This is a genomic window from Panacagrimonas sp., assembly GCF_965216805.1.
Lineage (GTDB): Bacteria > Pseudomonadota > Gammaproteobacteria > Nevskiales > Nevskiaceae > Panacagrimonas.
Map to the genome: position 1 here is coordinate 2551205 of NZ_CBDCGN010000002.1, position 114010 is coordinate 2665214.

Genomic DNA, 114010 nt, shown 5'->3' on the forward strand with positions numbered 1-114010 from the left:
GCCCCACAACCCGTCCAAGGCCCCGGGATGAACACCGCCACCTCCACCGCCGATCTGCATCGCCGCATCGAAACCGTGTGGCGGATGGAATCGGCGCGCATCGTCGCGGTGCTGTCGCGCATGCTGCGCGACGTCGGACAGGCCGAGGAGATTGCCCAGGACGCGCTAGTCGCCGCCCTCGAGCAATGGCCGGCCGACGGCGTTCCGGACAACCCGGGAGCATGGCTCATGACCACCGCCAAGCATCGCGCCGTGGATCTGTTGCGGCGACTGGCCCTGCACCACCGCAAGTCGCCCGCGCTGACCTTCGAAATAGAAACCCAGCTCGCCGACGCCCAGGCCGAGATCGACGCCGGCCTGGACGACCCTATCGGCGACGACCTGCTGCGCCTGATGTTCACCGCCTGTCATCCGGTGCTGTCCACCGAAGCGCGGCTGGCGCTGACCCTGCGCCTGCTCGGCGGCCTGAGCACCGAGGAAATCGCCCGCGCGTTCCTGGCCGCCGAATCCACCATCGCACAGCGCATCGTGCGCGCCAAGCGCACGCTGGCCGAAGCGCGGGTGCCGTTCGAATTGCCCGATGCCACCGAGCGCAAGGCGCGCCTGGGTTCGGTGCTCGATGTCCTCTACCTGATTTTCAATGAAGGCTACGCCGCCACCGCGGGCGACGACTGGCTGCGTCCCGCGCTGTGCGAAGAGGCCCTGCGCCTGGGCCGCACCCTCGCCGAACTGGCGCCTGGCGAATCCGAAGTCCATGGCCTGGTCGCGCTGATGGAACTGCAGGCCTCGCGCAACCGCGCCCGGGTGGACGCCCAGGGCGAGCCGATCCTGCTGCTGGAGCAGAACCGCGCGCGCTGGGATCGGCTGCTGATCCAGCGCGGCCTGAACGCGCTGGAACGCGCCGAAAAGCTGGGTGGCGCGCTGGGGCCTTACGCCCTGCAAGCGGCCATAGCCGCCTGTCACGCCCGCGCCCGGACCGCAGAGGAAACACCCTGGAAACGCATCACCGCGCTGTACGACGCGCTGGCACAGGTGTCGCCCTCGCCGGTGGTGGAACTCAACGCCGCGGTGGCGGTGGGCATGGCCTTTGGCCCGCAGGCAGGCCTGGAGCTGGTGGATGCATTGATGGACGACCCGCGCCTGCGCAGTTATCACTTGTTGCCCAGCGTGCGCGGCGACCTGCTGTTCAAGCTCGGACGCCTGGGCGAGGCGCGCACCGAATTCCTACGTGCGGCGGAACTGACGCAGAACCGACGCGAGCAGGCACTGCTGCATGCCCGTGCCGGCGCCTGTGAAAGCGCTGCCGATGCGTCGTCGCCATGACCATGACCTGGCAGGTCATCGCGCAAGCGCGGCGCTGGCCTTAACCTTCAATCCTTGCTCTCACCGGAGTCCCCGACATGGCCCATATGCTGCTGATACTGGAAGAAAGCCAGATGCGGAGCAGTCGTCCCGCCGGCCTCGCCCAGGAACGCTACGAACAGATGATGGCCTACGGCGACAGCCTCAAGGCCCGTGGCGTCTACGTGGCCAGCGATTCGCTCGGCAGCGACAGTCTTGGCGTGCGCATCAGCTCACGCGAAGGTCGGCGCAGCGTGGTCGACGGCCCGTTTGCCGAGGCGCGCGAAATCGTCGGCGGCTATTTCCTGCTGAATTGCGCCACCCGCGAAGAAGCCATTGCACTCGCCCACGAATGCCCGGCCTGCAACTGGGCGACGGTGGAAGTGCGCAACGTCAGTCCCTGCTACATGGATGCCGCCGCGGATGACGCGGCTCTGGGCGATGCTGCCACGACGGATGCGCCGGCAGACGTGGCGCGGGCAAACGCGGCCTGAAGGCACAGCACAAGCGTCGCGGTCACTGCCCCGTGGGCCGGATACGGGTGTCGGTCGCTAGAATGACCGGATGGCGCTGAGTCGATACCGCTACTGCACCGATCACCCAAGGCTGCTCGATACCCTCGCATCGCGCGATTTCCTGATCATCCAGGACATCGACGGCGTGTGCATGGGCCTGGTGCGCGATCCGCTGACGCGCCGCCTGCCGGCCCGCTATGTCCAGGCGGCACGCCGGCTGGCGGACCGTTACTACGTGCTCACCAACGGTGAACACGTCGGTCGCCGCGGGCTCAATCTCATCGTTGAAACGGCGATGGGACACGGCGATCCGGACCGCGCCACAGACTCCTACCTGCCCGGCCTGGCCGCCGGTGGCGTGCAACTGCAGAACTGCCATGGCGAGGTGTCGCACCCCGGCGTCAGTGCGGCTGAACTCGACTTTCTGCGTGCAGTGCCGGACAAAGCCGCCGCATTTCTGCATGACGTTCTGGCGGCCGCCCCGTTCCTGTTGTCCGCCAGTGAGATCGCCGCCCTGAGTGCGACGATGGTGCTCGACAACCTGGCGTCGCCCAGCCTCAATCTCAATCCCTTCCACGCACGCTATGGCGACCAGCCGGCGCCGTACCGGCATCTTCAGGCGCAATGCGCGCAGTTCATGCTCACCCTGCAACAGCAGGCCGAGGCGGCGGGACTGGGCGATTCCTTCTTCGTGCATTACGCGCCCAACCTGGGGCGCGACGATAGCGATGACGAGCGCATCAAGCTGGGTGCGGGGCGTGATGCCGGCACCACCGACTTCCAGTTCATGCTCAAGGGCGCGATCAAGGAAACCGGCGTGCTGGTGCTGCTCAATCACCATTACTTCCGCCGTACGGGACGCTGGCCGTTGGGCGAGGAATTCAATGCGCGAGCGGCACCGCGCGACGCCGCCGCGCTGCTGCACCTGGCACGTGAACACTTCGATCCGAAGTACATGCCCTGCCTGGTCGGGGTTGGCGACACCGTGACTTCGATTGCGCACGCGCATGCCGATGGCACGACCGAGATGCTGCGCGGGGGCAGCGACCGCGGCTTTCTGAGCCTGGTTCAGGAACTCGGCAGGGCCTTCGATACCGACAACGCCGTGCTCTATGTCGACAGCAGCCGCGGCGAAGTGCGGCGCCCCGGCCTGGACGCCGCCCACCTGCAGCGTTGTGCCGCGGACCCCGCCCTTGCGCCCTGGCCGGGACTGCAGCACATCAGCGATCCGCTGGACCCGCTGAGCCTGAACTTCGTGTTTCCCGGCGGCCACGAACAGTACGTGGATTTCTTCTGCACGCTGGCACAACGGGCCGCTCCGACCTCGCCCCGACCTCGTAGTAGCGCCGTAGCCCGAGCAAAACCCGGGTTCGGCACCTGATCAAAGCGCCCCGGCCCCGGGTTGCACCCGAGCTACTCGCTGGAGATCGGCGTTCGCCGGCATGACGTTTCCGAATCTGGGAATCGCATTGCTGGGGCGATCACCTAGCAATCTCCCCACGGCGGAATCCCGGTTGGTACGTGCGAACATCGGCTGCGGTCATTTGCGCGCAGAAGGCCGCCCGCCATGACGGGTGCCAGCGCGCCGAACATCAAACTGTGCTGGAGGAACCATGACACAGAACACTGCGCAGCCCGAAGAATTCGAGCTGGTGATCGTCGGCGCAGGATTTGCCGGCCTGCAAATGTTGCATCGCGCACGCAAGCAAGGCCTGAAGGTGCGCCTGTTCGAAGCCGGCAGCGGTGTCGGCGGCACCTGGTACTGGAACCGCTATCCGGGAGCACGGGTGGACCTGGAGAGCCTGGAATATTCCTACTCGTTCTCCGAAGAACTGCAGCAGGAGTGGGAATGGACCGAGCGCTACGCCGCCCAGCCCGAGCTGCAGCGCTATGCCGATCACGTCACCGATCGTTTCGACCTGCGTCGCGACATCCGCTTCGACAGCCGCGTGCTCGAAGCGGTGTTCGACGAACACACGCATCGCTGGACGCTGCGCACCAGTGCCGGCGAACAGGTGCGCGCGCAGTTCTGCGTGATGGCCACCGGCCTGCTGTCGGCGCCCAACAAGCCGAAGATCGACGGCATCGATTCCTTCCGCGGCCCGCAACTGATGACGTCGATGTGGCCCAAGCAGGACATCGACCTGAGCGGCAAGCGGGTCGGCATCATCGGCACCGGTTCGTCCGGCATCCAGTGCATCCCCGAACTGGCGAAGCGGGCGGCGCACCTGACCGTGTTCCAGCGCACGCCGGCTTTCTGCATCCCCGCGCGCAACGGTCCGCTGGACCCCGAATACCAGCGCGCCATCAAGGCCCGTTATCCCGAGGTCCGGGAGCAGGAGATGCAGACGTTCGCAGGGTTCGTGTCGCTGGCGTTCCTGGACGCGCCGCCGTCCACCCAATCGGCGCTGGAGGTACACGAGGCCGAGCGCCTGGCCGAGTACGAGAAGCGCTGGGCCGCGGGCGGCCTGTGTTTCTACACCGCCTATCCCGATCTGCTGATGGACGCGCGCGCCAACGAGAGCCTGGCCGAGTTCGTGCGCAACAAGATTCGCCAGCGGGTCAAGAACCCCGAGGTCGCCGAGAAACTGGTGCCCAAGAGCTATCCCATCCTCACCAAGCGCCTGTGCGCGGACACCCAGTACTACGAGACCTATGATCGCGACAACGTGACCCTGGTGGATGTCAGCGAATCACCGATCGAGCGGATCACCCCCGCGGGCGTGCAGGCGAACGGTCAGGTCCATCCGCTGGACGTGCTGGTGTTCGCCACCGGCTTCGACGCCATGTCGGGCGCGCTGGATCGCATCGACATCCGCGGCCGCGGCGGCAAGACGCTCAAGGCGCACTGGAAGGATGGCCTCAGCACTTTCCTGGGCATGATGAGCAGCGGCTTTCCCAACATGATCTACATGAACGGGCCGGGCAGCCCCAGCGCCTTCTTCAATCCCATCCTGCTCGGCGAATACCAGGCCGACTGGATCATCCGCTGCATCGAGACCCTGCGGACTCGCGGTCAGGACTGCCTGGACGCCACCACTGAGGCCGAAGCCGCATGGGTGGCACACAGCGATGAAGTGGCCGCGTACACGCTGTTCGCCAAGGGCCACAACTGGTACATGGGCGACAACATTCCCGGCAAGCCGCGGCGCATGCTGGTGTACCTGGGCGGCTACGCCAGCTATCGCGAGTGGTGCGAGACGGCGCTTGCCAATGGTCTGCAGCAGTTCGAGGTCAGCGCGGCGAGCGACACCGCGGTGGCCACAACCTAGATCGCTTCGCGAAACCAGCGGCGGACCGCACGGCGGGTTGAACTACGCCGCCTGACGCGCCGCCGGTTCCGGTGCGCTCGCCGCCGCGGGCCAGCCGATGCAGGAGTCGTGCGCGCGAAAGTTGCGCAGCCACCAGGCCCAGTCTTCCGGCACCAGCGAGAACGGGTCCTCGTGTGCCAGTTCGCGCGCGGCCCACACCGGCCAGTGCGGGTTGGCCAGCGCCGGCCGTCCCAGCATCACCAGATCGATCAAGCCTTCGCGGATGACCTTGTCGGCCACCGCCGGCAGACCCAGGTTCCAGCTCGTCGCCACCGGAATGCCCACCTCGCGTTTCAGGCGGGTGGCGCGCTCGACCATGAAGGCAAGGTCGCCGAAAGGCACCGGGTTCATCTCGTCGGTGTTGAAGCCGATGCTCAGATCCGCCAGGTCCAGGCCGTGTTCTTTCATCATTGTCACGGCGGCGATGGACTCGTCGAACTGCACGCCCTGGGGGTGCAGGTCGTCCGAGCCCAGGCGCATGGTCAGCGGCAGGCGCTCGGGCCAGACCTTGCGCACGGCGTCGAGCGTTTCCAGGTGAAAGCGCACCCGGTTCTGCAGGCTGCCGCCGTACTGATCGTTGCGCTGATTGGCCAGCGGTGAAAAGAAACTGGACCCCAGATAGCCGTGCGCGAAGTGCAGTTCCAGCCACTCGAAACCGGCCTCGAGCGCACGCCGCGCGGCGTCGGCAAAGGCGCCCTGGAGGGTCTTGATCTCGTCGATGCTCAGCGGATGCACCGGATAGGTGCGATGCCCGCCATAGGGGATCGCCGAAGGTCCTACCACCGGCCAGCCCTCGGGGTGATCCGGTGGCAACTGCGCGCCGCCTTGCCAGGGCTTGAGCTCGCTGCCCTTGCGCCCGGTGTGGCCGAGCTGGATCGCGGGCACCGCGCCCAGGTCCTTGATCAGTGTGGTGACGCGGCGCAAGCCCTCGATTTGCGCATCGTCGTAGATGCCGCCGCAGCCCACGCTGGTGCGGCCGTCGCGGGTGATCGCTAGCTGTTCGGGAAAGATCAGCCCGAAGCCGCCGGCCGCGCGCGAACCCAGCAGCATGATGTGGTAGTCGTTCATCAGGCCGTCGACCGACCGGTACATGGTCATCGGCGACATCGCGATGCGGTTGCGCAAGGTCACGCCCTTGAGCGTGTAGGGACTGAACAGCTCCGGCATGAGATCGGCTCCATGGAACAAGGTGCGCTGCAATTCGCAGCAACCGCCGTGCCGACGGCATGATTTCCGGCACGGGATCGGGTCTGGCCTCACAATTCGCGCCCCTTGCCGATCTGGCCTGGGGCCATCAAGGACATGCCGTGTCGACCCGACCCTTCACCGATCTTGCGCTGAATCCCGCGCTGCTGCAGGCCCTGGCCTGGCTGAACTACACGCAGATGACGCCGATCCAGGCCTTGAGCCTGCCGCCGATGCTCGAGGGCCGCGACGTCATCGGCCATGCGCGCACCGGCAGCGGCAAGACCGCCGCCTATGGCTTGGCCCTGCTGTCGCGGCTGGACCCCGCGCTGCCCCGGACCCAGGCACTGGTGCTGTGCCCCACGCGCGAGTTGGCCGACCAGATCTCCAAGGAGATCCGTCGCCTCGCGCGCGGGCTGCCCAACATCAAGCTCACCGTGCTCAGCGGCGGCATCGCCCTGCGCCCGCAGCTCGCCTCGCTGGAGCACGACCCGCACATCGTGGTCGGCATGGCCGGTCGCATCCAGGAGCACCTGGAGCAAGGCACGCTCAAGCTGCAGGACTTGAAGGTGCTGGTGCTCGACGAGGCCGATCGCATGCTCGATGGCGACTTCGAAGCCGCCAGCCGCGCCATCGTCGAACAAGCCCCCGCCAGCCGCCAGACCCTGTTCTTCTCGGCAACGTTTCCGGATGCGGTGCGTGTGCTGAGCCGCCGTCTGCAGAAGGACCCGGTGGAAGCCAGCACCGACACCGCGGCGGTGTCACCCGAAGTGCAGCAGACCTTCTACGAGATCGATCCGCTCAAGCGCCTCGACGCGCTGGCCCACCTGCTCAGCTCGCATCGCCCGGAGTCGGCGCTGGTGTTCTGCCACACCCGCAAGGATGCGCAGGAGGTGGAAGCCGATCTGGCCCGGCGCGGCTTTGCGGTGCTGGCGCTGCACGGCGACATCGAACAGCGCGAACGCGACGAAGTGCTGGTGCGCTTCGCCAACGGCAGCTATCGCGTGCTGGTGGCCACCGACGTCGCCGCCCGCGGGCTCGACATCAAGAACCTTGCGGCGGTGATCAGCTACGAACTGCCGCTGGACCCCGATCTGCACGTCCATCGCGTGGGCCGCACCGGCCGCGCCGGACAAAGCGGCATCGCCCTGCATCTGTTCAGCGCGCGCGAGCACAGCCGCGTGGCCGCCATCGAAGCCCGTCTGGGTATCGAGATCGCCGCGCAGAAACTGCCGCTATCGTCACGCACCCAGGACCGGCCGGTCGCGGCGACCGTGGTGACCCTGTGCATCGACGGCGGCCGCAGCGACAAGCTGCGCCCCGGCGATCTGCTCGGCGCGCTCACCGGCGACGCCGGCATCGCCAAGGACGCGGTGGGAAAGATCAATACCTTCGACACGCGCACCTACGTGGCCATCGACAAGTCCGTCGCCGCGCTGGCACTGAAGCGCCTGCGCGAAGGCAAGATCAAGGGCCGCAACTTTCGCGTGCGACCAATCGACTGAGTGCCCGGCGACTCGTGCCGGCCAACCCCAGCTCAAATGTCATTAACCACGTAGAACCGGCGCGCAGTCTTTCCTACGGAACGTAGCTGGCGAGGCTCGCCGCCGGCTCCGGCACGCCGAAAGCCCAGGCCATTGGCGTGCTGAGCACATCGATGCGCTGAATCGGCGCGTCAGCGGGCACGTTGACCACGTAGGTTTTGAAGCTGTCACCGTCGTTGGGATTGCCTGAGTCCGGATTGAAGTCGCCGCGGGTGGGATGGGCGCCGCCCGGATAGTCGAAATTGCGGAAGGCGCCCTGCAGCAACACGTGCCGCACGGTGCCATTGGTGTAGCGCACCCGCAGGGTGTAATCGCAGCCGGAATTGGAACAGAACCAGCGCCCCTCGCCGGACCCGTTGTAGGGGGATCGGTAATGCCGGATCAGGCTTCGCTGCGCGGGGTCTTGCGGGTCGATGGTTCGCAGCAGGTTGCCGGTGAACGCGAGCGGCGGATAGATCTGGGTGGCGCCCGCAGTACCCGGCCGGCTGATGGTCAGCGCGATGGCGTAGACCGGCACGTCGCGCGTGATCGGCAGACCGCCGTTGAATCCATATTGGGCATTGTTGGTGGTGGTGGGCGTCACGTTCACCCAGCGACGGTCGACCCCGTCCCAGCGCTTGTAGCCGCCCGGGAAACCCGCATCCCTGACCACATACCCGCCGTCGTACTCGTGCTCGCCGTCCTCATTGATGGTGGTCAGGCCCTCGAAGTGGCGCTGCATCACCGCCGTGCTGTAGTCGGAGAACGTCGCGAAGCGATAGCCATCGGCCTGATCGCCCGATCCGCTCTGCATGGGGTCCTGCTTCACGCAGCGATTCTGCGCATCGATGGCGCGCGGATTGCCGGCGTACTCGTCGCTCTGACAACCCGGAAATTCCCGCGCAGTAACCGGGATGAACGGCGCCAGGAACTCGCGCCGCGTCGCGTCATAACCCCAGGCGGAGCCATCCAGACTTCCCCACTCGTAGGGGTACTCGCCGTCGTCGAACGCCTCACCCACATGCGGCAGGCCCATGGCGTGCCCCTGCTCGTGGATGAAGATGCCGCGATAGGCGTCGTCACCGGTGCCGAAATCACCGCCCAGCGATCCCAGACCGCCCGCCGGGCTTCGGTACTGCCCCGCCGGGTTCTGCGCGATCAGCGGCGCGTAATACTGGTAGGCCTGCGCTGAGTCGCCGTTGGCTTTCATCATCTCGCCCAACAGGCTGAGCACCGAGCCAAGCTGCGCAAAGCCCTGCGCGGCGGGCGCATCGGTGCTGGTGACGACCGCGGCCGGCGCCGTGCCGCTGGGCCGTATCACCAGCGCCGGCCAGCTCACGCGCTGCGCAGGGTGGGTGTCCACCATCAGGGCCGCGACCGGCCATTTCTCGAACATCTCGTTGACGGTGGCAGCATCCGGCTTGGCGGTCTGTGCGAACGGTCGATCCCCGTCATCCGCGCCGAACAGGTAGAACGGCAGCACGCGCACGGTGACCGGCATGTCTGCGCTCACCGCCACACTGCGAAAGGCGCTCGGCGCGTAGTTGCGCGCCGCAACTCGTAATTGCAGACCAGGCTGCAGCCACGCGCCCGGCAGCATCGCGCTGTAACGATTAGCGGCATAAGCAGGGCCGCCGGCCTCGGTGGGCGGCAGGAAATTCGGCGCATCGAGTGCCAGCTCACCGAGCTTGCTGCCAGCCAGCCAGCCCTCGATCACCGGCTCAAGGACATCCGCCTGCGCAATGCCGGCCATCACCAGCGTCCGCCGCCGGCCGACGAAGCGCAGCGCCTCGTTGACAGGCTCGCCGTCGATGTTGGTCATCGACCAGGACTTTCCGCTCTCGGGCAGCACATGCGTTTGCGCCAACTCCAGCACGCTCAAGCTCAGCGGCGTCAGTACCGTAGCGACCGGCGTCGCACTGACAGAATTCGAAGCCTCGCCGGTGCCCGCTGCGTTCACCGCACGCACGACGAAGGTATAGGTCGAGCCATTGACCAGGCCGGTCATCGTGGCCGCGGTCGCGGTGACGCCGGTGCGCACCGGTGTGGTCGACGGTGCCGCCGGAGGCAGGCCCTGGTAGATGGAATAGCTGGTCGCGCCCGAGACCGCGGTCCAGCTCAGTTGCACCTGCATGTCCCCAGCCGTCGCCGTCAACGAGGTGGGCGCTGCCGGCAGCGAGGCTCCGGTGCCCTCGGGCGCGCCCGGAGAATCACCCCCGCCCCCACCGCCTCCGCAAGCCGAAATAACTGCGCAGCAGATAGCCAGCCAGGCGGTATGGATGATGGATTTCACGAGTGCTCCCGAGCGCAAGGTCATGCGGATGCCGCACTTGAAACCAACTCGGGGATCGAGGACGGGCTACGCCCGGCAAGCGGTCGCCATGGGCGAGCGAGCGGAGCCAATGGAAGTAACGGCGGTAATTGCTACCGCCGGTTCGGGCAGTCCCGCATCCGAGCCGCGCCGGAGGTGCATTCACCCAGAACATTCGCTGGGCTGGGAAACGACCTGCCCATTGCGGACTGATCTCCCCAGGCCGACGGCAAGTAACCTTCTGCAGATTCTCGCCTGATGCCGGTGGTGAATGCTGAACCGCGCGCCAACGAACCCTCATCGGTTCGGCGCTGAGCTGCCCAAAGCGAACTGTACGGCTTACAAGCCAGCGACCCGGTTTCCGTCGTCCGCAACTTGGCCCTTGCCAACGAGAATGTCGGTAGTTTCGTCGCGAGTCCTGATGAAGGTCGGCTTGATCAACCAAACCAGCAAGGGCAGTACGACGAGCGAAAGCACCATGTTGATGAGCATGATGACCACGAGCAGCAGGCCCATGTCGGCCATGAACTTCAGTTCCGACAGAAAATACCAGGGGGCAATACCGACGAGCATGATCGATGCCGTGAACATGATCGCCTTGCCCGTCGTCGTCAGAGCCGCTTCGATGGTCGCCTCCCAGACACCGGAATGGCGATGGAACTCCTCTCGTATTCGGGATAGCAGGTAGATGCCATAGTCGATGCCAATGCCGATCCCCATCACGGCGACGATCGTGACGTTGATGTCCAAACCGATGCCCATCGTCTTCATGACGGCCAGCTGCAAGAAGTTCGACAGGTTCACAGGGATCAGGAGCAGGACCGCGGCCGCAAACGACCGATAGGCGATCGCAGCAATCACGGCAATTCCGAGATTCACCAGCCCGAATACCAGCCAGTGGTATCGATGAACGACGTTGTTCATCGCCTGTTGTAGCGCGATGAGACCCGATGCCATGCGGATACGGAATCCCGGATGATCCACACCCACTTGATCGACGGCTTTACGGGCGCTCGCCAAGGCATGATCGACCGTTTCCTGTTTGTTGTCGGCGTACCAGAGCGAGACGGTGGAGTTTTGCGCGACGAAGTTCACGACATGGCTGAAATTCATCGGGCTGCTGCCGAACATCACCGCCATCCCGGTCGTGTACGCCGCTCTCTTGTTGAGGTCGAGCGGAAGCCACTGGGGATTGCCTCCTGCCCAAAGTCGATTCGCCTCGGACATGAACCGCCCCGGTTTTCCCGGAGGCTCGTTGTTGTGAGTCACGCCGCGAGGGCGAGACTCGGGATTTGTGAATAGTAGGCAGCTTCTGCTTCGGCGGGTGGGATGTTGCCAAGCGGTTCCATCAGTCGGCGATTGTTGTACCAGTCCACCCACTGCAGCGTGGCCCACTCGACGTCTTCGCGGCGTTGCCAGGAAGGCCGCCGGTGAATCACCTCGGCCTTGTACAAGCCGTTGATGGTCTCGGCCAGCGCGTTGTCGTAGGAATCGCCCACACTGCCCACGGAAGGTTCGAGACCCGCGTCGGCAAGACGCTCGGTGTAGCGGATCGACACGTACTGGACACCTCTGTCGCTGTGATGCACCAGCCGATCCGGGCCGACCGGTTTGCGCTCATGCAGCGCCTGCTCCAGCGCGTCGAGCACCAGGTCGGTCCGCGCCGAGGACGAAGCCCGCCAGCCGACGATGCGCCGGGCGAAGACGTCGATGACGAAGGCGACGTAGACGAAGCCCTGCCAGGTCGACACGTAGGTGAAGTCCGAGACCCACAGCTTGTTCGGCCGATCCGCCTTGAAGTGACGACGGACATGATCCAGCGGGCAAGGTGCGTTGGCATCACTCACCGTCGTGCGCACCGACTTGCCGCGGATGACGCCACGCAAGCCCAGGCGCTTCATCAGGCGCGCCACCGTGCAGCGGGCCAGATCAAAGCCTTCGCGCCGCAGTTGCCGCCACACCTTGCGCACGCCGTAGACCTGGAAGTTTTCGTTCCAGACCCGTTCGATCTCCGGCACCAGCGCTCGATCTCGCTGGTCCCTCGTAGAACGGCGCTGTGGGTCTGCCTCGCGAGCCGCGTGGGCGTAGTACGTCGACGGGGCAATCGGCAGCACCTTGCAGATCGGCTCGACCCCGTGGACCGAGCGATGCTCGTCGATGAACGCCTTCATCGTTTGAACGGGCGGTCGAGCTCCGCCTGCGCAAAATACGCTGACGCCTTGCGCAGGATTTCGTTGGCTTGGCGCAGCTCGCGATTCTCGCGCTCCAGCGCCTTGATGCGCTCGCCCTCGGCCGTGGTCAGGCCGGGCCGCACGCCGGCGTCACGCTCGCCCTGGCGCACCCAGCGCCGCAGCGTCTCGGCCGTACAACCAATCTTGGCGGCAATCGATTCGATCGCCGCCCACTGCGAGGTGTGCTGCGCCGCGTGCTCCGCCACCATCCGGACCGCGCGCTCCTGCACTTCCGGGGAATACTTCGATGCTCTGGTCATGGCTCCATTCTCTCAAGTGAGGGAGCCTCCGAGATTCCCGGGGCGGTTCAGACATGTAGTCGGAGTAGGACAAAGTCGCGCGTGGTGGAAGAACAGGATCGGATTCCATCAATGCCTGGAGCTGCAGGCGAACGGCGTACGCCTCAGGTGACCAGGCAGTTCGGTTGCTATTGTCATCAGGGTTCTTCGACTCGATCACGAGTTCCAGTGTGTTCATTCCCGGGAAGAGCGAATTGATTGCTCGGACGGCGCGATTGAAATCCGAGTCATACCAGAGCAGGTTGGAGCCCTCGGTGGGGTTGCCTATCTTGATATGGAAGGTCTCGTAAGCGGCCCACGCGCCGACGACGGTGATCGTCAAGGCGGTCCACTTGGCGGATCGGCCGAAGGTCAGCCGTGCAACCTTCCTGAGAAGACGTTTCTGGAGCAGATGAATCCCGGACTCCCTGCTTTCCCCGCCCGAAATGCGCTCAAAGTTCTTCGGCACCGGCAGAACCGACAGCAGCAGTGCCGCAAGGAATACGCCTGTCGGGATGATCCAGAGCGCCCACGCTCCGCAGAACAGCGCGTGATTATGAAGGGTCACGATCGGGGTAATGGCAATGAACACGATGCCGAACACGTCGGTCAGGATGCCGAGTACGGACGGCGCCAGCATGACGCTCAACGTGGCCTCGGACGCTCTTCGCCGGTCTCCGACGTGAACCAGGATCTCGTAGTAGCGTTCGGTATACTGGATGCAATGCGAAAACGTGCGGGCCACCAGTAGGAGCGGCACGATGGTCAGCAGGGGCTCGATCGGACGCTGTAACCAGCCGATGAAGCCGACTCCCCATATGGCGGCAACAATGGCGCAGACGAGCGGCATCACCACACCCGCCACGTTACGCATGTAGAGGATCAACAGAGCCGTCAGCAGGCAGAACGTGATACCGAAGATCGCGTAGGTCTGCTTCTGAAGGTGATAAACCCAACCGATCAGCGTGGGTTGGCCGGCAACGAAGATTTCGTGCGCAACGTCGGACTCTTTCCTGACAAGGTCTCGGATGACATCGAACTGGACGCCAAAGTCGACGTGGTTGTGGAACGAGGCCTGAATCAGCGTCGCGGTCTCATCCCGCGACACGAAAAAAATACGGGCATTTGGCGAGCGCTCGACTCGATCCCGGAATTCCTTGATCTCTGCCTGGGTCACGGGCACCCGATCAACCATCAAGGGAAGCACGTCCATCCCGCGTGGCGTGGCCTCGACGTACCGGAGCTTCTCGGTCGAGATCGACAGCAGCTGGTCGTGATCAAGTCCCGGCGTGAGATCCACGGCACGCGTCAGCGTCCACACCTTCTGCAGTGTTTCCGGGTTGTAGATCGTGCCGTGCCTGCGCTTGATGACGATGTAGACCGTCAGCGGATTCCCGAAATTGGGATGGTCGTAGTAGACCTGCACGAATGGGTCGTCCTTGGGAAGCAGATCCTTGAAGACCGTTCGAATCTCGGCGCGGGGTATGCCGGCCAGAAAAATCACCGAGATCAGAAGAAACAGTACGGCGACCAATGCGCGGTGGCTCATCACCCATCTGGCGATGTGGTCGCGCAGCGGCTGCGGGCTCACCAACGCTCACCCGTGCCCGCTAGGGGCGGGCCCAGTAGATGAGCCGAGGTCTCAGAGGAGTCATCGCGCCGTGTCATTGGATTCTTGCGGTTCTCACGACGAACGTGGCGCACCAGCCACCCTGAACTGTACGACCCGTTACCGGGCGCGACTACCTCTATTGAGGGGAGCCATGGATCGAAGGAGATCCTCCGACTGGGCCGGGGATTACCTTCCGCCCTGTCGGGCTGAAGAAAAAATCCCGACTGTCCTCTGGCACGTCGGCGACATCAACCGATATCGACCATACGAAGCTCACCGCAATGGGTCACTGATGAGCCGGGATTTATTTAACGCGAGCTTGCGCCAGCCAAAGCCTCTGACTGCACGCCGCGACCACCCCTACTCCCGATGATGCACCTTGCCCATGCCGTACACCGGCGTGGGAATGCCTTCCAGGCGCGCCTTGAGCTGCAGGGCCAGGAACTGCGAGTAGTGCCGCGACTGGTGCAGGTTGCCGCCGTGAAACCACAGGTTGGGCTGGGCGGTGGGCTTCCACAGGTTGCGCAGTTCGCCTTCCCACGGCCCAGGGTCCTTGGTGGTGCCGGAACCCAGGCCCCAGCATTTGCCGACCTTGCGGGCGACTTTCTTCGAGATCAGCTTGGCCGCCCAGTTGCTCATGGAGCCAAAGCCGGTGGCGTAGACGATGAGGTCGGCAGGCAGTTCGCTGCCGTCGCTCAGCACCACGCCGTCGGGCTCGATTTGCTCAATGGTGACGCCGCTGCGCAGCTTGACGCTGCCGTTGGCGATCAGTTCGGAAGCGCCGACGTCGATGTAGTAGCCGGAGCCGCGCCGCAGGTATTTCATGAACAGGCCGGTGTCGTCTTCGCCGAAGTCCAGCATGAAGCCGGCCTGTTGCAGGCGCGCGTAGAAGTCGGCGTCGCGTTCCTTCATCGCCTGGTAGACCGGCACCTGGAATGGGCCGAGCAGACGGTAGGGAATGGAGGCGAAAATCAGGTCGGCCTTGTCGGTGGTGATGCCGTTGGCGAGCGCGGCCTCCGAATACAGCGCGCCCAGCCCCAGCTCCAGCAAGGAGTCGGAGCGCGCGATCATGGTCGAAGAACGCTGGATCATGGTGACGTCGGCGCCGTGCTCCCATAGGTCGGCACAGATGTCATGCGCCGAGTTGTTGGAGCCCAGCACGACGCAGCGCTTGCCGGCCCAGCCTTCGCCACCGGGATGCACGCTGGAATGGTGCTGGGTGCCGGCAAAGGTGTCGGCGCCGGGAATTTCCGGCACGCTGGGAAAACCCGACACGCCGGTGGCCAGGATCAACTGGGTGGGCCGCAGCACCTGCTTCTTGCGGCCGCGCTTGACCGTGACTTCCCAGGTCTGGGTGTCCTCGTCAAAGCGCGCGCGCTGGCATTGCGTGGAGGTCCAGTAATTGAGCTCCATGACCTTGACGTAGGACTCCAGCCAGTCGCCCATCTTGTCCTTGGGCGTGAACACCGGCCAGTGATCCGGAAACGGCAGGTACGGCATGTGGTCGTACCACACCGGGTCGTGCAGGCACAGCGACTTGTAGCGCTTGCGCCAGGAATCGCCGGCGCGGGCGTTCTTCTCGATCACCAGGGTCGGAACGCCCAGGCGCTTGAGCCGCGCCGCCAGGCCGATGCCGCCCTGCCCGCCGCCGATGATCAGCGCATAGGGCTGACGGGTGATGCCGAGTTCGGCCTCCTCGGCCTGACGCTGGTCCAGCCAGGTCTTGCGGCCTTTCTGCACGCCGTGTTCGGCACCGGGTTCGCGCCGATCGCCGACACGCTCCTCGAAGCCGACCAGTTCCTTCATCGTGGTGAGCAGGGTCCAGCAGCGCTCGCCCTTGAGACGGATGTGGCCGTGGCCGCGCGCCACGCCGGTGTCGAAGTCGATCCAGGCCTCGGTGACGCCGTCCGCGCTGCTGGCCTCGCCGACCACGCGCCAGTCGCGGGGTTGGACGTCGGCCAGGCGCGTATCGAGCATCGCCTTGATCGCCTTGCGGCCCTCCAGCGTCTTGATGTTCCAGGTGAAGGCGACCAGGTCACGCCAGCAGGCGTCGTCCTCGAACAGGCGCGCGGCGGCGGCGCTGTCGCCGGCTTCGAGCGCGGCCGAGAATTCGGTCAGCCACTGCGTGATCTGCTGGGTGGCGGTGTTGACGGGAGCGGAAGCGTCGGCGGGCATCTGGGTTCTCCTGTTTCGAAACCGCAAGGATCAGACGCGGATCACGCGGACACTCAGGAACAGCACAAGGTCCGATCCGCGTCCATCTGCGCAATTCGCGTCGAGGTGGTGTTGCTCAGCCGGGTCTGGCCGGATACCAGCGCTCGGGCTCGGGAAACACGAAACCTTCGGGAAAGTCGAAGATCTCCACCGTGGTGCCGATCAGGTCTTCGGTGCTGAAGTAGGCGTAGCGCACGCCCTTCCAGGTACCGGACTGGATCATCTTGCGACCGGCAGCGGCAAACTTCTCGAACTGCGCGTCGTAGCTCAGGCCGTTGCAGCTCTGGCCGACGTGATGCACGCCCTCACCATGGCTTTCGATGAAATCCGTGTAGATGTTGGGGCCGTCCAGCGGCTGGATGACCTCCCACATCATGGTGCCGGAGGTGGCCAGCGCCAGGCGCATCGAATAGCGCGCCGGCTCGCCCATGTAGGTCTGATCCCGCACGGTCTCGGGGCTGAAGGTGTACACACGCCAGGGCCCGATGCCCATCCTGACGAAGCCTTCAAGCGTGCGTTCAAGCTCCTGCGTGACCACGCAGACCTGGATGGTGTCACCGAGAAAACTGTTGGACAGGCTGGCCTCGCCCGTTACCGTGACCGATGCGCTCATGGGGGTCGCTCCTCCAGTCGTTGCGCCCCTGTACCCGGGGTCTGCCTGGAAGGCTAACAGCCGGGGGCCGGACCCGACATCGCGGGACAGCCCTCAGTGCCGATCGGATCAGAAGCGGCGCCCGAGCGAGAAGCCTATCCCGGAGACCTTGTCCGATACGGTTATCTCACCGCCGCCGAATTCAGCCGGGATGGAATTCTCGCCGCGCACCGAGCGCTTGGGCGTGTCGAACGCGAAGGCCGAGACTTCCCACTTGTCGTCGATCTGATACGTGGCGCCCACCGAATAATTGGTGCTGGTGGTGAGGCAGCCCAGCACCGCGAACAGCGTCTCGGAGCGCTGCACGATGACGGTGTTGTAGGTGTAACCCGCACGCAGCGTCAGCTTGGGCGTCGCCTGCCAGCCGACACCGATCTTGTAGACGTTGGCATCGTCCAGGCCGAAGCCGGGACCGTTATCGGAGCCCAGCAGGTTGCCTTCCGCGAGCTTTTCGATCTTGTTACTGAACGCCGGCTCCTTGCTGTACGCCTGGTGCTGAAATTCCAAGGCCAGGGTCCAATTCCTGATCGGCGTCAGCGTCACCCCGCCGCCGTAGATCGCTGGCAGTTCCAGCCGCCCGCCCTCGGCGACCAGACCGCGGTAATCCTCGTGCTTTTCGGTCCAGCTCTTGCTGCGATAGGCCACGCCCGCGGCCAGCCAGGGGGTGAGCTGACCGTGCCAGCCCAGCGAGAATCCCACCGAGAACGCGCCGTCCTTGCCCTGGTTGGTCACCTTGCCGGGCGCGCTGGACACGGCCGGATCATCCAGGAACTGCAGGCCCTTGAGCTCCAGCACCTGGTAGCCCACGTTGAGACTCGCGCCCACCGTGTGCTGCTTGTTGAGCTGGTAGGCCAGCGCCGTGACCACACTGGACGATGCCAGCCCCAGGCTCACCCGCGAGGAACCGCCAAAGCGCTCGTAGGGACTGCCGTCATAGTCCGGACCCAGACCGGCGCTGAGCACGGTGACGCCGAAGCCCAGACGGTCGCTCAGCCGTCGGGAATATCCGCCCTGCGGGATGGCGTAATACGTTCTGCCGTCAGAGGCGAAGCTTTCGTCGGGACCGGCGGCGTTGCCGTCGTAGGTCGCCACGGCTTCGGCAGCGAACAGGTCGACGCCCACATCGAACCGATGGCCGAGCGCGAGCGCGTGGGCCGGATTGGCGCCGAGCGCCGTGGTTTCCTCGGCAAAGCTATAACCCACGCCGCCCATGCCCATGGACTTGATGCCGTTGCCATGTTCGAACACGCCCACCGTGGCCTGCGCTGCAAAAGGGCTGCAGAACGCAATCAATGCCGCGCACGACGCCAGCCGATCAGGTTTCATCGGAAATATCTTGTTGAGTGGAGTCTCAATAGTGTGCAGTCGTGAGCCCACTCTGTCAGCCGGGGGGTTTGTCCTAATGGAAACTGCCCAGGGGGGCTGCCCGGGCAGATGCACAAAGCATGGCAAGCCTCAGATGCCGTCAAAAACGGCAAAGTCTTGCAGTCCCAGGCGCCGCGTCTGCAAGCGGTTGACCGGCGCGTCCGGGTCCGCGTATCCGATCGCCATGCCGCAGAACAGCATCCATTCCTCCGGCGGCTTCAGAAATTTTGCGACGGTCTGCGGATAGACCGACCAGCATTCCTGCGCGCAGGAATCGATGCCGCGCTCCTGCAGCAGCAGCATCAGCGTTTGCAGATACATGCCCAGGTCCGACCATTGCGGGCGACCCATGCGCCGGTCCACGTAGCAGAACAGGGCGGCGGGCGCGCCGAAGAACTCGAAGTTTCGCGCGAACTGGCGCAGACGGCCGGCCTTGTCCTCGCGCGGGGTGCCCAACAGGGCATACATCTCCTCGCCCACCACGTAGCGCTCGGTCCGGTACGGCTCCCACAGGTTGGGCGGATAGATTTCGTAGTCGGTGGGCTCGCTGGTGGGGCCAGTGGTCAGGCGCTGACGCATGAGCTGCTTGAACTCCGCCAGGGGCTCACCGCCGAGTACATACAGACGCCAGGGCTGCAGGTTGCCGCCGGAAGCCGAGCGGGCGGCGAGCTGCAGCGCCTCGCGCAGCACCGCGCCATCCACCGGGCGATCCAGAAAGGCGCGAATGCTCTTGCGGCTGCGTACGGCTTGGCTGACGTTCAATCGGTGCTCCGATGGCTGAGGGATGGGGGCGGGCGACAAAAGAAACCTGAAACTTTCACGCAAAGACGCCAAGTCGAAGACACAAGCACGCAAAGAAAACCAAAATGCTTTTTTCCTCTGCGTGCTTTGCTTCATCTTTACCTTTGCGCCTTTGCGTGAAAGTTTGTGGCTTTCCCAGTGAGGGCGAAACATTGCAGCGAGTCGGGGGCTGAACTGTAACGCGGACCCTGCCCTCGCCAAGGCAGTAAAATCGTCGACCGCCTTTCGCGGCGCGCGGCCTGCGCGCCCTTCGCCCGACCCTACGATGCCTGATTCTCCGGTTACACCGCCCGCCGCACCGCGACCCCTACAGACCGTTCCGGAATCGGCGCTGGCACTGCAGGCGGTGACCTTGGCGCAGGCCAGCAACGCGCCGGTGCTGGCGGTGGCCGGCAACGAGCAGCAGGCCTACCGGCTGGAAGGGGCGCTGCGTTTCTTTGCTTCGGATCTGTTGCCGGTGCTGCACCTGCCGGACACCGAGACGTTGGCCTACGACCCGTTCTCGCCGCACCAGGAGCTGCTGTCTGATCGCATGGCCGCGCTCAACGCGCTGCCCGGCCTGCGTCGCGGCATCGTGCTGGTCACCGCCGACGCGCTGATCCAGCGTCTGCCGCCGCGCAGCTTTCTGGATGCACGCTCGCTGCTGTTGCAGACCGGCCAGAGCCTGGACGTCATCAGTTTTCGCGAACGCCTGGTCGCCGCCGGCTACGCCGCGGTCGGCGAGGTGCAGACCCAAGGTGAGTTTGCGGTGCGCGGCTCCATCGTCGACCTGTTTCCGATGGGATCGGACACCGCCTACCGCGTCGATCTGTTCGACGACGAAATTGAAACCATCCGCAGCTTCGACCCCGAGACGCAACGTTCGGTGGACAAAGTCGAGACCGTGCGCCTGCTGCCGGCGCGCGAGTTCCCCACCGACAAATCAGGCATCGACACCTTCCGCCGTCGCTACCGCGAGTATTTTCCGGGCGACCCCGCGCGCTCGCGCATCTATGCGGAGGTCAGCCGCGGCTTTCCGCCCGGCGGCATCGAAGCCTGGCTGCCACTGTTCTTCAATGACACCGCGCAACTGATCGACTATCTGCCCGCCGGCATGCGGGTGTTGGCACTGGCCGACCTGCAGGCGGCGCTGGCCACCGACTGGGCGCAGATCCAGGACCGTTACGAGCGTCTGTGCGGCGACATCGAACGGCCGTTGATGAAACCGGTCGACCTGTTCTGCGAGCCGGCGCAGGCATTGCAGTCGCTGGAGGCCTTCGCGCGCGCGCAGGCCGGCGGAGCCGGCGGCATCCTGACCGCCTCGGGTGATGGCGTTTACGCCCTGCCCGGCGGCGCCGAGGCGGTGCGCCAGCACTTGGCCGCCAGCACCCGCCGCGTGCTGTTCGTCGCCGAATCCCCGGGGCGTCGCGAGGCCCTGCTGGACTGGCTCAAACCGCTGGGTGTGCTGCCGCGCGTGCACGAGCGCTGGTTCGACTTCATCGCGGGCCGCACAGCGGCAGCGGGGCACAGCCAGACCGTCGGCGGCGCGGCCCGCGGCGACGACTCCCGCACCCGCCGCTCCGCGGACACCGTGTCGTCGTCGCACAAGAACAAGTTCGGCATCACCCTGGGACCGCTGCAGGAAGGTCTGGTGCTGGAGTCGCTGAACGTCTCGGTGATCGCCGAGCCGCAGGTGTTCGGCAGCCGCGCGCCGGCCGAATCACGCAAGCGCAGCAACAAGATTCGCGATCCCGAAACCATCCTGCGCGATCTCTCCGCGTTGGCGATCGGCTCGCCGGTGGTCCACGTACAACATGGCGTGGGCCGTTATCGCGGCCTCACGCGCCTGGACGCCGGCGGCGTCGAGGCCGAATACCTGGTGCTGGAATACGCACCGCGCAGCGGCAGCACACAGCCCGACAAGCTCTACGTGCCGGTAGGCTCACTGCAGCTGATTCACCGCTACACCGGCGCCGAGGAGGCCACCGCACCGCTGCACAGCCTGGGCACCGAACGCTGGGCCAAGGTGCAGGCCAAGGCCCGCGAAAAAGCCCAGGACGTGGCCGCCGAGCTGCTGCAGATCCAGGCGCGTCGCGCGGCCAAGCCGGGCATGAAGCTGGCACTGGACGACAGCGACTACAAACTGTTCTGCGAAGGCTTTCCGTTTACCACCACGACCGATCAGCAGAAGGCCATCGACGCCGTGCTGGCCGATCTGATGGCGCAGAAGACCATGGACCGAGTGGTGTGCGGCGATGTCGGTTTCGGCAAGACCGAGGTGGCGCTGCGCGCGTGCTTTGCGGTGGCGCGCGCCGGTCGCCAGGTGTGCCTGCTGGCGCCCACCACCCTGCTCGCGCAGCAGCACGAGAAGAATTTTCGCGACCGCTTCGCCGACTGGCCGATCCGCGTCGCTGCCCTGTCGCGCCTGCGCACCTCCAAGGAGCAGACAGAGATTCTCAAGCAAGTGGCTGCTGGCAGCGTCGACATCGTCATCGGTACCCATCGCTTGCTGCAGCCGGACGTGAAGTTCAAGGAGCTTGGCCTGGTGGTGGTGGACGAGGAACATCGGTTCGGCGTGCGCCACAAGGAGCGGCTGAAGAACCTGCGCGCCGAGGTCGATCTGCTCACGCTCACCGCCACACCGATTCCGCGCACGCTCAACATGAGCCTGTCCGGCCTGCGCAATCTGTCCATCATCGCCACGCCGCCGGCTTCGCGAATCGCCATCAAGACCTTTGTGGTCGAATGGGACCGCAATCTGGTGATCGAAGCCTGCCAGCGCGAGTTGCGCCGCGGTGGGCAGGTGTACTTCCTGCACAACGAAGTCTCGGACATGGAGAAGTTCAGCCGCGACGTGCAGGAGATGATTCCCGAGGGCCGCGTGCGCTTTGCTCACGGCCAGATGCGCGAGCGTGAGCTGGAACAGGTGATGCTGGACTTCTATCACCAGCGCTTCGACATCCTGGTATGCAGCACCATCATCGAATCGGGCATCGACGTGCCCACTGCCAACACCATCCTGATCGACCGCGCCGACAAGCTCGGTCTGGCGCAGCTGCACCAGCTGCGCGGCCGCGTGGGGCGTTCGCACCACCGCGCCTATGCCTACCTGTTCGTGCCGTCCAAGCGCGCCCTCAGCGGCGACGCGGAGAAGCGCCTGGAGGCCATCGAAACCCTCGGCGATCTCGGCTCGGGCTTTGCGCTGGCCACCCACGACCTGGAGATTCGCGGTGCCGGCGAGCTGCTGGGCGAAGACCAGAGCGGCCAGATCGAGGAAGTGGGTTTCACCATGTACGCCGAGCTGCTGGCGCGTGCAGTGAAAGCGATCCAGCGCGGCAAGCTGGACGACACCCCGTTCGGCCTTGCCGCATGCGAGGTGGACCTGGGTGCCTCTGCCCTCATTCCGGACACCTACGTGCCCGACGTGCACATGCGCCTGGTGCTGTACAAGCGCGCCTCGGAGGCGCACACGCAGGAGGCGCTGGACGAACTGAAGGTCGAGATGATCGATCGCTTCGGTCTGCTACCGCCGCAGGCCGAGCGCCTGATCCAGGCCGCGCAGGTGCGCATTGCCGGCGAGGCGCTGGGCCTGTCCAAGGTGCGCGCCGGCGCCAAGAGCGCGGTGCTGGAATTCGGCCCCGAACCGCGCATCGAAACGCCCAAGCTCATTCGCTTGATGCAGGCGCAGCCGCGCGTATACAAGCTCGAAGGCGCCAAGCGTCTGCACATCAACGCGCCGCTGGACCCGCCGGAGACCCGCGCCGAGCTGCTTCTGAGGCTGCTCGATACACTGCTGCCCAAGGCTGCCCCGACCTGACAACCATGCTGGAACCGACACCTGACGATGAATCTCGCACGCGGCATGGCTGTTCCCTCATCCACCGTATTTGGCTTACCGTGGAACGTCGCTGGCAGTCCACGGAGCGGGACTGAGTCGATGTCAGTCACACTTGAGTCAAATACCTCCGCAATCGGCTCCCCCTCTCCCACGGCGCGGGCGAGGGCGTGTCGGCATCTCGCTCGGCGAGATTCGCGATTACGTTCATGAGCCCGATGCCCCGAACCGTGGTCCGACGCCGCCTTGCAACGCGCCTGCTGCTGCTCCTGACCTGTCTGCTGCCGCTGCCGGCGCTGGCCGACACCTGGCGCGTCGATCTGTTGGTGTTCCGCTACCTGCGCCCGGTCGACGAGCAAGGTCTGACGCCCGCACCGCCCAATCTGCGCAACGCCATCGAACTGGACGACACCGCCGCACTCAGCCGTGCCGGCATCACCCTGTTGCCGGAATCCGAGTTCGCGCTGGCCGATCACTGGACGCAGTTGCGGCGCAGCGCACAGTTCCGCCCCCTGATCCGACTGGCGTGGACGCAGAACGATCCGCCCTCTGCCAACGGCCCGCGCCTGCGCCTCAAGGGCGGCGAAGAACTGGTGGTCGCCGACGAGTCCGGCATGGGCGCGCGTCAGTTCAACGAGATCGACGGCAGCGTGGCCCTGCACCTGGGCCGCTTTCTGCACCTGGACACCGACATGGTCTACACCGCGCCCGGCGCCGACGCCACGTCCTGGACGCTCTCCGAGAGCCGGCGCATGCGCAGCGAGGAACTGCATCATCTGGACAGCCCGCGCCTGGCTGCCATCGTGCGGGTGGTGCGCTGGGGGAGTTCGCCGTGAGACCTGCGGCCTGAGCCGATGCGCACGACTCCGCCCATTCGCGTGCGCAACCTGGTCGCCGCGTTCGGCGACAACGTAGTGCTGCGCGACGTCAGCCTGGACGTGGCCGCCGGCGAGATCCTGGTAATCATGGGCGGCTCGGGCTCGGGTAAGAGCACCCTGCTGCGCCACATGCTGGGCCTGCTCAAGCCCGTCTCCGGCGACATGGAGTTGCTGGGCATCGATACCGCCAGCGCCACCGACAAGCAGTGGATGGCGTTGCGCCGCCGGATGGGCGTGGCGTTTCAGAGCGGCGCGCTGTTCTCGTCCATGAACGTGGGCGACAACATCCGTCTGCCGCTGCGCGAACGCACCGGCCTGGATCCGGAAACCATCGACATCATGATGCGGATCAAGCTGGACGTGGTGAACCTGCCGGGTTGCGAAGACCTGATGCCGGCCGAACTGTCCGGCGGCATGATCAAGCGCGCCGCACTGGCACGCGCGCTGATCATGGACCCGGAGCTGCTGTTCCTAGACGAACCCAGCGCCGGTCTGGACCCGGTGATCGCGGCCTCGCTGGACGAGCTGCTGCTGCAACTGCGCGATGCCACCGGCATGAGCGTGGTGGTGATCACCCACGAACTGGAAAGCGCGTTCAAGATCGCCGACCGCATCTGCGTGCTCGACCGCGGCGAGGTGATCGCCCTGGGCACGGTCGACGAGGTGCGCAACTCCGACTCCGAGCGCGTGCAGGCTCTGCTGACGCGCAAGGTGGAATCGCCCAAGTTCGAGCCGCAGGCCTATCTGCAGCAGTTGATCGGCGCAAGCTCGGCGCGGCGGGTGAACTGAGAATCCCGACGATCAGCGCATTCATTGACCTTCGATCTCACGCATCACGTCCCGCATCTGCCGACCGGTCGGCGTACTGACGTTATCGCCGGTACGGGACGCGCCCAAGCCCTGCATGTTGGAAAAGAACTTGGCGATTGAAACCTGCTCAAGCACCTTGGCATAAGTGTTCGCTGGCGGCGGCAGCTTGGCGGCGAAGTTGGCGACCGCGCCGAACAGCGCATCGAAGGCCTGTGCGGCCTTGTCCTGGTTGTGTTCGGGCTTTTTGACCCAGGTGTTGAGCACGCCCAGCGCATCCGATAGCTGGCACAGTGCCTGCAGATCGGTAGCCGCGCCTGCCGCTGTTGACACCGACGCATGCACTTTCTCGATTGCACTGGCGGCCGTCTGCAGCTTGCTCTTGACGTCGGTTGCGACCTTCACGAACGAGGCAACCTGGCTGGCGTTTTCAGTGATGGTCTTGGCGCGTTCGAGCAGCGCGGCAGCGTCCTTGACGTTGGCCGTGCAAAAGCCGAGCTTTGACTTCAGCGCAAAGTACGCCTCGTCAAGGATGTTCGTGTGTGGCATTGGGGGGTCTCCGGCAAGGCGAGTAGCAGGGTGGTTGGACGGCTAAGCGATGCGATCAATGATCGGGGCCGCCCACGCTCCGCACATCCCCAGAACATGGGATCGGCTCGGCAGGACCGTGCGTCCGGTCACACCTGGCGCTTGCTACCATCGCCACGCAACCCTGTTCCGTCCGGCCGGTTTCCAATCCGGCGCACTCCTTCCCGCGGCATGTCCGAATTCCTCAAACGCTGGCGCAGCGGTCGTAGACGGCACTCGTTCGAGGCGCTGATCGAGCCGCATATCGAGCACCTGTACCGGGTGGCGTACCGGCTGACCCGCAACGAATCCGGCGCCGAGGATCTGGTGCAGGACGTGCTGATCAAGCTGTTCCGCATCCAGGGTCAGGTCGCCAGCCTGCAGCAGCCGCGCCCGTGGATCGCCCGGGTGCTCTACCGCGAGTACGTCGACCGCTGGAGACGCGAGCGTCACGCCCCGGTGAACTTGTCGGAAGTCGAAACTGCCGACGGGGCCGGCACCCTCGCCGACAACGAACCCGACCCGCAGGCCAACCCGGAGCAGGCCGCCATCGAACAGCAGCTCGGCGAGCAGCTGACCGCGGCGCTCGAACGTTTGAGCGACGACCATCGCACCGTGCTGCTGTTCCACGACGTCGAGGGTTACACCATGGACGAGCTGTGCACGGTGCTGTCGCTGCCTCTGGGAACCGTCAAGTCGCGTATACACCGGGCACGCGCACGGCTGCGAGAGACGCTGCGCGATATGGATGAAACCTTTTCCGTGACCGGTACGTGGTACAGCGCAAGATGAAGGACATGGATTGCCGCGCGTTTTCGAACCAGTTGGACGAGTCGCTGGACGGCACGCTGACGGCTGAACGCCAGCGTGCCATGGACGCGCACGAACGCACCTGCGAGGCCTGCAGCAGCGCTGCGCACATGGCGCGGCGGGTAATGGCCGGCCTGCGCGCCCTGCCCGCGCCGCCGTCTGCACGTGCCGGTTTTGCCGCCCGTGCACTGCGTCATGCGCGGCGGGCCTCCCCCGAATGTCCAACCGATCGGTCGGCCTGGCGCGATGGCGCGTTCGCGCTCAGCGGCGCCGCGGCCGCCGGCCTGGGCATGGCGGTGGTGTTGTGGAACCAGACCGGTGATTCCACCGAAGCCACCACCGTCGAACTGCCGGTGCTCGAAACCGTCACCCTGACCGAGGGCGAGGTCGAATCGCTACGCATGCGCATCGACGCACCGCGGCATTTCGATGGCGTGCGTTTCAGCGTGGAACTGCCCGAACAGGTGTGGCTGGCGGAGCAGCCTGGTATTCGCGCCATGACCTGGGAAGGCGAACTGCTGGCCGGCGAAAATCTGCTGGAGCTGCCGCTGATGGCCCTGGCCGGCGCCAACGGCACCGTCACCGCGCGAGTCACCTGGGGCGATCAGGAGCGGCGCCTGCAGGCGCAGATCGTCAGCGTGGCACCGGTGCTGGAGCTTGACCCTGCTGCGGGCGGCAGTGGTCGGGGCACCTGACGTGCGCAGAAGGACCAAGTCTTCGCGCCGGTGGATTGCAGTCTGCTTCTGTCTGGCCTGGCTGTGGCCGCAATCCACTTCTGCTGCGCCGGTGTCGCTGGAGCTGCCGATGCAGGCGATCAGCCGCAACGACACCCCCAGCGTGCCGGTGGTGCCATCCGATGGCGATGAGGTCTCCGCCGAAGATCGGCTGTCGTTCGAGTCGCGTCGTCGCAAGAGCGGGCCGGAATTTCCCGGACCGGCCGGGCCGCCGATGGCCTCCGCGCGCGAAAGCGGCCTGGTCGAGCGGACGCTGATGGATGCCGCCAACGTCATCAATTCGGTCGGCGCAACCGAGCTGCCCTTGCTGGCGCCGGCGCGATGAAAACAGCATCGCCGGCACCGTTTGCCACCCACCTGCTGCTGGCAGCGACGCTGAGCGGTGCGCTGGCGAGTCTGCCGGCCTGGTCCAGCGAGGCACAGCAGTTGGACCTGACCATGGAAGTCATCGGCAAGGACGAGCGTCTGGACGAGCGCGTGGTCAATCGCATCGCCATTCCCGGCGTGCGCTCCGGCCCGGTCAGCGGCGACCGCGCCGAGGCGGCGGCGCAGGCCCGCCAGCAACGCCAGGACGCTTGGCAGCAGCGCCGCGAGGCCGCCCGCCAGCGCGCCGACTCCGCGCGCGAGCGATTCCAGGAACGTCGCGAGGAACGTCGCCAGGAACTTCGAGACTCCCGGCAGTGATGCCCGGCTCGGTACTGCTCGGCGCATGAGGTCGGGGCCGTGGCAGCGAGCGTCGATCGCGCGACGATACCGTCTGACACTTGAGGCGGACATCGGGTGGCGGCGTCTGGCCCGGACGCTGCTGATCGCGATCGCGCTGATATCACCGGCTCATGGTCAGGAGCCGGACCCCTTCGATGTCGGCATCGAACACACGCGCGCCGGCCGTTTCGACCTGGCGTTGCAGCGCTTCGAGCAGGCGCGGGCCCAGGGTGACGACAGCCCGCGGCTGCATTTCAATCTGGGTGTGGTGCATTACCGGCTCGGTCACCATGATCGCGCGCGGCGGGCGTTTACCGCGGCGTCCCAAGACCCCGAACTGGCCGACCTGGCGCACTACAATCTTGGGCTGGTGGAGCTGGCGGCCGGGCACGAGACCGCCGCGCGTGGCTGGTTCCGGCTGACCGTGGAGCGCGCCGCCGACCCGGGCCTGCGCGAGTTGGCGCGCAGCGCGCTGGGCCAGCCGTCGGCGAACCAGGCCAGTGCCGTGCAAACAGGCCTCCAGGTCCTGCGAGGTCACGACAGCAACGTGATCCTGCCGGTTGGCGCGATCGCCGATGCCGCCACCTCCACCCAGGATCATTACTGGGATCTTCGTGCGGGCGCGGCCGGCTCGCTGGCAGGCTGGGTCGACGGCCTGGGCTATCACCTCAACGGCCTGCTGATGGCTTACGACGAGTTCGACGATGCCGATCTGGGCGCCACCGAAGCCGGCCTGGACTGGCGCGGACCGTTCACCATGGAGTTCAACGTCGGCGCACTGACGGTCGGCGATCGCGGCTACCAACGCAGCATGGAACTGCGCGCCCTGGCGCCGCTGATCGAAGGCGAGTCCGGAACCTTGCAGGCCGAGGCCAACGCCACGCGGCTGGACGCTCTCAACGACAACGCCGAGCCGGTCGAAGGCTGGCAGTACGGCCTGGGTCTGGGCTACCAGCACCGCTTCGAGTCGGTCTATCTGCAGGCCAGCTATCGCCATCTGGAGAACCGGCGGCGCTCCAGCGCCCTGTCGCCACCGCAGGACCTGGTGCAACTGCGTGCGCTGGCGCGCTGGGGACGCTGGTCGGCACGGGTATGGACGCGCTACCTGCACAGTCGTTACGAGGCGGATCGGCGCGACCGTGCGTTCGATGTCGGCACCACACTGGGCTGGGCGCCCTGGGCCTGCTGCGAGGCCCTGCTGGAATTCACCCGTCAGGAGAACGACTCCACCGAGTCGGCCTTCTCCTATGTCAGCGAGCGGTTCGGTCTTGGACTGCGCCTGCAATTCTGACTTTGCGTCGAGCTCCGACCTGCGCTGCTCGGGTGCAACACACAGCGGGTTTCGCGCGTCCGGCACCCGCACCTTTGCATGGCCGGGATGCGCCCCGGTTTCGATCGGCGGGGGCGACCGGTCTGCATCAGAAACATGATCGACTGATCAACTCGCGCGCGTGATCGGAGGCGAACCGGATCGAGTCATCGCGGGAACCAAACGCCGCGAAGTTGCGTGAAGAACCCTGAGGAGTTCGCTGGTGGCATCGGCGAAAAGCTCGTACCCATTAACGACCGAAAAGGATCATCACCATCATGCTTCGCAAACTCGCCATCGCTACGCTGCTCTGCACCGCCATGGGCACCGCCAACGCCGCGCCCGCCGGTACCGGCATCGGCCGCATTCCGGTTCTGGGCCCGCTGGTCCAGGGCCTGTTGCCCGGCGGCACCGCCTACATTCCCATCGTCGGCATTCCGATTCCGCTGCTGTCGACCGAGCCATTGCTGGGTCTGATCAATCCGCTGCTCAACGGTCTGCGCGGACCCTTGCTGACCTTTGGCGGCCCGGTGATCGACAACCTCCTGACCCCGCTGGTGGTGCTGGCCAATCCGGGACTGAGGACCAACCCGCGGCTTGCGGTGGCGGCGGCCAGCGCGCGGAGCCAGCCAGGAACCACGCTGCCCGGGTTGCTGCCTGCGACACGCTAGCCTTACGCCGCGCTCGCGGGAGCACCGATCTCCCGCGAGCGCGACACGATTTCCCGATCGCCGCCGGTGGCTCCCCTTCTCCGTAGCAGCCGGCGGCACTTTTTGGGCTCGCCCCCTATTCCCTGAAGCCGGAGTTTTCAAGGCGCCCGTGGCAGAGACCGGGTTGGCGACCACTTTGGAAAAACGACCGCGAGACGCCGACGAGCCGCCGGTCGGCTGGGTCGCGACGCCCCGCCACCAGCACCCACGACTGGCGACGAGCCTGCGGCTAAGATGCCGCGTCTCTGGAGTCCAGTCCCCATGTCCGTCTCGCGTCTGACCTGCTGCCTGATCCTGTTGTCGGTGCCCGCGATCGGCTGGGCGGAAACTATTTCCAACGCGGGCAAGGGCTATTCGTTCACCGTCCCGGCCAACTGGCGGATGGCGCATCCGGACTTCACCCTGACCGGCCCCACCGGCGCCTCCCTGACCGAATCCAGCCTGCATCCGGCCGGCACCCGCAGCCTTGAACACATCAGCAAGACCGCGGGCATGATCGCGTGCATCGGCGCCGACTATCAGGACACCCTGGAACGCTTCGAACTGGGTGGCGAAAATTGGAAGGGCCTGGTCTCGGTATTCAAGGAACCCATGCGCGGCAACCGCCACCCGCGTCACGTGCTGCAACTGGTGGCGCAGCATGGCGAGAATTTCCGCCTGTTCTACCTCGCGGTTCCCAGCCAGGAGTGGCTGGGCGACCGCAATGCGGCCAGAGCACTGCTGGCGGCGCTGCGTTTCGATTAGCCTGCGTTTCTCACAGGTCGCCGGAGAATCCCTCGCCATTGCCAGTCCGCACAAAGTTCTTCGACTTCGGTACCGAAACGGACTGTCGAGAGATCCTCCGGCCATCGCTCGATCCCCCTTCGAGAAATTCAGGCTAGCGCCGGGGCGACGACAGCCCGCTACACTTCCGGCCCTCGCCTTCTTCAACCGGAACATCTCGGGCCGCACCGCGTTCGCCGCGGCGCCCGACCAGGACATCGACCGCGCATGAGTGCCCAGATCATTGACGGCAAGGCCGTCGCCGCGCGTCTGCAACGCGAGCTTGGGCTGGCGGTCAAGACGCGCCTTGAAGCGGGTTTACGCGCTCCGGCGCTGGCCACCGTGCTGGTCGGCCAGGACCCGGCCTCGGAAATCTACGTGCGCAACAAGCGCCGCACCTGCGCGGCACTGGGTATCCGCTCGGTGCCGGTGGAGCTGGCAGCCGACGTCGATCTGCCCGCCCTGCTCGCCGCCGTCGATGCGCTTAACGACGACGATGGCATCGACGGCATCCTGGTGCAGCTACCCCTGCCCAAGGGTATCGACGCGACGCCGGTGATCGAACGCATCCGTCCCGACAAGGATGTCGACGGCTTTCACCCCTACAACCTCGGACGCCTGGCGCAACGCCAGCCGGTGCTGCGGCCCTGCACGCCGTTCGGCGTGATCGAGCTGCTCGGCAGCACCGGCGTGGATCTGCATGGCCTGCGTGCCACGGTGGTCGGCGCCAGCAACATCGTCGGTCGGCCGATGGCACTCGAACTGCTGCTGGCGGGATGCACCACCACGGTTTGTCATCGCTTCACCCGCGCGCTGGACGAGGAAGTGGCGCGCGCCGATGTCGTGATCGCCGCCGTGGGGAAACCGCAGATGGTGCGGGGAGACTGGATAAAGCCCGGTGCGATCGTCATCGACGTCGGCATCAACCGCCTGCCCGACGGCACGCTGTGTGGCGACGTGGAGTTCGCTGCGGCCGCCGAACGCGCGGCCTGGATCACACCGGTACCCGGTGGTGTCGGCCCAATGACGGTGACCATGCTGATGGCCAATACGATCAGCGCAGCGCAGATGCGCGAAGCGTCGCTGCGTGCGATCTGAGAAATATTTTTCGGACGCGGGTGAACGCGGATCAGGCAACACCTAGTCGCGTAGCCCGGGTGAAACCGGGGGATTGTCTCCGCGAGAAGCAGAAGCCCCGGGTTGCACCCGGGCTACGACGCTTTTTGATCCGCGTTCATCCGCGCGATCCGCGTCAGAAGTCATGCTCGCGGGCTACCCCATCAACCGCTGGATACCTGCTGCGTAGTCCCCCTGCAACACGCCGCGCTCGCACACGATGGCGTCGATCAGCCCGGCTGGGGTGACGTCGAACACCGGGTTCCAGGTCTGCATGCCGGGCGGCGCAATGACCTTGCCCTGCACTTCGGTCAGTTCGCGTGCGCTACGTTCCTCGATGGGAATGGCCTGCCCGTCCGCGCACCCCGGATCGAAGGTGCCGCTAGGCGCCACCACCATGAACCGGGCACCGTGATGACGCGCGGCGATGGCCAACGCATAGGTACCGATCTTGTTGGCGGTGTCGCCATTGGCGGCGATGCGGTCCGCACCCACGATCACCCAGTCGATCTTGCGACTGCGCATCAGGTGGGCGGCGGCACCGTCGGCAATGAGCTTGGTGGGGATACCGTCGCGCAGCAGCTCCCAGGCGGTCAGGCGCGCGCCCTGCAGCCACGGTCGGGTTTCGGTGTTGTAGACCTGCGCCAGCTTGTGCTGCTGCCACGCGCTGCGGATCACGCCCAGCGCGGTGCCGTGCCCGCCGGTGGCCAACGCACCGGTATTGCAATGGGTGAGCACCTGCGAGCCCGGCTCGATCAGCGCTGCGCCGAGTTCGCCCATGCGCAGGTTCTGCGCCAGGTCCTCGTGGTGTATGCGCTGTGCTTCCTGCAGCAGCGCGGCAGCGTCGGTGGTGCCCAGGCCGCGCATCCGCTGCAGCGCCCAGCGCAGGTTGACCGCTGTGGGGCGGGATTGCGCAAGCACCCGCTCGGCGTCGTCGTAATCACGCTGCGCGGCCGCATCGAGCGCCAGGCCGTAGGCGGCCGCAATCCCGATCGCCGGTGCACCGCGCACCGCCATGCCATGGATGGCCGCGGCGACGTCGGCGGCGCTGTGGCACGCCACCCAGACCTCGCGCAACGGCAGTTCGCGCTGATCCAGCAGGCGCAGCACACCGGCGTCCCAGACGATGGGCTGGATGCCTTGATTCTGAACGAGGAGGCTCATGCGGGAGTCACTGGGGCTTGCCGGTAGAATGACAAGGATTCTACCGACCGCGCACGAACATCCCGTGGCTGATCCAACGACGACACAAACCATCGACCTGCTGGTGATTCCCGCCGCGATCGTGCCGGCGGAGCCAGCCGGCGTGGTGCTGCAGGACCATGCGCTGGCGGTGGACGCCGGTCGTATCGTCGCGGTCCTGCCGGTCGCCGAGGCGCGGCTGCACTATGCGCCGCGCGAGACCCGCGAACTGCCGCAGCACGCGTTGATGCCCGGCCTGGTCAACGCGCATACCCATCTGGCGATGACGCTGCTGCGCGGCCTGGCCGACGATCTGCCACTGATGGACTGGTTGCAGAACCACGTGTGGCCGGCGGAAGGCCAGCACGTGTCGCGCGCGTTCTGCGTGGACGGTGTGCGCCTGGCGACGGTCGAGTCCATCCGCGGCGGCGTCACCTGCGCCAACGATATGTATTTCTTTGCCGACGCCACCGCCGAGGTCTGCGGCGCCGCCGGGCTGCGCGCCGCGGTGAACCTGATCGTCATCGATTTTCCCACCGCCTGGGCGGCCGGACCGGACGAGTACTTTGCCAAGGGCATCGCGGTGCACGATTCGGTGCGCGGCAACCCGCTGCTGCGCACGATGTTCGCCCCGCACGCACCCTACACCGTCAGCGACGGCCCCTTGCGAAGAGTGCGCGCCTACGCCGACGAACTGGGCATCGGCATCCACATGCACGTGCACGAAACCGCGTTCGAAGTGGCCGAAGCGGTCAAGCAGAGCGGTCAGCGGCCCTGGCAGCGGCTCAAGGAGCTCGGTCTGCTGGGGCCGGATTTCGTCGCCGTGCACATGACCCAGCTCAGCGATGAGGAAATCACGGAGGCAGCCACCTACGGCGTGCATGTCGCCCACTGTCCGGAATCCAACCTCAAGCTGGCCAGCGGCTTCTGCCCGGTGGCGAAGCTGCTGGACGCGGGCGTCAACGTCGCGCTGGGCACCGACGGTGCGGCCTCCAACAACGACCTCGACCTGTTCGGCGAAATGCGCACCGCCGCGCTGCTGGCCAAGGGCGTGTCCGGCAGCGCGCAGGCCTTTCCGGCCGCCCAAGCCCTGCATGCCGCCACGCTTGGCGGCGCGCGTGCGCTGGGCTGGGACGCCGAGATCGGCTCGCTGGTGGCGGGCAAGTCCGCTGACTTCATCGCGGTACAGATGAACGCCGCGCATCTGACGCCCTGTTATAACTTGGTGTCCCATCTGGTCTATGCCGTCGGGCGCGGCGACGTCAGCGATGTCTGGGTCGCCGGCCGCGCACTGATGCGCGAGCGGCGTCTGCTGACCCTGGACGAAACCGAGGTGCTGGCCAAGGCCGTCGAATGGCGCCAACGCATCCGCAACTGAACAGTCGCGACTCATGACCAACGTCGACACTTCCGAGATCGCCCATTTCGATCGCCTGGCTTCCACCTGGTGGGACCCCAAGGGCGAGATGGGGCCGCTGCACGCGCTCAATCCCCCAAGGGTGCGCTTCATCGATCAGGCTTGCGGCGGACTAAAGGAGAAGCGCGCGCTCGACGTCGGCTGCGGCGGCGGAATTCTGAGCGAGGCGCTGGCGGCACGCGGCGCACAGGTCACCGGCATCGACCTCGCTGAAGCCGCGCTGGAAGTGGCGCGTCATCACGCGCACATCGGCGGGCTCAGCATCGACTACCGCCTGAGCGCGGCCGAGGCACTCGCCACCGAGGCACCTGCCAGCTTCGATCTGGTGTGCTGCCTGGAAATGCTGGAACACGTCCCTGATCCGGCCAGCGTGGTGCAGGCCTGCGCGCAACTGGTCAGGCCCGGCGGCGACGTGGTGTTCTCCACCATCAACCGCAATCCCAAGAGCTTTGCGCTGGCCATCGTCGGTGCCGAGTACGTGATGGGCCTGATCCCGCGCGGCACCCACGAGTACGCCAAGTTCATCCGCCCGTCCGAACTCGCCGAATGGTGTCGTCACGCCGGCCTGCAGACGCAGCTGCTGCGAGGACTGCGCTACAACCCGCTGCTCAAGTCCGCCAACCTGGCCGACGACATCGACGTGAATTATCTGATGCACGGTCGGCGCCCCGCATGAGCGGCATCGCGCAAGCCTGGCTGTTCGACCTCGACGGCACCCTGGCCGATACCGCGCCGGATCTCGGCCATGCCGCCAACCAGGTGCGGGCCGAATGCGGCCTGCGACCGCTGCCGCTGGCGGACTATCGCAGCGTCGCCTCGTCCGGCGCGCGCGGACTGCTCGGCGTGGCCCTGGGCATGACGCCCGAGCACCCCGACTACGCGCCGCATCGCGACAGCTTTCTGGCCCATTACCGCAGTCAGCTGGCGCTGCATACGCGACTGTTCCCCGGCATCGCCGAATTCCTGCTGGCGCTGGAACTGAAGCACCTGCGCTGGGGCGTGGTCACCAACAAGGCGGCGTGGCTGACCCATCCCCTGATGGAGGCCCTGGGCCTGGGCACCCGCGCGGCCTGCATCATCAGCGGCGACAGCACCCCCAACCCCAAGCCCGCGCCCGACTCGTTGTTTCTGGCCTGTTCGCAATTGCACCTGAAGCCGGCCGACTGCGTCTATGTCGGCGACGACTTGCGCGACATCGATGCAGCGCGCGCCGCCGGCATGCCCTCGATCGCTGCCGGCTGGGGCTACCTCGGCGATACGCGAATCCAGGACTGGCCGGCGAATCATGTCGTGGCCAGCGTCGCAGATCTGCGCACCCTGCTGGACGCCTGACACCAGCGCCCGACTCGGCGAGGTCCGCCGACACACCACCGGAACTGCCATGGACACCGACTTCAGCTACAGCCCCGCTTCCGATCTGCTGCAGGAGCGGGTGATCCTGATCACCGGGGCCGGCGGCGGTCTTGGCGGCGCGCTGGCACAGGCCTGCGCCGCGCTGGGCGCCACCGTGGTGCTCAGCGGCCACACCGTGCGCAAGCTCGAAGCCACCTACGACTGCATCGTCGAGGCCCGCGGGCCGCAGCCGGCGATCCTGCCGATGAACCTGATGACCGCGACCTGGGCCGAGTACGAAGCCTTCGCCGCCTCGCTCGAACAGAACTTCGGCCGCCTCGACGGCCTGGTCCACGCGGCTGCGCACTTCAAGGGCTTTTCGCGGCTGGAGGACCTGGAACCGCGCGAATGGCTGGACAGCCTGCAGGTGAACCTGACCGCCCCCTATGCCCTGACCCGGCTGTGCCTGCCGTTGCTGCGCAAGTCGGCGGATGCCTCGGTGATCCAGGTCACTGACGAAGGCGGCCGCAAGGTACGCGCCTACAACGGCATCTACGGCATCGCCAAGCGCGCCGCCGAGGCATTGGCCAACGGCTTTGCGCTGGAGCTCAAGCACGAGGCCAACCTGCGGTTCAACACGGTGGATCCCGGACCGATGCGTACCGCGCTGCGCGCCCGCGGTTACGCCGCCGAGGTCCTGCACGACGTGCCGCTGCCGGAGACGCGTCTATCGCGTCTGCTGTGGCTGCTCGGTGGCGACGCCCGCGGCATCAGCGGCCGGGCTTTTTAGGCGGCCTGCGCGCAGCACCCGGCTTGCCCCCGGGCCTGCCTCCGGGCTCGGACGGTGATCGCGGCCCGGACTTGGCCGCAGCTCTGGAATCCGCTCCGCCCTGGCGCTGCGAGGAGCCCATGGAATCGCCCTTCACCGACGGCGCCCGACCTCGTCCCTTTGCATGCCCGCCGCCCGCGCGAGACTCCCGGCGGCCGCCGCCGGGCGTAGACGAGGCTGGCCGGGAAGATTCCGGCGCACGTCGGGCGGCCCGATCGGCACGCTCGAAACGCGGTGGCGGCACCGGCTCTTCCGCCACCGGGCGCGCACGCCGCGACGCCGCGCGGCCAGGCTTGAACGCCGCGCCGCCAGCTTCGCCCACCGAACCTGCAGCCGAAGCGGTGCGGTGCTTGCTGCGACCCGCAGACTGCGGTCGCGCATCTCGCGCCGGAGCGGGCTTGCGGGGCTCGTCCCGGGCCTCGGTGCGCGTGCCTGCCGGCCGCGCTCGCGACGGCTCCGATGCATTTCCGCGCACAGACCCTGCGGTTGCGCGCTTACCAGCGGGCACCTGCCTCACTTCCACGTCGTCGTCGATCTCGCCACGCGACCGCCGCGGTACGCTGCGCTTGGCGCCGCGAGCTGGCGCGGGCAACGGCGACATGCGCACTGCCTGCAGAAGCGCGTTCAACTCCTCGGCCGTCGCCTCGCGATAACTGCCGGCCTTGATGCCGCGACCGAGCACCACCGGGCCGTAGGCGATGCGGATCAGGCGGCTCACCTGCAAGCCTTCGGCTTCGAACAGGCGCCGCACGATACGGTTGCGCCCCTCGCCCATCGTCACCTCGTACCAGCGATTGGCGCCGCCCGGCTCGCCGACTTCGAGGTCCGGCGGATCGACGTCGACCAGCTTCTCGCACCGGGCCGGGCCGTCGTCGAGCTGCACGCCGGACAGCAGCCGCCGGCGGATGTCGTCGGTCAATTCGCCCAGCACGCGCACCGCGTAGACCCGCTTGATCTCGAAACTGGGATGGGTCAGGCGCCGCGCCAGTTCGCCATCGTTGGTCATCAGCAACAGGCCGGAGGTGTTGATGTCCAGCCGGCCTACCGCAATCCAGCGCCCGGTCTCCAGTTCCGGCAGCTTGCGGAACACAGTACGGCGACCTTCCGGATCGTCGCGCGTCACCAGCTCGCCGGTCTTCTTGCGGAACAGCAGCACGCGCGGCGCCGCTGGCTTGCGCGCCAGTGCCACCAACCGGCCATCCACCCGCACATGATCGTCGTGCGCAATCTTCTGCCCGACCTCTGCCGGTCGGCCATTGACGGTGATACGGCCCAGCGCGATCCATTCTTCGACCGCGCGACGGCTGGCGATACCCGCGGTGGCCAGCAGTTTCTGGATGCGTTCGCTCATGGACTGACAAGACGTGGAAAGACTGCAGGATCGACATCTTCGCATGAGGTCGCGCCGCGCCTGGCGGGTTGCATGGCTCGCGCAGGGACGAAAGGACACAAGCTTCAGCGGCTTCGGGCCGCCCATCCGGCGCCGACAGCGCGTACGATAGTGCCATGTTGCGCCGCTTGTTCGCCCTGTTCTTCGTCATCGCCAGCCTGACCCCGCAGGCCGGAACCGCGTTTTCCTGCCTGATGATGGGCGGCCCGCCGCAGCAGCACTGCTGCTGCGATCCGGACGAGGTCGCACCCGCAAACCCAGACGCAGCGCAGCAAGTCGGCTGCTGCCAGCCGGTGGTTGAGATCGCCGCCGGCCCCGGCGACCACAGCGGCGGTCTGCCCGCCGGCGCCAAGCTGCCGGACTACCAGCCCCAGGCGGTGTCGCCGGTCCTGGCGCCGGTGCTACTCGCCTTCGTGCTGCCGTCCCAGGTCAATGACCCGGGCTGGTACGTGCCTCGCGATCACGGTCTCTACGGGACCGATCTGTATCTGCGCACGCAGAGATTGCGGCTGTAACTGCCGCGCTTCGACCGGGGCACCTGCCCCGAATCTGATCCGCGCCGACAACGGCGCTCGATAAGCCTGTCGAAGATGAGGTTCTCCCATGTCTGTTTTTCTCGCCGCGCGAAACCCGCGCGTGCTACTCGCCATTCTTGGCGCGCTGACGGGTCCCGCTGCATTTGCGGATGACAGCGACATCGCGCTGGACCTGGACGCCGCACAAGAACTGGCGGTCACCCGCCAGCCCCTGCTCGAAGCCCTGAACGCGCAGGCGCGTGCGGAACGCGAGTCGGCCGTCGCTGCCGGACAGTTGCCGGACCCGCAGCTCAGCCTGGGCGTGCAGGGCCTGCCGATCAACAGCGACGACGCCGGTTCCTTCACCCGCGACAGCGACACCCAGCTCACCGTCGGCTTCACGCAGGAATTTCCGCGCGCCGCCAAGCGTCGCCTGCGCGGGGCCTTGAACGAACGCGAGGCGCAGCGGCTCGACGCGCAGGCGCAACTCGCTGAGCGCAGCATCCGCCGCGACACCGCGCTGGCCTGGCTGGAGCTGTGGCGCTTCGAGCAGGCGCTGCTGCTGAACCGCGCCAGCCTGCGCGAGGCCGAGGCGCAGATGCAGGCGGTGGAGATTGCGCTCAAAACCAGCAGCGCCACACAGGCCGAACTGCTGGGCGCCAGAGTTGAGGTCGGGCGCATGCGCGACGCCGTGGCCGGCGCCGAGCAGAGCATCGGTCATGCGCGCAACGTCCTGTCGCGCTGGATCGGCGAGGCCGCGTTCCGACCGGTGTGTCCTGATCTTCCGGCACCGCCACTGCCGACCCTGGCGCAGGTGCTGGAGCGCGTGCGCATGCACCCGCAGCTCGCCAGCCTTGAGGTGCAAATTTCGGCGGCCCAAACCGGCGCAGAACTCGCCAGGGCGGCCTACGCCCCGGACTGGCGTGTGGAACTGGCCTACGCGGATCGCCCTGCATTTTCCGAGATGGTCAGCGTGCAGGTAGGCATCGACCTGCCGGTATTCACACGCAATCGCCAGGACCGCGGACTGGCTGCGGCGCTGGCACGCGGCGATGCGGCGGACGCTGCGGCGCAGGACGCACTGCGCGAACTGCAGGCCGAGGCACGGCTGAACTACCACGACAGCGAGCGCTTGTACGAGCGCCTGGATGCCTACAACAACAGCTTGCTGCCGGACAGCGCGCATCGCGTCGAGGCAGCGCTAGCCGGCTGGGGCGCGGGTCGCAACGCGCTGCGCGAGGTGCTCGAAGCGCGTCGCGCCACGCTTGAACTTCAGATGACCCGTCTTGAACTGCAGCACGACGCGGCCAAGCACGCCGCGCAGCTTGAGTATCTCGGCGCCTACGCAGACACAGCGGAGACTATTCATGAGTAAGAAGGCACTCGCGGTCTCGGCCGCCGTCATCGTCACCGCTGCCGCCGGTGGCTGGTGGTACGCGCAGAGCATGACGCCACACAAGCATCAGCTCACGAAGATGACCGACACGCAGGGCAAGGTCTACTACACCTGCGCCATGCATCCGCAGGTGCGTCAGGACGATCCGGGCAACTGCCCGATCTGCGGCATGAAGCTGAGCAAGCGCATCGACAATGTCGCGATGGCTGGCGGCATGCGCGAACAGCCCGGCACCGTGGTCGAGATCGATCCGCGCATGGCGCAGAACCTGGGCATGCGCACCGCGGCGGTGACCACCGGCACGTTCTGGCAGCGGGTGGACGCGGTCGGGACGGTGATGGTGGACGAGCGCCGCATCGTCGCGGTGGAAGCGCGCGCCGGTGGTTGGGTGGAGCAACTGAACGTGCGCAGCGTCGGTGATGTCGTCACGCGCGGTCAGGTGCTGGCCGGCATCTACTCGCCCGAGCTGCTCGCCGCACAGGAAGAACTGGCGCTGGCAACGCGGCTGGGCGACGCATCGCTCATCGACGCGGCACGTACGCGCCTGCGTCTGCTCGGCGTCAGTGGCGGCAAGCCCGGAGCGCAGCAGCGCGTGGCCATCAGCGCGCCGCAATCCGGCGTCGTCACCGAGCTGATGCTGCGCGAAGGCGCACAGATTTCGCCGGGCATGCCGCTGATGCGCATCGCCGATCTGTCGCAGGTGTGGATCGTGGTGGACGTGCCGGAAGCGCAGGCGAGCTGGGTTGGCATGGACAGACCCGCCGAGGCGCGGCTCAAGGCCCTGCCCGGTCGCGTGTTCGAGGGTCGCGTGGATTACATCTATCCGATCCTCGACAGCAGCACGCGCAGCCTGCGCGTGCGCCTGGCCTTCGATAACGCCGACGGCGCGCTCAAACCCGGCATGTACGCGGACGCAACCTTGTTCGGCGGCGCGCGGCAGGACGTGACCCTGGTGCCGAGTGAAGCGGTGATCCGCACCGGCACGCGCAACGTGGTGCTGATTGCCGAAGCGCAGGGGCGTTATCGCCCGGTGGAGGTGGTGCTGGGGCCGGAGCGCGAAAACCAGATCGTGATACTCGAAGGTCTGCAGGCAGGGCAGCAGGTGGTGGTGTCGGGGCAGTTCCTGATCGATTCGGAGGCGAGTCTGCTGGGTGCCTACAACCGCATGGGCATGGAGAACGCACCGTGATCGCGCGCCTCATCCACTGGTCGGTCCACAACCGCTTCCTGGTGCTGCTCGGCACCGCGCTGATCACCGCCTGGGGGATCTACGCCACGCTGAACACGCCGCTCGACGCGCTGCCCGATCTGTCCGACACGCAGGTGATCGTGCGCACGACGTATCCGGGGCAGGCACCGCAGGTCGTGGAGGATCAGGTCACCTACCCGCTCACGACGACCTTGTTGTCGGTGCCGTACGCCAAGACGGTGCGTGGCTATTCGCTGTTCGGCGAGAGCTTCGTCTACGTGCTGTTCGAGGACGGCGTCGATCTGTACTGGGCGCGCTCGCGCGTGCTCGAGTACCTGTCGCAGGTGCAGGGCCGCCTGCCGCCGACCGCGCGCGCTGCGCTGGGGCCGGATGCGACGGGCGTCGGCTGGATCTACGAGTACGCGCTGGTGGATCGCACCGGGACAAATGACATCAGCCAGTTGCGTGCGCTGCAAGACTGGTTTCTGAAATACGAACTCAAGTCGGTGGCGAACGTCGCCGAAGTCGCCACGCTCGGCGGCTTCAATCGTCAGTACCAGATCGTGCTCGACCCGGACCGGCTGCGCGCGTATCGCATCCCGCTGGAGACGATGATACAGGCGCTTCAGGACGCCAATGGCGAGGCCGGCGGCTCGGTGCTGGAACTGGCCGAGGCCGAGTACATGGTGCGCACGCGCGGCTATCTGAAAACCTTGGACGACTTTCGCGCCACACCCGTCGGTCTGGGTGAGAACGGCACGCCGATTCTGGTGCGCGATGTCGCCAGCGTGCAGCTCGGCCCGGAAACGCGACGCGGCATTGCCGAGCTGGATGGCGAAGGCGAAGTGGTGGGCGGCGTGATCGTGCTGCGCTCGGGCGAGAACGCGCGCGCCACCATTGCGGCGGTGAAGGCCAAGCTCGAAGTGCTGAAAGCGAGCCTGCCGGCGGGCGTGGAGATCATCGAGACTTATGATCGTTCAGCGCTGATCGAGCGCGCCGTGGAAAACCTGTCGCTCAAACTGCTGCAAGAGTTTGCGGTGGTGGCGCTGGTCTGCATGATCTTCCTATGGCACCTGCGCTCGGCGCTGGTCGCCATCATCACCTTGCCGGTAGGCATTCTGGTCGCCTTCAGCGTCATGCACGCCCAGGGCATCAACGCCAACATCATGTCGCTGGGCGGCATTGCGATCGCCATCGGTGCCATGGTCGACGCGGCGGTGGTGATGATCGAGAATGCGCACAAGCGCCTTGAAGCGCTCGGGAGTCGGCACGACGACACAAGCACGTCCATGGAGTCCGAGAATCCTGCTTTCAACGATTCCCGATTCCCGATTCCCGATTCCCGCCGCGTATCCGCGATAGCGGATGCGGCCGCCGAAGTCGGCCCCGCGCTGTTCTTCTCCCTGCTCATCATCACCGTCTCGTTCGTGCCGGTATTCCTGCTCGAAGCGCAGGAGGGGCGTCTGTTCGCGCCGCTGGCCTATACCAAGACCTTCGCGATGGCTGCGGCCGCGGGCCTGAGCGTGACCCTGATCCCGGTGCTGATGGTCGCCTTCATCCGCGGCCGCATCGTCGACGAGACCGCCAATCCGCTGAACCGCGTGCTGATCGTGCTGTATCGGCCTCTGATCGAGCGCGTACTCGCACATCCGCGCATGACGCTCCTGATCGCGTTGCTCATCGCACTCGCAACGCTGTGGCCGGCCGCGCAACTGGGTAGCGAATTCATGCCGCCGCTGGACGAGGGCGATCTGCTGTACATGCCTACCGCGCTGCCCGGCCTGGCGGTGGGCAAGGGCGCGGAAATCCTTCAGCAGACCGACCGCATCCTCAAGACCTTTCCGGAGGTACAGCGCGTGTTCGGCAAGCTCGGCCGCGCCGAAACCGCGACCGATCCGGCGCCACTGGAAATGGTCGAGACCACGGTGATGCTCAAACCGCAATCCGAATGGCGCGCGGGCATGACCAGCGACAAGCTGATCGAGGAGATGGACGCGGCGCTGAAGATTCCCGGCATGGGCAATGTCTGGGTGCAGCCCATCCGCAATCGCATCGACATGCTCGCCACCGGCATCAAGTCGCCGGTCGGCATCAAGATCGCGGGCCCAGACCTCAAGGTGATCGAGCAGATCGGCGCGCAGATCGAAGCGGTGGTCAAGCAGGTGCCGGGCACCGTCTCCGCATTTTCCGAGCGCGTGTCCGGCGGTCGCTACATCGAGGTAAGGCCGGATCGCATCGCCGCCGCTCGCTACGGCATGAGCATTGCCGACGTGCAGCGCATCGTCAGCATCGCCATCGGCGGCGAGAACATCGGCGAGACGGTGGAAGGTCTGCAACGCTTCCCGATCAACCTGCGCTACCCGCGCGAGCTGCGCGACTCGGTGCAGGACTTGCGCGACCTGCCCATCGTCACCCTGCGCGGCGAGACGCTCACGCTCGGCAGCATTGCTACCGTCGCGATCACCGACGGCCCGCCCATGATCAAGTCGGAGAACGCGCGGCCCAATGGCTGGATCTACGTGGATATTCGCGGCCGCGATCTGGGTGGTTATGTCGCGGACGCCAAACAGGCGGTCGCCGAGCAAGCGTCTTTGCCGGCCGGATACTCGGTCGCCTGGTCCGGTCAGTTCGAATACCTGGAGCGCGCCTCCAAACGTCTGAAAATCGTGGTGCCGTTCACCCTCGCCATCATCTTCCTGCTGCTGTACCTGACCTTCCGCAGCGCGGCGTCGGCGACCCTGATCATGGCGACCCTGCCGTTCGCGCTGGTCGGCGGCTTCTGGCTGATCTACGCGCTCGGTCATCACCTGTCGGTAGCCTCCGGCGTCGGCTTCATCGCGCTGGCGGGCGTGGCCGCCGAGTTCGGCGTGATCATGCTGATCTATCTCGATCATGCGATCACGGATCGCCGCGAGCGCGGTGAGCTACACACCGAGCCCGATCTGCGCGCCGCGCTGATCGAGGGCGCGGTGCTGCGCGTGCGGCCCAAGGCCATGACCGTGGCGGTGATCATCGCCGGCCTGGTACCGCTGTTCATCGGCGCCGGTGCCGGCAGCGAGGTGATGCAGCGCATCGCCGCGCCGATGATCGGCGGCATGATCACGGCACCGCTGCTGTCGATGTTCGTGGTGCCGGCGGTGTACCTGCTGATCCACCGGCGCGCGCTGCGGGTGTCCGCGAACGCTTGACTCTGGACCTGGGTCCAGAGCGCAGCATGATCGCGAGTTTGGAGATTCGAGCCATGCCACAGCACACCATCGGGTTTGCCGCCAAGGCCGCCGGCGTCGGCATCGACACCGTGCGCTACTACGAACGGGAAGGACTTCTGTCTCGCGCGCAGCGCACCGCCAGCGGCTACCGCCTGTACGCCGCGTCCGACGTCGAACGCTTGCGCTTCATCCGCCAGGCCAAGGCGCTGGGGTTCACCCTGGAGGACATCGCGGAACTGCTGCGCCTGCAGGACGGCGGCGGCCGGCGCGACCAGGTACGTGCGCGGGCCAGAGCCAGAATCGACGACCTCGACCGCAAGCTCCGCGAGCTGTCCGCCATCCGCGACGCGCTCGTCGCGCTGGAAAAACAGTGCTGCGGCAACGGTCCTCTCGCCGGCTGCCCGATCATCGAGGGCGTGCAGGCGATTTCGCTCAAGACCCTCCTGGAGAAATGACATGTCCGGCACCCACTCGCTTCATCCCAGCCCTTCCTCTGGCGATCACGCCTGCTGCCACGCGCCCAAAAAGGCCGCGCCGACGGAACACGTCTGCGACACGCACACGCCCGCCGCGCCTGCGCCTCACGCCCATCACGGCCACGGCGCGCACGGCGGCTCGATGGCCGGTCTCACCACCTCGGCCACCCTGCACTGCCTGAGCGGCTGCGCGATCGGGGAGTTCGTCGGCCTGGCCATCGGCGTCAGCCTCGGCCTGAACCCTTGGGCGACGATGGCGCTGGCCACCGCGCTCGGCTTCGCGAGCGGCTACACCCTGGGCCTGTGGCCGCTGGTCAAGCAGGGCATGCGCTGGGGCGCCGCGTTCAAGACCCTGTGGCTGGGCGAGACGATCTCGATCACGGTGATGGAATTCGCGATGAACTTCACCGACTACCACGTCGGCGGCGTCACCGCCGGTTCGATCCTCGCGCCGCAGTTCTGGATCGGCTACGCACTCGCCCTGCCCGCCGGCTTCGTCGCCGCCTGGCCGGTGAACTGGTGGCTGCTCAAGCGCAGTATCAAGAAGCCCTGCCACTGAGTTGAAGGTGCGCGGATCGCCGTCTTCGCAGGCGGGATCGCGAGGCGCGCTATCCCACCGCGGCTCGCGCAACCGGCGGTTCGAACGCGCGGCTCCGCGCATCAAGCCCAGCCCACAGCTAGCGCACGCCCCGACCTCAGGCCGGTCCGGCTGCGCGAAAACGCGCCGGAATGCTCAGCTCGTAGGTCACCCCGGTTCCGCGGGATCGTAGCGGCAGGTTCGGACCGCGCTGCGAGCTGAAATACAACCGGCTGCCGTCCGGCGAGAACGCCAGCCCGGTCAGTTCGGAGCGCGCATGGCCGGCCGCCAGCAGGGTGACCGCGCCCTGCCCCGGACGCAGCACGATCAAGCGCGTCGCCGCGCCATCCTCGGACACCACGATGTCACCGGCTGGACTGACCACAAGTCCATCGACGTCGTGGACCGCCAGCGCTTCCAGGGTGTTGTCGAACACGGTCTCGATCAGGCCGTTGTCGATATCCAGCGCGTACACGCGGTTGTCGCCCTTGCAGGCAAAGAACACGAACGCACGGCTGGGTCGCTCACCACCCGGCGGGACGGTTTGCTGTGCTGGCGGCAGCGTGTGCACCCAGATGCCTTCGGCGCTGCGGAATACGGTGCCGGGTACGCTCAGTCGATCTTGAAGTCGCGTGGCGCGCACCTGCGCCTGTGGCGCCTGCGGTTCCGGCACGTCCACCCATCGTGCGGCGTGTAGGGTTCGTGCGTCGAAGTTGTTCTGTGCGTAACCGCCGTCCTCGTAACCGGATACGTTGAGCACCTGCAGTCGTCCGTTCTCCAGGTCCAGACGATCACCCGAGGCGGTGCTCGTCCGCGCCGCGGATTGAAAGCGGTACAGGCGCCCGTCCCAGGCGTCCTCGGTCAGAAACAGCGAGCGGCTGTGCAGGTCCACCGCCACCGCCTCGTGGTTGAAGCAGCCCAGGGCCGGCCATGAGCGCGCGCTGGCTGGCCCGCCAAAGGGATCGCATTCGAACACCAGGCCATCGACGATCTCTTCGCAGGACAACCAGGTCTGCCAGGGCGTGGCGCCCCCGGAGCAGTTGCGCCGCGTGCCGTCCAGCACCCGATAGGCCGCTTCCACATTCCCGTAAACGTCAAAGCGCAGTGCACTCGCGCCACCGACCGACTTGGATTCGCAGTTGGACACATACACCCAACCACCGTCAGGCACAGCAAAGCAGGCGCCGCCGTCGGGGGCCTTGTGCCAGGGATGACCACCGATACCGAAGGGGTCGAAACGACCGCTGACCGGATCGAACAGATGCCGGGCCACCGCGCGCAAGCCGAAGCCCCGCGGCGCCTGTATGCCGTCGATTCCGGTATCCACCAGCGGGCCGATGCCGGACAACGGCCCCGGTGGAATGGAGAACTCGTCGTGCGGGCTCGACGTGTCTTCCGCGAGCGCGGGCGCCAGGCCAACCCAGGCGCCTGCGGCACCCAGGAACAGCATGCGCAGCACCTCGCGCCGGTGGTAGTGGGTCATCTGAGAGCGCGCACGCAAGGCCAGGAACCTAGCTCATTGGGCCAACCGGACGTGACGTGGCCATGACTTCCGGATGTCGTCTGGAGGAAGTTTTGCGGTCGCGGCTACACTAGACGGCATGCAGCACCGCACCCATTTACACGTCTGCCTGATCGCACTGATCTGTGCGGCGATGTTGCTCGTGCAAACGGGCGGCGCGCATCTGCATCTGTGCTTCGACGGCAGCGAACCGCCGGTCAGCCTGCACGTGACCGACAGGAATCATCACGCCGACCACCATGGCGGTCATCACGGCAACCACCACGCCGGCGATCAGGTGCACAGCGATGTCGACGTGCCGCTGGCCGGCGACCTCTTGAACAAGCCGTCGAATCCCGGTCTGGATCTGCCGCTAGTGCTGCTGTCCGCGCTATGGCTTGCGCTGCTGTTCTTCACCCGCGAATTACCACGCGCACGCAATCTGCCGTGGCTGATCCCCTGGTCTCCACATCGACGTCTGCCGCCCTTGCGCGGCCCGCCTCTGCCGGCCTCCTGAACCGCCTGGGTCCGCGCCATGCGGACGCTCGTTCATCCCTGTCCGGGAGGCTTCATGTTTCCGCTACCGATTTCGAGTCGGGCGCGCACGCGCCTGATCTGCGCCGCGATGCTGCTGGCGTACCTGCCCATACTCGATGCGCGCGCAGCCGACGCAGCACCGCTTGATCGCACCACTGCGCCCATTACCCTGGTGCAGGTGCTGCAGCGCGCCGAGGCGCACCATCCCTTGTTCGCATCCTGGCGCGCGCGTGAGCGTGCGGCCCAAGCGCGCCATCTGCAGGCCGGATTGAAGCCGTCGCCCGAACTCGGACTCACGGTGGAAAACGCCTTTGGCACCGGGGCACTGTCCGGCTATACGGGCGCGGAGACCACCCTCAGCTTCAGCCAGTTGATCGAGCGCGGCGGCCTGCTTGACCGGCGCGTGGACAGGGCTGCGGCAGAACGCGACCTGCTGATCGGCGCTGGCGAAATCGCGCGCCTCGATCTGCGTGCAGAGGTCGCGCGACGCTTCGTCCACGTGCTGTCCGATCAGGCGCAGCTCGGCATCACCCACCAGGCCACGGTCCTCGCGCAGGAGACGCTCGACGAGGTCACCCGCCGGGTCGAAGCGGCGCGCGCGCCGCTGGCCGAGCGTTCGCGTTCGCGGGTGAGCCTGGAGCGCGCCAGGCTCGAAGAGGAACACGCGGAGCACGAACTGCTGTCCTCGCGCCGTCATCTGGCCGCCGCCATCGGCAGCATGCAGGCCGACTTCGGCCCGGCCGAGGGCGATCTCATGACCCTGCCGCCGGTGGCCGACTTCGAGGTGCTGCTCGCCCGCTTGCAGGCCGCGCCCGATGTACTGCGCTTTGCCAGTGCGGCGCGGTTGCGCGAATCCGAACTGCGCCTGGCGCAGGCGCGGCGCACCGCTGGGCTGAGGCTGGGCGCCGGCCTGCGTCGACTGGAAAACAGCGACGATCTCGGCCTGGTGTTCTCGGCGTCCCTGCCGCTGTTCGCAAGCTCACGCGAGCGCGGCAATCTGGCCGAGGCCGAAGCGCACATCGAGCAGATCGGCCCCGATCGCGAGCAGGCAATGCTGCTGGCACAGGCGCAGTTGTACGAGCTCTACCAGGAGCTCAATCACGCGCGGCTGGAGGTGAACACACAGCGCGAGCGCGTGCTGCCGGCCGTCGAGGAGGCGCTCGAACAAACCCGGTTCGCCTACGAGCGTGGCCGCTATTCGCTGCTGGAACTGCGCAACGCGCAGATCGAGTGGGCGACGCAGCACCGTCTCCTGATCCAGGCCGCCGCCGGGTTCCACGGCAATCTGATCGAAATCCAGCGCCTCACCGGCGCGCCCGTACCCTCGCCGGGCGTCGCCCGTGCCGAATCGAGTCAGCCATGAATATTTCTTCCGGGATCGCACACCGCACTGCGGGATGGGCCGTGCCCGTCCTCCTGCTCAGCCTGGGCCTGATCGCCTGCGGCCGCGCGCCTGACGAGCACGGGCATGGTCATGACCACGGACAGGGCCACGACGAGGCCGCCGAGCCCATCGAGAAAGGCCCCAACAGCGGCCGCCTGCTCCGGCATGATGACTTCACCGTCGAACTTGCGATCATCGAAGACGGCGTGCCACCCGAGTACCGCGCCTGGGTCACCCGCCAGGGCGAGCCGCTGGCGCCGGAGACCGTGACGCTCACGGTGGAACTCAGCCGCCTGGACGGCGAGAAGAACCTGTTCCGCTTTGCCCCGCAGGGGGACTTTCTGCGCGGCGACGGCGTGGTCACCGAGCCGCATTCGTTCGACGTGGTGGTCAGCGCCGAACATGCGGGCCAAACCCATCGCTGGAACTACGAAAGCTACGAAGGCCGCGTGCGCATTGCCGCTGCGAGCGCCGAGGCTGCCGGTATCGTGGTCGAGAAAGCTGCGCCGCGCATGATCCGCGATGTACTGCCGCTGTTCGGGCGCATCACCGCGAATCCCGACGCCGTGCGTGCGGTGAGTGCGCGCTTTCCCGGCGCGATCAAGAGCGTTACGAAGTCGATCGGCGACCCCGTGAAGGCCGGTGAGGTTCTGGCGCACGTGGAGTCCGACGATTCCCTGCAGCTCTACGCGGTGACCTCGCCGATCACCGGCACGCTCACCGCGCGCAACGCCAACCCGGGCGAGCAGGCCGGTGCATCGGCGCTGTTCACCGTCAGTGACCTGTCCAAGGTCTGGGCTGAACTGTCGGTGTTCCCGCGCGACCTCGGGCGTTTGAAGGTCGGACAGCAACTTCGCCTGAGCGCGGTGGACGGCGAACGCAGCACCACCGGTCGCATCGTGCGCATCGCGCCTACCGGTGGCGATGCCAGCCAGGCACTGAAAGCCTGGGCGCAGTTCGAAGCCGGCGATGCAGGCTGGCCGCCCGGCCTGCACGTGAACGCCGAGGTGCTCACCGGTGGCAGCGAGGTGGCGCTGGCAGTGAAGACTTCCGGGCTGCAAAGCTTCCGCGACTTCACCGTGGTGTTCGCCAGAGTCGGCGAGACCTACGAGGTGCGCATGCTGGACCTCGGGCGCAGCGACGGCGAGTACGTGGAGGTGCTCGGCGGCCTCAAGCCGGATACCGACTACGTCAGCCGGAACAGTTACCTGATCAAGGCCGACATCGAGAAGTCGGGCGCCAGCCATGATCATTGAACCGCTGCTGCGCTTCGCGATCCGCCGCCGCGGGCTGATGCTGGTGCTGGTGTTCGCGCTTGCAAGCGTCGGCATCTGGAGCTTCCAGCACCTGCCGATCGACGCGGTGCCGGACATCACCAACGTGCAGGTGCAGATCAACACTGAAGCGCCCGGCTACACGCCGCTGGAAGCCGAACAGCGGGTGACGTATCCGGTGGAAACCGCGATGGCCGGCATGCCGAAGCTGGCGTACACGCGCTCGGTGTCGCGCTACGGTCTGTCGCAGGTAACGGTGGTATTCGAGGACGGTACCGACCTGTACTTCGCACGTCAGTTGATCTCGGAGCGGCTGCAGGCCTTGCAGTCAAAGCTGCCGTCGGGACTGGAACCGCAACTCGGACCCATCGCCACCGGCCTGGGCGAAATCTTCGTGTACACCGTGGACGCCGCGCCCAACGCGACGAACGAAGACGGCACCGCAATCACGCTGACCGATCTGCGCCAGGCGCAGGACTGGATCTTGCGTCCGCAATTGCTGCGCGTGCCTGGCGTGGTGGAGGTCAACAGCATCGGCGGCTTTGACCGGCAGTTTCACATCCTGCCCGACCCGGGCCGCCTGCTCGCATTTGGTCTGGGCATCAGCGACGTGGTGCGTGCGGTCGGGCAGAACAACGACAACCGCAGTGCGGGTTACATCGAGCGCAACGGCCAGCAGCAACTGATCCGGCTGCCAGGGCAAGCAACGGGTCTGGAGGACCTGTCGCGCATCGTGATTGCCGAACACGCCGGCACGCCGGTGCGCGTGAGCGATGTCGCGAGCCTCGGCATCGGCTCCGAGCTGCGCACTGGCGCTGCCACCCACAATGGCCGGGAGGCGGTACTCGGCACCGTGTTCATGCTGGTCGGCGAGAACAGCCGCACGGTGGCCAGGGCGGTCGCCGAAAAGCTGGAAGAAGCCAAGCGCAGCCTGCCGCCGGGGATCACGATCAACGTGGTGTACGACCGCACCAAGCTGGTCGAAAAGACCCTGGCGACGGTTACGACCAACCTGCTGGAAGGCGCGCTCCTGGTCATCGTGGTGCTGTTCCTGCTGCTCGGCAACATCCGCGCCGCACTGCTGACGGCAATGGTCATTCCAATGGCGATGCTGATGACCTTCACCGGCATGGTGCAGACAAAAGTCTCCGCCAACCTGATGAGTCTTGGCGCGCTGGATTTCGGCCTGATCGTGGATGGCGCCGTCATCATCGTGGAGAACTGTCTGCGCCGGCTCGGTCTGGCCACGGCAGGTGGCAGCAGACTGACTGAGCGCGAGCGCCTCGATGTCGTCTTCCACGCCACCAACGAAGTGATCCGCCCCAGCCTGTTCGGCGTCGGCATCATCACCGCGGTCTACCTGCCGATCTTTGCGCTGACCGGCGTCGAGGCAAAGATGTTTCACCCGATGGCGATCACTGTGGTCACTGCGCTGACCGCTGCGTTGCTGTTGTCGCTGACCTTCGTACCGGCCGCCGTCGCGTTGTTGATCCGCACTCCGGTTGCCGGGCACGACAACGCGCCGATGCGAGCGGCACGACGTGGCTATGCGCCGCTGCTGGCACTGGCGTTGCGCCTGCGTTATCCACTGCTGGTGCTGACGTTGGTGTTGGTGGTGGCCTGCGGCTGGCTTGCCACGCGCATGGGTTCGGAGTTCATGCCGAGCCTGGACGAAGGCGATGTCGCGCTGCACGCGCTGCGCATCCCCGGCACCAGCCTGACTCAAGCCGTGCAGATGCAGACGCAGCTCGAAGCCACGCTCAGCCGCGCGCCGGAAGTGCAACGCATCTTCACCAAGATCGGCACCGCGGAAGTCGCCAACGATCCGATGCCGCCGAACGTGGCCGACACCTTCGTGATGATGAAAGACCGCAGTCAGTGGCCGGATCCAGGCAAATCCAAGGCCGAGGTCGTTGAGGATCTGGAACGCCTCGCCGCCAGCGTGCCCGGCAACAACTACGAGTTCACCCAACCGATCCAGATGCGCTTCAACGAGCTGATCTCGGGGGTACGCTCCGACGTCGCCGTGAAAGTCTACGGCGATGATCTGGACAGGCTCGCGGAAGTCGCAACACGAATCGAGCAGGTGCTCGGCGCGGTGCCGGGCGCTGCCGACGTCAAGACCGAGCAGACCACCGGCCTGCCGATACTCACCGTCACACCGCGTCGCGAGGTGCTGGCGCGCTACGGCCTCAACGTCGCAGATCTGCAGGCGCTGGTGGCGGCTGCCTACGGCGGGGAGGTCGCCGGACTGCTCTACGAGGGCGACCGGCGCAGCGCCATCGTGGTGCGTCTGCCGGAAGCGCTGCGCAGCAACCCGGACGCGATGACGCGGCTGCCGGTGATGCTGCCGCGCGGGGGTTATGTGCCGCTCGGCGAAGTGGCGAAAGTGGAACTGGGTCTGGGCCCCAATGCGATCAACCGCGAACAGGGCAAGCGTCGCGTAGTGGTGACCGCCAATGTGCGTGGCCGCGATCTCGGTTCTTTCATCGCCGAGGTACAGGACAGGATGCAGGCACAGGTCAAGATTCCCCCGGGTTACTGGGTGGATTACGGCGGCACTTTCGAACAATTGCAGTCTGCGTCCAGGCGTCTGGCCATCGTGGTGCCAGCCACGCTCGCGCTGATTCTCGGGCTGCTGTGGCTCGCATTCGGCGCGCTGCGCGAGGCGCTGGTGATTTTCAGCGGCGTGCCGTTGGCGCTGACCGGTGGCGTGCTCGCACTGTGGCTACGCGACATTCCACTGTCGATCTCGGCCGGCGTGGGCTTCATCGCACTGTCCGGCATCGCGGTGCTCAACGGCCTGGTGATGATGAGCTTCATCAAGTCGCTGCTCGATACCGGTCGACCGCTGCACGAGGCGATCACCATCGGTGCGCTCACCCGGTTGCGCCCGGTGCTGATGACCGCGCTGGTCGCCGCACTGGGCTTTGTGCCGATGGCCTTCAACACCGGTATCGGTTCGGAGGTGCAGCGCCCGCTGGCGACGGTGGTGATCGGCGGCATCTTCAGCTCCACCCTGCTGACCTTGCTGGTGTTGCCGGCGCTGTACCGGGTGGTGGGTCGTCGCGCCGCCCCAGCGCCGCAGCCGTCGGCGCTATCGCCGAGCGCAGCGATGTAGAGCGGGGCTAGCCCGCATTTCTCACAGGTCGCCGGAGAATCCCTTGCCAGTTTCCATACTCACAGCGTTCTTCACGCTTGCTTCAGAAACAGACGGTCGGAGGCTTCTCCGGCGCGTTTGGCCTTGGCAGGGAGTGACTCAGTGTCACTCCCTGCTAGCCAAACGCCGGCGCTGGCCCGTCTGCGGCGCGCAGAGCTTGGAGTTCACTCAGCCCATAGAACCACTATGGGGTTCGCTCCACCCCGGCGCCCTGCACGTCCTCGACTCACAGCCATCGCTCGATCCCCCTGTGAGAAATGCGGGCTAGGCGGTGCCACGACTTGGGTTCGCTTGCGTCCCTGCGTAGCGGCTAGCGGCGCAATCAATCCGCGGGCCGTTCCTGTTCGCCGTCCCCGTCAGCATCTGCGCGATCAGGATCGGGGTCGGGGTCACCCTCGCCTACCGCCACCGCGGCCTGCTCCAGCCGCGCCATGGCGGCGTCGAGCCGGTCCAGATCCTTGATCTCGGGCAGCGCCGGCAGTTCGTCGAGCGAGCGCAGGTTGAAGTCGTCCAGAAACTGCGGCGTCGTGCCAAACAGCATGGGACGACCGGGCACTTCCTTGACGCCAAGTTCGCGGATCCAGCCGCGCTCCAGCAGGGTGCGCAGGATGTTGCTGGACACGGCGACGCCGCGGATGTCCTCGATCTCGCCGCGGGTGATCGGCTGGCGGTAGCAGACCAGGGCCAGGGTTTCGAGCAGGGCACGCGAGTAACGCGGCGGCTTTTCCTGCCACAGGCGGCCGACCCATTCGGCGTAGTCGCGCCGGACCTGGATGCGAAAGCCGCTGCCGACTTCCTTGAGTTCGGTGGCGCCGGAATCGATGCGCTGACCGAGCAGGTCGAGCGCGCTGCGCAGGTCCTTGCGGGTGACGCCGAGATCGGCGCCGAGCAGGCGGTGCAACTGGTCGAGCGACAGCGGCTGATCCGAGGACAGCAGCAGCGCTTCGAGGATGTGTTCCAGCCGCGTCAGCGCGGCCGGGTCGACGGCGACCTCGGAGACCGGCAGCTCGGCCTGATCGGGCGTGTCGTCGGCAGTGGATTCAGGCAGGTCGTTCATCGTTCGAAAGCGTCGTTGTCCTGCGTGTCGGCGGTGTCGTCGTCGCTCGCAGGCGGTGGGGCCGCATCGGTGGCGGCATCGACGTCCACGTACTGGCGCGGGCGCGCGGCATCGATCATCAGTTCGGCAAACGGATTTTCCTGCACCAGGTCGATCATCGACAGCTTGACCATCTCCAGGATCGCGAGCAGACATACGACCACCCCGGCCCGCCCCTCGCCGGGATCGCACAGATCGGCGAAATGCCGCGGGCCGTTGCGCACCAGTTCCAGGATGTGGGTCATGCGCTCGCGCACGGACAAGGGCTCGCGAGTCACCTGATGGCGCGTAAACAGCTCGGCACGCATCAGCACTTCGCGGAAAGCCAGCATCAGTTCGCGCAAGCTGGGCTGCGGCAGCGGCGCATCCATCGGAATGACTTCCGGTCGCGCCGAGGCCTGATGCAGTTCGCGGCCCATGCGCGGCAGCGCGTCGAGATGTTCGGCGGCCGTCTTGAAGCGTTCGTACTCCTGCAGCCGTCGCACCAGCTCCATGCGCGGATCGCCGGGATCTTCGTCTTCCACCGGCGCCCGCGGCAGCAGGATGCGCGACTTGATCTCCGCCAGCAGTGCCGCCATCACCAGATATTCGGCGGCCAGTTCCAGGCGCATCTCAGCCATCAGCCCGATGTACTGCATGTACTGCTGAGTGATGCGCAGCACCGGGATGTCGAGAATGTTGAGGTTCTGCCGGCGGATCAGGTACAGCAGCAGATCCAGCGGCCCCTCGAAGGTTTCCAGGAACACCTCCAGCGCATCCGGCGGGATGTAGAGATCCTCCGGCAGGCTGGAAAGCGGCTGTCCCATCACCGTGATGCGATGCGCGGTCTTCGCCGCGGCCGGGTCCGACGTTGCGTCCTCGATGACGTCCAGCTCGGTCATGCCGCGGTGTCCGGACTGAGCCGCCATTGCCACACGGCGCCGTCGTCGGGCTGCGTCACTTCGCCGTCCAGCGCAAAGCCGAGCTTGCGCAGGATGGCACCGGAGGCGCTCTCCCGCGGCAGGGTCTGCGCGAGTACGGTGAGACCGGGGTCGGCCGCGTGTGCACGCTGCACCAGTTGCCGCGTCATCTCCTGGGCGACACCGCGACCCTCGAAACCGGCAAAGGTCTGCAATGCAATTTCCACCACGCCATCCTGCGGCGGCGACTTGAACGCGCAGGTGCCCACCACATCGCCGTCCCAGTCGGCCAGGTAGCCGACCCAGGGCGGTTCGAAGCCGACGGCCTCGTAGAGATTGACGGTGCCTTCGATGGCGTCGCGTGCCGAGGGCGGCGTGTAGCCCGGACAGCGCGCGGGCGCGCCATCGGCGCCGATCTCGATCAGGCGCAGCTTCATTCGGGAATGAATCCGAGCGCGGCGTGCACGCGCTGCAGGGTGGCGTCGGCCACCGTCGAGGCACGTCGCGCGCCGTCGCGCAACACCGCGATCAAGCCGGCCTCGTCGGCACGCAGTTCGGCGTAGTGGGCCTGTACTGGCTTCAGGCATTCCACCACAGCGTCGGCCACCGCGGCCTTGAGCTTGCCGTAGCCCTGGCCGTTGAAGCGCTCCACGATGCTGTCGAAGGATTCACCGGTGGTGGCGGACAGGATCGACATCAGGTTGGAGACGCCGGGCTTTTCCTTGAGGTCGAAGCGCACCTCGGTGCCCAGATCGGTGACTGCGCGCTTGACCTTGCGAGTGATGCTGTCCGGCGGGTCCAGCAGGTAAATGGCGTCGGTCTCGGCGAAGCCGGATTTGCTCATCTTGGCGGTCGGTTCCTGCAATCCCATGATGCGCGCACCCACCGGCGGGATCATCGGCTCCGGCACCACGAACACCGGTGCCTGCTTGCTGCCGTGCGCATTGTTGAATCGGATCGCGACATCGCGCGTCAGTTCCAGGTGCTGCTTCTGGTCGTCGCCCACCGGCACACCAGTGGCGTCGTACAGCAGGATATCCGCGGCCATCAGCACCGGATAATCGAACAGTCCGGCGTTGATGTTGTCGACGTTTTTAGCGCTCTTGTCCTTGAACTGGGTCATGCGGTTGAGCTCGCCCATCTGCGTATAGCAATTGAGAACCCAGGCCAGTCGCGCGTGCGCCGCCACATGGCTTTGCACGAACAGCACGTTGCGCGCCGGATCCAGTCCGCAGGCGATGTACAGCGCAATGAATTCCAGGCAGCGATCACGCAGCACCGCCGGCTCCTGGCGCACGGTGATCGCATGCAGGTCCACCAGCATGTAGTAGCAATCGTGTGTCGCCGACAGCGGCACCCAGTTCTTGATCGCACCCAAGTAGTTGCCCAGCGTCAAACGACCGGACGGCTGAATGCCGGAGAGCACCACGGGACGTGTAGCGGTCATGCGTTATCCCAGCGAATGGATCCCGAAGGATCGATAGAGCAAGGTCTCGACCGTCACGAACGGCCAGAACAGAATTTTCCCGAGCAGCCCGGTGGCCAACAGACCGATCAGGATCAACAGTCCCCAGCGTTCCAGGTGCGACAACGGCACCGCCAGGCTGCGCGGCAGCAGCGCCACGGCGATGCGCCCGCCGTCGAGCGGCGGCAACGGCAGCAGGTTGAGCACCATCAGGATCACGTTGATGGTGACGCCGGCCACACACATATCGCGCATCAGGGTCCAGCCGCCGGTGGGAGACCCTTGCGCCTGGTAGACCCACAGCAACGCCACCCAACCGATGGCCATGATCAGGTTCGAACCGGGCCCGGCACCGGCCACCAGCGCCATGTCGCGCAACGGCGAACGCAGGCGCCCGAAGTTGACCGGCACCGGCTTGGCCCAGCCGAACAGGAAACCGCCCAGCCACAGCAGCAGGCCCGGCACCAGCAGGGTGCCGACCGGATCGATATGCCGGAACGGGTTCAGGCTCAGGCGCCCGGCACGCTCGGCGGTGTCATCGCCCAGGCTGCGCGCAGCGTAGCCATGCGCAGCTTCGTGCACGGTGATGGCAAGCAGAACGGGGACGGCCCAGACGGCGATCTTCTGGGCCAGGAGCTGGAATTCAGGCATCCCGGGATTATACGGGGGGTCGGGACCGGCTCGGGCTGCAACCGCCCCGGCATCGGCCGCGGATTACGCAGCCCACGACACGGTTCAGTTGCCTAAGCCCAGCCGGTCCAGCGCGCCCTTGCCGGCCCGCACCAGTTCCGGCGCGGTGCCGGTGAGATCGACCACCGTGGTGGGTTCCAGGCCGCAGTGGCCGCCGTCGATCACTACGTCCACCGCAGCATCCAGCGCGGCACGCCATTCCTCGGGCTCGGCCACCGGGTCGGTTTCGCCCGGAAAGATCAGCGTACAGCTGATCAGCGGTTCGCCCAGGGTTTCCAGCAGCGCCTGCGCCACCACGTGCTCCGGCACCCGGATACCGATGGTCTTGCGCTTTTCGTGCGCCACCCGCCGCGGCAGTTCCTTGGTCGCGTCGAGCACGAAAGTGTAAGGCCCCGGCGTGTGCTGCTTGAGCAGGCGGAACTGCCAGTTGTCGACCTTGGCGTAGGTGGAGATTTCCGACAGGTCCCGACACACCAGGGTGAACTGGTGATGGCGGTCGAACTGGCGAATCTTGCGCAGGCGCTCGGCGGCTTCTTTGTCGTCGAGCTGGCAGCCGAGCGCGTAGCAGGAATCGGTGGGATAGGCGATCACCGCGCCCTGGCGCAGCCGCACCGCCACCTGCGCCAGGGTGCGCTTCTGCGGGTTGTCGGGGTGTATCTCGAACCAGTCGGCCACGGGGTATCGTTTTCCAGATTCAGCGGCAAGCCATGCGCTGCGCGCAGATTTCGGCGGGTGGGCTGCCAACGTCGAAATCCATCAGCACGCCCGATACGTAAACAACCAAGTCGGCCTCCTATAATGCCCCAATGAACTCCATCATCGACCTGCTGCCCGGCATCGCGTTCCTGATCGCGCTGTTTGTCGGCGATATCTTCATTGCCACCGCGGTGCTCATCGTGGCCATGATCGCGCTGGCCGGCTGGCATTGGTGGCGCACCGGCAAGCCGCACAAGATGCACACCTTCGGTGCCATCGCGGTGCTGGTGCTGGGCGGGACCACCCTGCTGCTCAACGACTCCAGCTTCGTCAAGTACAAGACTTCGGTGGTCAACGGCGTGATCGCGCTGGCGTTCCTGGGTTCGCACTTCATCGGCAGCAAGGTATTGCTGCAGCGCATTCCGCAAACCACCTTGCAGATGCCGGACGCGGTGTGGCGGCGGGTGAGCCTGGCCTGGGTCTGCTTCTTTGCCGGCGTGGCGCTGCTCAATCTCTACGTGATGCATCACTTCAACGATCAAACCTGGGGCGTGTTCAAAACCGTGGGCGTGAGCGTGATGATGTTCGTATTCATGATGGCGCACCTGCCCTTCCTGTGGCGTTACCTGCCGCAGGAAGAAGCGCCTTCGTCATCTTCCAAGCCCGGTTAACCCCATGCTCTACGTCATCTACGGTATCGACGCACCCGGCTCCGGTCCGCGCCGTGCGGACGCCCGGCCCGCGCATCTGGAACGCCTGCAAGCCCTGCATCGCGAGGGGCGTATCGCGATGGTCGGGCCGTTGCCGGTCATCGACGCCCCCTCGCTTGAAGGCGGCATCGCCGGCAGCCTGATCGTGGCCGAGTTCGAAAGCCTGGACGCCGCCAAGGCCTGGGTCGCCGCCGATCCCTACACTGAAGCCGGTGTCTACGCCTCGGTCGATATCCGCCCGTTTCTGCGACTCACGCTGTCATGAATGACGCGCGGATGGCGCGCATCCGCGATGCGCTGCTACAGCAATTCCCCGACGCCGAGCTGGACCTGCAGGACGAATCGCATCTGCATGCCGGGCATGCAGGTGCGGCCAGCGGCCGCGGCCACTACCGTCTGCGCATCAGCTCGCAAGCCTTTGACGGCCAGACGCCGGTGGCGCGCCATCGCGCGATCTACGCCGCACTCGGCGAGCTGATGCAGACCGACATCCACGCGCTGGCCATCGACGCGCGCTTGCGCTGAGCGACCAGGTCGACGTACGACGACGCGGTACACGGAATTCGACGAGTCGCGACCGGGCCCTTGGCGTCAGGTTGCGGCTCAGGAACGCGGGCCCTGCATTTGACGTCGGCGCTCATCGGCTGCCGCGTCGGCATCGCGGTCGTGTTGGCATTCCAGGCAGACCGCTGCGCAAGGATCAGTCTGCAAGCGACGTATATCGAGCATCTCGTCGCAATCTTCGCATCGACCGTAAGTGTCATTCTCTAATCGCTGCAGGGCGCCACGCACCCGGCTCAGCCTGCTGATCGCCCGCTGTTCTGCCGCCTTTGCCATGGCTTGTTGCTGTAGCGCATCCATGCGCGACAGCCGCCCGACTGCGGCCTGATCGAGTTCCACCACCGTGGCGGCTGATTTGCGCTGGTCGATGCTGTTCTGCAACTCCCGTTCTGCCACCAGCAGTTGCTCATGCAGCGCACGAATTTGCTCGGCTGAAAGTCCGGTCATCGATCAGTGTCTCCCCTGCCTGCTATTCACTCGCGTCATGCGTCGGCGACGAAATGACTCGACGCTGCCACCCTCATCGTCCACAATGTTGCAATGCACCATCACTTCTCTTGCCTGGGCTCGACGCCACCATAAGGCGTCCCCGCGGCGGGGCCTCCCCTGCCTTGCGTTGCCCTAGTTGCGCTACCGCGTCGCCCGCGCCCCTTTCTCACACCCGATCCGCCCGCGCGGCCTGCATCCGGCCGCGCTGCGATCCGGTGGCTGTTCGGAGTTCTCAGTTCATGCTGTCCCCGCACGTCATCAAAACCAACTTGCTCAGCGGTCTGACCGTGGCCTTGGCCATGGTCCCCGAAGCCATCGCCTTTGCCCTCGTTGCTCAGGTCTCCCCTCTCACCGGGCTTTACGCCGCTTTCATCGTTGCGCTGATCACCTCAGCGTTCGGCGGGCGCCCCGGCATGATTTCGGGTGCAACCGGGGCGCTCGCGGTGGTGATGGTGGCACTGGTGGTCGAGCACGGCGTGGAGTACCTGTTCGCCACCGTGGTGTTGATGGGCCTGCTGCAGTTGGTGTTCGCCGCCGCGCGTCTCGGCAAGTTCATCCGCATGGTGCCGCATCCGGTCATGCTGGGCTTCGTCAACGGCCTGGCCATCGTGATCTTCCTGGCGCAGTTCAGCCATTTCAAGACGACCGATGCCGACGGCATCGCGCAATGGATGCAGGGCCTGCCGCTATACGTGATGGCGGGCCTGATCGCGCTGACCATGCTGGTGATCTACCTGCTGCCCAAATTGACCAAGGCGGTGCCGGCGACATTGGTCGCGATCATCGCGGTGTCGCTGCTGGTGATCGGTCTGGATATCGACACCAGGACCGTGGGCGACCTGGGTTCGATCAAGGGCGGACTGCCGGATTTCCATATCCCGGCGGTGCCGTTCAACTTCGACACGCTGATGATCGTGTTGCCGTACTCGTTGATCCTCGCCGCCATCGGCCTGATCGAGTCCTTGCTGACCTTGAACCTGATCGACGAAATGACCGATACCCGCGGCCGCCCCAACAAGGAGTGCGCGGCACAGGGCGCCGCCAACGTGGTGACGGGCTTCTTCGGCGGCATGGGTGGTTGCGCCATGATCGGCCAGAGCATGATCAACGTGAACAGCGGTGCGCTGCATCGCCTGTCGGGCATCGCCACCGCGCTGTTCCTGCTCTCGTTCATCCTGTTCGGTTCGGCGCTGATCGAACAGATTCCACTGGCGGCGCTGATCGGCGTGATGTTCGTGGTGGCGGAAAAGACCTTCGAGTGGAGCAGCTTTCGCCTGTTCGGCAAGGTCCCGCGCGCCGATGTCGGGGTCGGGCTGCTGGTGGCCGGCGTCACCGTGCTCGCCGATCTTGCGGTGGCGGTGATCGTCGGCGTGATCGTCTCAGCCCTGGTCTTCGCCTGGGAGCACGCCAAGCACGTGCGCATCACATCCTCGGTGCTGTCCGTGCGCCGCAAGGTCTACGAGGTACACGGGACGCTGTTCTTTGCCTCCACCGCCGACTTCCAGCAGCAGTTCGCGCCCAAGGATGATCCGGCGGAAGTGGAGATCGATTTTCGCGCCGCCAAGCTGATGGATCACTCCGCCATCGACGCCGTGAATACCCTTGCTGAGCGCTATCAGCGTGCCGGCAAGCAGCTCAAGCTGCGTCACCTCAGTACGGACTGCCTGGAACTCCTCGACCGTGCGAAGTCGATGATCGAGGTGAACTACCGCGAAGACCCAACCTACCGGGTGGCCGACGACAAGCTGGCGTGATGCAGGGCTTTAGCGCGCGACCGCGAACGGCGCTGCACCTCAGCGCACCTGCAGCGGCAGGCTCACCGAGCCGGTTACCGTCACCGGAACGGGCGCCAGCGACAACAGCGCGTTGTTGAGGAAGTACGGATGAAACCCGAACAGCAGCAGGCCGACTTCGTCGCCGGGTTGCAGCACTTCCCGCACTCCCACCAGGTCCAGCTCCACGTTGCCGGCGGCGCGCACCGGCGTCACCTGGTCGTTGATCGTGACCGCATCGCCGTTGCCGCCGCGGCGTAGACCCAGACCCACGAACAGCGGCGGCTGACCGGCGCCGCCGGAGAACTGCAGGCTGGCCTGCGGGATGCCCGCCAGGGCTTGCGCGGTGCCGATGGTTTGCAGCGGCACGTAGACCGGCGCGGCCGCGAGTTGCTGCAACAGCTCATAGGGCAGCAGGTTGACGATGTCCGGCAGCAGCGCGATGAAATCCTCGGTGTAGCCCAGATCGCTGCCCGGCGGGTTCTGCACGACGCCCAGCACCAGGTTCACCGCCTCGGGGCCCAGACCGGCCAGGGTGCTCAGCAGGGTTTGCAGCGGCAGGCCGCTCAGCAGGTTCACGACTTGCCCGGCGCCGCCGGGAATCACCGCGGTAGGCGGCAGCCCGACGGTCTGACCACCGTAAGGCATTGGCGCGCAGGCAGGCGAGGTTGTCGGCCGCCTCGTTGAAGTTGAACAGCACGTCGTTGCTGCCCTGCACGAAGAACGCGTCCACCGCCGGCGCACCGCGGCCGTCTGCGCGGTTGCCGGCGCAGAATGATGCGAGGCTGCGCCGCTCGAACTGCGCCAGGGTTTCTGCGCTGACGGTGCCCAGGGTCGCCTGCAGGTAGGCCGTATAAACGAACGGCACGAACTGGAACGCGGCCGGTGCAGCGCCCACAAAAAGGATGTCGAGCCAGATGGTCTTGGGCACACCGGCCGGCGCCAGGCTGTAGCGCAGATCGTTCCAGGTGGCGGTGGGAACGATGGCATCGAAGCGCGCATCCACGCTGCTGCCGATGAGCTGAAAGCCGCCGCCGTAGCTCAGACCCACCGCGCCCACCAGCGGATCACCGCCGCTGCGCGCGAGATGCGGCAGGGTGGTCTCGGCCCAGTCGATGATGGCCGAGATGTTGCGCCCGTCCACGTCGGGGTCCATCACCGTCACCGGGCCGCTGGACTGGCCAAACCCGCGCTGATCGAAGCTGATCACGTAGTAGCCGGCGTTCCACGCCGCGGTGGCCGCGTCGCCGGTGACGTCGGCGCTGAGGAAATTACCGAGCGGATTGCCACCTTCGAAATTGCGCGCACGCGCCAGGCCGAAGCCGTGACCGTGAAGGACCAGAGGTGCGGCCTCGTCAGCCGCCAGTGCCGGCTGGTAAACGGTGATGCCGATGACCCGCCCGTCCGGTGCCGGAATGGTGCCGTCGAAGATGATGGCCTTGCTGGTGGCCGCTGCACTGATCGCGTCCGGATTGGCGGGGTCCGACACCGGATCGCTGGAAGGACAGGCGGTCAGCAGTGCAGCCAGCAACACGACCGGCAGACCTCGGCGGTTCAGGGGACTCACGTCAGGGGACTCACGGCGCGCCTTCCTTGGAGTTCGTTGCGTGCGGCAGCCTAGCAGCGACCTTGCGGCCGCGACTTGGCTCGCCGAACCCAGGGTCCTGTCGCCACCGCGCGCGACTGCGCGAGCTTGGATTCTGGCGCTGCGGCCGCTATCGTCCGCGGCCCTTTTTGGCCGCCCCTAGCCGCATGACCCAGCCCGCCGACAGCAGCGCAAGACGCATCCACCAGACACTTGCAGTCGAGATAGGCGCGCAGACGCGCCAGGTGGACGCCGCGGTGAGCCTGCTTGACGAGGGCGCCACCGTTCCCTTCATCGCGCGCTATCGCAAGGAAGTCACGGGTGGACTGGACGACACCCAGTTGCGGCTGCTGGAAGAGCGCCTGGGCTATCTGCGCGAGATGGAAGATCGCCGCGCCGCGGTGATCGAATCCATCCGCAGCCAGGACAAGCTCAGCGAGGAGCTGGAGACCCGTCTGCAGGCGGCTACCACCAAGGTCGAGATCGAAGACCTGTACCTGCCCTACAAGCCCAAGCGGCGCACCCGCGCCGAGATGGCGCGCGAACGCGGGCTGGAGCCGCTGGCCGACCTGCTGCTGCGGGATCGCACGCAGACTCCGGTGCAAGCCGCGCAAGCCTTCGTGCAGGGCGAGGTGGCCGATGCCAAGGCGGCGCTGGAGGGCGCGCGCGACATCCTCACCGAGCGCTTTGCCGAGGACGCTGCGCTGCTCGGCACCCTGCGCCAGTACCTGCGCGACCGCAGCGTGCTGCGCTCGCGCGTGTTCGATGGCAAGACCGAAGCCGGTGCCAAGTTCTCCGACTACTTCGATCACGCCGAACCCTGGGCCGGGGTGGCCGGACATCGCGCACTGGCGATGATGCGCGGTCGCGCCGAGGAGATCCTGACCCTGGAGATCGAAATCGACGCCGACGATCCCTCACCGGTCAAGCCGGTGGAACGCATGATCGCGGCCAGTCAGGCCATCCGTGCCGACGGCGGTGCCGCCGACGCCTGGCTGATGGAGGTGGTGCGCTGGACCTGGCGGGTGAAGCTGTCGATGAATCTGTCGGTGGACCTGATGATGGAACTGCGCCAGCGCGCCGAGGCCGAGGCCATCCAGGTGTTCGCCACCAACCTGAAAGACCTGCTGCTCGCCGCACCCGCTGGCTCCAGACCCACCTTGGGCCTGGACCCCGGCATCCGCACCGGCGTCAAGGTGGCGGCCATCGACGGCACTGGCAAAGTGCTTGAAACGGCCACGGTCTATCCGTTTCAGCCCCGCAACGACATGCGCGGCGCACAGGCCGAGCTGGCGCGCATCATCCGCCAGCACGGCATCGAGCTGATCGCCATCGGCAACGGCACCGCCAGCCGCGAGACCGAAAAGCTGGTGGAAGAACTGCTGCCCGCGCTGGGCGAGCCGCGCCCGCGCAAGGTCGTGGTCAGCGAAGCCGGCGCCTCGGTTTACTCGGCGTCGGAAACGGCGGCCAGGGAATTTCCGAATCTGGATGTGTCATTGCGCGGCGCGGTGTCCATCGCCCGCCGCCTGCAGGACCCGCTCGCAGAACTGGTCAAGATCGATCCGAAGTCCATCGGCGTCGGCCAGTACCAGCACGATGTCGATCAGCATCGCCTGGCCAGAGCGCTGGACACGGTGGTGGAAGACGCGGTGAACGCCGTCGGCGTGGACCTCAACACCGCGTCGGCGCCACTGTTGGCACGGGTGTCCGGACTGGGCGGTTCGTTGGCTGAAGCGATCGTGCTGCACCGCGACCGTGCGGGCGCGTTCCCGACGCGCAAGGCCCTACTGGAGATACCGCGCCTGGGGCCCAAGACCTTCGAACAATGCGCCGGCTTTCTGCGCATCCGCGACGGCAACGAGCCGCTGGACGCGTCTGGCGTGCATCCCGAGGCCTACGAGGTGGCGCGCAGGATCGTGCAGGCCTGCGGCCGCGACCTGCGTGCGGTGATGGGCGACCGCAGTGCGTTCAAGCAACTCGATCCGCGCCAGTTCGCCGACGAACGCTTCGGTCTGCCCACGGTGCGCGACATCCTCGCCGAGCTGGAAAAGCCCGGTCGCGATCCACGCCCGGAATTCCGCACCGCCACGTTTGCGGACGGCATCAACGCGGTGGCCGATCTCAAGCCCGGCATGGTGCTGGAAGGCACGGTCACCAATGTCGCGGCGTTCGGCGCCTTCGTCGATATCGGCGTGCATCAGGACGGTCTGGTTCACGTCTCGCAACTGGCCGACCGCTTCGTCAAGGACCCGCGCGAAGTGGTCAAGGCCGGGCAGATCGTCAAGGTGCGCGTGGTGGACGTGGACCTCAAGCGCCAGCGCATCGCGCTGAGCATGAAGAAGGACGACGGCAGTGCACCCGCCGTCAGCGGTTCGCGTGGAGAAGATCGCCGTGCGCCGGATCGGCGCAGCACGCGGCCGGCCAAAACCCCCGCGGCATCTGTTCCTCAGGGTTCCCTGGGCGCCGCGCTGGCGGATGCCTTGCGCAAACCCTGAACGTCGGGTTGCCGGAAGGAGACCCGCTCAGCCCGCCCCGCCGGTCCAGCAGCCGCGCTCCGTACCGCGCGAGATCACGTAGTCCAGTTCATCCTGCAGTTCGGCCTTACGCTCGGCGCCAACAGACTTGCCCAGTGCGGTTTTCAGTTCGCTGCGCGAGTTCTTGAGCGCCCGGCATGCGTCGGTTTCGGTGACGTGGGTCACCGGCGCGGCATAACGATCCTGCTGCACCGGTTCGGCCATCTTCAAGGTCGGTTCACCGACCTCCTTGCGCGCGCCCAAGCCTGCAGCGCGAGCGGGCCCTGCACCGCCTTCCGCAGCCGGATAGTTCCCTTGCAATACGTCGCCACCATCGAGCACTTCAACGCCGTCGGCGGGCCCCAATCCGATATCGGCGCGGTGCGCGTAGCCGATTCCCAGCACCAGGACCGCCGCAATTCCCACCACGGCCCAAAGGCCGCTCTTGTCTTCGCCGCGCTTGGCGGGCCGGCGACGTGCGGGAACATCGCGGGGCGGTGTCTGCAGAGGGTCCATAAGCGTGGCAGTGCGTCCAGAATGGGGCGGCGCAACATTACCACCGCCGCGTCCCCCGCGGAGACGCGCGGCGAACGCGCGGCGAACTCAGGCGGCGACAGGCTTCCAGTCTCGCAGTTGCGCCAGGGTAGTGGCCTCATTCTCCTGGTATCTGACAAAGGCCTCGTACACGCTCATCTGCGTGTCGACCGACTTGCCGTGGCCAAGGTAGATGAGCTGCAAGCAGTACCAACCGAGGCCACCAAAGGCCTCGATCAGATCCCGGGTGGCCTGGTCCGATACATCAGGCACCACCGCCGGGTCGAGCTTCAGGTTGCGCTCGTGGGCGGGACTCATCTCCACGCTGCCGTCCAGCAGCTTGCGCGGCAGGTCCTGGTCCACGCACAGCGGCCGGCCCAGACCCACTACGTCCAGGCCGCCGCTTTCAAGCGCTGCCGTCATTGCCGCCCGCGAGCGAAACCCGCCGGTGATCATCAGCGGGATGTCGCACACCGGACGGATCTTCTGCGCAAATTCGAGAAAGTAGGCCTCGCGCTTGCGCGTGCTTTCGCGTACCACGCTGCCGTCGGTGCCCTCGCCCTCACCGCTGCCCAGCATCTGCAATTGCTCGTAGTTGCCGCCCGAAATCTCAAGCAGATCGACGCCGGCCTCGTGCAGCCAGCGCACCACGTGCAGACATTCGTCGCTGTCGAACCCGCCTTTCTGGAAATCGGCTGAATTCATCTTGACGCTGATCGGAAAGTCCGGCCCGGTGGCCTTGCGAATGGCGCGATACACCTCGAGCAAGGCGCGCGCACGGTTTTCCAGCGAGCCGCCCCAGGCGTCGGTGCGCTGATTCGACAGCGGGCTGAGGAACTGCGACAGCAGATAGCCGTGAGCGGCATGGATCTGCACGCCGGTGAAACCCGCTTCGCGCGCGGTGCGGGCCACGTGCGCCCAACGTCGGATCACGTCCAGGATCTGCGCTTCGGTCATCGCGCGTGGCGGCGCGAACTTGTCGCCGGCCATCCGCAGCGGGATCGCCGACGGCGCCAGCGGCGCGCCGTTGAGTTCGCCGGGCGTCTGGCGGCCCGGGTGATTGATCTGCATCCACAAGTGATTTCCGGCTTCGGTGCCGGCTCTGGCATAGGCCTTGAGCGCCTCAAGGCCGCCGTTGTTGTCGATGACCAGGTTGCCCGGCCGTTCGAGATGGCTGCGATCAACCTGCACGTTGCCGGTGAGGAGCAGACCGGCCCCGCCCTGCGACCAGCCGCGATACAGGCGCTCGTGACGGTCGGTGGCGCAATGGTATTCGTCGGCCAGACCCTCGGTCATCGCGGCCTTGGCGATGCGGTTGGACAACACCACGCCGCAGGGCAGCTTGAGCGGTTGCGCGAGCAGGTTTTGCATGCTTGGGTACTCCAGATGGTCAAACCCGCAATGCTGGGCGGCCACCGCCGGGTTCACAATTAGGATCGCTCCCCGGGGGTTCGCCCCGGAACCAGCGACCGCAGCGCCGCGACCGATTGACGATGCTGCCGTATCGCTGTGCTCGACCGGCGCTACCATGGGTCAACGTTAACATTGATCACTGTCAACATCCGGAGTCCGGCCATGCCCCCCAGCCCAGTCTTGAGCGCCGTCGATATCGAAGGCTTCCGCCAGGTGCAGCGACTGGCCTACCGCTGCGCGGAAACCATCGCCGAGGAAATCGAACCCGGCATGACCGAGCGCGAAGTTGCCACCTACATGCGCGACTTCCTGCTGTCCGAGGGCGCCGACGACTGCTTTCATCAGCCCTTCGCCTGGTTCGGCGACCGCACCGCGTTTCGCGGATTCATCGGCTTCAAGCATCTGGGCGGATTCAACCCGGCGTTCTACCCGAGCAACAAGAAGCTCGAAGCCGACATGCCCTACATCCTGGACTGCGCGCCCACGCGCGGCGGCTACACCGCCGACATCGGCTATTGCGGCGTGGTCGGGCACAACCCGACCCTGGACAAACTGATGGACGATCTACTGGAGTACCGCGTGCTGATCCTGGATCTGGTGCGTCAGCGCAAGACGCTGGCGCAGGTCAGCCAGGCGGTCGACCGTCTGTGCGAACGGCACGGCTACGAGCCGCGGCACAAGGCCTATCCCTTCGAGGTGCTAGCGCACCGTGTGGAAAAACTCGAAAACGACGGCCGTCCCAAGCACCTGTCGCTGGCCCGCTTTGGCGTGCGCAACATCAGCGAACTGATCAAGGACCGCGTACGCGGCGCACGCGAGGGCTGGTCGCCGCTGTGGAACAGCAGCAAGGGCTCGGATCACCCGCCCACGCCCGGCCTGTGGGCGGTGGAGCCGCACCTCGGTTTTCGCGACGTCGGCGCCAAGTGGGAAGAGCTGCTGGTGATCACCGAGGACGATGCGTTCTGGCTCGATGACGAGGTGCCGCAGGTGCGTCGCTGGCAGGCGCGCGGACTGTGGCCGGCAGCGCAGCGCCAGGCCGCATGAGCCGGGTTCAGAGCCCGTCGCGGGGCCGTCGCGAGACGCCTTCCACGGCCGCCGCGCCGCCTGCTAACGCCGGCAGCGACATGGCACCAACGTCGCTCGACGATACCATCGCGCGATGTCATGATCGGCCCGTTCCGGTCACCCCTCCAAGCCGATCCGGAGTTGCCATGATCCCCTCCCGCAGCGTCCAGTCCGGCGATATCGAACTCGCCGTCTACACTTGGGGCGTTGCGGCTGCCGGCACGCCCACCGTGGTGCTGGTGCACGGCTATCCCGACGCCGCCAGCGTGTGGGAAAAGACCGCCACGCTCCTGGCGCAGCGCTACCACGTGGTGGCCTATGACGTGCGCGGTGCCGGCCGTTCCACCGTGCCGGACCACACCCAGGCGTATGCACTGGAACACCTGGTCGAAGATCTCGCTGCGGTCGTCGACGCCACCAGCCCGGACGCACCGGTGCATCTGCTGTGCCACGACTGGGGATCGATCCAGTCCTGGGAGGCGGTGACCACCGAACGCATGACCGGTCGCATCGCCAGCTACACCAGCATCTCCGGGCCAAGCATCGATCACGCCAGCTACTGGATCATGAATCGCCTGCGCAGCGGCTCGCCGCAGGACATGGCGCAGGTTGCCCGACAGCTTTCGCATTCCTGGTACATCGGCGCCTTCCAGCTGCCGGCGCTGGGCGAGGCGATGTGGAAAGCCGGCCTGGACAAGCTGTGGCCCAGAGTCCTCAAGAAGGTCGAGGGGATCGACGCCGAGGCCACCGACACGCAGACCAAGGACGGCACCAGCGGCATCAATCTGTATCGGGCCAATTTCGTCAAACGCCTGCTGCGACCGCAAGAGCGCCGGACCGATATTCCCGTGCAACTGATCGTGCCCAAGCGCGACCGCTTCATGGTCCAGGAGATCTGGGACGATCTGCCGCGCTGGGTGCCGCGGCTGTGGCGTCGCGATATCGACGCCGGCCACTGGGTGCAGATCAGCCATCCTGAACCGATCGCCGCCATGGCCGGCGAATTCATCGACTTCGTGGTGTCTGGTAACGAGCCGGCTACGCTTCGGCGCGCACGCCTCTATGGCGCGCGCAAACCGATGACCGGAAAACTGGTGGTCGTCACCGGCGCCGGTGGCGGTATTGGTCGGGAAACCCTGCTCGCGTTTGCCGAACAGGGCGCCGCGGTGGTCGCCGCCGACATCAATCTCGAAGCCGCCGAACGCAGCGCAGAACTGGCACGCCTGCTCGAGGCCGAGGCCTTCGTGCGTCAGGTCGACGTGGGCTCCACCGAACAGATGGAGGCGTTTGCAAAGTGGGTGGAGGAGGAACTGGGCGCGCCCGACGTGGTGGTCAACAACGCGGGCATCGGACTGTCCGGAAAGATGCTGGATACCGGTGTCGACGATTGGGAGCGCCTGCTGCGGGTGAATCTGTGGAGCGTCATCCTGGGCTCCAAGCTGTTTGCCCAGCAGATGATCGCGGCCGGCAAAGCCGGACATATCGTCAACGTTGCGTCGGCCGCAGCCTTCACCCCCACACGGGCGCTGCCGGCGTACGCCACCACCAAGGCGGCGGTGCTCATGCTCACCGATTGCCTGCGCGCGGAACTGGCGGACCAGCGTATTCGCGTCACCTCGGTGTGCCCCGGTCTGATCGATACCGGCATCACCGAGGCTTCTCAATTCGTTGGGGTCAGCATCGATGAGCAGGCACGGCAACGCGCACGCGCCAAGAAGCTTTATGCGCGACGCAATCTCAAGCCCGCGGCGGTGGCGGCGGCGATCCTCGACGCCGTGGCGACCGGCAAGTCCGAAGTGCTGGTCGGCAGCGAGGCACATGCGACCCGGTTGCTTTCGCGGTTTTTTCCCGCGCTGTCGCACCGACTGGCGCGGGTGGACGTTTCGAAATAGGTCAGGAGCCAACCCCATGAACATGCCGGCCACCCCCGAGCTTCCCAAGTTCTCGAAAGCTTCGAACACGCCGCAGCCGCTGATTCCACGCAAGGTGCAGTTCGACTGGGCGGACACGCCGCTGGAGTGGATTCCAGGTCAGCCCTTCGCCAGCCACTTCATCAACGAAATAAATCTGCTGTTGCCGGCGGGCGAGTTCTGGTTCTGCAAGCTCTACAACAAGGCCCTGCCCTATATCACCGATCCGAAGCTGCGCGATGACGTGCAGATGTTCATCCGCCAGGAGGCGATGCACGCGCGCGCGCACGGCGCGGCGATCGTCGAGTACCTGCACGCGCACGGCATCGAGACCGAGTCCAACACCGCGCAGGAAGACAAGCTATTCGAGGTACTGCTGGCCGACGAACCTTTCGGCGTGAAACTACCGAAGTTCGCGCAGAAGCAGTGGCTGGTGTTTCGACTCGGCATCGTCGCTGCCATCGAGCACATGACCTGCGTGCTGGGTAACTACGTGCTCAAGCAGGATCAATGGAAGGGCGCCGATCCGGTGTTGCTGGATCTGCTGCGTTGGCACGGCGCGGAGGAAGTCGAGCATCGCTGCGTGGCCTTCGATGTCTACCGGCACCTGGGTGGACGCTATCCGTCGCGCTATTACCTTGCGTCCATCGCCATGCCGGCGATCTACGGTTTATGGGTGCACGGCGCCGCGCATCTGATGAAGCAGGACGAACGCTTCGCGCACAAGAAGCCCAGCGTGTTCAGACCCTGGATCTGGCTCGAGTGGCACCGCCAGTCCAGACACGGACAGCTGCCCTCGCCGTTGTGGCTGGTGAAACAGGAATTGTCCTTCTTCAGCCCCTGGTACAACCCGGTCAAGGAAGGCTCCACCGAAGAAGCCCTGGCTTATCTCAATCGGTCGCCTGCCGCTGCGCGCGCCGCAAGGCCTTCCTGAAGCGCTCAGCGCGGGTTCATCATCTAACTGAAAACAAAGAAAAATAGATTCAGAATCGATTCATTCCTGATCGGCAAGGTAAGTGCCCAGATCGGTTGCCGATATCGGCACCTTTCAAAACTGCAACCACCCTCAGGAGAGAGTCCCCATGAAAGCTTCGCAAGCTGTCTTTGCCGCCGTCGCCATCGGTAGTGGCGCGTTGTTGCCGCACGTCGTGGCAGCGCAATCCGCCGATCCCGGCCTGTATCTCGGTGGCGGTGTCGGCTACAACCGCATCGAGGGCGAGGACTTCACCGGCAACGGCGACGAATTCGAAGACGACCGCGTGAGCTACAAGGGTATCGCCGGCCTCAAACTCGGCCAGCACCTGTCTCTGGAGGGTCAGTACATCGACTTCGGCACCGCCGAAGACGGTCCCAGCCGCGTGGAAGCCGATGGCTGGACCGCCGGCGCAGTGTTCGAACTGCCGCTGACGCAGAACTTCGCCGCCTACGCCAAGGGCGGCGCCCTGTTCTGGGACGCCGAGGGCCGCTTCGCCAATGTGCGCGCCGACGACGACGGCACCGACCCCTTCTACGGCGTTGGCGCGCGATTTGCGCTGAACCGGAATCTGGCTCTGCGGATCGAGTACGAACGCTTCGAACTCAACGACACCGACATCGACATGGCCTCCGCCAACCTGCTGTTTCATTTCTGATCGATCATCGATCCGCAGCGCCGACGGGCGAACACCGCCCGTCGGCGCTGCGATGCGCTCTGCTCTCTGGCGGGGACGACACCCAAGTTCCGACCAAGTTGGTTAGGCTGAGCGCCGAACCAGGCTCGGAGGTCGCCCAAACTTCATGAACCCGTCGGCGCCCCCGCCGCAACCGTGCTTGCCGCCTCCGGTCGGGTTCGCTCCGCTGCTGCTGTGCCTCGGCTTCGCGTCGGGCCTGTGCTGCGCACCTCCAACCCTGGCATCCGACGAGGTCGAGTCCACCCTGCAGTGGCGCGCGCTGGGCGCGCATGAACCCTTGGTGATCGAAGGCACCGAGTTCGACGCCCCGCAGGACGCCGCAAGCACATCGGCCGATCCGTCCAAACCCGTGCCCGCGGTGCCGTCGCCGAAGATCGGCGCTGCCGACATCGGCCTGAAACGGGAACAGCCCTGCAAGGACCCCGACGGCAACAACGAAGAGCTGATCAGCGAGACCGCGCGGATGCTCCACGAGACCCTGTGCGGCGCCTCGCTGTGGTTCGACGGCCTGTTCGGCGAGCGCAATATCGAGGCCGCCCGTCGCGCACACGGGCGACTGGAAACGTCCGCAACCTATTCCGAGTACTACGGGTTCAAGGAACGGGTCCGCCTGGACGTGCGGGTCGATCTGCCCAACCTGGAGAATCGTGCGTCCGCGTTCATCGGCCGCGACGACGACGACGAATTCGTGCGCGACCGCAGCGAAGGTTTCGCGCTGCGGTCGCAGTTCCCGAGCGTCGACGACGACGACAAGTGGATGGCGGGCCTGGGGTACTCGCTGCCCGGCAACCGCAATTTCCGCTCCGATTTCCGGGTCGGTGCGCGCGACCTGCGCGAACCGCGTGTGTTCGTGCAGAACCGCATCCGTTACAACGCCTATGCCGACGAACGCAACCTGCTGCATCTGCGCGCCACCCCGTTCTACAACTCGCGCGATGGGTTCGGCATCACGCCCGGCATCGATTACAGCTACGTCATCACCGCCACCCGACTGCTGCGCTGGAGCAACATCGGCACGCTGTCGGAGAACACCGAAGGCTTCGATTGGCGCAGCGCGGTGATCCTTTACCAGAGCGTAGGCGAGGGTCGCGGCCTGGCCGCAGAAACCTTCGCCCGAGGTGCCACGGCGGACCGCGTTCCTCTGCGCGAGTACGGTGCGCGCCTGGTCTACCGCCATCCGCTGGCGCAGCAGAAACTGTTCCTGGAACTGGTCAGCGGCTACTCGTGGCCGCGAGAAGACGTGCTCGACCAGCGCGAGGGCTCTTTCCTTTTTGCGGCGGGACTGGAACTGCCGTTCGGGAGGGAGCGTTGACGAGGGCGCCGATGTCTCTGGCGCACGCGTTCATTCCTGCCACTCGACCGGCTCCAGTGCTTTCTTGAGAAACGGCATCATGGCGTCGGCCTGCGACCATCCCCATTGGAACGCGCGGTCGAAATCGGCGGCCGGCGGCAGCAGATTGACCGGCGACAGCGTCGGCTCGAAACGCATCAGCCAGTCGAAATAGGGTCGCTGCTGGCGCAACTGCAGCTGCACGATCTGGGTCACCGGATACAGCCACAGATGCTTGGCCTCGAACTGCGGGTGAAAGCATTCCAACGCCAGGTAGAACGCGTTGCGCGTACCGATACGACCGGACTGCACGCCCTCCCATGCGATGCGTGCAGGCACGTTGGCCGCAACCCCGCCGTCGACGAACAGCGCCACCTCGTGCTGCTGGCGCAGCGCAGCCAGGATGGCGTCGCTGCGGGCGTCGCGGGTCGGCGGTTCGTACTGCAGCACCGCGGGAATGGCCGCCGACAGCCCCACCGCGTCGACCACCCGCATGGCGCGTGTGTCCGCATTGCGCCCCAACACCAGCGGCATCACCACGTTGGGATTGACGAAGGTCCCGAGCATCAGCATGCGTTCGGCCAGCAGACGCGAGAACGTCGCGGAACTGCGTTCCACCGAGACGAAATTCTTCACCGTCGCCGGAAGGTGATCGTAGACCCGCTTGCGCACGCCCGCGATCACCGCCTCATACGGAATCTCCAGGTCCGACAGGCGCAGCGGGCTGCCGTCCGGATGTACCAGCACGCGATGCATGGCCTTGAGATGCAGGCGCATCAGGCCCGGCAGGGTGTGGGTGGGACCCAACTGCGGCCGCGCGAAGATGCTGCGCAGGCTCAGGCCCTTGGCCCAGGCCAGCAGGGCTTCGATATCCAGCTTGCGCGAGCGCGCCAGAAAGGCACCGATCAGAGCCCCGATGGAGGCGCCGATCAGATAATCGGATGACATGCCCTCGGCGCGCAGCCGGGCGGCCGCGCCGATGTAGACGTATCCGGCGCCACCGCCGCCACCGGCGATGGTCACCAGGGCTTTGCGGCCGACTTCGGCGTCGAGTTCGCCGGCAGAAAAATCGCTGGCATGCCGGGCCAGCAGACGCGGGCGCACATCGGCCAGCGCAGCGCTCAATGGCGCCAGCACCGCGGCGCTCTGGACGAGGCGCGCGCGCAACGCCTCCTCGCGATGCAAGGGTCGGTACAGCGCGCGCAACACCAGTTCGCGGAACGGCTCGACGATGGTGGCGTCAACCTCGATCTCGTCGCGCTGACCGGCGCGCGAAGCTCAGCAGGTAGCGCAGCCGCTTGAAGTCGCGCTCCGGCAGCGCATCCGGATGTGCCAGCCAGGCACGCACCAGGGCCATTTCCATGCGTTGCAGCTTGAGCAGGCTGCGCTGCGGGGAGGGTACGGCAGTCATCGGGGCTCCTGGCCAGCCGGCCTGCCGCGTTCTGTTGGGAGCGGCTTGATGACGGGACGATGCAGAGGCTGCAGGCGCAGGTCAACCGCACGCAGGTTCGGCGACAATGTGGTCGACCTCCCCACACCCTCGCGGACACTCCGCACCGAGACCGCCACGCCGATGGACGCGCTTCGAACCTTTGGCCTGTTCGGCCTGACCGCGCTGGCAGAGATCCTGGGCTGTTATCTGCCCTGGCTGTGGCTCAAGCAGGGTCGCAGCGCCTGGCTGTTGCTGCCGGCGGCGCTGGCCTTGATCGCATTCGTGTGGTTGCTTAGCCTGCATCCGCAAGCCAGCGGTCGCGTCTACGCCGCCTACGGCGGCGTGTACATCAGCGCGGCGCTGCTGTGGCTATGGGCGGTGGACGGCATTCGACCGGCGAGCGCCGATCTGATCGGCGTGGTGCTGTGCCTGGCCGGCGCCGCTGTCATCGCGCTGGCGCCGCGTCACTGATCTCCGGCACCGGATGCCGGGTCGACAGACCCGGCATCCGGTGGGCAGATCAGGCGGCTTTCTTCTGCTGCGCCGGTTGCGAGGCCAGAAACGCCTGCCATGCACCCTGCACTTCCTTCCAGCCGACCACGGCGACCGGCTGGCCGTCGGGGGTGATGAACACCAGCGGCCCAAGGAAGGTCATGTAGAACTCGCTATCCACCGGGAACGCGGTCTGGTCGTGACGCGCACCGGAGGATTCGTAGCCGTAGCCCGGCGCGACCGCGGTGTCGCCACCGGCATCCTTGCCGCCGCGCACGTCCATGCGACCCTTGGTCAGCAGGTATTCGCCCGGCCCCTGGTGAATGTGGGCGTTGAAGGACGAGCCCTTGGGGCAATCGAAATACGCGGTCCACGAGCCCATCTCGGGCGACACGTGCAGCAGCTTCCAGCGGATACCACCCGCCGACAGCGCTTCCGGGAACGGCGCCCAGGGCTCGGCGTCCACCTGCACGTACTCTTCGGCGATCTGATCTTTCATGTGTGCTCCTCCTATCTTGGCTTGAACAGGTCCGGGCAGGCCGGCCTGCGGTGACGACACCTGGCGACACCGAGTAAACCGAGCGCTGGCCCCGAACACAAGTCAGGATGCTTCCTCCCCGGCCTCGCGCTGGAGCGACGCCGGCCGCGGGCCGCCGGTGGCCCAGTCCAGCAGCTCCACGGTGTGCAGCACCGGAACCCGCGCACCCAATCTCAACTGGGTCAGACAGCCGATGTTGCCGGTGACCACCGCAGCGGGCGTCAGCGCATGCAGGGTCTGCAGCTTGTTTTCGCGCAGCCGCGACGCCAGATCCGGCTGCAGGATGTTGTACACGCCGGCCGACCCGCAGCACAGATGGGCTTGTGCCGGCTCGCGCACCTCGAAACCGGCGGCGCGCAACAGTGCCTTGGGCTGATCGCGGATGCGTTGGCCGTGCTGCAACGAGCAGGCCGCGTGATAGGCCACGGCAAGTCCGGGCCGCTCCATCACCGGCGGCAGCCCGGCGGTCGTCACAAACTCCGAGATGTCCCGCGCCAGAGCCGACACCTTGGCCGCCGGCGCGGCCCATTCGGGATCGTGGCGCAACAAATGGCCGTAATCCTTCAGGCTGGTCCCGCAGCCCGAGGCGGTCACCAGAATGGCATCCAGGCCGCCGTTCTCGATCACGCGCGACCACGCGGCAACGTTCGCCCTGGCGAAGGCCAGGCTGTGCGCTTCGTGCCCCAGGTGATGCACCAGCGCGCCGCAGCAGCCTTGCCCGGGCGTGTCCACCACCGCGTAGCCCATCCGCGCCAGCAGGCGGGTCGCCGCCTGCTGGATGTGCGGCGCCAGCACCGGCTCGGCGCATCCGGTCAGAAAGGCCACCCGCCCCTTGGGTGTCGCACCGCTTGCGGGCGCTGCGGGCGAGCCCGCCACCGCCGTCCGCGGCAGTTGCGCCAGGACCAGCATCGAGCGCAGGGAATCGAAGAATCTGCCCGGCGGCAGCAGTCCGCGCAGCGGCGCGAACGTGCGCCCCAGCCACAGCGCTGCCGCAAAGCGCCGCGGATACGGCAGCAGGCGCGCCAGGGTGGCGCGCAGCAAGCGGTCCCACCACGGCCGTCGGTAACGCTGGTGGATGTAGGCGCGGGCGTGATCCACCAGATGCATGTAGTCGACGCCGGACGGACAGGTGCTGGTGCAGCTCAGGCAGGACAGGCAGCGATCAATGTGGGTGACGGTCGCGGCCGAGGGCACACGCTGGTGTTCCAGCATGTCCTTCATCAGCATGATGCGGCCGCGCGGGCCGTCCAACTCGTCGCCCAGCAGTCCGTAGGTGGGACAGGTGGCGTTACAGAAACCGCAGTGCACGCAGCTGCGGATGGCGCGCTCCGCGCTGGCGGTGCCGGGGTCCTGCAGGGCCTCGGTACTGAAACGGGTCTGCATCAGGGCGCTCCGTTGGCGCGAAATTGCGGCCACAGCGGCGCGCTGGGCAGGGTGGCCTTGGGATCGAAACCCGCCTTGATTCGGGCCGACAGACCTTGCAGTGGCGCCGTCAACGGATGCGCGGTGGCCACTTCCGCGCGCAGGCCGGCCGCTGCGCGAAACAACCAGGCATGGCCGCCGACGCCCTGCGCCACGCGGCGCACCTGCTCGGCGTGGTTGGGCGCGTCATCCACCGCGAGCCAGACCAGGCTGCCGCCCCAGTCGTAGATCGCCTCCACGGCCAGATTGCGGCTGAATTCGGCGACCACCTGCGCGGCTGCCTCCGAGGGTAGCGACAGCCGCCACAGCGTTCGCTCATCGCCGTGGAAATCCCAGACTTCGCCGACCCGCCGCCAGATCGCGCTGGACGCCTCGTCCTCGATCACGCGCGTGTCGCCCGCGCCCGACAGCAGGGCCTGCAACTGGCGCAATCGTTCGGCCACCGACTGCGGAAATCCTTCCAGCCGGATCAGGGCGCGCCGGTCGCGCGGCAGGCAGGCCGCCGCCGAGACTTCCAGCGGCGCGGCCAGCGCCCGACGCAGCACCCCCAGCGCGGCCGCATCGTCCAGCGACTCGACGCTGAGCGTGGCCTCGCAGGCCGGGCGCGGCAGCACCCGCAGACAGATATCGGTCAGCGCCGCCAAGGTGCCCCAGGAGCCGGTCAGCAGCTTGGGCAGGTCATAGCCGGTGACGTTCTTGATCACGCGTCCGCCAGCGCGAAAAAACTCACCGCGCGCGGACACAGCTTCAAAGCCGAGCACGTGGTCGCGAACATTGCCCGCCACCACCCGACGCGGTCCGGCCCAGCCGCTGGCGATCACGCCACCGATCGTGCTCATGCCCGGCGCCGCGCCCAGCACGCCGGCATAGTCCTGCGGCTCGAATGCCAGCATCTGATCGCGGTCCGCCAGCAGCATCTGCACCTCGATCAGCGGTGTGCCGGCCTTGACGGTGAGCACGAGTTCGCCCGGCTCGTACGCGACCACCCCGCGCAGCGCGGACAGGTCCAGCACGCCGTGGACGTCGATGTCGCCCAGCATCGACAGCTTGGAGTCGCCGCCGCGGATGCGCAGGCGCCGGCCCTCGGCGAGCGCGTCGGCAAACGCGGCTTGCAGGTCCTGCGGGTCGCTGATCGTCATGCTGGGTGAAGGATTCATCATGCTTGTCTGCGTCTCTGCTTTCCTTTGCGCCTTTGCGTGATTCTTTTGACGTGGCTTTAAAGCGAGACTCAAGAATCACGCAAAGGCGCAGAGGTGCGCAAAGGCGCGAAGGAAAAGAGAGAAAAGCGAACAACCCCTGCCCGCCGGTGCTCGTCGATGGCGACGCATCGCTCGATCTCGCTAGAACCGCGGCAGTTCGGGATGCGGCAGCTGTCCGCGATGCACGTGCACGCGGCCCAGCTCCGCACAGCGATGCAATTGCGGAAATACCTTGCCGGGATTAAGCAGCAGCTCTGGATCAAAGGCACATTTCAGACGCTGCTGATGCGCCAGGTCGATCTCCGAGAACATTTCGGGCATGAGATCGCGCTTTTCCACACCGACGCCGTGCTCGCCGGTGAGCACGCCGCCCACTTCCACGCACAGGCGCAGGATTTCGGCGCCGAAGGCCTCGGCACGTTCCAACTGTCCCGGCTCGTTGGCGTTGTAGAGCACCAGCGGATGCAGGTTGCCGTCGCCGGCATGAAACACATTGGCCACGCGCAGGCCGTATTTCTCGGTCATGCCCTGCATGGCCTTGAGCACCCGCGCCAGCTCGCGGCGCGGGATGGTGCCGTCCATGCAGTAGAAATCCGGCGAGAAACGCCCGGTGGCCGGAAACGCCGCCTTGCGTCCGGCCCAGAAGCGCAGGCGTTCGTCTTCGCTGTTCGAGATGCGGCAGGTGTTGGCGCCGTTGGTCCGGGCGATCTGCTCGACCCGGCGCAGGATCTCGTCGCACTCGGCGGCGATGCCATCGGCCTCGACGATCAGCACCGCCTCGGCGTCCAGCGGATAACCGATGTGCAGAAAGTCCTCGGCCGCCTGCGTGGCCAGACGATCCATCATCTCCATGCCGGCGGGAATGATGCCGGCGCCGATGATATCGGCCACGCACTGTCCGGCCGACTCCACGCTGGGAAACCCCAGCAGCGCGGCGCGTGCGGTTGCAGGCCGCGGCAGGATGCGCACGGTGACTTCAGTAATGACGCCCAGCATGCCTTCGGAACCGTTGACGATCCCCAGCAGGTCGTAGCCTTGCGCGTCCAGGGTCTTGCCGCCGATGCGCAGGATCTCGCCCTCCATCGTCACCAGTTCCACCCCCAGCACATTGTTGGTGGTGAGGCCGTATTTCAGGCAATGCACGCCGCCGGAGTTCTCCGCCACATTGCCGCCGATGGAGCACGCGATCTGGCTCGACGGATCGGGCGCGTAGTAGAAGCCCTGCTCGCGTACCGCTTCGGTGATCCCCAGGTTGGTGACGCCGGGCTGCGCGGTGACGGTGCGATTGTCGTAATCGATATCGAGAATGCGATTGAAGCGTGCCAGCCCCAGGATCAACCCATCAGCCAGCGGCAGTGCGCCACCGGACAAGGAGGTTCCCGCCCCCCGCGCCACCACCTTGATCCGGCGCTGTTTGCAGAAGCGCAGGATCTGCGCGACCTGCTGTGTGGTGCGTGGCAGCGCCACCGCCAGCGGCAACTGGCGATACGCGGTGAGGCCATCGCTCTCATAAGCCACCAGGGATTCGGCATCGCCGATGACGCCATCGTCGCGCAGGATCGCGCGCAGTCCAGCCAGGATGGCTTCGCGCGAGGCGATCACCCCGGCGTCGGGCGTCGGCATCTGCAGGCTCACGCGCGGCTAGCCGGCCAGACGCGAGGAATTGCGTGCGGACAGCACCTCGATCCAGTACCCGTCCGGGTCCTTGATGAATGCCAGACCCTTCATCTTGCCGTCGTCCGGGCGCTTGACGAACTCCACGCCAAGCGCCTCAAAGCGCTCGCAGGCAGCGTACACGTCCGGCACGGTGATGCCGATGTGGCCGAACCCGCGCGGATCGGCATTGCCGTTGTGATAGCCGGTAAAGCTGTCGTCGGACTCGGTGCCCCAGTTGTGGGTCAGCTCGATGGCCCCCTTCTGGTTGAAGGTGAACTCGGCACGCGCCACCGGGTCCTCAGGCAGAGCGCCATCTTCAGGTCGCAGATAGCCGACGAAGTACAGCGAGAATTTCATCTCGGCAAAGTCGAAACGGTTCAGCAGGGTCATGCCGAGCACGTCGCGGTAGAACGCCAGCGAACGCTGCGGATCGCGCACCCGCAACATGGTCTGGCTCATGATGTAGTCCTGCGTGGCAGTGGCCGTATCGGCGGCAGCGTTCATCGGTTCTCCGAAAGCATGAGGCGGGCCCGCGATGAGACCCGAGGCGGCAGCGCTACGCAAGCGCTGGTAAACCCGCGCCCGGTCCGGCACGGTTGCAGTATCGAACCCGGCATCGTGACGACGGTCATTCGCCGGCTTGGTGAACTCTTGGTATCACATCCGTGAATATCGTCTCCGACTGGTTGCGCAAGCAGATTTCCGACCCCCAGATCGTCAGCCTGGCGCTGCTGCTGGCGCTGATCTGGGTGGCGCTGACCTTCATCCCCACCGTATTCGCGCCGCTGCTGGCCGCGTTGCTGGTCGCCTATCTGCTGGAGGGTCCGGTAATGCGGCTGCAGCGCCGTGGCATGCGGCGCACCTGGGCGGCGATCTGCGTGTGGGTGCTGTTCGTCGGCCTGACGGCGGTGGCCTTGTGGGCACTGGTGCCCCTGCTGATCAAGCAGTCGATCCAGGTGCTGCAGGAACTGCCGACGGTGATCGCGCGGCTGCGCGAGTGGTACGTGGGGATTGCGGCCGACTATCCCAATATCTTCTCTGTGCAGCAGATGGACGAGGTGGCCGGCAGCCTGTCGATCGACCTGGACCTGATGCAGCGGGAGATCATGTCACGCTCGCACCTGCTCGGCGCCGGACTCACCCTGGTCGTGGTGTACCTGATCCTGGTGCCGATCCTGGTGCTGTTCATGCTCAAGGACAAGCAGCAGATGCTGCGCTGGGCGCGACGCTTTCTGCCGCGCGACATCAGCCTGATCGGCCGTGTCTGGCACGACATGGATGGCCAGATCTCCAACTACGTGCGCGGCAAGGTCGTCGAAATCCTCATCGTCTGGACCGTGAGTTTCATCGTCTACAAGCTGCTGGGATTGAACTACGCGGTGCTGCTGGGCGCGGTCACCGGCTTTTCGGTTCTGGTGCCCTGGGTCGGCGCCACCCTGGTCACGATCCCGGTGGCGGCGGTGGCCTACGCGCAGTTCGGGCTGGGCCCGCAACTGGCCTGGACCCTGATTGCCTACGGCGTGCTGCAGGCTCTGGACGGCAATGTGCTGGTGCCTCTGATCTTCTCCGAGACCAACGACCTGCACCCGGCCGCGATCATCGTGGCGGTCATGTTCTTCGGCGGCGTCTGGGGTTTCTGGGGGGTGTTCTTCGCCATTCCGCTGGCCACGCTGGTCAACGCGGTGATCAAGGCGTGGCCCGCTAGTGACAACCCGCGGGAGGCTGCGCAACCGCCGCCGACGGCGCACAATCCGCTCCAGTCCGCGGACCGCACCACGGACCATCCAACCACGGGAGGAGAGAGCCCATCATGAAAGTCCAAGGCGGTTGTTACTGCAAAGCGGTGCGCTACGAGATCGACGCCGACCCCGTGCTGATCGCGCAATGCCACTGCCGCGAGTGCCAGTACATTTCCGGCGGCAGCCCCAATGTCTGCGTGGTGGTGCCCGATACCGGCTTCACCTATCTGCAAGGCGGGCCCAAGCAGTTCCAGCGCTCGGACCTGGAAGCGCCGGTTACCCGGGAGTTCTGCGCCAATTGCGGCACCGCGCTGCTCAGTCGCGCCCCGGCCTTGGCGGGCATGTCCATCGTCAAGCTCGGCACCCTGGATCAGCCAGCGGCGTTCGGCAACCCGCAGATGGCGATCTACACCGTCGATCAGCAGCCGTTTCACGTGATTGCCGACGGCATGCCGGCGTTCGAGCGGATGCCGGGCTGAGGTCGGCAAGGCCTTCGACGTCACTCCGGCGAACCCTGGAACACCGGGCTTCCGAAGCGGGGCCCGGCGTCCGCACGAGTGCCGCCAGCTTCAACGCACCATGACTCAGTGCGCCGCCGCCCGCGCCTTGCCGTTGGCCATCGTGGCGTGCATCAGACGGTCGGTCCAGGCGATGCCGATGGCCGACAGGATGAAGGCCATGTGGATGATGGTCTGCCACATCACGCCGGTCTCGGTCACCGTGGTGCAGCGCACGCCGGCCACAGCGGTGGCGCAGGGCGGTAGGGCACCCAATGCGCCGGCCTCGATGAAGGTCTTGAGCAGGTGGATCGAGCTGATGCCGATGATCGCCATGGCCAGTTTGACCTTGAGCACGCTGGCGTTGACGTGGCTGAGCCATTCCGGCTGATCGGGATGGCGCTCCAGGCGCAGGCGCGACACGAAAGTTTCGTAGCCGCCGACGATCACCATCACCAGCAGGTTGGAGATCATCACCACGTCGATCAGCGCCAGCACGATCAGCATCACCTCCTGTTCGCCGAGTTCGAACGCGCCGTGGACCAGGTGCCATAACTCCTTGACGAACAGCACCACGTATACGCATTGCGCCGCGATCAGTCCGAGGTACAGGGGCACCTGCAACCAGCGGGACGCAAAGATGATGCTCGGCAAGGGGCCGAGGGGAGCAGGCACGTTTGGAGTCATGGGTCGGAGTTCGAAAGCGGGGGCGACGGTAGCAGCGACGCGGTGACGCTATCGTGATGGCGCCCTCGCGGAGCGGATCGCTGCCAGCCAGCTCTCCACCGTCAGGGCGAGACCGCTCCGTTTCAAGAGCCGCCGGGGCAAGGATCAATCCGGCTTGGAGATGGCCCGCCACAGCATTTCGAACAGCGCGCCGGCGCGGCGCGTCGGCGGATCCTTCATGCCGCGCACGGCCCAGGCCTGCACGCTGCGCCAGATCACCCCGGAGATGAAATCGAGCAGGGTTTTCTCGTCGACCTCGTCGGTCAGCACACCGCTGGCACGGCCTTCTGCCAGCACCTTGATGAAGGTGCCGAACAGCACTCGATGCTCGTAGTTACCCTGTTTGCGCCAAGTGTTGATGTAGACCGAACTCATCAGGATCTGCAGCACCCGCGGGTTCTTCTCAAAGAAATCCAGCGACACCCAGAAGGTCTTGCGCAGACGTTCCTTGTAGTTCTCGATTCCCTGCAGATGATCCAGCATGCGGTCGGCCAGACGCTGCAACTGCGCGTCCAGGGTAGAGAACAGCAGGGCCTCCTTGCTGCCGTAGTATTTGTAGATGGTCTGCAGAGAAACATTCGCCCCGCGGGCGATCTCGATCAGCCCCACGCGATGAAACTCGCGCTGGGAAAAGATATCGAGCACGGTTTGCTCGATGCGTTCGCGGGTCGCGGGGTCCAGGTGACTCAAGTCGGGCAGACGCAGGTCGCCGGCATCTTCAGGTCGGTTCATGGGATGAAGGCTGCCAATCCGGATTGGTAAGGTAACGATCTTTACTATACGAAAGTTTGGCGTGAGCCGGCGGCTGCAACCACCAAATTGACCCTCCTGAACGCCGCGCCTATGCTTGTTGCACTGCAACCGCGCACGCGGGCTTGGTGGTCCGCAGGACGCCCGTATTCATAGGTTGCCCATCCGCAATCCCGCAATCGCATTGCGTAACTCTTATTACCCAACGTTTCCGGAGCTTCCATGACCGACGCATACATCTTTGACGCGGTGCGAACGCCGCGCGGCAAGGGCAAGAAGGACGGCAGCCTGCACGAGATCACGCCGGTGCATCTGGTCGCCAACCTGCTGTGGGCGCTGCAGGACCGCAATCAGCTGGACACCTCGCAGGTCGACGACGTGGTGCTGGGCTGCGTGACGCCGGTGGGCGAACAGGGCGCGGACGTGGCGCGCACCGCGGTGCTCTACGCCGGCTGGGATCAGTCGGTGGCGGGCGTCACCCAGAGCCGCTTCTGCGCGTCCGGCCTGGAGTCGGTCAACCTGGCGGCGATGAAGGTGATGTCGGGCCAGGAAGACATGATCGTGGCCGGTGGCATCGAGTCGATGAGCCGCTGGCCGATGGGTTCCGACGGCGGTGCCTGGGCGATGGACCCACGCATCAATCATCAGTTGAGCTTCATCCCGCAGGGCGTCAGCGCTGACCTGGTCGCTTCGCTTGAAGGCTTCTCGCGCCAGGACGTCGATGCCTTTGCCGTCGAATCGCAGAAGCGCGCCGCTGCCGCACAGGCGGCGAAAAAATTCGCCAGGAGCATCGTGCCGGTAAAGGACGTCAACGGCATGATCGTGCTGGATCATGACGAGACCGTGCGCGGCGACGCCTCCGTGGAATCGCTCAGCGGCCTCAAGCCCAGCTTCGAGATGATGGGCCAGATGGGCTTCGACGCCACCGCGCTGCGCAAGTACACCACGGTGGAGAAAATCCACCACGTCCATCATGCCGGCAATTCTTCGGGCATCGTCGACGGCGCCGCGCTAATGCTGATCGGCAGTCTGGAGAAGGGCAAGGCGCTGGGCCTCAAACCGCGTGCACGCATCCGCCAGGTCGCGGTCACCGGCAGCGAGCCCACCATCATGCTCACCGGTATCGGGCCGGCCTCGAAGAAGGCACTCAAGAAAGCCGGCATGAGCGCGAAGGACATTGACCTGTTCGAGATCAACGAGGCCTTCGCCGCCGTGGTGATGCGCGCCGCGCGCGATCTGGACATCACCATGGACCAGATCAACGTCAACGGCGGCGCCATCGCCATGGGTCATCCGCTGGGCGCGACCGGCTGCATCATTCTGGGCACCGCGCTGGACGAACTCGAACGCACCGGCAAGTCCACCGCGCTGGCCTCGCTGTGTGTCGGCGCCGGTATGGGTATCGCCACGATCATCGAGCGGGTGTAACGACCCGAGGCACCCGGCGGGGCCCCTCGCGAAAGCGAGGGTCGCCGGCAAGCCGAGCGGTCGTTCTCCCCGTAAGCACAGACCTGCTTGCGGGCAGCATTCAGGACAAGGACTTCAACCATGAGCGTCAACTTCGAAAAAGACTCCGACGGCATCGTCACCCTGACGATGGACATGGCCGGCCGTTCCATGAACGTGCTCAACGCCGACCTCACCGGCCCTTTCCTCGATGCCATCGGCAAGATCGAACAGGACACCGGCATCAAGGGCGTGGTGCTCACCTCCGGCAAGAAGGAATTTCTGGCCGGCGCCGACATCGAGATGGTGTTCGGCATCACCGATCCGAAACTTGCCTTCGATCAGGCCGAGAACTTCAAGAAACTGCTGCGCCGCCTGGAACTCTGCGGCCGACCGGTGGTGGCCGCGCTCAACGGCACGGCGCTGGGCGGCGGCCTGGAGCTGGCCCTGGCCTGCCATCACCGCATCGCCATCGACGATCCCAAGGCCAAATTCGGCCTGCCGGAAGTCAAGCTTGGCCTGCTGCCCGGCGGCGGCGGCACCCAGCGCCTGCCGCGCATGATCGGTATCCAGAATTCGGCACCGCTGATGCTGGAGGGCAAGGAGCTCAGTGCCAGCGCGGCGAAGCAGGCCGGCATCATCCAGGAGCTGGTGGCCGACAAGGCCGAGCTGCTGGCCAAGGCCAAGGCCTGGTGCCTCGCCAATCCCAAACCGGTGCAGCCTTGGGACGACAAGAAGTTCAAGTTCCCCGGCGGCGATTCGCGCCATCCGGCCACGGTGCAGATGCTCGCCATCGCGCCGTCGATGACCAACGCCAAGACCCAGGGCAATTACCCGGCGGCGACCAATATCCTGTCCTGCATCTACGAGGGCGGCATCGTCGACTTCGAGACTGGCTGCCGGGTGGAGTCGCGCTACTTTGCCGAGTTGGTGGTGTCGCAGGTGTCGAAGAACATGATCGGCACGCTGTGGTTCCAGCTCAATGCCATCAACAAGGGCAAGTCGCGACCCGAAGGCTTTGAAAAATCCAAGGTCAACAAGCTCGGCATCCTCGGCGCCGGCATGATGGGCGCCGGCATTGCTTACGTCTCGGCCAAGGTCGGCATCGACGTGGTGCTGCTGGACACCACCCAGGACGCCGCCGACAAGGGCAAGGCCTATTCGGTTGGACTGCTGGACAAGCTGGTCAAGAAGGGCCGCATGCTGCCGGCGGACAAGGAAGCCTTTCTGGCCAGGATCGCGCCGACGACGAAATACGAGGATCTGGCCGGTTGCGATCTGGTGATCGAGGCGGTGTTCGAGGATCGCGGCATCAAGGCCGAGGTCACCAAGAAAACCGAAGCGGTGATCGGTGCCGACAAGGTGTTCGCGTCCAACACCTCCACCCTGCCGATCACCGGCCTGGCCACCGCCCACAGCCGCCCCGACAACTTCATCGGCCTGCATTTCTTCTCGCCGGTCGACAAGATGCCGCTGGTGGAAATCATCAAGGGCGAAAAGACCAGCGCAGAAACCCTGGCCAAGGGCTTCGACTACGTGCAGCAGATCAGGAAGACGCCGATCGTGGTCAACGATTCGCGCGGCTTCTACACCTCGCGCGTGTTCGGCACCTACATCATGGAAGCGCTGGCCATGCTCAGCGAGGGCGTGCATCCGCGTTCGATCGAAGTGGCGGGCGTTCAGGCCGGCATGCCGGTGGGCCCGCTGGCGCTCAACGACGAGGTGTCGATGTCGCTGGCGCTGCATATCCTGGAGCAGACCCGCAAGGACTTTGCGGCCGACGGCAAGGTGCTGGAGCCGCGTCCCGGCGATGCGGTGATCGAAAAGATGGTCAAGGAACTCGGACGTCCCGGCAAGAAGGCCGGCAAGGGCTTCTACGACTATCCGGCCGAGGGCACCAAGGGTGAAAAGACCCTGTGGAAAGGCTTGGCCGAACACTACCCGGTCGCCAGGGACCAGCCCGAACAGAAGGAGCTGATCGAGCGCCTGATGTTCGTGCAGGCGGTGGACGCGGCGCGCTGCTTCGAGGAGGGCGTGGTGGTGACAGTGGCCGACACCAACATCGGCTCCATCTTCGGCTGGGGGTTTGCGCCGCACCAGGGCGGCGCGTTGCAGTACATCAATGCCTACGGACCGTCGAAGTTCGTGGCGCGTGCGCAGCAGCTCGCCTCCAAATATGGCGCTCGCTTTGCGCCGCCCAAGTCGCTGCTCGAAATGGCCAAGGCCGGCAGGCACTACGCAGATAAATAAGCAGCGAAGACACGACTGCTTGTCGCAAAAACCCCGGAAGAAATCCTTCCGGGTTTTTCATTTCAGGCGTAGGGCGGCCCGTGGCCGCCGCGGTGGGACGTCATCCGGCCGCACACGGCGGGCACGGCCCGCCCTACTCCACTATCCCGCCGCAGCAATCGGCTTGTGAAACCTCAAGGTCATGCGATCCGACTCGCCGATGGCGTCGTACTTGGCCCGGTCAAAGTCGGGGTCCCTGGCATCCGCCCCTTCCGAGTACGGCCGGGTGCGCGACGCCGGCGGCAAGGTCCACACGCCGAAAGGATGATCCTTGGTATCGGCCGGGTTGGCGTTGATGTCGGAACTGTCGTCGAGTTCGAAACCGGCCTTGTTGGCGAGGTCGATCACATAGGCCTCGGTGACGTAACCCGACTTGGGCGGCAACTCCTGCTCGCCGGGCGCGGCTCGATGCTGCTCCACCCCCAGGATGCCGCCGGGCTTGATCGCGGCATACAGATCGGCGAACAGCTTGTCGGCCTCGCCGCGGGTGATCCAGCCGTGGATGGAGCGCGCGGTCAGCACGAAGTCGAAGGTTTCTTCGGGCAGCGCTGCCGACTTGGGCCCCCAGTTGACCAGCTTGACCTCGCCGTACAGCTCCGGCTTTTCGGCCCAGCGCGCCGCCCAGCGCTCGCGCGACTGACGTGCCTTGTCGCCGATCTCAGGGTCTTCCAGATCGACCGCGGTGGCGTAGTACTGACCTTCGGTCCGCTGCGCGTACGGCGCCAGGATTTCGGTCCACCAGCCGCCGCCGGGCTGAATCTCCAATATCGTCATGCCGGGGCGCAGGCCCCAGAAGGTGAGCGACTCCGCTGGATGCCGCCAGGTGTCGCGGGCGCGGTCCGACTCGCTGCGCCATTCCCCGACGACGACGGCTTGGAGCACTTCGTCGGGTGCTTGCACGGTCTCGGTGGTCAGAGGCCCGCTGTTGCCGGTCGAAGCCGCCTCAGAGGTGTCCGGCAGCTTGTCGGGATCGGGGATGGGGACCGCGTCCGGATCGCCGGAACAGGCGGCCAAGAGCAGCAATGCGGTCAGTGGCAGTAAACGAGCGTGAGTCATCGAAGTTCCTCTTGGTCTTGATGGGTCATCAGCGATTGACCCGGTTTGGTCTGACGACGTTCCCCCGGTTCAGAACCCGGGATCGTCCGAAAGCCTGCGCCGACGCCGCAGGCGCTGTTCTCTTTGTACCTGTTCCGGCGCGCGCGCAACGTCCACCGCCGAACGTTCCGCCAGCCAGTCCGCCGCCACCTGCCACACTGCTGCCTGCGCGGATGCGCCCGCGAGCACCCCGACGTGTCCGCCCGGTGCCACCAGATAGCGCTTGTCCTGCGACGCCACCAGTTCCAGGCTGCTGCGCGCCGCGGCCGGCGTCACCAGGGTATCGGCCTCACCCGCAAACACCAGCACCGAAGACCCAATCCGGCCGAAGTCCACCGTATGGCCGTCCAGCTCGATGCTACCGCGCGACAGGTCGTTGTCGATGGCGAACTTCACGAACATGTCCTGGATCAGCCGCCCCGGGTAGGCGAGCATGTTGTTGAGGAAGCTCGACGTCGTCGTGTGGCTTTCCACGAACTCGCGGTCCCACAGGCGCAACACCAGATCCCAGTAGGTGGTGATGCTACCAACCGGATTGGTGAGCTTGAACGCCAGCGAGTTGGCCCAGCCCGGCAGCGTGAAGCGCTCCGGCGCAAGCTTGTGGATGCGAAAGCCGGTGAGCTTGCGCACCATTTCGGCCGGCTTCATCAGCGCCGCGGTGAGCTTGCCCATGATGTCGCCCTCGCGCGTGTCGATGGGGCTGGCGACGGTGACGATGTTGCGCAGATTCTGATCGTGCGACACCCCCGCATACATCAGGCAGAACAGCCCACCCAGGCACCAGCCGAACAGACTCAGGTCCTGCACCTGGGCATGCTCGCGGATGCGCTTGAGCGCCTCGGGCATCAGGTCGTTGACGTAATCGCCGAGGCCGTAATGCGCCTGCTCGCGGCCGGGCTCGCCCCAGTCGATCAGGTACACGCGATAGCCCCGCGCAACGAAATACTTGATCAGGCTGCGGTTGGGCATCAGATCGAAGATGCTCGGTCGCGCCGCCAGCGGCGGCACCAGCACCAGCGGCACGCCATGGGTTTCCGGCTGTGCCTGCAGGGTCGAGCCGTCGGCCAGCACAATTTCCGGTTCCTCCAGCGGCGGGTAGTAGCGCACCGAGGTGATGCCGTAGGTGTGCACCACTTCGAAAGGCGTCTGTCCCGACTGCACCATCGTGCCCGGCAGGAAAATGCGGTCGAAGGCGTTGTTGGCGACCTGTGCGATGCGCTCGTTGAGGGCGAGGGCCTGGTCCAGCGCGTGTCTGAGGATACCCATGACTTAGCTCTTCACGCCCACACGATCTTGCGCCGCCGCGACGCCCAACCCTCGACCTGCGGCTCGTAGCGGCGCTCGATCACGTCACGCTTGATCTTCAGCGTCGGCGTCAGAAAACCGCTATCGATGGTCCACTGCTCGCGCACCACCGCGATGAAGTCCAGGCCCTCGTGGGGTTCGAGCTCGCCATTGACCTCGTCCAGCAGTTCGGCGAGTTCGCGCTCCAGCTTCTTGCGCCCGGCAGCATCGCCGGCCGCATGCTGCGCACTCTCGCTCAGCATGACCAGCGCGTAAGGCTGCGGCCGGCCGGGGCCGGACACGCACACGGCTTCCAGCGCCGGGTGGCGCATCAAACGGTTCTCGATGGGCGCCGGCGCCACGTACTTACCCTTCGACGTCTTGAACAATTCCTTCACCCGACCGGTGATGCGCAAGCGACCCTGCTCGTCGATCTCACCGCGATCGCCGGTGTGCAACCAACCCTCGGCATCGATGGCTTGCGCGGTGCGCGCCTCGTCGCGGTAGTAACCCATCATGTTGCAGGGGCTCTTGACCAGCACTTCGCCATTGTCGGCGATGCGGCACTGCGCACCGGGCACGGTCTGGCCAACGTAGCCCACGCGCACCTGGCCCGGCCGGCTGCCGTGCGAGTAGGCAAAGTTCTCCGACATGCCGTAGCCCTCCAGCAGGTCCAGGCCGATCTCGCGATACCAAGCCACGATGGACGGCGGCAATGGCGCGGCGCCGGTGATGGCGAAGCGGGTGTAGTCCAGCCCCAGTTCACGCAGCAGCTTGCGCTTGACGATGCCGCCGATCACCGGCGTCCTGAACAGCAGGCGCTGACGTGCGGCCGGCAGCTTCTGCTGGATACCCAGGTAGAACTTGGTCCACAGCCGCGGTACCGACAGAAAGATCGTGGGTCGCGCGCGGCGCAGATCAGCGACGAAACTGGCCAGCGTGTCGGCGAAGTACACGCGAAACCCATTGCGCAGCGACGCCGCCTGCACCACTGCACGTTCCGCGGCATGCGCCAGCGGCAGATAGGAAATCATGCGATCCGCCGGCGTTGCCGGGATCACCTGGCCCCAGCCATCCGGCGAAGCAAGCATGGCCTTGAAGCTGGTCATCACGCCCTTGGGCTGGCCGGTGCTGCCGGAGGTGTAGATGATCGTCGCCAGCTCTGCAGGCCTGCGCCGCGCTGCGGTCTTGGTCGCGCGCGCTGTGCGCGTCAGCGTATCCCAGCGGTCCCACTCGCCGGCGGGCGCCAGCGGCAGTGCGATGCACGGCAGGTCGGCGGGAATGCCGCCGCGCACCGCGTCCCAGTCGGGGGCATCCAGTTTGCCGATGAACAACAGACGCACCTGGGCGTGATCGAGGATGTAGGACGCGGTGTCCGCGTTGAGCGTAGGGTACAGCGGCACGCTGACGTGTCCGGCCATCCAGATCGCCAGGTCCGCGATGACCCAGTGCGCGCAATTCTTGGACAGGATGCCGATGTGGCTGCGCGCAGGGAATTTCAAGGACTTCAGATGCGCGGCCATGCGCCGCGCCTGATCGCCGACCTCGGCCCAGGTGTAGTCGGTCACCTCGCTGCCCGCCGGCTGGGTCAGATACACCGCGTGCGGCTGCGTCAGCTCCCAATGATGAAACCAGTCCAGCAGGGTGGTCTTGTTGTCGGCGGTGGTCATCGGCGCGTGCTGGTCTCCAATGAGCCGAATTGTTGCAGAGCCTGACGCAGACATCGCTGGCCGTGGATGCCGGCGAATCCGTCGGTGCGGCAAGATGCCGGTCGGCCGCCGGGGACATTCCTGCAGGCGCGGGCTATCCTACACATCAGAAGGTGTAGACATGCGGACCAATATCGTGCTCGACGACGCCCTGGTGCAGGCGGCCATGAAGTCCTCCGGCGCCAGGACCAAGCGGCAGGTGGTGCACCTGGCCTTGCAGCGCCTGGTGGCGGAGCGTTCGGCTGCCGCGCAGCAGGTACTCGAACTGGCCTCCCAAGCCTGCCTGGACCCTGACTACGACGTTCGCGCGGTACGGCGGAGCATGAGTCATGGTTCTGGTTGACAGCACGGTGTGGATAGATCTTCTGCGCCAGAACCTCAGTCCACCCGTACGCCGGCTGCGCCGGCTCCTGCAGCGCAACGAAGCCGCCATCACGCCGGTGATCTTCCAGGAGCTGCTGCAGGGCGCCGCATCGCCCGAGCATCTGCAGCGGCTGCGCGACAGCTTCGCCGCGTTACCGCGGCTGATGCCTTCAACCGATCTGAGCACCTACGCTGCCGCCGCGGAGTTGTACGTGCGCTGCCGCTGGCAGGGCCTGACGCCACGCAGTCCGCACGCCTGCCTGATCGCCCAGACCGCCATCGAGCATGGTGTGCGCCTGCTGCACGATGATCGCGACTTCGTGGCCATCGCCCGCGTCGACACGCGCCTGAAGTTGCTTCCCGTCCGCACCTGACATGCCCGACCTGAATCCCCTGCGCCTGTCCGCGACCGCCATGACGGCCGCGCTGCGCGCGCGCAAGCTCACTTCACGCACGTTGGTGGACGCCCACATCGCGCGCATCGTCGCCGTCAACCGCCGCATCAACGCCATGGTGCAGTTTCGTTTCGACGAGGCGCGCGTCGAGGCCGATGCCGCCGACCAGCGCCTGCAGACCGAAGACCCGACGACATTGCCGCCGCTGCTGGGCGTGCCCTGCACGATCAAGGAGAACTTCGCGTTTCCGGGCTATCCGCAGGTATCCGGGATGGTGGCGCGGCGCAAGGCGGTGGCCACCGAGTCCGCACCCACCGTGCAGCGCCTGCGCGAGGCCGGCGCCATCGTGCTCGGTTTCTCCAACACGCCGGAGCTGTGCATGTGGATGGAGACCCACAACCGCGTCTACGGCCGCACCGGCAACCCCTACGACGAGCGGTGCATCGCCGGCGGCTCCAGTGGGGGCGAAGGCAGCCTGATCGGTGCGGGCGCCTCGCCCTTCGGGCTGGGCGCCGATGTCGGCGGCTCGATCCGCTTTCCCGCCTTCTTCAACGGCGTGTTCGGCCACAAACCCACGCCGGGCATCGTGCCCAACACCGGGCAATACCCGTTGCCGACCGGACAGATGAACTTCAACTGTGTCACCGGACCGATCACACGGCGCGCGCAGGACCTGTGGCCGCTGCTGAAGATTCTGGCCGGACCCGATGGCGTCGACCCGTTATGTCGCAGCGGCGCGCTCGGCGGAAATCCGGCGCGTGTCCAGCTCAAGAAGCTGCGCGTGCTGGCGATCCGTGACGACGGCAAGCGCGCGGTGGCCGCCGACATGATGCAGGCACAGCAGGACGCTACCGAATGGCTGGGCACGCAGACTCAAGGTTTGCGTTGGCTGCAACCGCAGGGGCTGCGACAAGCCTTCGAGATCTGGTCAGCGCTGATGCAGGCGGCCGAGCCCACACCTTTCGCCGAGCAGCTTGGCGAGGGCCGCCGCATCTCGGTACTCAAGGAACTGATCAAGTGGCCGCTGGGCATGACCGATCACACCCTGCCGGCCCTGGCCCTGGCCGCGCTGGAGATGCTGCCGATGCCGACCCAGCGCTTCGTCGAGGCCGGCCGCGCCCTCAAACAGGAACTGCTGGCCGCGCTGGGCGAGGACGGCGTGCTGCTGTATCCGCCCTACCCGCGCGTCGCGCCGCGGCACAACCGCCCGTTGCTGCGGCCGTTCGACTTCGCCTACTGCGGCATCATCAACGTGCTCGGCTTTCCCTCCACCCAGGTGCCGCTGGGTCTCAACGCGCAGGGCCTGCCGCTGGGCGTGCAGGTGATCGGCGCGCCGGGTCAGGACGCGCGGACCATCGCGGTGGCGATCGCGCTGGAAAAGCAGTTCGGCGGCTGGGTGCCGCCACCGGACATGCCCGGCTAACCGGCCCCGAGAAACAACTCGTAGGCCGGGTTGCCGGTCTCTTCGCTGTAGGGGTACCCCAGCGCATCGAGCGAGCGCCGGCATTCGGCGCGATCGCGTCGCGGCACCTGCAGGCCGCATAGCACGCGACCGTAGGCGGCGCCGTGGTTGCGGTAGTGGAACAGCGAGATGTTCCAGCGCCCGCCGACGGCGCCGAGAAAATCCACCAAAGCCCCGGGTCGTTCGGGGAATTCGAAGCGGAACAGGTGCTCATCGGCCAGGCCGGGCGCACGGCCGCCGACCATGAAGCGCACGTGCATCTTGGCCATCTCGTTGCGGGACATGTCGACCACCGCCAGGCCGTGGCTGCGCAGCGCCTCGATCACCTGATCGCGCTCGCCCGGCGCGTCGCCGAGCCGGATGCCGGCAAACACGTGGGCGGCTTCCGGCGCCGAATAGCGATAGTTGAACTCGGTGATCACGCGGCGCCCAAGCAGCTTCAGGAACTGCTTGAAGCTGCCGGGCTGCTCCGGGATGGTCACCGCCAGCAGGGCCTCGGCCTCATCGCCCAGCTCGGCGCGCTCGGCGATGTGGCGCAGGCGGTCGAAATTGACGTTGGCACCGGAGACGATGGCGCACAGGTTCTGGCCGCTGATCCCGTGCTCCGCCACCCAGCGCTTGACCCCGGCCACACCCAGCGCGCCGGCGGGTTCGGGGACGGCGCGGTTCTCGTAGAACATGTCGCGGATCGCCGCGCAGATCTCGTCGATGGACACCCGCATCCATTGGTCCACCAGTTCGCGGCACACGCGAAAGGGTTCGGCGCCGGCCTGTTTCACCGCCACGCCGTCGGCAAACAGACCCACCTGGCCGAGTTTCACTCGTCGCCCCGCGCTCAGCGCCTGGGCCATGCAGTCGGAGTCCTCCGGCTCCACCGAGATCACCTGGGTCCGCGGACTCACATGCTTGACCCAGGCGGCGACGCCGGCGAGCAGACCACCGCCACCGGTACACACGAAGATCGCATCCAGCGATTGAAGGTTCAGGCTGGCCAGTTGCTCGAAAACTTCGCGCGCCACCGTGCCCTGACCGGCGATGACCTCGGGATCGTCATAGGGATGGATCAGCGTCATGCCGCGTTCGGTCGCGAGCTGTTCGGCATGTGCCTGCGCATCGTCGTAGGCGTCACCGTGCAGGATGGCCTTGCCGCCGAGCCGGCGCACCGATTCGACCTTGATCGTCGGCGTAGTCCGCGGCATCACGATCCAGGCCGGAATGCCCAGCGAGCGTCCCGCCAGCGCCACGCCCTGCGCATGATTGCCGGCCGAGGCGCAGATCACCCCGCGCGCACGCGCTTCGCTGTCCAGCCCGGCAATCTTGTTGTAGGCCCCGCGCAGCTTGAACGAATGCACCGGCTGCAGGTCCTCGCGCTTGAGCAGGATGCGATTGCCCAGGCGCTGCGACATCCGTGGCGCCTCCTGCAGAGGCGTGACCTGCGCCACCGCATAGACCCGCGTGGAAGCGGCTTCGATGCGGCGCGCATAGCGGTTAAGCAGATCGGTACGCGCGGCCTTGCGGCGGGCGGCGGTCGGACTGACAGGGGCATTCACGTCGACGTCTAAAGGCTGATGAGGCATGCGACGCGCGTACCGGCCGGTCTCATGCGGGTTGGGGGGCCGTATGATAGCGGCCCTGTCGAATCTCCCAGACTGCAGATGTCCGATGTCATTGCCTTCATCGGCGGCGGCAACATGGCCGCCAGCCTGATCGGCGGCCTCATCGCCGCACAGCACCCGGCCGGGCGCATCCGCGTGGCCGAGCCCGACCTTGCGCGTGCGCAGAGCCTGCGCGAGCACTTTGGCGTGAGCGTGCTGGCCGCCGCCGCGCCGATGCTGGACGGCGTCGACACCCTGGTTCTGGCGGTCAAGCCGCAGCAGATGGCCGTTGCGCTGCAGGGGCTGCAGGTAGCGCCCGGCACCTGCGTGGTGTCGATTGCCGCCGGTATTCGTCTGGAGCTGCTGCAAGGTCTGCTGGGACCGCAAGCGCATTACGTACGCAGCATGCCCAACACACCGGCCCTGTACGGCGCCGGCATCAGCGGCCTGTATGCCTCGCCGCAGACGCCTGACAGCGCCCGTGCGCGCGCCGAAACTGTGCTGCGCGCGGCCGGAGAAATCTGCTGGCTCGCCCGCGAAGAAGACCTGGACGCGGTGACCGCGGTATCCGGCTCGGGCCCGGCGTACTTCTTCCTGGTGGTTGAGGCCATGACCGACGCCGGCATCGCCCTGGGTCTGAGCGCCGAGACCGCCGCGCGTCTGGCCAAGCGCACCTGCATCGGCGCCGCACGCATGCTCGACGCCGGCGGCGCCGATGCGGCCGATGCTGCCGAACTACGCACCCAGGTCACCTCCAAGGGCGGCACCACCGAGGCGGCACTGCGCCAACTGGAAAGCGCCGGTTTGCGCCCCATGTTCCAGGCCGCCCTGGCAGCGGCAGCGCAGCGCTCGGCGCAACTGGGCGACGAACTTGCGCACAACGCTGCGCCCCCTCCTTCGTACTGATCGATCCTCTTATTCATGGGCGCCAACACCAGCAATGCGCTGTACTTCCTGATCTCCACCCTGCTCAATCTTTACCTGAGCGCGGTGCTGCTGCGGATCGTGCTGTCGGCCGTCCGCGCGGATTTCTACAACCCCATCTCGCAACTGGTGTGGAAGATCACCCAACCGGTGCTGGCGCCGTTGCGCAATGCGGTGCCGCGCTGGAAGCGCCTGGACACGGCGGCGGCACTGCTGCTGCTGCTGGTTTCCACCATCTACATTCACGTCACCATGTGGATGTTCGACATGAGCCTGGCCACCCTGGCTGGGGTGTTCTACGCCGTGCTCAAGGTGCTGGTGCTGGCCGGAAACGTTTACACCGTGACCCTGACGTTCCAGGCGATCCTGTCGTGGTTCGGACCCGGCGTGAACAACCCGGCATCCAATATCCTGTGGAGCATGAACGAGCCGGTGCTGCGCCCGATCCGGCGCCTGATCCCGTCGATCTCCGGGCTGGACCTGTCGCCGCTGTTCGCCATCATTGCGATCCAGGTCCTGGTGCGGCTGGTACCGCTGCCCAACCTGTTCCGCGCCGGCATTCTCGGTTGATGAACGCGGACGCCGGTCCGGGGCACTTCCCGGAAGACTCGGTGGGGCTGGTGCAGGCGCGCCGGGTGGCGGTGGAAACGTCGCTGGCGCTGGATTGCGGCCGCAGCCTGCCGCGCTTCGACCTGATGGTGGAAACCTATGGGGAGCTCAACGCTCAGGCCTCCAACGCGGTGCTGGTGTGTCATGCCCTGTCGGGAGATCATCATGCCGCCGGCTATCATCTGCAGAGCGACCGCAAACCGGGCTGGTGGGACAACTGCATCGGTCCGGGCAAGCCGATCGACACGCGCCGCTTCTTCGTGGTCAGTCTCAACAATCTCGGCGGCTGTCGCGGCTCCAGTGGACCCAATAGTTTCAACCCCGAGACCGGGCGACTGTGGGGCCCCGACTTTCCCTTGCTGACGGTGCGCGACTGGGTGCGCTCGCAAGCGATGCTGGCCGACGCACTGGGGATCCGGCAATGGGCGGTGATCATGGGCGGATCGCTGGGCGGCATGCAGGTGATGCAATGGGCCATCGACCTGCCCGAGCGCGTGCGTCATGCCTGCGTCATCGCGGCGGCGCCGAAGCTGTCGGCGCAGAACATCGCGTTCAACGAGATCGCGCGGCAGGCGATCCTGTCCGACCCCGACTTCCACGGCGGCCGCTTCTACGAGCACCAGACCATCCCTTCGCGCGGGCTCAAGCTGGCGCGCATGCTGGGACACATCACCTATCTGTCGGATGCCGCCATGCGCAGCCGGTTCGGCTCCGAGCTGAAGCTGGCGGCACCGTCGTTCAACTTCGATGTTGAATTCGAGGTGGAGAGCTATCTGCGCCACCAGGGGCAGTCGTTCGTGGACCGTTTCGACGCCAATACTTACTTGTTGATGACCAAGGCGCTGGATTACTTCGACCCGGCACGCGACTACGGCGATTCGCTGCCCGACGCCTTCCGCCGCGCCAGCGCGCGCTTCCTGGTGCTGGCGTTTTCCAGCGACTGGCGTTTCTCGCCCGCGCGTTCGCGCGAGATCGTCAGGGCGCTGGTCGACGCCGGCCGCGATGTCAGCTACGCACTGATCGATTCGCAGCTCGGGCATGACGACTTCCTGATGCCCATCCCCGAGTATCACCGCGTGCTGCATTCATTCCTGGATCGGGTCGCCAACGACATCGAAACGACGCGGGGTGCGCAATGAGCCTGCCTGCCGCCACTGCGCAGGGCCTGCGCGCCGACCTCGCGGTGATCAGCGAGTGGATCGAGCCCGGCAGCCGCATCCTCGATCTGGGTTGCGGCGACGGCACGCTGCTCGATCACCTGGCGCGTACGCGCCAGGTGCGCGGCTACGGTCTGGAGATCGATGCCGCCAACGTTTCGGCTTGTGTCGCGCGCGGTGTCAATGTGATCCAGGCCGATCTCGACGACGGCCTGCGCGATTTCGCCACCGATGCCTTCGACTACGTGCTGCTCACCCAGACCCTGCAGGCGCTGGTGCGACCCGACCAGGCGCTGACCGAAATCCTGCGTGTAGGCCGGCGCGCCATCGTCACCTTTCCAAATTTTGGTCACTGGCGCGTGCGCCTGCAGTTGCTGCGCGGGCGCATGCCGCTGACCTCTGCACTGCCCGATCAGTGGTACGAAACCCCGAACATCCATCTGTGCACGGTGCAGGATTTCGAGGCGTTGTGCGCCGAGCGCCACTGGACCTGCGTCCATCGCAGCCTGCTGGATCGCGCCCATCGGCAGGGCACGCGGATCACCGCGCTGCCCAATCTGTTTGCCGAGGTCGCGCTGTATCTGCTGGAGGACGAAAACTGATGCAGCGCGTGATCAGGCACTGGATGCAGGTGCTACTGGTGCCGGCCCTGCTCAGCGCCGCGTTCGCCGCCGCTGCGCAGTCCAGCGTGCAGGGCCGCGACGGCGTGGTGGTGCATTACGGCACGCTCAACACCAACAGCTTGGCCGCACCGGTGGCCAGGCGGCTCGGCGTGCAGCCCCGCAGCAGTCATGCGCTGATCACCCTGAGTCCGCGCAACGCCAGCGGCCAGGCGCTACGCGCAACCGCGAGCGGATCCGTACGCAGACTCACCGGACAGCGTCAGATCCTGAACTTTCGCGTCGTCGAAATGGACGGCGAACCCCAGGACCTGATCGCGGAATTCGAGATTCAAAACGGCGAGCATCTCAACTTCGAGATCGAGGTGGACACCGCCGGCTCGCCCTACCCCGTCGAGATTCGCTTCCGCCAGCAGTTCTATCGCGACTGAGTCTCAAGGACCGGCCGGCACTACGGCCCTGGGGCAATCCCGGGGTCAGGCGCTGGAGGATCCGGCTATCGGGGCCTGGACGATGCAGGGCACCATCCGGCAAACGTCTGATCAGCGCTCAGGTGAAGACTTGAAGTGGCGCCGATTCCACACTGCGCTGCGAGCGAACGGATTCCAGGCTTGGTTGTTCGTACGCCGGTTTTCGCGCCAGAATCCGGCCAGAGTGAGGGGTGCCCGCATATCGCCGGACATCGGAACAGAAGAGGAGACCCGGCATGTCGGACGTCTTTTCCAGCGCAGGGCGTGTTCACGACGACTCCACCTACATCACGCCGCTGCTGAGCGAGATCGCCGCACAGGCGGCGCAGGCCGATGCAACGCGTTCGGTCTCGGCCGATTTGATCGCCCGCATCAAGCAGAACGACATCATGCGCATGTCGGCCAGCCCCGAGATCTCGGGGCTGGACCAGAGCATCGTCAACATCGGCAACGAGCTTCGTGCAATCGCGGCGCATTGCGGCTCGACCGCGTGGTGCCTGTGGAATCACCTGTGCACCTTGCATCACTTCGTTGGCCTGCTCGGGCCGGAGCACACGAAGCGGCTCGGTGAGGCGGTGGCAAAGCGGGAGTGGTTCTGCTTTCCGGCCGGCGCCTCTTCGCAGGTCATGGGCGTCCGGAACGGCACCACCACCACACTCAGCGGGGTGGCCGCCTTCGGCTCGGGAGGACGCTACGCCGAGTGGGCAGGCGTCGTGTTCATGGTCGAAGGCACCGAGGTGCCTTGCTTCGCACTGGCCGATCTGCGCAGCCCGCAGGTCCGCATCCGCGAAACCTGGGACGGCATGAGCGTGCGCGCCTCGGCCACCGATCACATCCACTACGAAGGCCTGGTCGTGCCCAACACGCACATCGCGGCGTGGCCGCTCAGGCACCGCGAGCAGCTTCGCGATCCCGCCTATCCGGTGATTCACGCTCGCTACCGCGAGGACTGGGTCGGGCTGGCGGTGCTGTGGCTCGGCGCCATGGCCACCGGCGTCGCCGAAGTCTCGTTGCGCGAGACCATCGACGGCATCCGTGATCGCATCGCGATCCTCGGTACCCGCATGGCGGATCGGCCAACCATCCACGTCAACCTTGGCCGCGCCCGCGCGCTGATCAACGCTGCGACCGACACCGTCTACGCCGCGATGGTCGAAACCGACGCCCGCATCGCCGCGCGCCAGCCGCCGACCGAAGCGGACTACTTCCGCCAGGCCTCGGCCGGCATGCAGGCGGTGCACCTGTGCGACGAAGCCATGCGACTGGTGCTGCGCGTGCTCGGCGGCAACGGCCTGCGCGAGGGCAGCGCCTTCGAGCGTCGCTATCGCGACTTTCAGGCGATGCCGCTGCACATCCTGGGACACATCGACCGCGTCACCGAACAGATGGGCCGCATCGCCCTGGGGCTCGACTCGCAGAATCCCCTTTAACCGCCGGCCTGCAGCAGACCGCTGCCACGGGCCACGTGGCAACGGTTCTTGCCTGCGCGCTTGGCGATGTACATGGCCTCATCCGCGGCGTGGATCAATCCTTCGATCAAGACCAGGGGTTCGGCGCCTTCGGCGGCCGACTCCGGAAAGCAGGCGATCCCGATACTCGCGCCCAGCTGCGCCATCGGGCCGTCGCCACTGTCCGGGTTCACGCAGAAGGGCTCGCGCAGGGCCCTGCAGATCTGTTCGCCCAGGCGTTGCGCGTCATCGGATTCAGCGCCGTCCATGATCACCGCAAACTCGTCCCCACCGATACGGGCACAGGTATCGGAGTGGCGCACCACGTTCTGCAAGCGCGAGGCGACGACCTGGAGCGCGCGGTCGCCGGCAGGATGACCGTAACGGTCGTTGACCGGCTTGAAGCCGTCCAGATCGATATACAGCAGGGAAAACCCTTTGCGCTGACGTTGTGCGCGGCGGACGGCTTGATCGATGCGATCCATGAACAGCAGTCGATTGGGTAGCCGGGTGAGTGCATCGTGTCCGGCCTGGTGTCGCGCCAGCTCCTCCAGCCGCTTGCGCTCGGCCACTTCGGCTTGCAGCTCGGCGTTGCGCTGTTTGAGTTGCGCCAGCAAGTCCTTCAGCGCGCGCTTGCCGTGGTACAGGTCCAGAAACACCCGCACCTTGGACAGCAGGATGACATCGTTGACCGGCTTGGCAATGTAGTCGACGGCGCCGTGCCGGTAACCCTTGAGGCGGTTGAGATCGTCGCGATAGGCGGCGGTGACGAAAATGATCGGCGTGTCGCGCGTACGCTCGTCGTCGGACAGCAGCGCGGCCACCTCGAAACCGTCGATGTCGGACATCTGCACATCGAGCAGAATCAACGCAAAATCGTGGTCGAGCGTGGCGGCCAAGGCGGCATTGCCGGACGCGACCTCCACCAGCTGCGCTCCGGTGCCGCGCAACAGCAATCGCATGGCGACCAGATTGGCCGGGGTATCGTCCACCACCAGAATCTTCGCCGCTGGCGGTGCCGGTCCCGTCGGCTGTGCTTCGATCGACATCCCTTGCTTTCCCTCCGGCTGACCCTGAATAAAGCGTCAGGCTATGCGATCTGCGACGCCTCCCGCCAACCTCGCGCCGTCCGCAGGGTGACAACGCACGGACACCGATGGGTGCCGTGTGCACCCGGCCGCCCCGGCCTCCTGGAACCTGGCCAAAAAACTGTTGCGCTCCGCCGAACGCGAACTGCCTTCGCTCGCGACGGTTTTTTGGACAGGTTCTCAGATCCAGACTTGCAACTGCGACACCAGCCGATCCAGGTCGATGGGCTTGGGGCAGTAGTCATTGGCACCGGCGTCCAGGCATTTCTCGCGGTCGCCCTTCATCGCCTTGGCGGTGACTGCAATGATCGGTAACCGCGCGCGCTCGGGCAGCGCCCGGATGCGGCGGATCGCCTCATAGCCGTCCATGCCCGGCATCATGATGTCCATCAGCACGAGGTCGATGTCGCTGCGACTCTCCAGCAGCGCCAGCGACTTGTGCCCGTCCTGAGCCACCACCACATTGAGGCCGTAGCCGCGCAGTGCCTTGGACAGCGCGAAAACATTGCGCATATCGTCGTCCACCACCAGTACGGTCTTGCCCGCCAGATCGGCGACGGGCGCATGCGCCTGCGGCCGCGCCAGCGTAGCGTCATTGTTGCGCTTGATCGCGCGGAGGAACAACGCCACCTCGCCGAGCAGGCGCTCCGACGAGCGCGCGTCCTCGATGACGATGCTGCCGGTGAATTCGCGCAGCTGCAGATGTTCTTCCGGGTTGAGCCGGCGATGCGAGTGAATCACCACCGGCGGCAGACGGCCGACGCCGGCAGCGCGCACCAGCAGGTCCAGTCCCCGCTCGTCGCCCAGATCAGGGTCCAGCACCAGACCGTCAAAGGTCTGCGTACGCAGGGCCTGCAGCGCTTCGTCCACGCTGGCGGCTTCCACGACCTGCTGCACTTCGCCCATCAGCAACCGCACCAGCTGCTGACGCGCGCCGGCATCGTCGTCGACCAACAGGACACGGCGCGGCAACTCGGCCTGGCCGGCACCGATGCGTTCCAGCACGTCGATCACCGCCTCGCGCGTCACCGGCTTGTGCAGAAAGCCGGCGGCGCCGAGCGCCATGCCGCGCTCGCTGTCTTCGCGGCCGGAGACGATGTGGACCGGCAGCTCGCGCGTCAGCGGGTCGCGTTTGAGCGCCTCCAGCACGGCCCAGCCGCTGATGTCGGGTAGACCGATATCCAGCAGCACACCGAGCAGCCGACCGCGACGCGCAAGGTCCAGTGCGGCACGTCCGCTGTCGACGCAGATCGCTTCCAGCCCGCGCCGCCGGGCGATACCCGCCAGCACTTCGGCCATCTCGGCATCGTCCTCGACAATCAGCAGCGCCGGCGGCCCGCTCGGCATCGCGATCTGCTCCGCCGTCGCGCCGTCAGCATCGGTGGCCGCCGCCATGGCGGCAGGAAGCTCTGGCGCAGCGGCGGGCGCAACGACCGCGACGGACTGCGCAGGAGCGGTTTCCTGCGACACCGGTAGCGGCAACAGTAAGGAGAACTCGGAGCCCTCGCCCTCGCGGCTTTACACCTTGACCTCGCCGCCGAGCAGACTTGCCATGCCGCTGACGATGGACAGCCCCAGGCCGGTGCCGCCATAGCGTCGGGCAGTGCCGCTGTCGGCCTGTTCGAAGGCTTCGAACACCCGTTCGAGCTTGTCCTGTGCGATGCCGATGCCGGTATCACGCACGCTCAGCCGCAGGTGCTCGCCGTCACGGCTCGCGCTCAGGGTGACGCCGCCGCGATGCGTGAACTTGAGCGCGTTGGACAGCAGGTTGCCGAGAATCTGCGACAGCCTCGCGCCGTCGCTATGGATTTGCGCGGGGACGTCCTCCTGCACCTGCACCACAAACTCCAGATCGCGCTGCGTCGCCAGCGGGCGGTAGCGCGCCGCCAGCACCCGCAGGCAGTCGCGAATGTTCACGTCCTCCAGACTGAGCTGCAACTTGCCCGCCTCGACCTTGGACAGGTCGAGAATGTCGTTGATCAGGCCCAGCAGGCTCTGGCCGCTGTCGTGAACGATCCGCGCGGACTCCACCTCCTCGGCGTTCAGATGGCCTTGCGCGTTGTCGGCCAGCAGCCGCGACAGGATCAGCATGGAGTTGAGCGGCGTGCGCAGCTCGTGCGACATGTTGGCCAGAAACTCGCTCTTGTAGCGACTGGCCCGCTCCAGATCGGCGGCCTTGCGCTCCAGTTCGAAGCGCGCCAGCTCCAGCTCCTTCTGGCGCTGGCTGAGCGCGCGCGTCTGTTCTTCGAGCATCTCGTTGGCGCGACGCAGTTCGCGCGACTGCTCGCGCATCTCGCGCTCCGACAGACTCAGCCGGCGGCCCTGCTCTTCAAGTTCGGTCGAACGCGCCCGCAGCGCCTCGTTGACCGCGCGCAGCTTGTCCTGCTGGGTGCGCAGGGCCTCTTCGGAAGCGTGCAATGCCTCGGTTCGAGCCTGGCTTTCAGCCAGCAGCTCGCGGGTCTTGAGGCTGCGCGACAGCGAGTACCAGGCCAGACCGGTGGTCACCAGCACCTCGTCCACCAGCGCCCGGTCCTGCGGACGCAGGTCACGCAGCAGACCGAGTTCGATCACCGCCACGGCCTGGCCGCGCGCGGTGAGCGGAAACAACGCCAGCGCATGCGGCAGGGAGGCCCCCAACGCCGACACCACGCGCAGATAGCCTTCCGGCACCGGCGTCAGTTCGATGGCCCGACGCTCGACGATGGTTTGCCCCACCAGACCTTCGCCCAGACGGAATCGTCTCTGCGTGGCGGCCATGTCGGGCAGGCCGTAGGCACCGATCCATTCGAGCAGGGCGCTGTCCTCGTTCCAGCGATAGGCCAGCCCGTAGCCCGCGTCGAGTACACCGCACAGGCGTGCCAGCAGGGTTTCGGAAAATTCCGATTCGCTCGAACAGCCCTGCAACGCGGACAGGATGCGCGCCGACTGTTCGGCGACCCACTCGCGGCGGCCCTGCTCGACGCTGGCCGTACGCAGCCGTTCCAGCGCCGCCGACATGACCCCGACCTCGTCGCCGCGATGACCGAACGGGACCGATACCGGATCCTTGCCGGCCAGGCGCGGCGCCAATGCGGCCAGCTCCGACAGCGGCTGCCCCAGCACCCGATGCAGGGTGCGCACCGCTCGCAGACCGGTGAACCAGCCCACCAGCAACAGCCCCAGCGTCAGTGCCAGCGCAAATTTTTCCCGTCGTACCAGCTCGGCCTCGCGCTCGGCCAGGAAGCTGCGTTCCTGCCCGATCACCTCGGCACAGAGTTCCTTGATGGCATCGATCAGGCGCTTGTCCACGTCGATGCCGTCGGCCCCCATGTCCGAGGCGATGGCGGCCGCGCCCTGCAGGCGCGGCGTCGCCACCTGCTCCTGCCACGCACGCATCAGATCCTCGACGCGCCGCAATCGCCCCTGTTGTCGCGCGTTGTCTTCGAGCAGACCGTAGAGCTGCGAGGACAGGGTCTCGAACTGCTGCACACCCTCGGTGTAGGGCTCCAGGTAGGCGCGCCGGCCGCTGAGGACGAAACCGCGTATGCCGGTCTGCTGGGCAATGGCCTCGGCGCGCAGCGCTTCGGCCAGTTCGATCACCAGGTGGGTATGATTGGTCCAGGCCCGTGCCTGCGCCAGCTCGCGCTGCGCCAGCAGAAAACTCAGGCAGCCCAGGGTGAGCACCACCAGCTGCACCGACACGGTCACCACCAGCTTGCCCCTGACCGGCAGGGACTCGAACCAGCGGCTGGCGTTGTCGATCAAGCCTTAGCGCCCTTGACCGACGGCCAGGCGGGTGCGGATGAAATCGGCGTGCGGGACATACAGCAGATCGGCAATCTGCCGCAAAAGGTGTTCCTCGTGGGCGTCGACATGGCCGTCGGCATGCGCCACCCGCCACAGCCAGGCCATGAGCGCGCGTTTGTCGTCGGCCGACAAGTCCTGATTGAGCCGCGACACCGGGCCGTGCAGCGATACGGCCTCTCGCGCGCTGCGCTCGGCGTCGGCAATCAGCTCGTCCAGCTCCCCCGCAGGCAGACCCAGCTCATCGCCGAGCAGGCGGCGGATCTCGGCCAGCTCCACCGGCTGACGTTCGAAATCGGCGCGTGCGCATTCGAGCAACAGCACGGCGATGGCGACTTCCCGGGGCGGGTGCGGCTGCGGGTCGGGTGCTGCCAGCCGCGACAGCCATTGCTTGAGCATGGTGCGCTCCGGTTGAATGGGCTCAGAACGCCAGGCCGAAGCGCAGGTTGAAAGAGTCGCGATCGCCGACGCGCTCGTATTCCGGTGTGATCCCGATCGGCGCCGACACGCGCAGGCCCACGAACACGCGCGACTCTTCCACGTCCTCGTCTTCGAGGCCGAACTGCGGATCGGCTTCCAGCTGACCCCAGACATAGCCGACGCCAGCGTAAGGAGTCAGCGGACCAAAGCCTTTGGATACGGAAATATCCAGGCCGTAGGAGTCGTAGTCCACGTCGTCCAGACCGCTGAGCGAGGTGAAGCTGCCGCGCAGTCCCACTGCGGGCGTGGCGATCCCCCCGTCGATCAGCGCGTAGCGCAGCTCCGCACCGAGCAGCCGGCCATCGCTGCCGGGCACGGTGGCGTAACTGGCGCCGACATCGACGCCGAACGGCAGGCCTTTCTGCGCGATCAGGCCTACCAGGCCGATCTCGTCGATGTCCTCGCCGGTCAGGCGCTGCCAGGCGCCGCTGTCGTCGGTGGGCACGTAGATGGCAAACGCGCCAATGCCGAAGCCGGTAATGCCACCCGGCTCCGCCGGCGTCAGCGCCTTGCCATTGAGCAGCGCGCCGACGTCCTTGGACACCTCGCGGAAATCGTTCTGGTTGGGCGCGTCGACGATATCGAAATCGAAATCCAGCGCATGCGCGGGCAGGCACGTGAACAGCGCCGCGGCGGTCGCGATTCTCCGTAGATGGCAATACATGGCGATAGGCTCCAGGGTCTTTTTGTGGTGCGGCGCAGTGTAATGGCATGGCGTGGGCATCGCTGTTACAGCGCAGACCCCAGCGCGCACCGACTGGTCCCACTGCTCAGCCCGCAAAGCTCCGCCGTAGAAACGGCATCGCGGCTTCCTGTACGTCCTGCAGTCGGCCGTGGAACAGATGGCCGGCGCCGTCCACCACCACCCATTCCGGCGCCGGGTCGTACTCCGCCGCGGCGGCCACGGTGTCTTCGTAGGCCACGATGTCGTCGTCGCGCGAATGCAGAATTCGCCAAGGACAGCCTGGATGCGGAGGATTCTGCGTTTGCTCCAGATAGCGGCCGAACGGCGGCGCCACGCTCAGCAGGGCGACGGCACCCGCCTGCGATGCCGCCTTGAGTGCCACGTAAGCTCCGAACGAAAACCCCGCCAGCAGCAGTGGCACACCGGGGACTTGCGAGCGCATCCACTGCACCACCGTCAGACAGTCCACGGTTTCGCCGCGCGTGTGGTCGTGCGAGCCCTGGCTGCGGCCGACGCCACGAAAATTGAAGCGGGCTACCGCCAGATCCTGCTTCAGCGCGCAGGACGCCAGGGTGTAGACCACCTTGTTGCTCATGGCACCACCGTGCAGCGGATGCGGATGGCACACCACCGCCACGCCGCGCGGCACGTTGCGCGGCATCGCCAGCAGACACTCGATGGCGCCAGCCATGCCGGGAATCAGGCCCGAGGCGGTCTCGCCCGCGCCCGGCAGTGCCAGTTCGTCGCTCACAGGTCCGGTGTCCAGCGGCGGCGACGGCGCCCCTGCGCCAGCACTTGCGAGGCGATCAGACCCATGAGCAGGCCGACCAGGAACAAGGCCGCCCCGGTGAAGAACTCGCTCCAGGTGTAGCCGTCGTCGTCAGCGGTCGGCGCGGGTGTCGCTGCAGCCGGCCGCGGCGCAGCACCGACTCCAACGGTGGACGCGTTCGCCGCCGTTCGCAGGCGCTGGACTTCCAGTTCAAGTTGGCGCACCCGTGCCTGCTGGTCGGCCAGGCTGGCGGAGACCGCGGCCAGTTTCTCGCGCGCGGCGGGCTGGTCGGTGAGGTAGCGTGTCAGTACCCAGCCCTCCCGGCCGGGGCCGACACGCACGCGCGAATAGCCGCTGGCCTCGTCACTTTCGATCAGTTCCACGCGCGCGCCGGATTTGATCAGCGCTACCACTTCGGCCGCCATGCCCTTGTCCTGGCGCAAGGTCACGGCAGTTTCATCGCTGATGTAGCGCGTGGTCGGGGCGGGCTCCTGGCCCAGCGCGGTCCAGGCGATCGACCACAGCAGCAGCATCCATCCAAACCGCACGCAACTCTCCCGGCACTCGTCTCGTCTAGCCTGCAAGTCTAGCCCGCATTTCTCACAGGGTCGCCTTCGATCCCGGTGGTCGTTGCCGGTTTTGTGGAAGTTTTCATTCGGAAGGCGATGAAGAGTGTCGAACGGATCGAAGGCTGATCGGCGCTGGCCTGTCTGCGGTGCCACCGGCTTGGGCTTCACTCAACCGATGGGCAGTTCCGCCACGGTGCCGCGAGCTCAGCGAGCGTGGGTGCGGGCGGGACTGCAGCGCCGGCTCGCACCCCCACGGCTGCGCAGTCACCGTGTCGTCGGCGCACCATCGGTTTCGTTCCAGCCCGGCGCCGCTGACATCCTCGACGTACGGCCATCGCTCGGTCCCCCTGCGAGAAATGCGGGCTGACGAATATGACCCCGCTTGCCGTTTGCCGCGGAAGCAGACAGCCTTGCGCGCCGTGACGCTCCCTCAAATGTCTTCGATGTCCTTTGCCAGTACCGCCCTGCCGGCCCTGGATCTGCGCAGCCTCGCGGTCCTGCGCGCCAGCGTCGGCCTGTTCCTGCTGATCGACGCCTTGTCGCGCCTGGCTGGCGCCGGTCTGCTGTACGCCGATATCGGCCTGCTCCCGCGCCGCCACCTGCTGGACCTGCTGGAACCGGCGCAGTGGTCGCTATACCTGATCAACGGCAGTGTGCCGTTCGCCAGTCTGCTGCTGCTGCTGCAGGCGCTGGCAGCGGCATTTCTGATGTTCGGCCGCCATACCCGAGGCGCCGCGCTGCTGAGCTGGTTGCTGCTGGTGTCGGCGGCCGCCCGCAACCCGCTGGCGGTGACGCCGGCAGAGGCTTACCTGCTGGCGCTGCTGTCCTGGGGCCTGCTGTTGCCCTGGGGGCGCCGCTGGAGTCTGGACGGACCGGCGCCGGTCGATGCCCCGGAAGCGGAACCGGTTCACCGCTCGGTTGCCGCCGCGATACTCGGCCTGCACGTGCTGGCGCTACCGTTGCTTTACGCTCTGCGCGCCTGGCTCCAGCCTGGCGCCGGCGCCACCACGACCGCCTTGGTGCTGGCCATCGCCGTGGCGATCCTGCTGCTGGCGGCCCTGCCCGGTCTGCGCGGCTGGCCACGCCGCGTTGCGCTGGTGCTCTACATGGCCGGCGCCTTGGCCGTCGCGGCCTGGGGCGACTACGGCGCCCTGCCCTGGCTCGCGGCAGCGGCCAGCTTGGTCCTGCTGGAGCCTGGCAGCTGGCAGCTGCTCAACCGGCGTACCGAGCGGCGGCAGTGGCGTCTGTACGTGGAGACGCCTGCTGGGCCTGTGGAGCGCCGGCTCCAGTATCTGCAGGAGATGCTGGCCTTGCGCGCGATCCCCGTGCTCGCAGCCGACAGCAGCGCGCGCGTGCTCAGACTGATCCAGGGTGGGCATCACCTGGTACTGATCGATCACGACGACCGCGCGCACCTGGATGTGCAGGCGTTGCAACTGCTGCTGCAGATGTCGCCACTGACCTGGCCGCTGCGTCCGCTGCGAGCCGGCGCCTGGGCGGCGCGGCGCCTGGACGCCTGGCTGCCGCAAGGCGGCGCGACGGTGACTTCAACGCCGGTGCCGGTGGAGCCGGTGCGATCGCGCTGGCTGGCGGCAATCCTGATCGTGATCGGCGCCGCCAGTCTGGCGGCCCAGGCGAGCACCCTGCGCGACCCTGGCAGCGAACCGGCCGGCGCCCTGGTTGCAGTGCTGGCGCCGCTGGCATTGCAGCATCGCTGGCTGGATGCCGGCCGCACACCGGATGGCGATTCGCGCTGGCTGGCGGTGGTGGGCGAGCAGGCCGACGGGCGTCTGATCGACGCGCCGTCGCTGCGCCGCGACCCCGAAGGCAGCGCCCCCAACTACGGTCCGCATCAGATCGCGCTGGCGCCCGGCTTGCGCGGCCGTCTGTACGCACAGCGTCTGGCCGACAGTCGCCAGACCGGCCCGCGGCTCGCCTTGGCGCAGCGTCTGTGCCGTCGCCACGCCGATCAACTGGTCCGTCTGCGCGTGGTGCAGGTGCTGTCGCCATCGGCCCAACCGCAGTCCGCCGTCGCCGAACAGCGCGTGCTGCTACGCCACGAATGCATCGCGACGAACCGCGACGCGGGCCTGCCGTGATCGACACCGGCTCCCCTGAGCCGGCGTTTCCGTCGACTGCCAGTGGCAGTCGACGCCCGGCGAGCGGGTGGGGCTGGGGCCCCACCCCGGAGGTTGGCGGCATTGATTGATATTGGAGCCAGCGAGCCGGGGGTTTCGACGACTGCCGGTGGCAGTCGACGCCCGGTTAGCGGGCGGGGCTGGGGCCCCGCCCCCGGAGGTTGGCGGCATTGATTGATATTGGAGCCAACCTCGCCCACGAGACCTTCGCGCACGATCTCGACCACGTGCTGACGCAGGCCTGGGACGCCGGCGTGCAGGCCATCGTCGTCACCGGCAGTTGCATGGCCAGTTCGCGTCGCGCCCTGCTGCTGGCGCAGGCGCATCCCGGCCGTCTGTATGCCACTGCCGGCCTGCACCCGCATCACGCCGCCGAGTGGAGCCCGACTTGCGCCGCTAACCTGGGTGAGCTCGGCGCACACGAGCAAGTGGTGTCGCTGGGCGAATGCGGCCTGGATTACTTTCGTGACCTGGCACCGCGCCGGGCACAGCGCACAGCTTTCGTCGCGCAGCTGGAGTTGGCGGTGGCATTGCGCAAGCCAGTGTTCCTGCACCAGCGCGATGCGCATACGGATTTCGTCGCGGTCCTGCGGGAGTTCCGCTCCGCGCTGAGCGCGGTGTGCGTGCACTGCTTCACCGACACCGCCGAGGCCGCACAGGATTATCTGGCGCTGGACTGCCACATCGGCATCACCGGCTGGATCTGCGACGAACGCCGCGGCACGCACTTGCTGGAGGTGGTGCGAGACATTCCTGCAGCGCGCCTGCTGGTGGAAACCGACGCCCCCTACCTGCTGCCGCGCAACCTGCCGCGCGCGCTGCGGCCGGTCGACGGCCGTCGCAACGAGCCGCGCTTCCTGCCCTGGGTCGTGGCCAAGATCGCCGACGCGCGCGGTGAGAGCGCGGACCTCGTGGCCAGCCAGACCGCGAGAAACGCGCGCGCTTTCTTTGCTTTGGCGTAAGGCGGGTCGCGCCTGCCATCAGGCCGATCTGCCGAGCACGCTTGAGCCTCAGCCCTCGCAATCCGACGGCAACGGCGCCGGCGGCTCGGCAAGGGTGCTGCCACCGCGCAAAGTGGACAGCGACACGCGCCCGATCGCGGTCTGATCCAGGCTGCCCAGATAAAGGTGATCGCCGTGTTCGCGCACGCTGGTGATGGGCGCGTAGGCGTCGCCGTCGGCGAACTGGTACTGCTCCGCCACTTCGCCCTGCAGGTCGACGCCGAGCAGCATCGCGTGATGGTCGGGCGCGGGCATCAGGAACGCGGGCAGGCGCGCGACCACCGTGCGCCAGAAAGGGTGCGGCGCCAAGGTATCCAGCAATGCGTTGCGCGGCGCGTAAAGCGCGACCCAGAAGCGATCGCGCCCGTTGAACGTCAGGTTGTCGGGCAGGCCCGGCAGATTGTCGATGAATACCTCGGACGTGCCGGCCTGCTCGCCCTTGAGCCAGTAGCGCGTGACGCGGTACGCGCCGGATTCCGCGACCAGCACGTATTGCGCGTCCGGGCCCAAGGCCACGCCGTTGGCGAACTGCAAGCCGGCGAGCAAGGTCACGGCCTCGCCAAGTTCGGGGTCGTAGCGGAGCAGACGGCCACGCCCGCCGTGTTCCAGAACGTCCCGCAGATGCTCGCCGTAGCCGAATTTCCACGACGCGTCGGAAAAGTAGACGTATCCGCCCGGGTCCGCCGCAAGATCGTCGGCAAAGCCGAGCGCGATGCCGTCGGCGTCTTCGGCGAGGACGTCGACCTGGCCGTCCGCGCTCATGCCGAGCAGACCCTTGCGCGCGTCGGCGATGTGCAGATAGCCGTCCGCACCCGCCACCAGGCCCAGCGGCCGACCCTGGGTGTTGCCGACCACGGCGCAGCGTCCGTCGCGCGGATCGATGCGCAGGATGCTGCCGTCTTCCACGCCGGTGTAGAGGCGACCCGCGGAATCGAAAGCGATCGCCTCCGGACCGGCGACGGCGCCGTCGGCTATCCGCTGCACCGCGCGCAGGCGATCGTTGCGGGCAAATGTCCCTTGCTCCAGCGACGGCGCAATGCCCGGCGTCCACGCCACCGGCGCGATATCGACCGGCCACGCCAGGAGATACAACATCAGCAGCGCGGGTGGCAGGAAAAGGGCGGCGGATTTCAAGCTCGACACTCCACAAGGGGCAGCAAGGCGCACGATTGTGTCGATGCGGCCAGCGTAGGTCCACGCCGGCGTCGCTAAACTCGGCCGCGCCGAGCAAATCAATAACCGATCGAGGCGGCGTGGCCGCCCGACACAGGAGCGTCGCCGTGAGCGAGATGAAAACACCGGTGGAGATGGCCCTTCGATGGTCGCGCGAGCGCGCCGACCAGACCTGGCTGGTACAGCCCAACGACGGCAAGACGCGTACCTGGACCTGGAAACAGGCCGAGCGCGAGGCCAGTGCCATGGCCGGCGCGCTGTTGGCGATGGGCCTCAAGCGCGGCGACCGGGTGGCCATCTCCGGACGCAACACTGCGCACTGGTTTCTGGCCGACCTGGCCTGTGGACTGGCGGGCCTGGTCAGCATCGGGCTGTACCCCAAGCAGGCGCCCGAGGCGGTGACCTTCATCCTGGAACATAGCGAGGCCAAGCTGCTGTTCCTGGGTCCGATGATGGATGCGGACGAATTCATGGGCGCGGTGCCCAAGGGCATCCCCACCGTAGGCTTTCCATACCGCGAAGCTCCGGCCGCGGATCGGCAATGGGATGCACTGATCGCACAGAACGCACCGTTCGCGGGCTACGAGCGTCCGGAGCCGGAAGATCTGGCCACGCTGATCTACACCTCCGGCACCACCGGCAACCCCAAGGGCGTGATGATCACCTGGGGCAATCTGATGTTCTCCGCCAGCCAGTCCCTCAAGGTGATGCCGGCGCAGGGTAACGAGCGCTTCTTTTCCTACCTGCCGCTGGCGCATGCCTTCGAGCGCGGCGCCGTGCTGGGGCTGTCGATGTACCTGGGCGCCGAGGTGCACTTTCTGGAGCATCTGGACAAGCTCGCGCAACAGTTGCCGCAGGTCGCCCCCACCCGCTTCTACGGCGTGCCGCTGGTGTACGGCCGCTTCCAGGCCGGCGTACTCAAGAAGATGCCGCAGGAAAAACTGGCCCGGCTCACGCGCATCCCGATTCTGGGCGGCATCGTGCGCAAGAAGATCCTGCAGGGCCTGGGCCTGCACAACGCGCGCTATATCTTCTCGGGCGCGGCACCGCTGCCGCTGCCGCTGATGGACTGGTTCAAGAAATACCTGCGCATCGACATCCTGCAGGGCTATGGCATGACCGAAAACAGCATCTACGCCACCGCCTGCCTGCCGCACCAGAACCGGCCGGGCTCGGTGGGCAAGGCACTGCCGGACTCCGGCTTCAAGCTGTCGCCCGAAGGCGAGATCCTGTTCAAGCACCCCGGGGTCATGGCGGGCTACTACAAGGAGCCGGAGAAAACCAGGGAAACCTTCACCGATGACGGTTACCTGCGCACCGGCGACAAGGGCCGCGTGGACGACGACGGTTACGTCTACATCACAGGTCGCGTCAAGGACATCTTCAAGACGCTCAAGGGCAAGTACGTGTCGCCCGCACCCATCGAGGGCGCACTCACGCGCAACACCGACATCGATCAGCTCTGTCTGGTCGGCAGCGGCCTGACCCAGCCGCTGATGCTGGTTTCGCTGCTGCCGGGGGTCGTTGAATCGAAGTCGCGCGAGGACCTGGAGAAGGCCTTGCTGGCGGACATGAAGATCGTCAACGAACGCCTGGAAGCGCACGAGCAGATCGCCAAGATCGTGGTGGTGAAGGAGTCCTGGAGCATCGACAACGGCATCATGACGCCGACGATGAAGGTCAAGCGCAA

Annotated in this window: 102 protein-coding genes and 1 other annotated feature (1 of these 103 only partly in view); of the genes, 57 read left to right on the top strand and 45 right to left on the bottom strand. The window is 66.4% G+C overall.

Annotated features, from left to right (window positions below; translation table 11 throughout):
- Window positions 1-27: 27 nt before the first annotated feature.
- From ACOOHP_RS12060 to ACOOHP_RS12075, 4 genes are all read left to right on the top strand, one after another.
- Window positions 28-1323: an RNA polymerase sigma factor gene (locus ACOOHP_RS12060; RefSeq protein WP_420466669.1), complete on the top strand. Its 1296-nt coding sequence runs from the start codon at window positions 28-30 to the stop codon at window positions 1321-1323.
- A gap of 77 nt (window positions 1324-1400) precedes the next feature.
- Window positions 1401-1835 carry a YciI family protein gene (locus tag ACOOHP_RS12065; protein ID WP_420466670.1) on the top strand — a complete coding sequence of 145 codons (435 nt, stop codon included), beginning with the start codon at window positions 1401-1403 and terminating at the stop codon, window positions 1833-1835.
- 70 nt (window positions 1836-1905) lie between these two features.
- Window positions 1906-3237: a glucosylglycerol 3-phosphatase gene (gene stpA, locus ACOOHP_RS12070; RefSeq protein ID WP_420466671.1), complete on the top strand. Its 1332-nt coding sequence runs from the start codon at window positions 1906-1908 to the stop codon at window positions 3235-3237.
- 232 nt (window positions 3238-3469) lie between these two features.
- Window positions 3470-5128, top strand: a complete 1659-nt coding sequence (locus ACOOHP_RS12075) for a flavin-containing monooxygenase (protein ID WP_420466672.1) — start codon at window positions 3470-3472, stop codon at window positions 5126-5128.
- Window positions 5129-5170: 42 nt separating this feature from the next.
- Here the strand turns inward: ACOOHP_RS12075 and ACOOHP_RS12080 are convergent, their stop codons facing one another.
- Window positions 5171-6334: an NADH:flavin oxidoreductase/NADH oxidase gene (locus ACOOHP_RS12080; protein ID WP_420466673.1), complete on the bottom strand. Its 1164-nt coding sequence runs from the start codon at window positions 6332-6334 to the stop codon at window positions 5171-5173.
- A gap of 140 nt (window positions 6335-6474) precedes the next feature.
- Between ACOOHP_RS12080 and dbpA the strand changes: the two genes are divergently transcribed.
- Window positions 6475-7857 (top strand): ATP-dependent RNA helicase DbpA, encoded by a 1383-nt coding sequence (gene dbpA / locus ACOOHP_RS12085; RefSeq protein ID WP_420466674.1) that lies wholly within the window; start codon window positions 6475-6477, stop codon window positions 7855-7857.
- 73 nt (window positions 7858-7930) lie between these two features.
- Here dbpA and ACOOHP_RS12090 read toward each other — a convergent pair whose 3' ends face one another.
- From ACOOHP_RS12090 to ACOOHP_RS12125, 8 genes are all read right to left on the bottom strand, one after another.
- Window positions 7931-10192 carry a M66 family metalloprotease gene (locus ACOOHP_RS12090; protein ID WP_420466675.1) on the bottom strand — a complete coding sequence of 754 codons (2262 nt, stop codon included), beginning with the start codon at window positions 10190-10192 and terminating at the stop codon, window positions 7931-7933.
- Between the two features lie 333 nt (window positions 10193-10525).
- Window positions 10526-11413, bottom strand: coding sequence for an MMPL family transporter (locus tag ACOOHP_RS12095; protein ID WP_420466676.1), 888 nt, complete (start codon window positions 11411-11413; stop codon window positions 10526-10528).
- Between the two features lie 38 nt (window positions 11414-11451).
- A protein-coding gene (locus ACOOHP_RS12100; RefSeq protein ID WP_420466979.1) for an IS3 family transposase occupies window positions 11452-12626 on the bottom strand; the annotation gives its coding sequence in 2 pieces (ribosomal slippage) (window positions 11452-12392 and window positions 12392-12626; 1176 coding nt in all).
- Window positions 12283-12399, bottom strand: a sequence feature (AL1L pseudoknot). (Overlaps the previous gene by 117 nt.)
- Window positions 12508-14286, bottom strand: a complete 1779-nt coding sequence (locus ACOOHP_RS12105; protein WP_420466677.1) for an efflux RND transporter permease subunit — start codon at window positions 14284-14286, stop codon at window positions 12508-12510. Before ACOOHP_RS12105 ends, ACOOHP_RS12100 begins: the two co-directional genes overlap by 119 nt.
- A 381-nt stretch (window positions 14287-14667) precedes the next feature.
- Complete coding sequence (locus ACOOHP_RS12110; protein WP_420466678.1) at window positions 14668-16482, bottom strand: NAD(P)-binding domain-containing protein; 1815 nt, start codon at window positions 16480-16482, stop codon at window positions 14668-14670.
- Between the two features lie 115 nt (window positions 16483-16597).
- On the bottom strand, window positions 16598-17134 hold the full coding sequence (locus tag ACOOHP_RS12115; RefSeq protein WP_420466679.1) for a VOC family protein: 537 nt from the start codon (window positions 17132-17134) through the stop codon (window positions 16598-16600).
- 108 nt (window positions 17135-17242) lie between these two features.
- Window positions 17243-18499, bottom strand: coding sequence for an OmpP1/FadL family transporter (locus tag ACOOHP_RS12120; protein WP_420466680.1), 1257 nt, complete (start codon window positions 18497-18499; stop codon window positions 17243-17245).
- A gap of 129 nt (window positions 18500-18628) precedes the next feature.
- On the bottom strand, window positions 18629-19300 hold the full coding sequence (locus ACOOHP_RS12125) for a nitroreductase (protein WP_420466681.1): 672 nt from the start codon (window positions 19298-19300) through the stop codon (window positions 18629-18631).
- A gap of 304 nt (window positions 19301-19604) precedes the next feature.
- Here ACOOHP_RS12125 and mfd point away from each other — a divergent pair, with 304 nt between their 5' ends.
- From mfd to ACOOHP_RS12140, 3 genes are all read left to right on the top strand, one after another.
- Window positions 19605-23135: a transcription-repair coupling factor gene (mfd, locus tag ACOOHP_RS12130; RefSeq protein WP_420466682.1), complete on the top strand. Its 3531-nt coding sequence runs from the start codon at window positions 19605-19607 to the stop codon at window positions 23133-23135.
- Window positions 23136-23371: 236 nt separating this feature from the next.
- Complete coding sequence (locus ACOOHP_RS12135) at window positions 23372-23989, top strand: CsiV family protein (protein ID WP_420466683.1); 618 nt, start codon at window positions 23372-23374, stop codon at window positions 23987-23989.
- Between the two features lie 18 nt (window positions 23990-24007).
- Window positions 24008-24820, top strand: coding sequence for an ABC transporter ATP-binding protein (locus tag ACOOHP_RS12140; RefSeq protein WP_420466684.1), 813 nt, complete (start codon window positions 24008-24010; stop codon window positions 24818-24820).
- 21 nt (window positions 24821-24841) lie between these two features.
- Here ACOOHP_RS12140 and ACOOHP_RS12145 read toward each other — a convergent pair whose 3' ends face one another.
- Window positions 24842-25387, bottom strand: a complete 546-nt coding sequence (locus ACOOHP_RS12145; RefSeq protein WP_420466685.1) for a hypothetical protein — start codon at window positions 25385-25387, stop codon at window positions 24842-24844.
- Between the two features lie 210 nt (window positions 25388-25597).
- Here ACOOHP_RS12145 and ACOOHP_RS12150 point away from each other — a divergent pair, with 210 nt between their 5' ends.
- The 8 genes from ACOOHP_RS12150 (at window position 25598) to folD (ending at window position 31533) form a co-directional block, all read left to right on the top strand.
- Window positions 25598-26197: an RNA polymerase sigma factor gene (locus ACOOHP_RS12150; RefSeq protein ID WP_420466686.1), complete on the top strand. Its 600-nt coding sequence runs from the start codon at window positions 25598-25600 to the stop codon at window positions 26195-26197.
- On the top strand, window positions 26179-26910 hold the full coding sequence (locus tag ACOOHP_RS12155; RefSeq protein ID WP_420466687.1) for an anti-sigma factor family protein: 732 nt from the start codon (window positions 26179-26181) through the stop codon (window positions 26908-26910). Before ACOOHP_RS12150 ends, ACOOHP_RS12155 begins: the two co-directional genes overlap by 19 nt.
- Window position 26911: 1 nt before the next feature.
- Window positions 26912-27274, top strand: a complete 363-nt coding sequence (locus tag ACOOHP_RS12160) for a hypothetical protein (protein WP_420466688.1) — start codon at window positions 26912-26914, stop codon at window positions 27272-27274.
- On the top strand, window positions 27271-27633 hold the full coding sequence (locus tag ACOOHP_RS12165; protein ID WP_420466689.1) for a hypothetical protein: 363 nt from the start codon (window positions 27271-27273) through the stop codon (window positions 27631-27633). The genes ACOOHP_RS12160 and ACOOHP_RS12165 overlap by 4 nt, the downstream gene beginning before the upstream one ends.
- 25 nt (window positions 27634-27658) lie before the next feature.
- Window positions 27659-28945, top strand: a complete 1287-nt coding sequence (locus ACOOHP_RS12170) for a tetratricopeptide repeat protein (protein WP_420466690.1) — start codon at window positions 27659-27661, stop codon at window positions 28943-28945.
- 296 nt (window positions 28946-29241) lie between these two features.
- The gene (locus ACOOHP_RS12175; RefSeq protein WP_420466691.1) at window positions 29242-29634 is read left to right on the top strand and encodes a hypothetical protein; all 393 of its coding nucleotides are present in this window, start codon (window positions 29242-29244) and stop codon (window positions 29632-29634) included.
- Window positions 29635-29934: 300 nt separating this feature from the next.
- Window positions 29935-30417, top strand: a complete 483-nt coding sequence (locus tag ACOOHP_RS12180; protein ID WP_420466692.1) for a hypothetical protein — start codon at window positions 29935-29937, stop codon at window positions 30415-30417.
- 246 nt (window positions 30418-30663) lie between these two features.
- Window positions 30664-31533: a bifunctional methylenetetrahydrofolate dehydrogenase/methenyltetrahydrofolate cyclohydrolase FolD gene (gene folD / locus ACOOHP_RS12185; RefSeq protein WP_420466693.1), complete on the top strand. Its 870-nt coding sequence runs from the start codon at window positions 30664-30666 to the stop codon at window positions 31531-31533.
- Window positions 31534-31707: 174 nt separating this feature from the next.
- On the opposite strand, the gene mtnA is transcribed toward folD, so the two are convergent.
- Window positions 31708-32715: an S-methyl-5-thioribose-1-phosphate isomerase gene (gene mtnA / locus ACOOHP_RS12190; RefSeq protein ID WP_420466694.1), complete on the bottom strand. Its 1008-nt coding sequence runs from the start codon at window positions 32713-32715 to the stop codon at window positions 31708-31710.
- A gap of 64 nt (window positions 32716-32779) precedes the next feature.
- Here mtnA and ACOOHP_RS12195 point away from each other — a divergent pair, with 64 nt between their 5' ends.
- Genes ACOOHP_RS12195 through ACOOHP_RS12210 form a run of 4 tightly spaced genes read left to right on the top strand, consistent with a single transcriptional unit; the run spans window position 32780 to window position 36272 of the window.
- Window positions 32780-34111, top strand: coding sequence for a TRZ/ATZ family hydrolase (locus ACOOHP_RS12195; RefSeq protein ID WP_420466695.1), 1332 nt, complete (start codon window positions 32780-32782; stop codon window positions 34109-34111).
- 13 nt (window positions 34112-34124) lie between these two features.
- A complete protein-coding gene (gene ubiG / locus ACOOHP_RS12200) occupies window positions 34125-34826 on the top strand; it encodes a bifunctional 2-polyprenyl-6-hydroxyphenol methylase/3-demethylubiquinol 3-O-methyltransferase UbiG (protein WP_420466696.1) in 702 nt (233 codons plus the stop codon).
- Window positions 34823-35482, top strand: a complete 660-nt coding sequence (locus ACOOHP_RS12205; RefSeq protein WP_420466697.1) for an HAD family hydrolase — start codon at window positions 34823-34825, stop codon at window positions 35480-35482. Before ubiG ends, ACOOHP_RS12205 begins: the two co-directional genes overlap by 4 nt.
- A 49-nt stretch (window positions 35483-35531) precedes the next feature.
- The gene (locus tag ACOOHP_RS12210) at window positions 35532-36272 is read left to right on the top strand and encodes an SDR family NAD(P)-dependent oxidoreductase (protein WP_420466698.1); all 741 of its coding nucleotides are present in this window, start codon (window positions 35532-35534) and stop codon (window positions 36270-36272) included.
- On the opposite strand, the gene ACOOHP_RS12215 is transcribed toward ACOOHP_RS12210, so the two are convergent.
- Window positions 36253-37662, bottom strand: a complete 1410-nt coding sequence (locus tag ACOOHP_RS12215; RefSeq protein ID WP_420466699.1) for a pseudouridine synthase — start codon at window positions 37660-37662, stop codon at window positions 36253-36255. The genes ACOOHP_RS12210 and ACOOHP_RS12215 overlap by 20 nt on opposite strands.
- A 155-nt stretch (window positions 37663-37817) precedes the next feature.
- Between ACOOHP_RS12215 and ACOOHP_RS12220 the strand changes: the two genes are divergently transcribed.
- The 6 genes from ACOOHP_RS12220 (at window position 37818) to ACOOHP_RS12245 (ending at window position 45045) form a co-directional block, all read left to right on the top strand.
- Window positions 37818-38216, top strand: coding sequence for a hypothetical protein (locus ACOOHP_RS12220; RefSeq protein ID WP_420466700.1), 399 nt, complete (start codon window positions 37818-37820; stop codon window positions 38214-38216).
- An 88-nt stretch (window positions 38217-38304) separates the two neighbouring features.
- Window positions 38305-39591 (top strand): TolC family protein, encoded by a 1287-nt coding sequence (locus ACOOHP_RS12225; protein WP_420466701.1) that lies wholly within the window; start codon window positions 38305-38307, stop codon window positions 39589-39591.
- The gene (locus tag ACOOHP_RS12230; RefSeq protein WP_420466702.1) at window positions 39584-40801 is read left to right on the top strand and encodes an efflux RND transporter periplasmic adaptor subunit; all 1218 of its coding nucleotides are present in this window, start codon (window positions 39584-39586) and stop codon (window positions 40799-40801) included. The genes ACOOHP_RS12225 and ACOOHP_RS12230 overlap by 8 nt, the downstream gene beginning before the upstream one ends.
- Window positions 40798-43989 (top strand): efflux RND transporter permease subunit, encoded by a 3192-nt coding sequence (locus ACOOHP_RS12235; protein ID WP_420466703.1) that lies wholly within the window; start codon window positions 40798-40800, stop codon window positions 43987-43989. Before ACOOHP_RS12230 ends, ACOOHP_RS12235 begins: the two co-directional genes overlap by 4 nt.
- A gap of 53 nt (window positions 43990-44042) precedes the next feature.
- Entirely contained in the window at window positions 44043-44465 is a 423-nt protein-coding gene (locus tag ACOOHP_RS12240) for a heavy metal-responsive transcriptional regulator (RefSeq protein WP_420466704.1), read from the top strand.
- Window position 44466: 1 nt separating this feature from the next.
- A complete protein-coding gene (locus tag ACOOHP_RS12245; protein ID WP_420466705.1) occupies window positions 44467-45045 on the top strand; it encodes a DUF4396 domain-containing protein in 579 nt (192 codons plus the stop codon).
- Between the two features lie 136 nt (window positions 45046-45181).
- On the opposite strand, the gene ACOOHP_RS12250 is transcribed toward ACOOHP_RS12245, so the two are convergent.
- Window positions 45182-46546 carry an alkaline phosphatase PhoX gene (locus ACOOHP_RS12250; RefSeq protein ID WP_420466706.1) on the bottom strand — a complete coding sequence of 455 codons (1365 nt, stop codon included), beginning with the start codon at window positions 46544-46546 and terminating at the stop codon, window positions 45182-45184.
- Window positions 46547-46664: 118 nt separating this feature from the next.
- Here ACOOHP_RS12250 and ACOOHP_RS12255 point away from each other — a divergent pair, with 118 nt between their 5' ends.
- Genes ACOOHP_RS12255 through ACOOHP_RS12270 form a run of 4 tightly spaced genes read left to right on the top strand, consistent with a single transcriptional unit; the run spans window position 46665 to window position 52880 of the window.
- Window positions 46665-47081: a hypothetical protein gene (locus ACOOHP_RS12255; RefSeq protein ID WP_420466707.1), complete on the top strand. Its 417-nt coding sequence runs from the start codon at window positions 46665-46667 to the stop codon at window positions 47079-47081.
- A gap of 18 nt (window positions 47082-47099) precedes the next feature.
- On the top strand, window positions 47100-48464 hold the full coding sequence (locus ACOOHP_RS12260) for a TolC family protein (protein WP_420466708.1): 1365 nt from the start codon (window positions 47100-47102) through the stop codon (window positions 48462-48464).
- Window positions 48465-48505: 41 nt separating this feature from the next.
- Window positions 48506-49741 (top strand): efflux RND transporter periplasmic adaptor subunit, encoded by a 1236-nt coding sequence (locus ACOOHP_RS12265; protein ID WP_420466709.1) that lies wholly within the window; start codon window positions 48506-48508, stop codon window positions 49739-49741.
- A complete protein-coding gene (locus ACOOHP_RS12270; RefSeq protein ID WP_420466980.1) occupies window positions 49734-52880 on the top strand; it encodes an efflux RND transporter permease subunit in 3147 nt (1048 codons plus the stop codon). The genes ACOOHP_RS12265 and ACOOHP_RS12270 overlap by 8 nt, the downstream gene beginning before the upstream one ends.
- A gap of 361 nt (window positions 52881-53241) precedes the next feature.
- Here the strand turns inward: ACOOHP_RS12270 and scpB are convergent, their stop codons facing one another.
- From scpB to ACOOHP_RS12300, 6 genes are all read right to left on the bottom strand, one after another.
- Window positions 53242-53976 carry an SMC-Scp complex subunit ScpB gene (gene scpB, locus ACOOHP_RS12275; protein WP_420466710.1) on the bottom strand — a complete coding sequence of 245 codons (735 nt, stop codon included), beginning with the start codon at window positions 53974-53976 and terminating at the stop codon, window positions 53242-53244.
- Window positions 53973-54896 (bottom strand): segregation and condensation protein A, encoded by a 924-nt coding sequence (locus ACOOHP_RS12280; protein WP_420466711.1) that lies wholly within the window; start codon window positions 54894-54896, stop codon window positions 53973-53975. The genes scpB and ACOOHP_RS12280 overlap by 4 nt, the downstream gene beginning before the upstream one ends.
- A complete protein-coding gene (locus ACOOHP_RS12285) occupies window positions 54893-55351 on the bottom strand; it encodes a GNAT family N-acetyltransferase (RefSeq protein ID WP_420466712.1) in 459 nt (152 codons plus the stop codon). The genes ACOOHP_RS12280 and ACOOHP_RS12285 overlap by 4 nt, the downstream gene beginning before the upstream one ends.
- Window positions 55348-56361 carry a tryptophan--tRNA ligase gene (gene trpS, locus ACOOHP_RS12290; protein ID WP_420466713.1) on the bottom strand — a complete coding sequence of 338 codons (1014 nt, stop codon included), beginning with the start codon at window positions 56359-56361 and terminating at the stop codon, window positions 55348-55350. The genes ACOOHP_RS12285 and trpS overlap by 4 nt, the downstream gene beginning before the upstream one ends.
- A 3-nt stretch (window positions 56362-56364) precedes the next feature.
- Window positions 56365-57030 (bottom strand): site-2 protease family protein, encoded by a 666-nt coding sequence (locus tag ACOOHP_RS12295; RefSeq protein WP_420466714.1) that lies wholly within the window; start codon window positions 57028-57030, stop codon window positions 56365-56367.
- A gap of 84 nt (window positions 57031-57114) precedes the next feature.
- Window positions 57115-57744: an L-threonylcarbamoyladenylate synthase gene (locus ACOOHP_RS12300; RefSeq protein WP_420466715.1), complete on the bottom strand. Its 630-nt coding sequence runs from the start codon at window positions 57742-57744 to the stop codon at window positions 57115-57117.
- 131 nt (window positions 57745-57875) lie between these two features.
- Between ACOOHP_RS12300 and ACOOHP_RS12305 the strand changes: the two genes are divergently transcribed.
- Genes ACOOHP_RS12305 through ACOOHP_RS12315 form a run of 3 tightly spaced genes read left to right on the top strand, consistent with a single transcriptional unit; the run spans window position 57876 to window position 59000 of the window.
- Window positions 57876-58436: an inner membrane-spanning protein YciB gene (locus ACOOHP_RS12305; RefSeq protein ID WP_420466716.1), complete on the top strand. Its 561-nt coding sequence runs from the start codon at window positions 57876-57878 to the stop codon at window positions 58434-58436.
- A 4-nt stretch (window positions 58437-58440) separates the two neighbouring features.
- Entirely contained in the window at window positions 58441-58740 is a 300-nt protein-coding gene (locus ACOOHP_RS12310) for a YciI family protein (RefSeq protein WP_420466717.1), read from the top strand.
- Window positions 58737-59000: a BolA family protein gene (locus ACOOHP_RS12315; protein ID WP_420466718.1), complete on the top strand. Its 264-nt coding sequence runs from the start codon at window positions 58737-58739 to the stop codon at window positions 58998-59000. Before ACOOHP_RS12310 ends, ACOOHP_RS12315 begins: the two co-directional genes overlap by 4 nt.
- Window positions 59001-59078: 78 nt before the next feature.
- Here the strand turns inward: ACOOHP_RS12315 and ACOOHP_RS12320 are convergent, their stop codons facing one another.
- Entirely contained in the window at window positions 59079-59483 is a 405-nt protein-coding gene (locus tag ACOOHP_RS12320; RefSeq protein ID WP_420466719.1) for a TraR/DksA family transcriptional regulator, read from the bottom strand.
- Window positions 59484-59764: 281 nt separating this feature from the next.
- Between ACOOHP_RS12320 and ACOOHP_RS12325 the strand changes: the two genes are divergently transcribed.
- A complete protein-coding gene (locus ACOOHP_RS12325; RefSeq protein WP_420466720.1) occupies window positions 59765-61279 on the top strand; it encodes a SulP family inorganic anion transporter in 1515 nt (504 codons plus the stop codon).
- 39 nt (window positions 61280-61318) lie between these two features.
- Here ACOOHP_RS12325 and ACOOHP_RS12330 read toward each other — a convergent pair whose 3' ends face one another.
- Window positions 61319-61786: a hypothetical protein gene (locus ACOOHP_RS12330; RefSeq protein WP_420466721.1), complete on the bottom strand. Its 468-nt coding sequence runs from the start codon at window positions 61784-61786 to the stop codon at window positions 61319-61321.
- A complete protein-coding gene (locus ACOOHP_RS12335) occupies window positions 61701-62864 on the bottom strand; it encodes a CocE/NonD family hydrolase (protein WP_420466722.1) in 1164 nt (387 codons plus the stop codon). Before ACOOHP_RS12335 ends, ACOOHP_RS12330 begins: the two co-directional genes overlap by 86 nt.
- A 185-nt stretch (window positions 62865-63049) precedes the next feature.
- On the opposite strand from ACOOHP_RS12335, the gene ACOOHP_RS12340 reads away from it, so the two are divergent.
- Complete coding sequence (locus tag ACOOHP_RS12340) at window positions 63050-65377, top strand: Tex family protein (protein WP_420466723.1); 2328 nt, start codon at window positions 63050-63052, stop codon at window positions 65375-65377.
- A gap of 27 nt (window positions 65378-65404) precedes the next feature.
- On the opposite strand, the gene ACOOHP_RS12345 is transcribed toward ACOOHP_RS12340, so the two are convergent.
- Together ACOOHP_RS12345 and ACOOHP_RS12350 are read right to left on the bottom strand one after the other, a co-directional pair.
- Window positions 65405-65911: a hypothetical protein gene (locus ACOOHP_RS12345; RefSeq protein WP_420466724.1), complete on the bottom strand. Its 507-nt coding sequence runs from the start codon at window positions 65909-65911 to the stop codon at window positions 65405-65407.
- 87 nt (window positions 65912-65998) lie between these two features.
- A complete protein-coding gene (locus ACOOHP_RS12350; protein ID WP_420466725.1) occupies window positions 65999-67300 on the bottom strand; it encodes an NADH:flavin oxidoreductase/NADH oxidase family protein in 1302 nt (433 codons plus the stop codon).
- A gap of 204 nt (window positions 67301-67504) precedes the next feature.
- Here ACOOHP_RS12350 and ACOOHP_RS12355 point away from each other — a divergent pair, with 204 nt between their 5' ends.
- From ACOOHP_RS12355 to ACOOHP_RS12375, 5 genes are all read left to right on the top strand, one after another.
- Entirely contained in the window at window positions 67505-68386 is an 882-nt protein-coding gene (locus ACOOHP_RS12355; protein WP_420466726.1) for a M24 family metallopeptidase, read from the top strand.
- A gap of 167 nt (window positions 68387-68553) precedes the next feature.
- Entirely contained in the window at window positions 68554-70299 is a 1746-nt protein-coding gene (locus tag ACOOHP_RS12360; RefSeq protein ID WP_420466727.1) for an SDR family oxidoreductase, read from the top strand.
- 22 nt (window positions 70300-70321) lie between these two features.
- Window positions 70322-71251 (top strand): metal-dependent hydrolase, encoded by a 930-nt coding sequence (locus tag ACOOHP_RS12365; protein ID WP_420466981.1) that lies wholly within the window; start codon window positions 70322-70324, stop codon window positions 71249-71251.
- 148 nt (window positions 71252-71399) lie between these two features.
- Window positions 71400-71948, top strand: coding sequence for an outer membrane beta-barrel protein (locus tag ACOOHP_RS12370; protein WP_420466728.1), 549 nt, complete (start codon window positions 71400-71402; stop codon window positions 71946-71948).
- 178 nt (window positions 71949-72126) lie between these two features.
- On the top strand, window positions 72127-73299 hold the full coding sequence (locus tag ACOOHP_RS12375) for a hypothetical protein (protein ID WP_420466729.1): 1173 nt from the start codon (window positions 72127-72129) through the stop codon (window positions 73297-73299).
- A gap of 30 nt (window positions 73300-73329) precedes the next feature.
- Here ACOOHP_RS12375 and ACOOHP_RS12380 read toward each other — a convergent pair whose 3' ends face one another.
- Window positions 73330-74526: a patatin-like phospholipase family protein gene (locus ACOOHP_RS12380; protein WP_420466730.1), complete on the bottom strand. Its 1197-nt coding sequence runs from the start codon at window positions 74524-74526 to the stop codon at window positions 73330-73332.
- Between the two features lie 31 nt (window positions 74527-74557).
- Entirely contained in the window at window positions 74558-74728 is a 171-nt protein-coding gene (locus tag ACOOHP_RS12385; RefSeq protein ID WP_420466731.1) for a hypothetical protein, read from the bottom strand.
- 162 nt (window positions 74729-74890) lie between these two features.
- Here ACOOHP_RS12385 and ACOOHP_RS12390 point away from each other — a divergent pair, with 162 nt between their 5' ends.
- Window positions 74891-75220, top strand: a complete 330-nt coding sequence (locus ACOOHP_RS12390) for a YnfA family protein (RefSeq protein ID WP_420466732.1) — start codon at window positions 74891-74893, stop codon at window positions 75218-75220.
- Between the two features lie 49 nt (window positions 75221-75269).
- On the opposite strand, the gene ACOOHP_RS12395 is transcribed toward ACOOHP_RS12390, so the two are convergent.
- The 5 genes from ACOOHP_RS12395 to gloA form a co-directional block, all read right to left on the bottom strand.
- Complete coding sequence (locus ACOOHP_RS12395; RefSeq protein WP_420466733.1) at window positions 75270-75740, bottom strand: 2,4'-dihydroxyacetophenone dioxygenase family protein; 471 nt, start codon at window positions 75738-75740, stop codon at window positions 75270-75272.
- A gap of 102 nt (window positions 75741-75842) precedes the next feature.
- The gene (gene glcF / locus ACOOHP_RS12400; protein ID WP_420466734.1) at window positions 75843-77162 is read right to left on the bottom strand and encodes a glycolate oxidase subunit GlcF; all 1320 of its coding nucleotides are present in this window, start codon (window positions 77160-77162) and stop codon (window positions 75843-75845) included.
- A complete protein-coding gene (glcE, locus tag ACOOHP_RS12405) occupies window positions 77162-78361 on the bottom strand; it encodes a glycolate oxidase subunit GlcE (RefSeq protein ID WP_420466735.1) in 1200 nt (399 codons plus the stop codon). Before glcE ends, glcF begins: the two co-directional genes overlap by 1 nt.
- Before the next feature lie 180 nt (window positions 78362-78541).
- Window positions 78542-80029 (bottom strand): FAD-linked oxidase C-terminal domain-containing protein, encoded by a 1488-nt coding sequence (locus ACOOHP_RS12410; protein WP_420466982.1) that lies wholly within the window; start codon window positions 80027-80029, stop codon window positions 78542-78544.
- Window positions 80030-80041: 12 nt separating this feature from the next.
- Complete coding sequence (gene gloA, locus ACOOHP_RS12415; RefSeq protein WP_420466736.1) at window positions 80042-80560, bottom strand: lactoylglutathione lyase; 519 nt, start codon at window positions 80558-80560, stop codon at window positions 80042-80044.
- Window positions 80561-80721: 161 nt separating this feature from the next.
- On the opposite strand from gloA, the gene ACOOHP_RS12420 reads away from it, so the two are divergent.
- The gene (locus ACOOHP_RS12420; RefSeq protein WP_420466737.1) at window positions 80722-81870 is read left to right on the top strand and encodes an AI-2E family transporter; all 1149 of its coding nucleotides are present in this window, start codon (window positions 80722-80724) and stop codon (window positions 81868-81870) included.
- Window positions 81867-82274: a GFA family protein gene (locus tag ACOOHP_RS12425; protein ID WP_420466738.1), complete on the top strand. Its 408-nt coding sequence runs from the start codon at window positions 81867-81869 to the stop codon at window positions 82272-82274. Before ACOOHP_RS12420 ends, ACOOHP_RS12425 begins: the two co-directional genes overlap by 4 nt.
- Window positions 82275-82379: 105 nt before the next feature.
- Here the strand turns inward: ACOOHP_RS12425 and ACOOHP_RS12430 are convergent, their stop codons facing one another.
- Both ACOOHP_RS12430 and ACOOHP_RS12435 read right to left on the bottom strand, forming a co-directional pair.
- Window positions 82380-82979 (bottom strand): TIGR00645 family protein, encoded by a 600-nt coding sequence (locus tag ACOOHP_RS12430; RefSeq protein ID WP_420466739.1) that lies wholly within the window; start codon window positions 82977-82979, stop codon window positions 82380-82382.
- Window positions 82980-83123: 144 nt separating this feature from the next.
- On the bottom strand, window positions 83124-83750 hold the full coding sequence (locus ACOOHP_RS12435; protein ID WP_420466740.1) for a TetR/AcrR family transcriptional regulator: 627 nt from the start codon (window positions 83748-83750) through the stop codon (window positions 83124-83126).
- Window positions 83751-83990: 240 nt separating this feature from the next.
- Here ACOOHP_RS12435 and ACOOHP_RS12440 point away from each other — a divergent pair, with 240 nt between their 5' ends.
- Together ACOOHP_RS12440 and ACOOHP_RS12445 are read left to right on the top strand one after the other, a co-directional pair.
- Window positions 83991-85196, top strand: a complete 1206-nt coding sequence (locus tag ACOOHP_RS12440) for an acetyl-CoA C-acetyltransferase (protein ID WP_420466741.1) — start codon at window positions 83991-83993, stop codon at window positions 85194-85196.
- Window positions 85197-85316: 120 nt separating this feature from the next.
- Window positions 85317-87464 (top strand): 3-hydroxyacyl-CoA dehydrogenase NAD-binding domain-containing protein, encoded by a 2148-nt coding sequence (locus ACOOHP_RS12445; protein WP_420466742.1) that lies wholly within the window; start codon window positions 85317-85319, stop codon window positions 87462-87464.
- 141 nt (window positions 87465-87605) lie between these two features.
- Here ACOOHP_RS12445 and ACOOHP_RS12450 read toward each other — a convergent pair whose 3' ends face one another.
- The 3 genes from ACOOHP_RS12450 to ACOOHP_RS12460 all read right to left on the bottom strand — a co-directional run bounded on the left by ACOOHP_RS12450 (window position 87606) and on the right by ACOOHP_RS12460 (window position 91552).
- The gene (locus ACOOHP_RS12450) at window positions 87606-88559 is read right to left on the bottom strand and encodes a class I SAM-dependent methyltransferase (protein ID WP_420466743.1); all 954 of its coding nucleotides are present in this window, start codon (window positions 88557-88559) and stop codon (window positions 87606-87608) included.
- A 69-nt stretch (window positions 88560-88628) separates the two neighbouring features.
- Window positions 88629-89864, bottom strand: coding sequence for an alpha/beta fold hydrolase (locus ACOOHP_RS12455; RefSeq protein WP_420466744.1), 1236 nt, complete (start codon window positions 89862-89864; stop codon window positions 88629-88631).
- A gap of 11 nt (window positions 89865-89875) precedes the next feature.
- Window positions 89876-91552, bottom strand: a complete 1677-nt coding sequence (locus ACOOHP_RS12460) for an AMP-binding protein (protein WP_420466745.1) — start codon at window positions 91550-91552, stop codon at window positions 89876-89878.
- A gap of 160 nt (window positions 91553-91712) precedes the next feature.
- Here ACOOHP_RS12460 and ACOOHP_RS12465 point away from each other — a divergent pair, with 160 nt between their 5' ends.
- Genes ACOOHP_RS12465 through ACOOHP_RS12475 form a run of 3 tightly spaced genes read left to right on the top strand, consistent with a single transcriptional unit; the run spans window position 91713 to window position 93772 of the window.
- The gene (locus ACOOHP_RS12465) at window positions 91713-91934 is read left to right on the top strand and encodes a type II toxin-antitoxin system VapB family antitoxin (RefSeq protein WP_420466746.1); all 222 of its coding nucleotides are present in this window, start codon (window positions 91713-91715) and stop codon (window positions 91932-91934) included.
- Window positions 91921-92328, top strand: coding sequence for a type II toxin-antitoxin system VapC family toxin (gene vapC, locus ACOOHP_RS12470; RefSeq protein WP_420466747.1), 408 nt, complete (start codon window positions 91921-91923; stop codon window positions 92326-92328). Before ACOOHP_RS12465 ends, vapC begins: the two co-directional genes overlap by 14 nt.
- Window position 92329: 1 nt before the next feature.
- Entirely contained in the window at window positions 92330-93772 is a 1443-nt protein-coding gene (locus ACOOHP_RS12475) for an amidase (RefSeq protein WP_420466748.1), read from the top strand.
- Here the strand turns inward: ACOOHP_RS12475 and ilvA are convergent.
- Window positions 93769-95307 (bottom strand): threonine ammonia-lyase, biosynthetic, encoded by a 1539-nt coding sequence (gene ilvA, locus ACOOHP_RS12480; RefSeq protein WP_420466983.1) that lies wholly within the window; start codon window positions 95305-95307, stop codon window positions 93769-93771. The two genes, ACOOHP_RS12475 and ilvA, sit on opposite strands and share 4 nt — an antisense overlap.
- 159 nt (window positions 95308-95466) lie before the next feature.
- Here ilvA and proC point away from each other — a divergent pair, with 159 nt between their 5' ends.
- The 6 genes from proC (at window position 95467) to ACOOHP_RS12510 (ending at window position 100616) form a co-directional block, all read left to right on the top strand.
- Window positions 95467-96312 (top strand): pyrroline-5-carboxylate reductase, encoded by an 846-nt coding sequence (gene proC, locus ACOOHP_RS12485; RefSeq protein WP_420466749.1) that lies wholly within the window; start codon window positions 95467-95469, stop codon window positions 96310-96312.
- Window positions 96313-96327: 15 nt separating this feature from the next.
- Window positions 96328-96900 carry a YggT family protein gene (locus ACOOHP_RS12490; protein ID WP_420466750.1) on the top strand — a complete coding sequence of 191 codons (573 nt, stop codon included), beginning with the start codon at window positions 96328-96330 and terminating at the stop codon, window positions 96898-96900.
- Window positions 96900-98078, top strand: a complete 1179-nt coding sequence (metX, locus tag ACOOHP_RS12495) for a homoserine O-succinyltransferase MetX (RefSeq protein WP_420466751.1) — start codon at window positions 96900-96902, stop codon at window positions 98076-98078. Before ACOOHP_RS12490 ends, metX begins: the two co-directional genes overlap by 1 nt.
- Window positions 98075-98698 (top strand): methionine biosynthesis protein MetW, encoded by a 624-nt coding sequence (metW, locus tag ACOOHP_RS12500; RefSeq protein ID WP_420466752.1) that lies wholly within the window; start codon window positions 98075-98077, stop codon window positions 98696-98698. The genes metX and metW overlap by 4 nt, the downstream gene beginning before the upstream one ends.
- Entirely contained in the window at window positions 98698-99147 is a 450-nt protein-coding gene (locus ACOOHP_RS12505) for a DUF4426 domain-containing protein (protein ID WP_420466753.1), read from the top strand. The genes metW and ACOOHP_RS12505 overlap by 1 nt, the downstream gene beginning before the upstream one ends.
- A gap of 275 nt (window positions 99148-99422) precedes the next feature.
- The gene (locus ACOOHP_RS12510) at window positions 99423-100616 is read left to right on the top strand and encodes an acyl-CoA dehydrogenase family protein (RefSeq protein ID WP_420466754.1); all 1194 of its coding nucleotides are present in this window, start codon (window positions 99423-99425) and stop codon (window positions 100614-100616) included.
- Here the strand turns inward: ACOOHP_RS12510 and ACOOHP_RS12515 are convergent.
- From ACOOHP_RS12515 to ACOOHP_RS12545, 7 genes are all read right to left on the bottom strand, one after another.
- On the bottom strand, window positions 100613-101683 hold the full coding sequence (locus ACOOHP_RS12515) for a diguanylate cyclase (RefSeq protein ID WP_420466755.1): 1071 nt from the start codon (window positions 101681-101683) through the stop codon (window positions 100613-100615). The genes ACOOHP_RS12510 and ACOOHP_RS12515 overlap by 4 nt on opposite strands.
- A 219-nt stretch (window positions 101684-101902) precedes the next feature.
- Window positions 101903-103117: a response regulator gene (locus tag ACOOHP_RS12520; RefSeq protein WP_420466756.1), complete on the bottom strand. Its 1215-nt coding sequence runs from the start codon at window positions 103115-103117 to the stop codon at window positions 101903-101905.
- Between the two features lie 123 nt (window positions 103118-103240).
- Window positions 103241-105466, bottom strand: a complete 2226-nt coding sequence (locus tag ACOOHP_RS12525; protein WP_420466757.1) for a CHASE3 domain-containing protein — start codon at window positions 105464-105466, stop codon at window positions 103241-103243.
- Between the two features lie 3 nt (window positions 105467-105469).
- Window positions 105470-105904 (bottom strand): TerB family tellurite resistance protein, encoded by a 435-nt coding sequence (locus ACOOHP_RS12530; protein ID WP_420466758.1) that lies wholly within the window; start codon window positions 105902-105904, stop codon window positions 105470-105472.
- A 22-nt stretch (window positions 105905-105926) separates the two neighbouring features.
- Window positions 105927-106649, bottom strand: coding sequence for a hypothetical protein (locus ACOOHP_RS12535; protein WP_420466759.1), 723 nt, complete (start codon window positions 106647-106649; stop codon window positions 105927-105929).
- A 106-nt stretch (window positions 106650-106755) separates the two neighbouring features.
- Window positions 106756-107421, bottom strand: a complete 666-nt coding sequence (locus ACOOHP_RS12540; RefSeq protein WP_420466760.1) for an alpha/beta hydrolase — start codon at window positions 107419-107421, stop codon at window positions 106756-106758.
- Window positions 107418-107987, bottom strand: coding sequence for a TIGR04211 family SH3 domain-containing protein (locus tag ACOOHP_RS12545; RefSeq protein WP_420466761.1), 570 nt, complete (start codon window positions 107985-107987; stop codon window positions 107418-107420). Before ACOOHP_RS12545 ends, ACOOHP_RS12540 begins: the two co-directional genes overlap by 4 nt.
- Window positions 107988-108451: 464 nt before the next feature.
- Here ACOOHP_RS12545 and ACOOHP_RS12550 point away from each other — a divergent pair, with 464 nt between their 5' ends.
- Window positions 108452-110107, top strand: a complete 1656-nt coding sequence (locus ACOOHP_RS12550) for a hypothetical protein (protein WP_420466762.1) — start codon at window positions 108452-108454, stop codon at window positions 110105-110107.
- A gap of 209 nt (window positions 110108-110316) precedes the next feature.
- Window positions 110317-111108, top strand: a complete 792-nt coding sequence (locus ACOOHP_RS12555; protein WP_420466763.1) for a TatD family hydrolase — start codon at window positions 110317-110319, stop codon at window positions 111106-111108.
- Window positions 111109-111156: 48 nt separating this feature from the next.
- Here the strand turns inward: ACOOHP_RS12555 and ACOOHP_RS12560 are convergent, their stop codons facing one another.
- On the bottom strand, window positions 111157-112242 hold the full coding sequence (locus tag ACOOHP_RS12560) for an SMP-30/gluconolactonase/LRE family protein (protein ID WP_420466984.1): 1086 nt from the start codon (window positions 112240-112242) through the stop codon (window positions 111157-111159).
- 194 nt (window positions 112243-112436) lie between these two features.
- Between ACOOHP_RS12560 and ACOOHP_RS12565 the strand changes: the two genes are divergently transcribed.
- Window positions 112437-114010, top strand: the 5' portion of a protein-coding gene (locus ACOOHP_RS12565) for an AMP-binding protein (RefSeq protein ID WP_420466985.1). Its footprint extends 76 nt past the window's final position; only the first 1574 of its 1650 coding nucleotides appear in the window; its start codon is at window positions 112437-112439; its stop codon lies off the right edge, out of view.

Bases quoted from the DNA above. Each gene is read 5' to 3' on its own strand.
- ACOOHP_RS12430 (WP_420466739.1), bottom strand. From the start codon at position 82,979: ATGACTCCAAACGTGCCTGCTCCCCTCGGCCCCTTGCCGAGCATCATC.
- ACOOHP_RS12360 (WP_420466727.1), top strand. From the start codon at position 68,554: ATGATCCCCTCCCGCAGCGTCCAGTCCGGCGATATCGAACTCGCCGTC.
- ACOOHP_RS12440 (WP_420466741.1), top strand. From the start codon at position 83,991: ATGACCGACGCATACATCTTTGACGCGGTGCGAACGCCGCGCGGCAAG.
- ACOOHP_RS12120 (WP_420466680.1), bottom strand. From the start codon at position 18,499: ATGAAACCTGATCGGCTGGCGTCGTGCGCGGCATTGATTGCGTTCTGC.
- ACOOHP_RS12350 (WP_420466725.1), bottom strand. From the start codon at position 67,300: ATGCAAAACCTGCTCGCGCAACCGCTCAAGCTGCCCTGCGGCGTGGTG.
- ACOOHP_RS12315 (WP_420466718.1), top strand. From the start codon at position 58,737: ATGAATGACGCGCGGATGGCGCGCATCCGCGATGCGCTGCTACAGCAA.
- ACOOHP_RS12165 (WP_420466689.1), top strand. From the start codon at position 27,271: ATGAAAACAGCATCGCCGGCACCGTTTGCCACCCACCTGCTGCTGGCA.
- ACOOHP_RS12230 (WP_420466702.1), top strand. From the start codon at position 39,584: ATGAGTAAGAAGGCACTCGCGGTCTCGGCCGCCGTCATCGTCACCGCT.
- ACOOHP_RS12370 (WP_420466728.1), top strand. From the start codon at position 71,400: ATGAAAGCTTCGCAAGCTGTCTTTGCCGCCGTCGCCATCGGTAGTGGC.
- ACOOHP_RS12445 (WP_420466742.1), top strand. From the start codon at position 85,317: ATGAGCGTCAACTTCGAAAAAGACTCCGACGGCATCGTCACCCTGACG.
- ACOOHP_RS12245 (WP_420466705.1), top strand. From the start codon at position 44,467: ATGTCCGGCACCCACTCGCTTCATCCCAGCCCTTCCTCTGGCGATCAC.
- ACOOHP_RS12520 (WP_420466756.1), bottom strand. From the start codon at position 103,117: ATGGCGGCGGCCACCGATGCTGACGGCGCGACGGCGGAGCAGATCGCG.
- ACOOHP_RS12135 (WP_420466683.1), top strand. From the start codon at position 23,372: ATGCCCCGAACCGTGGTCCGACGCCGCCTTGCAACGCGCCTGCTGCTG.
- ACOOHP_RS12305 (WP_420466716.1), top strand. From the start codon at position 57,876: ATGAACTCCATCATCGACCTGCTGCCCGGCATCGCGTTCCTGATCGCG.
- ACOOHP_RS12285 (WP_420466712.1), bottom strand. From the start codon at position 55,351: ATGAAGCTGCGCCTGATCGAGATCGGCGCCGATGGCGCGCCCGCGCGC.
- ACOOHP_RS12170 (WP_420466690.1), top strand. From the start codon at position 27,659: ATGAGGTCGGGGCCGTGGCAGCGAGCGTCGATCGCGCGACGATACCGT.
- ACOOHP_RS12425 (WP_420466738.1), top strand. From the start codon at position 81,867: ATGAAAGTCCAAGGCGGTTGTTACTGCAAAGCGGTGCGCTACGAGATC.
- ACOOHP_RS12340 (WP_420466723.1), top strand. From the start codon at position 63,050: ATGACCCAGCCCGCCGACAGCAGCGCAAGACGCATCCACCAGACACTT.
- ACOOHP_RS12250 (WP_420466706.1), bottom strand. From the start codon at position 46,546: ATGACCCACTACCACCGGCGCGAGGTGCTGCGCATGCTGTTCCTGGGT.
- ubiG (WP_420466696.1), top strand. From the start codon at position 34,125: ATGACCAACGTCGACACTTCCGAGATCGCCCATTTCGATCGCCTGGCT.
- ACOOHP_RS12220 (WP_420466700.1), top strand. From the start codon at position 37,818: ATGTTGCGCCGCTTGTTCGCCCTGTTCTTCGTCATCGCCAGCCTGACC.
- ACOOHP_RS12490 (WP_420466750.1), top strand. From the start codon at position 96,328: ATGGGCGCCAACACCAGCAATGCGCTGTACTTCCTGATCTCCACCCTG.
- ACOOHP_RS12560 (WP_420466984.1), bottom strand. From the start codon at position 112,242: ATGTTGTATCTCCTGGCGTGGCCGGTCGATATCGCGCCGGTGGCGTGG.
- ACOOHP_RS12320 (WP_420466719.1), bottom strand. From the start codon at position 59,483: ATGACCGGACTTTCAGCCGAGCAAATTCGTGCGCTGCATGAGCAACTG.
- ACOOHP_RS12475 (WP_420466748.1), top strand. From the start codon at position 92,330: ATGCCCGACCTGAATCCCCTGCGCCTGTCCGCGACCGCCATGACGGCC.
- ACOOHP_RS12510 (WP_420466754.1), top strand. From the start codon at position 99,423: ATGTCGGACGTCTTTTCCAGCGCAGGGCGTGTTCACGACGACTCCACC.
- proC (WP_420466749.1), top strand. From the start codon at position 95,467: ATGTCCGATGTCATTGCCTTCATCGGCGGCGGCAACATGGCCGCCAGC.
- glcF (WP_420466734.1), bottom strand. From the start codon at position 77,162: ATGCAGACCCGTTTCAGTACCGAGGCCCTGCAGGACCCCGGCACCGCC.
- ACOOHP_RS12460 (WP_420466745.1), bottom strand. From the start codon at position 91,552: ATGACCACCGCCGACAACAAGACCACCCTGCTGGACTGGTTTCATCAT.
- ACOOHP_RS12515 (WP_420466755.1), bottom strand. From the start codon at position 101,683: ATGTCGATCGAAGCACAGCCGACGGGACCGGCACCGCCAGCGGCGAAG.
- stpA (WP_420466671.1), top strand. From the start codon at position 1,906: ATGGCGCTGAGTCGATACCGCTACTGCACCGATCACCCAAGGCTGCTC.
- ACOOHP_RS12450 (WP_420466743.1), bottom strand. From the start codon at position 88,559: ATGACTCACGCTCGTTTACTGCCACTGACCGCATTGCTGCTCTTGGCC.
- ACOOHP_RS12080 (WP_420466673.1), bottom strand. From the start codon at position 6,334: ATGCCGGAGCTGTTCAGTCCCTACACGCTCAAGGGCGTGACCTTGCGC.
- ACOOHP_RS12210 (WP_420466698.1), top strand. From the start codon at position 35,532: ATGGACACCGACTTCAGCTACAGCCCCGCTTCCGATCTGCTGCAGGAG.
- ACOOHP_RS12075 (WP_420466672.1), top strand. From the start codon at position 3,470: ATGACACAGAACACTGCGCAGCCCGAAGAATTCGAGCTGGTGATCGTC.
- ACOOHP_RS12090 (WP_420466675.1), bottom strand. From the start codon at position 10,192: ATGACCTTGCGCTCGGGAGCACTCGTGAAATCCATCATCCATACCGCC.
- ACOOHP_RS12310 (WP_420466717.1), top strand. From the start codon at position 58,441: ATGCTCTACGTCATCTACGGTATCGACGCACCCGGCTCCGGTCCGCGC.
- ACOOHP_RS12110 (WP_420466678.1), bottom strand. From the start codon at position 16,482: ATGCCCGCCGACGCTTCCGCTCCCGTCAACACCGCCACCCAGCAGATC.
- ACOOHP_RS12355 (WP_420466726.1), top strand. From the start codon at position 67,505: ATGCCCCCCAGCCCAGTCTTGAGCGCCGTCGATATCGAAGGCTTCCGC.
- ACOOHP_RS12150 (WP_420466686.1), top strand. From the start codon at position 25,598: ATGTCCGAATTCCTCAAACGCTGGCGCAGCGGTCGTAGACGGCACTCG.
- glcE (WP_420466735.1), bottom strand. From the start codon at position 78,361: ATGATGAATCCTTCACCCAGCATGACGATCAGCGACCCGCAGGACCTG.
- ACOOHP_RS12325 (WP_420466720.1), top strand. From the start codon at position 59,765: ATGCTGTCCCCGCACGTCATCAAAACCAACTTGCTCAGCGGTCTGACC.
- ACOOHP_RS12455 (WP_420466744.1), bottom strand. From the start codon at position 89,864: ATGGGTATCCTCAGACACGCGCTGGACCAGGCCCTCGCCCTCAACGAG.
- ACOOHP_RS12065 (WP_420466670.1), top strand. From the start codon at position 1,401: ATGGCCCATATGCTGCTGATACTGGAAGAAAGCCAGATGCGGAGCAGT.
- ACOOHP_RS12095 (WP_420466676.1), bottom strand. From the start codon at position 11,413: ATGTCCGAGGCGAATCGACTTTGGGCAGGAGGCAATCCCCAGTGGCTT.
- ACOOHP_RS12365 (WP_420466981.1), top strand. From the start codon at position 70,322: ATGCCGGCCACCCCCGAGCTTCCCAAGTTCTCGAAAGCTTCGAACACG.
- ACOOHP_RS12255 (WP_420466707.1), top strand. From the start codon at position 46,665: ATGCAGCACCGCACCCATTTACACGTCTGCCTGATCGCACTGATCTGT.
- mfd (WP_420466682.1), top strand. From the start codon at position 19,605: ATGCCTGATTCTCCGGTTACACCGCCCGCCGCACCGCGACCCCTACAG.
- ACOOHP_RS12205 (WP_420466697.1), top strand. From the start codon at position 34,823: ATGAGCGGCATCGCGCAAGCCTGGCTGTTCGACCTCGACGGCACCCTG.
- gloA (WP_420466736.1), bottom strand. From the start codon at position 80,560: ATGAACGCTGCCGCCGATACGGCCACTGCCACGCAGGACTACATCATG.
- ACOOHP_RS12505 (WP_420466753.1), top strand. From the start codon at position 98,698: ATGCAGCGCGTGATCAGGCACTGGATGCAGGTGCTACTGGTGCCGGCC.
- ACOOHP_RS12295 (WP_420466714.1), bottom strand. From the start codon at position 57,030: ATGCCTGAATTCCAGCTCCTGGCCCAGAAGATCGCCGTCTGGGCCGTC.
- ACOOHP_RS12280 (WP_420466711.1), bottom strand. From the start codon at position 54,896: ATGACCGAGCTGGACGTCATCGAGGACGCAACGTCGGACCCGGCCGCG.
- ACOOHP_RS12465 (WP_420466746.1), top strand. From the start codon at position 91,713: ATGCGGACCAATATCGTGCTCGACGACGCCCTGGTGCAGGCGGCCATG.
- ACOOHP_RS12395 (WP_420466733.1), bottom strand. From the start codon at position 75,740: ATGAAAGATCAGATCGCCGAAGAGTACGTGCAGGTGGACGCCGAGCCC.
- ACOOHP_RS12145 (WP_420466685.1), bottom strand. From the start codon at position 25,387: ATGCCACACACGAACATCCTTGACGAGGCGTACTTTGCGCTGAAGTCA.
- ACOOHP_RS12180 (WP_420466692.1), top strand. From the start codon at position 29,935: ATGTCCGTCTCGCGTCTGACCTGCTGCCTGATCCTGTTGTCGGTGCCC.
- ACOOHP_RS12140 (WP_420466684.1), top strand. From the start codon at position 24,008: ATGCGCACGACTCCGCCCATTCGCGTGCGCAACCTGGTCGCCGCGTTC.
- vapC (WP_420466747.1), top strand. From the start codon at position 91,921: ATGGTTCTGGTTGACAGCACGGTGTGGATAGATCTTCTGCGCCAGAAC.
- ACOOHP_RS12530 (WP_420466758.1), bottom strand. From the start codon at position 105,904: ATGCTCAAGCAATGGCTGTCGCGGCTGGCAGCACCCGACCCGCAGCCG.
- ACOOHP_RS12215 (WP_420466699.1), bottom strand. From the start codon at position 37,662: ATGAGCGAACGCATCCAGAAACTGCTGGCCACCGCGGGTATCGCCAGC.
- ACOOHP_RS12385 (WP_420466731.1), bottom strand. From the start codon at position 74,728: ATGACTGCCGTACCCTCCCCGCAGCGCAGCCTGCTCAAGCTGCAACGC.
- ACOOHP_RS12435 (WP_420466740.1), bottom strand. From the start codon at position 83,750: ATGAACCGACCTGAAGATGCCGGCGACCTGCGTCTGCCCGACTTGAGT.
- metX (WP_420466751.1), top strand. From the start codon at position 96,900: ATGAACGCGGACGCCGGTCCGGGGCACTTCCCGGAAGACTCGGTGGGG.
- ACOOHP_RS12240 (WP_420466704.1), top strand. From the start codon at position 44,043: ATGCCACAGCACACCATCGGGTTTGCCGCCAAGGCCGCCGGCGTCGGC.
- metW (WP_420466752.1), top strand. From the start codon at position 98,075: ATGAGCCTGCCTGCCGCCACTGCGCAGGGCCTGCGCGCCGACCTCGCG.
- scpB (WP_420466710.1), bottom strand. From the start codon at position 53,976: ATGAACGACCTGCCTGAATCCACTGCCGACGACACGCCCGATCAGGCC.
- ACOOHP_RS12060 (WP_420466669.1), top strand. From the start codon at position 28: ATGAACACCGCCACCTCCACCGCCGATCTGCATCGCCGCATCGAAACC.
- ACOOHP_RS12115 (WP_420466679.1), bottom strand. From the start codon at position 17,134: ATGAGCGCATCGGTCACGGTAACGGGCGAGGCCAGCCTGTCCAACAGT.
- ACOOHP_RS12345 (WP_420466724.1), bottom strand. From the start codon at position 65,911: ATGGACCCTCTGCAGACACCGCCCCGCGATGTTCCCGCACGTCGCCGG.
- ACOOHP_RS12225 (WP_420466701.1), top strand. From the start codon at position 38,305: ATGTCTGTTTTTCTCGCCGCGCGAAACCCGCGCGTGCTACTCGCCATT.
- ACOOHP_RS12390 (WP_420466732.1), top strand. From the start codon at position 74,891: ATGGACGCGCTTCGAACCTTTGGCCTGTTCGGCCTGACCGCGCTGGCA.
- trpS (WP_420466713.1), bottom strand. From the start codon at position 56,361: ATGACCGCTACACGTCCCGTGGTGCTCTCCGGCATTCAGCCGTCCGGT.
- mtnA (WP_420466694.1), bottom strand. From the start codon at position 32,715: ATGAGCCTCCTCGTTCAGAATCAAGGCATCCAGCCCATCGTCTGGGAC.
- folD (WP_420466693.1), top strand. From the start codon at position 30,664: ATGAGTGCCCAGATCATTGACGGCAAGGCCGTCGCCGCGCGTCTGCAA.
- ACOOHP_RS12535 (WP_420466759.1), bottom strand. From the start codon at position 106,649: ATGTATTGCCATCTACGGAGAATCGCGACCGCCGCGGCGCTGTTCACG.
- ACOOHP_RS12175 (WP_420466691.1), top strand. From the start codon at position 29,242: ATGCTTCGCAAACTCGCCATCGCTACGCTGCTCTGCACCGCCATGGGC.
- ACOOHP_RS12550 (WP_420466762.1), top strand. From the start codon at position 108,452: ATGTCCTTTGCCAGTACCGCCCTGCCGGCCCTGGATCTGCGCAGCCTC.
- ACOOHP_RS12260 (WP_420466708.1), top strand. From the start codon at position 47,100: ATGCGGACGCTCGTTCATCCCTGTCCGGGAGGCTTCATGTTTCCGCTA.